Here is a 115,343-nt window from a genome sequence, read left to right on the forward strand (position 1 = left end):
GCTGTTTAATATGTTATAGCCGGGCATGACACCGTGACTAGAATAGCTTCCCGGCGACACATAAAAGCCCATACCGTATGTTGCTTTGTTTGGCGTAAACATTTTCATAAAACTTTCATTGGAAATGATTTTTCTTTCGTAAAGTGCTTTATCAAATAAATACATATCATAAGCGGTCATATAAATATCACCAGCCCCATAAAGCTGTGATAAATTCGGCATGTCAGGCGTATAAAGCTCTTTTTGCGGGTTTAATTTATACCCTGTCGATGGATTTGACTCTTTAGCAAATGTTTTATAAAAGCCTGCGTGTTTCATACCGGCAGGTTTAAAAACGTGCTTTTTGATGTATTGATCGACTGGTTCACCGCTTACCATGGAGACAATGTATGCCAGAACCGAGTAATTGGAGTCTCTATAATCCCATTTCCCAGTTGGGTATTTTACGCCTCGTTTTTCGATATCTTTCATTAAATCTTCCGGCGAAATATATCCGTGGCCTTCTTTGTGCCCCCTAATCCCTGATGTGTGTGTCAAGAAATGATAAAGGGTGATCTTTGAGCCGTTTGGAAAGTCAGGAAGATACTTAGAAACGGGGTCATTTACTGATAGCAATCCCTTTTCCTCAAGCTGTAAAATTGCCGTTGCAATAATTGCTTTTTGTGATGACCCAACATAAAAGACGGTGTCCGGTGTATTGGGGACCATTTCCTCGCGGTTTGCATATAAATACCCTTTGCTTGTCACAACGTTTCCGTCTTCTACAATTAATGCTGTGCCGCTGAATCCAATGCTTTTTAAATATTGATCCAATTGAGCATTATCATTTTTTGTGATGATAGGGTTCTTTTTTGTTTCATTTTGATTTGTCTTCTTCTTTGCTTCAGGCTGTTCTTTTTTTTCAGTTGCCTGTAGTTGATTTTCTTGGTGATCTCGCATACCGCTTGGAAGTGCAAGATAAATTACCCCACAAACAAGAAGAAAGGAAAGAATGATGAGCCTTCTTTTTGTTTTCTTCTTTTTTCTTTTCTTTATTCGCGTTCTGTATGTTCTTGCCATGGCGGGTACTCCTTCTTTTATATGTGACGTATTTACTGACGCAATAACCCCTTAAAAAGTTTCTTCAAAATGCTAATATTTTCATACATGGTTTGGGATAATGCCAAAATTTACATTTTATTTACACTTGAATAAGAACAAATGTTCCTATAAAATAAAGATGTGAGGTGAGACGATGAATAAGCTGTTGTATCGTTCAATGGAAGACGGTTTTCCGGTAGAAATCATTTACATGAAAGAAAGTAGTTTTTCTAAACGGGCGATTCTCGTGAAAGAAATTAAAAACGGTTATGTGAAAGCATTTTGCTTCCAAAAACAGCAGTTCAGAATGTTTAAGATAGAGGCCATTTTAACCGTGTTCCCCTATAAAAAAAGAAGCATAGCTCAGTATGCCTAAAAGCTGCTCTTTCATCTTGCTGTCTTCTTTTCTGTATTCCCTTCCTGTTTTGATATTCCATCTTTTGTTATAATGAATGTAAATTCGATTTAAAGAGAGCGGGCGTTTTACATCTATGCTTCAGACGATCAATAAAACACTTGGTAAGATTATGCCTTTACTGACGCCTTTAAGTGTTGTCAGCGGGGTGTTGCTTGCGGATTACTTAAATGGGCTGGCCGGTCTTGTGCCGTGGATTTTTGCGTTTATGACATTTGCCGGCAGCCTTGGGGCAAATTTTCAGTCGCTGAAAACAGCGATGGTTCATCCCTTGCCGATGCTACTCGCTTTATTTGTTTTGCACATATTTATGCCTGTTCTGGCATGGGGCACGGGGCATCTTGTGTTTAGCGGAGATTCATTAACGATTACAGGGCTTACCCTTGGTGTTGTCATTCCGACGGGTATTACGAGTATGATTTGGGCTGCCATGTATAAAGGAAACATCGGCTTAACCCTATCGATTATTTTAGTGGACACGATTCTTTCGCCTTTCATCGTTCCGTTCAGTCTTTCCATCCTGGCCGGGGCGCATGTTGAAATGGATGTAATCGGTATGATGAAAGGTTTAGTCGGAATGATTGTGATTCCTTCTTTGTTAGGAATGCTCGTCAATCAATTTTCAATACCGGAGCGGACAGCGCGTTTAAGCGCAAATTGCGCTCCATTTTCGAAAATCGGGTTAGCCGCCGTGGTGGCGATTAACAGCTCAGTTGTCGCTCCTTACCTGAAAAACGTCGATTTAAAGTTTTTAACGATAGCCGTTACGGTTTTTTTGGTGGCATTTACTGGATACATGACAGCTTGGCTGATCGGTCGGCTGATGAAACGGCCCCAGGAGGAAATCGTGGCTTTAATTTTTACCGGAGGAATGCGGAATATTAGCGCCGGCGCTGTGTTGGCCACCGGATTTTTTCCGCCGCAAGTGGCGGTGCCCGTTGTCATCGGCATGCTGTTTCAGCAGATCCTGGCTGCGCTATATGGGCATTTGCTTGCAAGAAGCGAGCTGAAAAAAACGTATCATTTAGACAAAAAAACGAGTCTGCCCTCATAGTTGGCAGACTCAAACCTTACAGGAGTGAAAAAAAATGAAAACCAATAGGGTAAGTGTGATGATGTGGACTTTAATTTCCGCATTTTTGTTTTGTTCTTTATTAGTCACAGCTTCACTTTCTCCGCTCGCTCATTCAGGCCCCCATGCTAATGAGTTTGGCACTTTGGGGATGTGGGCGGCAATCGGAACCGTTTTACTCTTTTATATCCTTCCCCTTGCTGTTTATATGGCCGGGTTTGATGCGATGAAGTTTGTAATGGCTGTTCTTTGCGGAATTGGATTAATCATCACGCTGACCATGATTCCAGTGGTTATGTTGATTGGCGCTTTTGGCGGATATGCTTCTGCTTTATTGGGCGTCGTATGCCTTTGCATTCTGTCAGCGATCGTGAATGTGATTTGGTTAGTCGCCGCTTTTCGCAGGCCGTCAGCGGCTGCTTCTTTCTAATATTTAAAAACCGCTTTCCCGCGTTGTGTTCAAGTTCGCCAAGTTCCTTTTGCGATCAGGTGGACGTTTCCCCCGATGTGAATTTCTATGCTGTTTTCCGTTGTATGCGCTTCAATATAAAGCAGGGAAGGCCGGTTTATTTCATACCCTTGTTCAGCCCTTATGCTGAGGTCATTTTGATTAAAATAACCGTGATGCAGTAAATATCCTGCGAGATCCCCGATTGCGCTTCCTGTTGCCGGATCTTCGGGAACGCTGAGACAGTCGCAAAAAACTCGTGTATTGATGTGGTTTTGTTCATGATAGGTTTCCGTAGAAAAAACGAGCAGACTGGCTTCTGTTTGTTTCATAAAAGCTTCAAATCGATCCTTGTTGATTTTGCATTTTTTAACTGCACTTAGCGAATTTAACGGGACGATAACTGCTGGCAGACCTGTGGAAACCTCTTGTATCGGGAAATCCAAATCCATATCACATGTGTCGATACCGAGTACTTCTGCCATCATTTCTTTATCAAAAGTTCGATTAAATACAGGCGGATTTTGCTTCATCCAAATGATCTGATCTTCACCTTTGTCAAACGTCACCGGTATTGCGCCTGCTCGAACGTTTAAAATGACGCTTGAAGATGGTTCAGTTTCGATTTCATTCTTTATGATAAACGCTGTGCCCAGCGTCGGATGTCCTGCAAACGGAATTTCTTTTTCCGGGGTGAAGATTCGGACATCATACCCGCTGTTTTCCTGTTTCCCTAATATAAATGTTGTTTCGGAAAAATTAATTTCCCTAGCTATTTTTTGCATTTTATCACTTGATAGGTTCTTTTCTGCTTTAAAAACGGCGAGCTGGTTTCCTGTATATTTTGTTTCTGCAAACACGTCCACAAGGTAAAATTCCATCCGATGTCTCTCCCCTTTAAAATAACCTTCCTGCCCTAAAGGCAGTTTTACATATCTTACATGAGATGAGAATCATTGAACAGTCTAAAAAAATAAAGAAGAGCGGATCCCGCTCTTCCTAATAAAGCAAATACTTCTTTCTGATATTCATAAACCGTTTTTGATCTGCTTCGTATTTATTGACGATTTCATCAATTGAAGCGCCTTGTTCAATCATAGCTTTGACCCATCCATTCCCGATCAGACGGTTGAAATTGCCTGAAGGGAGGAACTCAAAGTCGTCCGGGTAGAGGTCATGGACGGTTTTGATGATCGCGATACCGGTATTTACAGGCTTAAAAGCGGACCTGTTTGTCACGTAAAGCTCCACCCCGTGGCACAGTTTATTTTGATGCTTTGAAAATGTCGGAGTGAACGAGGCGGCTCTGAATCGGACGCCAGGAAGCTTCAGACCGTTTAATTTTTCGGCGAGTTCCGTACTTTTCATGTAGGGCGCACCAATTAATTCAAAAGGCTTTGTCGTGCCCCTTCCTTCTGACATATTGGTTCCTTCAATTAAACCTGTGCCCGGGTAGACGATGCCCGTATCCGGTGTCGGCATGTTCGGGGAAGGCAGGACGAAAGGAAGACCAGTGTCTTCAAAGAACATCTGTCGCTTCCATCCTTTCATTTTGATGATGGTTAAATCGGCGCCGATGTTAAATTCGTCATTAAACAGCTTTGCCAGTTCTCCTGCGGTCATTCCGTGCTTTAAAGGGATGGGATACATTCCGACAAATGAAGAATAATCCGGATCAAGGACAGGTCCTTCAACTTTTAAGCCGCTTTGCGGGTTTGGCCGGTCAAGAACAATGAATGGAATCCCGTTTTCTTTTGCCGCCTCTATCGCATATGCCATTGTGTAAATGTAAGTGTAAAACCGCGTTCCGACATCTTGGATGTCAAATAGCAGGACGTCAACGTTTTTCAACATCTCCGGTGTCGGTTTTCTCGTATCTCCGTAAAGGCTGTAGACGGGGAGACCGGTTTTTTCATCAATATAAGAGTCAACCTTATCGCCGGCTTGAGCGTCTCCCCTTACACCGTGCTCTGGACCATAGAGAGCGGTCAGCTCAATACCGGGGGCTTGGTGAAGCAAATCGATGCTGCTTGTTAATGCTGAATTGACACCGGTTGGATTTGTGATGAGACCGACCCTTTTTCCTTTTAATATGCTTTTCTTGTTCATGATCACTTCAATACCCGGTGAGACCTTTGCTTTCTTTTCTTTGTCCGGAAAGGCCGCTGCTGCGGTTAATGTACTGAAAACAAACATTCCCGCAAGCAGCCAGATCGCTTTTTTTCTCATTTTGCCCCTCCTTTGTGAAGCGGCTTGCCGTTTTTAATATTCAACCCGTAGCCGAACGGGTAAAGGGTTTCTCCGGGGCGTGTGACCGAAGGAATGTCTACTGGCAATGTTCCTTTAGGCTTTGCCTTTCCGAAGATAACTTCCACTCCGGCCGGAATATTCGGCTGCCTGAAGCGCTCGTTTGCATAGCCTTTAAAGCCGTATACTGCGATCACGGCAGCGGCTTCTTCAAAATTTGCCGTGTCATAAGGGTTTCGTAAGCTCATTAAGACAAATTTTTTCCCGTTTGCCTGAGCGTATTTCATGGCGGCGCGCGGAAAAGCAGTTGCCCACTTGCTTGAGTCTTGAATGCTGTCATCAATGACACCGTCGTTCACAACAGGATCGTTTTTGACTACGTATGATCCTGTGATGACATAATCGGCCTCGTCAATTTTCTTTTGAATCTCTTCATCAAACGTTTTTTCTGCAAATCGATATTCGACGACCTTGATGTTTTTCTTTATTTTGCTGATGGTTTTGGCGATTGCTGCTGTTTGCTCTTCGTATGGGGAGAGAATGAGGACGGTATCCCCTTTTTTCGGTTTGAATGGCAAGGTGCTTTTTTCATTTTTAAGAATGGTGACGCTTTCTCTTGCCATTTTCCTTTCGGATTTCATGTGTTTGTTGCTGCCGACCGTTTTCAAGGCGTATTTGATTTTTTTCTGAAGCGGTTCGGAGCCGGTGTGATCGATGATACCGCGGTTTATTTTTAATTGAAGGATTCGCTCCACCGACTGATCGATTTGTTCGATAGGGATCTCACCTTTTTTAACGGCTGTCAGAAGAGCTTCGAATACACGCGCTAGATTTTTTTCGGTCTCAAGCGATGTGACTTGTGCGGGCATGAGGGCGATGTCGACTCCTGCTTTGACAGCCATGACGACGGCTTCCTCCTGTCCGAAATTATCAGAAATGGCTTTCATATTTAAAGCGTCTGTTACGACAACGCCCTTAAAGCCGAGGTCTTTGCGGAGAAGGTCTGTCATGACTTTTTTGGAAAGTGTTGCAGGCACCATGATGTCCTCGCCGTCTTTTTTGCTTTTATAGGTTGTATTGTCAAAGGCGGGGAACTGGACATGCGCTGTCATGATCATGTCAATCCCTGCATCGATCGCTTTTTGAAATGGCGCAAGTTCAATGCTTCTCAGCCTTTTTTCATCATGCGGAACAAGCGGCAATCCGTAATGACTGTCAACCGCTGTATCGCCGTGTCCGGGAAAGTGCTTTGCTGTAGCGATCATTTGCTCGTCCTGCAGGCCCTTCATCATCTGGATGCCGAGCTTTGAAGTCAGCTCAGGCTTGGAACTGAAAGAACGAACGCCGATGACCGGGTTGCCGGGATTGTTGTTGACATCAAGTACAGGACTGAAGTTCACGTTGATGCCCAGCGATGCTAATTCTTTTCCGATGATTTTTCCTGATTTGAAGGCATTTTTGCTGCTTCGCGATGCACCGACTGCCATATTCCCGGGCAGGTTTGTGCCTGATTCAAGTCTGGTGACAATCCCGCCTTCCTGATCGATCGTGATAAAGAGCGGAATGTCAGGACTCGCTTTTTGCAAGCCGTCCGTTAACCGTACAGTCTGCTCTGTGCCTGTGACATTTTCAGCAAAAAGAATGACACCGCCGAGCCGGTATTTTTGAATGATTCCCGCGACTTCGTCATTCATTTTTGTTAATCCTTTGGCGTTCGATTCCCCTTTTTTCTTCCAGTTTCTAAAGTCAGGCATCAGCATTTGTCCGATTTTCTCTTCAAGCGACATGCTGCTGACCATTTGTTTGAGGTGTTGTTCCGGCTGCTGTTTCGCTTCTGCTTCGCGAGCGGCGGGCTGCAAAGCGAGAGACGATAACAGCAATGCAATCAACGCGCATTGAAGAAATCTTTTCATATAAGGGTCGCCTCCTATTGGTGATGTAACGCCTCGTAAATAGCTGTAATGACGCTGCCGTACTTTCCGGTTGCAAATGCGTCACCTTCAAATTGATTCGGGTTTTCTTTAGGGTTGATGACAGGAGAGTGCTTTTTATTGGTTAACAACACAATGCCGATTTGATACACGGGATCGATGATAGTGACGGTTCCCGTCCAGCCGGTATGGCCGTATGCCTTGTTGCTGGCGTGCTTGCCGAACATCCACTCCATATCGGTATTGCCGTTAAGCCGCCATCCTAGTCCATATGTGGGATTTGTTTTTGACGGCTCAGTAAATTGTGAAATGACCGAACGGCTGAATAGATGCTGTTTCCCGTAACCCCCGCCGTTCAGCATGACTTGAAGGAGCACTGCTGCGTCGTCAACGGTGGAAAAAAGGCCGGCATGCCCAGAGACGCCTTCCATTGAATAGAACGCTTTTTCATCGTGGACTTCCCCTTGAAGCGTGTAAGTTCTGATATTTGGAAACAAGATGGTGCCATCTCTGGTGTTTCCCTTTCGTTCCGTAGCTGCAAAATGCGGCGGTTTAAAGCCCTTTTGGAGCGGATTAAACAAAGTATGCCGCAACCCGAGAGGCCGGTAAAATTGGTTTTCAACAAAGGTATCTAAACGCTCGTTTGTGACTTTTTCTATGATCAGCCCGAGGAGCATATAGTCGATGTCACTGTAAATTTGTTTTGTGCCGGGTTCATATGACAAGGGGGTTTTGACAAGATATTCAAGCGTTTTGCTCCGTGACTGAGAGTAGAGGTGTCCGGCTGCTTTCGGGTCGTAATAGTTCCAGCTTGCAGGGAAGCCTGCGTGATGGTGGAGCAAATCAATGACGCGGAGCCGGTTTTTTCCCTTTACATCGTCTTCCGGGTGATCTTTGAAATCAGGAAGATAATGTGAAATGTTTTTGTTCAAGTCAAGCTTTCCGGTGCTCACTAAATGCTGCAAGGCAAAATTGACGGCATACATTTTTGTATTGGAGGCGAGGTCAAACATCGTGTTTGCTTTCATTTTTTTTGGATGTTTGAGCGTCGAGAGGCCGTTGTATTTCTGCTTGTAGCCGTATGCTTCTTTTTTGACGATTTTTCCGTCTTTTATCAATATCAAGGCAGCCCCGGGAAAGCCCGCTTTGACATCCTGTTCGATCAGACGGTCCACGACTTTAAGCTTTTCCGAAGAAAAACCGGCTTCTTCAGGTGTTTTCGCCTTCGTTAATACGGGATATGTCAGCTGACCTGTTGTCTCGTTCGCAATTGCAGTCTGTGCTGATGACGGAAGCGGGAAAAAGCATGTCAGCAGCAATATGGACGATGCTGCAGTGCTGATCATAAACTTTTTCAGCTTGCTTCACTCCTTTCTGTCAAAAAATGCATAGTGGGAATTTTAAACAAACGTTTAATCAAATTCAACTGCCATATCGTCTTTAAAACCAAAGAGATATGTTAAGGCAAAGCCGGCAGCATAGGAAATAAACAAACCGAGAATATACAAAAGAACTTGGTGGGTATGGACTAAAAATGACAAAGGAAGACCTGATACGCCTATCGATTCGGTCGCGATTTTGAAATACGCTTGAAAGGCTCCACCTACTCCGGCGCCGAGGCACGCGGTTAAAAACGGACGTCCGAGTGGAAGAGTTACACCGAATATGAGCGGTTCACCGATTCCGAGCAGGCCTGACGGCAGTCCGCCGGCAATGGCTCTTTTGAGCTTTGCTTTTTTTGTTTTGAAATAGATCGCAAAAGCGGCGCCTACTTGACCTGCGCCCCCCATAGCCAGAATCGGCAGCAACGGGTCATCGCCGATTGAATTGATTAATTCCATATGAACGGGTGTCAATCCCTGGTGCAGTCCGGTTACGACGAGCGGAAGGAAGGTGGCCCCCAGTACAAAGCCGGCGATAATGCCGCCGAGATCTAAGATGGCGAGAAGTCCTGACGTAATGGCGTCAGATATCAAGCCGCCGACAGGCATGAAGACAACGTAAGTGACGATTCCTGTGATGAGAAGGGAGACTGTAGGTGTGATGATGATGTCGAGTGAATGAGGTACAAGGCGCCTGACCCGTTTTTCGAGAAAAGCGATAAATGCAGCTGCGAATAAAATACCGATTAAACCGCCGCGTCCCGGCAAAAGCGCTTCACCGAAAAGCGAAATATCACCAACGGCCGGGTTAATGATTAAAATACCGGCTAATCCGCCGAGTGCGGGGGAGCCGCCGAATTCTTTCGCCGTATTGACCCCGACCAGGATGCCCAAATACGTAAATAAACCTGAACCTATTACCGTTAAAATAATGGCGGTTTGTGATGTTTCAGCGAGCCAGCCTGCTTGGATAACGGCTTTGGTGATTCCGGTAATCAAGCCTGAGGCGACCAAAGCGGGGATCAGCGGTATAAAAATGCTTGCGATCCGCCGAAGAAACAATTTAAAAGGCGTCGCGTTTTTCTTGGAAATCTCAGCTTTATGTTTGGCTGCGGATTGTTTTAAGTCAACGTCTTCCGCGGATTGAAGCAACTTCCCGAATTCGTCTGATACGTGCTGTACGACGCCGGTGCCGAGGATAATCTGAAGCGTTTCCTCCTCAACGACGCCAATCACGCCTTCAAGCGCTTTGATTGAGCCGATGTCGGTTTTTTGACTGTTGACAGGCGTGATGCGCAGGCGCGTCATACAATGGGTATAATCCGCGACGTTAGACGGGCCGCCGATGTGTTGTAAAATCAGTTTTGCCAGGCCGGCATATTTTTTCTCATCGCTCATTTTATATCCCCCTTTTTTACAATTCGCTCATTCCCATCATGCGGATGGCCGCTTTTGTTTGGTCAATATACTGAATGATGTCCTCGTAGCGCTCCGCGGCTATGCCTAAAAACAGAATGTCAATCATGTAAAGCTGAGTTAAACGAGAGGAGGTGGCGGCGCTGCGAAACGGCGCTTCGTTTGAGCATGACGTATACAGGGCGATATCGCTTAATGAAGAGACAGCAGACTGTCCAAACCGCGTCAGTCCAATGGTTTTAATGCCATGTTTTTTGGCGAGTCTGACTGCATTGGCGATTTCATGCGTTTCTCCTGAATGGGATATGGCAAACAGAACGTCATTCTCGCCGGCATTGGCGATTAATGTCGCGACAAGATGCATATCACTAAAAGCGGTGGCTTTTTTATTGATGCGCAAAAATTTCTGCTGGGCATCTTGTGCGACGATTCCTGAAGCCCCGATCCCGCAAAAATGAACCGTTTCTGCGTTGATCAGTATTTGAATCGCTATTTGAAGATCTTCGTGGTCAATGTTTTCAAAGGTATCGCGAATCGCCTGAATCGAATTGCTGGTTGTTTTTTGAACGATTGAATGGAGCGGCTCTTGCGGTTCGATATCCCGGTATCCCTGATCAGACGGTTTCATTAAATCGCCGGCGACCCTCATTTTTAAATCTTGAAAGCCTTTCAGCCCCAGAGATTTACAGAGCCGTATTGCCGCCGCCCCGCTTGTCTTTGCCGAAGAGCTCACCTCTTGAATGGTGCCGTTTACGACCTCGTGTGGGTTTTTCAAAATGTATTCGGCAAGCTTTCGTTCAGATTGCGGTAATCTGTGAAGCATATTCTGAATAATTTCCAATCCTCCTGCAGCCATTGTTTCTTCCTTTCTTCTTTAAACTTGGTCTTCATAAATGGATAGAGCTTTTTCGATATCGCCTTCTGATTTCTCAAGCAGGTTTTCGGAAGCGGCCGCATCTTCGTTTGTTTTCAGCATGATGATGGCGGTTTTGACTTGGTTATGGGATTTTTCTAACGCTAGTGCCGCCGCTTCTTTTGGAACACCTGTGACCGTTTGGATGATGCGAATCGCCCGCTCCTTTAATTTGTCATTGCTTACTTTTACGTCTACCATGAGGTTTTCATAGACTTTTCCCATTTTGATCATGGCCGCCGTTGAGATCATGTTTAAAATCATTTTATGAGCGGTTGCTGCTTTCATTCTCGTCGATCCGGCAATAACTTCAGGGCCGACGACCACTTCTATGCTGTGATCTGACACCTGGCTGATCGCCGAGTTTTCGTTGCATGTCAGTGAGACGGTCTTGGCGCCACTTTCCCTGGCATACTTCAAAGCGCCGAGAACGTATGGAGTCCGACCACTGGCGGCGATTCCGATTACGGTATCATTGTTTGAGAGGTTAACGGCTGATAAATCCCGTCTGCCGAATGCCTCGTGATCTTCAGCGCCTTCGACGGCTTTGTACAGAGCTTTTTCTCCTCCTGCAATGATGCCAATGACCGACTCGGGAGATATGCTGAACGTCGGCGGGCATTCAGCTGCATCGAGTACGCCGAGTCTCCCGCTTGTACCGGCACCGATGTAGATGATCCGTCCCCCTTTCTTTAACGACCCGACGGCGAAGTCAACGGCGGTCTTAACTTCTGGTAAGACTTCTTGTACAGCTTCGGCTACAGTTTTGTCTTCATCATTGATGATTTTCAAAATATCAATCGTCTTTGCCTGGTGAATGCGCCTGGATCTTTCATTCCGGCGTTCGGTCGTTAATGAACCTAAATGGCTGTTTTCCATCGACAACTCCTCCTGATAATGAAGTGCATATATTTCTTAATTTTCAGTATATTAAGAGTGGAATATTATTTCAATAACAAAAGGTAAATATTAAAATTTTATTTCAATGAAGTTCTAAACAACGGATTGCCGACATAAAATAAAGCGCAGATGAACTGCGCTTATGTTCAGGTATTACAGCTCGTCTATTTGGTGTTCGGAAATCACGCGGAAGCCTTCTTTTTTCAGAAGCGCTGCCGTAACGCCGTTGCCGGCTATTTTTTGGCTTGAAAAACTTCCATCGTATATATGGCTGCTGCCGCAAGACGGGCTGTTTTCCTTCAACACGATCGTATCAGCCTTGATTTGCCTTGCCATCTCCAATGTTAGATAAGCTCCTTTTATATACAGGTCTGTTACGTCTTTTCCCGATTGTGTGTTGATCACCGCCCTGCCGTCTAAAACGTCTTCTCCCGACCCGCCTATAATTTCGGCCGGTTCCCTTGGCGTTTGAAATCCGCCGAGCAGCTCGGGACAAGCAATCACCGCTTTTTTTTCTTCAACAAGCTTATTGATTTTCCCCACATAGCTGTGCGATCTGTTATAGCGGCATTCCACCCCGGCCAGACATGAACTTACCAGTATCATTTTTCGCGTCCCCTCTCTTGCACATCAGATAGCCCTATTTTAAACAAAATTTCTGCGTTTTTCTCAATGTTTATGAATAAAAAATTTGAAAATAAAAATTTTAATTTACCCCTTTACAAATGGGGAGGAACCTGTATATAATAACTTTTGTCAGCTTTACGAGAGCTGCTTGAAACACGATGATGGCCCGTTGGTCAAGTGGTTAAGACACCGCCCTTTCACGGCGGTAACACGGGTTCGAATCCCGTACGGGTCACCATTCTTTTTTGGACAGCACGCTGCGAATGCCGGAATTTTTAAAAGGAAGGCATGCTAAGGTCGCAACGTCCTGTTGCAACGCATGCACTTGTACGTCCTGTACTGCGGAGGATTAGCTCAGCTGGGAGAGCATCTGCCTTACAAGCAGAGGGTCGGCGGTTCGATCCCGTCATCCTCCACCATTTTTTCGGATCGGTTTTTGTCACAACCGCGCCGGTAACTGCATAAGATACCGTATCATGCCGGTCTAGCTCAATTGGTAGAGCAACTGACTTGTAATCAGTAGGTTGGGGGTTCAAGTCCTCTGGCCGGCACTGTTTTTGGAGGGGTAGCGAAGTGGCTAAACGCGGCGGACTGTAAATCCGCTCCCTCAGGGTTCGGCGGTTCGAATCCGTCCCCCTCCACCATTATTGGGCTATAGCCAAGCGGTAAGGCAACGGACTTTGACTCCGTCATGCGCTGGTTCGAATCCAGCTAGCCCAGTTTTTGGACATCCTGTTAGGATGTCCTTTTTATTTTGTCTTTTTTGTATAACTATTCAAAAAAATGTCTTGTTGAGTCAATTCCGAATTGGAAGGTAAAATGAAGGTCTGAAAGGGGGATATCATATGTTAAAACAGCAGATTTCAATGATCGGCGTACCGATGGATCTCGGTCAGCTGAGGCGGGGAGTCGATATGGGACCGAGCGCGATTCGCTGTGCCGGTGTTAATGAACGGTTGGAAAGCCTTTGTCAGGATATTGAAGACCTCGGCGATATGACAATCGGGCAAAGAGAGGATGAGAAAGAAGGCGGGGAGCCGGCATCTGAAGAGCTGAGAAACTTGAAAGCGATTACAAAAGCGAGTGCAAAACTTGCTGAGACCGTTGATAAGATCGTGGCTTCAGGTGCTTTTCCGCTCGTGCTGGGAGGTGACCACAGCATAGCGATCGGAACGCTGGCCGGACTTGTGAAGCATTATCAAAACCTGGGTGTGATCTGGTATGATGCCCATGCTGATTTAAATACGAAAGAAACGTCTCCTTCAGGCAATATTCACGGCATGCCGCTCGCCATCAGCCTGGGGATCGGCCATGAAGGGCTGACAGGCATCTATGGAAAAGAAACGAAAATTAAAGCGGAGAACATCGTCATCATCGGTGCGAGGTCACTTGATGACGGGGAAAAAGAATTGATTCGCGACAAAGGGATCAAAGTGTATACAATGCATGAAATCGACCGCCTCGGTATGACGAGGGTGATGGAAGAAACGATAGACTATTTGCGTGGCAGAACGGACGGTGTCCATCTGTCACTCGATTTAGACGCGCTTGATCCGAACGATGCCCCGGGTGTCGGAACCCCGGTAGCGGGAGGCATCAGCTACAGGGAAAGCCACCTGGCGATGGAAATGCTGGAAGAATCGAAGCTGATTACGTCCGCTGAGTTTGTCGAAGTCAACCCGATATTGGATGAGAAAAACAGGACGGCTGAAGCGGCAGTCGCCTTAATGGGGTCGCTGTTTGGCGAAAAGCTGCTTTAGGTGCGGTTGAAGAGCGGCCTTAGGCTGCTTTTTTTATAAAAAAGTCTCAGTTTCATAATATTTAGATTGTATAATAATTTTAAGCTAATATTAAGCGCATGATCCCTGTCAAAGCATCTACACCCTGCCAAAAATTTGATAAACTATTTTTATGAATTTAATGAAACCTTATAAAAATCAATTCGTATACATAAAGACCGGTGAAGGCAGAGGTTAGATAAATATGGAAACAATGATTAAAAAAAGAATCAAACAGGTGAAAAAAGGCGATCGTAATGCATTTGCAGACATCGTGGATATTTACAAAGACAAAATTTATCAGCTTTGCTACCGTATGCTCGGCAATGCGCATGAGGCGGAAGATATTGCGCAGGAAGCGTTTATCAGAGCATACGTGAATATCGACAGTTTTGATATCAACCGGAAATTTTCCACATGGCTTTATCGAATCGCAACCAATTTGACCATCGATCGTATCCGTAAAAAAAAGCCGGACTATTACTTGGATGCAGAGGTGGCGGGGACTGAAGGACTGACGATGTATTCCCAGGTTGCGGCGGATGTTGCGCTTCCAGAGGATGAAGTGGTTTCTTTGGAGCTGCACAGCACCATCCAGGAAAAAATCTTAAGGCTTCCCGATAAATACAGGACGGTCATCGTATTAAAGTACATTGATGAGCTCTCACTCATTGAGATCAGTGAAATCCTTAATATTCCCGTAGGTACGGTGAAAACGAGGATACACAGGGGCAGAGAGGCTCTCAGAAAACAATTAAGGGATCTTTAAGTGGGGTGATGAAATGAGCTGTCCGGAGCATATTGTTCAGCTTATGCATAAATACCTTGACGGAGACATACTACCGGAAGATGAATCGCAATTAAAAGAGCACCTCCAATCATGCGAAGACTGCAAAAAGCACCTTCATGAAATGGAAAAATCCATCGCTCTTGTCCAGAGCACGTCACATCTTACAGCTCCGGCGAACTTTACAGCCGATGTGCTGGCGAATCTGCCGAAGGAAAAGCGAACGGCATCGATCAACAGGTGGCTTAAAGCCCATCCGTTTTTAGTGGCGGCAGCTTTGTTTATCATTTTGATGGGCGGCAGCTTTTTCTCCAGCTGGAAAAACGATCAGGATTTCAGCGTATCCAGCCAGCCCAATCTCGTAGTGAAAAACAACACGGTCATCGTACCTGAAGGCAAAGTTGTCAAAGGCGATGTGACCGTGAAAAACGGAAAGCTGATTATAGAAGGCAAAGTCGACGGCGATGTCACGATTGTTAATGGCGAAAAATATACGGCTTCAGCAGGACAAGTCACTGGTCAGATCCATGAGATCAACGAAGTGTTCGACTGGATGTGGTATAAGATTAAATCGACCGGAAAATCGGTTTTTGACATGAAGGAGTCTAAAGAGTAGAGCAAAGCGGGCGAATGAGCTTTGCTCTTTTTTTATGAGGGGCCGCCATTTCACTTGGAAAATCAATTTGTGCTATAATAGCGTCTGTATATGTAAAAATAATAGATCATACCATTTTGAAACATATTAACCTTACTAATGACTGAATTCTTGGAGGACGAGGAAATGGCTTTTGAGGATATCCCTTTCTTGCAGTACCTCGGCGATGCCGTTGATATTCTCCTTGTTTGGTACGTAATATATAAATTAATGATGGTCATCCGCGGGACAAAGGCGGTTCAGCTTTTAAAGGGAATCGTGGTCATTGTTCTCGTCAGGCTGGCCAGTCAATATTTAGGATTAAGCACCCTGCAGTGGCTGGTTGACCAGGCGATCACATGGGGGTTCCTGGCGATCATTATCATCTTCCAGCCTGAATTGAGGAGAGCGCTGGAACAGCTGGGGCGGGGGCGCTTTTTTTCGAGGAGCGGAACACCTGAGGAAGAGCAGCAGCAGAAAACGATTGATGCGATTACAAAAGCGATTAAATATATGGCGAAACGCCGGATTGGCGCGCTTCTGACGATTGAACGGGAGACGGGAATGGGCGATTACATAGAAACGGGGATCCCTTTAAATGCAAAGGTCAGCTCTGAGCTATTGATCAACATCTTTATTCCGAATACACCGCTTCATGACGGCGCCGTAATTATGAAAAATGATGAGGTTGCTGCAGCCGCCTGCTACCTTCCGCTTTCTGAAAGCCCTTTTATTTCAAAAGAGCTTGGGACGAGGCACAGAGCAGCAGTGGGAATCAGTGAAGTGACCGACAGTCTGACGGTTGTCGTATCCGAAGAAACGGGCGGCATCAGCGTCGCCAAAAACGGAGACCTTCACCGTGATTTATCGGAAGAGGCATTGAAAAACATGCTTGAAGCGGAATTCAAGAAAAATTCGCGAGAAACTTCCTCAAATCGCTGGTATTGGAGGGCGAAGAAAAATGGATAAGTTCTTAAACAATCCCTGGGCTGTCAAAGTAGTCGCATTATTATTCGCGTTTCTTCTTTACTTTGCGGTCCACAGCGCTCAAGCGCCGACTCCGAAGAAACCAGGTGAATCGTTTTTCCCGACATCGACGACAGACGAAGCGACGCTCACCGATATACCGGTCAAATCGTTTTATGATGATGAAAACTACGTCGTAACAGGCGTGCCGCAGACGGTGAATGTCACGATTAAAGGCCCGACAGGAACCGTCAAGAAGGTCAGACAAGTGAAGGATTTTGAGATTTATGCCGATATGCAGCATCTGAAAACAGGCAGGCACAAAGTCGAGCTGAAGGCCAGAAATGTTGCCGAAGGCCTCACTCTGACCATCAATCCATCGGTGACAACCGTGACCATCGAAGAAAAAACGACGAAGGAATTCCCGGTCGAGGTTGATTTTTATAATAAAAACAAAATGAAAGACGGCTACACGCCGGAGCTGCCGATTATCAACCCGAAAAACGTCAGCGTCACCGGCTCAAAAGCCGTGATCGACAGAATCCAAAACATCAAGGCGACGATCAATTTAGAGGGCGTCGACCAGACGGTTGAAAAAGAAGCCAAGCTAACAGTGTACGACAGGGACGGAAATGTTCTTCCGGTTGAAGTCAGTCCATCCGTCGTTAAAATCACCGTTCCCGTGACAAGCCCTAGCAAAAAGATTCCCGTCAAAGTTGACCGGAAAGGGAGCCTTCCGGACGGTATCAGCATTTCCAGCCTCGATATCAGTCCGGGAGAGGTAACCGTCTACGGGCCGCAAAATGTTCTTGATTCGTTAGAATTTGTCGAGGCCGATGAGGTTGATTTAAGTAAAATGAAAGATGACACTGAGTTGGAAGCCAACATTAAAGTGCCGGACGGCGCTAAAAAAGTGTCACCCGAAAAAGTGAAAATCAAGGTGAAAGTTGACAAGGAAGAAGAGAAAAAACTGAAGAACGTTTCAATTAAAACCGCGGGGCTGAATGACAGCCGGGATCTTGAATTTCTCGATCCGAAGTCAGGCAAGCTGGATATCACGGCAAAGGGCTCGACAGCCGCGATCGAAAAACTCCAGCCTTCCGACGTCGAGCTCTATGTCAATGTGGCGGATCTCGATGACGGCGAGCATAACGTGAAGCTGGAAGTAAACGGACCGCAGAACATGACATGGTCGCTGCCGCGGCAGAGCATTCGAGTGAAAATCTCATCTCAAACAACCCAAAACGAAAAAAATAATGGTCAGAATGAAGAAGAAGAGAATCATTCTGAAAAGGATTCACAACCTTCATGAATCAAAAAGGAGCGATATTAATGGGCAAGTATTTTGGTACAGACGGTGTAAGAGGCGTGGCAAACAGTGAACTTACACCCGAGCTGGCCTTTAAAGTCGGACGCTTTGGCGGATATGTCCTAACAAAAGATAAGGAGCGCCCCAAGGTGCTGATCGGCCGTGATACGCGCATTTCCGGGCATATGCTGGAAGGTGCCCTTGTTGCGGGCCTTCTTTCGATAGGAGCAGAAGTCATGCGTCTCGGTGTGATTTCGACGCCCGGCGTCGCATATTTGACGAAGGCTATGGACGCGGAAGCGGGCGTAATGATTTCAGCTTCCCACAACCCTGTCGAAGACAATGGAATTAAGTTTTTCGGCGGCGACGGATTTAAGCTTTCCGATGAGCAGGAGCTTGAAATCGAGCGTCTGATGGATCAGCCTGAAGATCACCTGCCAAGGCCTGTAGGCGCTGATCTGGGTATGGTGAACGACTACTTTGAAGGCGGACAGAAATATTTGCAGTTTCTTAAGCAGTCTGCTGATGAAGACTTCACAGGCATTCATGTCGCACTTGACTGTGCGCACGGGGCGACATCTTCGCTGGCGACCCACCTGTTTGCCGATCTTGACGCAGATGTATCAACGATGGGGACTTCTCCGAACGGATTAAACATCAATGACGGAGTCGGCTCGACCCACCCTGAAGCCCTGGCCGAATTTGTGAAAGAAAAGGGAGCTGACGTCGGCATGGCGTTTGACGGGGATGGTGACCGCTTGATCGCTGTTGACGAAAAGGGGAATATCGTAGACGGCGATCAAATCATGTACATATGTTCGAAGTACTTGAAGAGCGAGGGGCGCCTGGCGGACAATACAGTTGTCTCTACGGTGATGAGCAACCTCGGCTTTTACAAAGCGCTTGAAGCGGAAGGCATTAAAAGCGTTCAGACAGCTGTCGGCGACCGCTATGTAGTGGAAGCGATGAAAAAGGACGGGTTTACTTTCGGCGGAGAACAGTCGGGACATCTGATTTTCCTTGATTACAATACGACAGGCGACGGCCTGCTTTCTGCGATCATGCTGATGAACACGATCAAAATGACAGGTAAGTCTTTGTCAGAGCTTGCGGCAGAGATGCAGAAGTTTCCGCAGCTCCTCTTGAACGTGAAAGTAACCGATAAACATAAAGTAGCGGAGAACGAAAAGGTAAAAGCGGTCATCGAAGAGGTTGAGAAGGAAATGAACGGTGACGGCCGCATCCTTGTGCGCCCGTCCGGCACCGAGCCGCTTGTCCGTGTTATGGCTGAGGCGAAAACGAAGGAGCTTTGCGAGAAATACGTAGGCCGCATTGCAGATGTCGTGAAAGCTGAAATGGGAGCGGAGTGATTTTCCGCAGAAGACTGACGAACGAGACATGCTGATTTGACATAAGATAAAGGGAACCGTTCAATCTTGGAAAAAATGTGAACCATTTTGAAAAATGTTTGACGGTTCCTTTAGTGTATAGTAAAATCAGCTTGTCTTGTTTAATTTAAAAGGAAAGGCAGGGCAGAACCATTTTTTATAGTTATAGCGCCCGGACTAAGCGTGCGGATGAAACAGCTTAGTTGACGAGGATGGAGGTTTATCGAATTTTCGGCGGATGCCTCCCGGCTGACCACAAGATCACAGCCGCAAGGATTTCCTCAAACCAAAGAGGCGACTCTTTGAACAAAGGGAAATCGCATGATCTTCCATAAAAAACATGTAGGAGGGGACGAAGAATGTCCCCGCCTGATAAGCAGACTTTCTTCGTCTCCTGCCTGCGACTTTAGGAGGAAGAAAATTATGTGTGGTATTGTAGGTTATATTGGCCAGCTTGATGCAAAGGAAATTTTACTTAAAGGTTTGGAAAAGCTGGAGTATCGCGGCTACGATTCAGCTGGAATCGCTGTAGCGAACGAAGACGGCGTACACGTGTTTAAAGAAAAAGGACGGATTGCCGATCTTCGCGAAGTCGTTGATGCAAATGTGATATCGCAAGCGGGAATCGGACACACACGCTGGGCGACTCACGGGGAACCGAGCCGTCTAAACGCTCACCCGCATCAAAGCGCATCAGGCCGATTTACACTTGTTCATAACGGCGTCATCGAAAACTATGTTCAGCTGACGCGCGAATATTTACAAGATGTAACCCTTAAAAGTGATACGGATACAGAGGTTGTCGTTCAAGTGATCGAGCAATTCGTCAATAACGGTCTTGACACGGAAGAAGCGTTCCGCCAAACGCTTATGCTGCTCAAAGGCTCTTATGCGATTGCATTATTCGATCATGAAAACAAAGAAACAATCTATGTTGCGAAAAATAAAAGCCCGCTTCTTGTCGGCCTTGGAGACAATTTCAATGTGATCGCGTCTGACGCGATGGCGATGCTTCAAGTGACAAACGAATACGTGGAGCTTATGGATAAAGAAATGGTGATTGTCACAGACAAAAAAGTTGTGATCAAAAACCTTGACGGAGAATTGATGTCACGTGCCTCATATATTGCAGAGCTTGATGCGAGCGATATCGAAAAAGGCACATACCCTCACTACATGTTAAAAGAAATCGATGAACAGCCGCTTGTCATGCGGAAAATCATTCAGACGTACCAAGATGAAAACGGCAAGCTTTCCATTCCTGGAGACATTGCAAATGCTGTTGCAGAAGCGGATCGCGTCTATATCATCGCCTGCGGAACGAGCTATCATGCCGGTCTTGTCGGCAAACAATTTATCGAAACATGGGCGAAAGTTCCGGCTGAAGTCCATGTCGCAAGCGAATTCTCTTACAATATGCCATTGCTTTCTGAGAAGCCGCTGTTTATCTTTATTTCTCAAAGCGGAGAAACGGCTGACAGCCGCGCGGTTCTCGTACAGGTGAAAAAGCTCGGACACAAAGCGCTGACATTGACCAACGTACCGGGATCCACGCTTTCCCGTGAAGCGGACTACACGCTTTTACTGAATGCCGGCCCGGAAATCGCGGTAGCGTCAACAAAAGCATATACGGCGCAAATCGCAGTTCTCGCTATTTTGGCAGCTGTGACTGCGGAAACCCGCGGCAAAGCACTCGGCTTTGATCTTGTTAAAGAGCTCGGCATCATCGGAAACGCGATGGAAGCCCTTTGCGACCAGAAAGACGAAATGGAAATGATCGCGCGCGAATATTTGACAGTAACACGCAATGCTTTCTTCATCGGCCGCGGCCTCGACTATTTCGTCTGCCTCGAAGGATCCCTGAAGCTGAAAGAGATTTCTTACATTCAAGCTGAAGGCTTCGCCGGCGGTGAATTGAAGCACGGTACAATCGCATTGATCGAAGACGGCACACCAGTCATTGCCCTTGCGACACAGGAGCACGTCAATTTAAGCATCCGTGGAAATGTCAAAGAAGTGACAGCCCGCGGCGCCAACCCTTGCGTGATCTCCTTGAAAGGCCTGGAAGAAGCAGACGACCGCTTCGTCCTGCCTGAAGTGCATCCGGAGCTCGCACCGCTCGTCTCCGTCATCCCGCTGCAGCTGATCGCATACTACGCAGCGCTACACCGCGGCTGTGACGTTGATAAGCCACGGAACTTGGCGAAGAGTGTGACGGTGGAGTAAGGCGACGTTTGAAATAATAGTTTGTACCCCTCTTGGATTGGATGATCTGGAGGGGTATTTTTGTGTTTGAAAGAGAAATAAGTCTTATCAAAAATTGAACTCTGGTAGTCTGAAAGTGCGCTAGATTATAATTGAAAGGATGTGTAACCATGAACAACGAGACGTACATTGAAGTCAACAGAACATCGCAGTTGATGAATAAAATGAGAAAATTCTCAGTGCTGATTGATGGTGTCGAGGCTGGGAAAATCAAAGATGGCGGGAGGCTGCGAATTGATTTGGAGCCTGGCGAACATGAGATCCAAGTGAAAATTGATTGGTGTGTAAGCCAAACTTTGAGGTTTACGTTAGATGAAGGAGAAGCTTTAAAGTTTAGATGCGGAAGTCCGGTTCGTGGATGGAAGATGTTCTTCGGACTTTTTTATGTATTGGCCGATCCAGAAAAGTATTCGTTTATTGAGCAGGAATAGGCGGTTGCAAGCAGCTTTGGTCTGCATCATCGCCATCATACGCTGCACCGTAACAACCTGACGAAAAGTGTGACGGTGCAGTTTTTTATCCGCAGATGAACATGAAGCGGTGTCAATGAAAGAAAAAGCCTCATCCTTTTTAAAACACCTTATTTCTATAAATCCGAATCGACAGAAGCCATGAACACCCGTATAGCGTAATAATTGATATGGCAACGATCAGATACAGCAGAGCATTTTGTAAGGATAGCAGCATGTGAATCAACTCTCTAATTTGATCGTTCAAATTTTGGACAACAAAATTAACCGTTAGCATATACAAGCCAAATGCAACAATAGAAGCAATCAACAAATAGTTACTTTTGAATTTATAACAGAATGGCAGCATGAATGAAGCAGCTGTCATCACAATGGCGACCATTAGCAAAATGTCTTTCCAGATCGTAAGTTCCCGGTGAATGATAAAGTTTACGATCAATATGGCTGCAGCCACCATAGATGTAAAGAGAACGACGACAATATACTTTGAACTGACAATTTCCTTTCGTGTATAAGGCAAAGAATTGAGAAGCATATGTATAGAAGACTTTTCATCTATTGACATGGTATTCATAAAAATAGCAATACTAAATGCAATTCCAACCCAGATGGGGGAAGCATCTAATGTTAAATAAACACATAACCCCAAAAATAAAACTGCCAATGTTTTTTTCTGCAAGACAATGTCCTTACGTATTAAGTTGAACATGCTCTTTAGCTCCTTTCTTCGTATAAAACATAATATCTTCCAGAGTCGGTTTTTCAATTAACACCATATCCCCAAAAATGTTTTCTGTTCGTGATTTATTCGCAGTCAATGCTTCAAATCCATGAGTTGATTTTCGAACCGCTATAAACTCCTGTTCGGTCTCCCGGTCTAACAACTCCATGCCGCCTTTTACAATTGCATATTGTTCTTCAATCTCGTAAAAGTCCTTTGTAAAGATATGCTCTCCTTTATGAATGAACGTGATATAATCTGCAATCTTATCTAAATCAGTTGTTATATGAGTTGAAAAAAAGATCGTCTTATCCCCATCTTGCATGAGCTGATGCAAGATTTCCAACAGCTCACGGCGGAAAATCGGGTCCAGTCCGGCCGTCGGTTCATCCATAATAATTAGTTCCGCATGATGGGACAAAGCGACGGCTAATGATGCTTTCATCATCATCCCTTTTGAGAACGTCTTGATTTTTTTAGTGAGCGGCAAGTTAAATGTGTTCACATAATCATTGAATACTTGTTCATCCCAATTGACATAGGATCTTTTCACAATATCTTTCATTTCAGTCAATGTTAAATGTTCATAAAATATGTTCGAATCAAATACAAAGCCAATTCGTTGTTTGATTTCTTTCTCATGCTCCTTGTAATTCAAGCCAAATACCGTAATCGTTCCGCTGTCAGGCTGCAATAAGTTCATGATCAGTTTAATCGTTGTCGATTTCCCCACGCCATTTCCGCCGATAAATCCGGTGACAAAACCTTTTTTTACATTCATTGAAAAGTCCTTTAGTTGAAAACCATCGAACGATTTATGAACATGCCGGAGTTCAATTACATTGTCCATCATTCTTCCTCCTGATATAAAATGGTAAGCAAATCTTTTAATTCTGTAAGGGGAACGCCAATGTCTTTGCTGTTTTTTATCGCTGCTGTCAACTGCTCTTCAATTGCTTTCATTTTTCCTTCTTTCATCATTTCGTTATTCTGATCTGATACAAAAGAGCCTTTCCCGACTACGGAATAAATGAAGGCATTCTTCTCAAGTTCTTCATAGGCGCGCTTTGACGTAATAAGGCTGACATTTAGATCTTTTGCCAATTGGCGCATAGAAGGCAGCGGCTGTCCAGGCTTCAATTCATCGGCAAGAATATGATCCTTAATTTGGGTGTAAATTTGTTCATAAATGGGTTGCTTTGAACGATTCGAAATTATAATTTTCATTTCAAAACCTCTTTTATTTATACACAATATATACAATATGTACAATATACACAAAAATTGCCTGAATGGCAACGATTTTTTGTACTGAAATTTTCTTGATACTCTACTCACGTCACCTTTTACACTTATATTGAAGAATAGATAGGAAAGGTGACTAAAATGGATGAAGAGCCATCAAAAAAAGCAATCTTTTCAGTACAATTAATGCTTGGAATTTCACTTATTCTTGGTGTTATACCTCCCCTTATTATGTTTTTAATTTCAAGAAAGAAAGACTTATATTACGGTGAATCAAGTCGCAAAGCACTTAACTTTCATTTGACGATTTTCCCATTGTTTGTAATTGGTAGTTTTCTGCCTTCATGGGTTAAGTACGTTATATTGGCTATAGAAACATTAATAATCATGTATGCTATTATTCGAATAGCTTTTCAAAAACCATATTATTATCCAGCCATTCCTTACATTAAAAGTAAAGATGAAAATATAGAAAAGAGGTATTCGCATGTCAAATAATATGTTGACAATCGGACAATTGGCTAAACGAACAGGAGTTTCTATAAGAACACTTAGGTATTACGATAAAATTGGTTTGCTAATACCAACCGACTACAAAGAAGGAGGACACCGACTTTATAGCCTTGATGAACTCTCACGTTTACAACAAATACAATCTCTTAAATTCATAGGCTTTTCACTTAAAGACATCGCAGATTTATTAAAATCGCAATTTATAGAAGAACAGCAACTTAGCTATTCAATTTCATTCAAAAAAAGAGAACTTATTGCAGAACAAGAAAGAATTCGTCAAACGATTGATCAGTTGGATCATATGAAAACTATTATCTCAGGGTATGAAAAGGTAGATATAAAATTATTCAGCTTTATTATTCACTCTATTCTTTTTGAAGAGGAAAATTTTAATGAATATAGTCAAGCTAAAGGTTCTATTCACAATTTTAGAAGCAGTGAAAGAGCTAATTTAGATAAAGAGTACTTTTCATTGTTTATGGATTTGAAGGAACTTATAGCAAACGAAACAAATCCTGAATCCGATGAAGCATTAAAATTTATCAAACAGTTGGTAGATATTTCTAACAGAACGTTATTAAAGATTGATACAGCAGAAATAGAATCAACGGTTCAATATAATGAACCTAATATACTCAATCCCTTCACGGAAGAAGAAAGAGCCTTTCTTAAAAATGCTTTTGCTTATATGTCAAAGTTACAAGAATGATTAATTGAAAAAGAGTACACCCAATGGCTAAAGAAAAAAATTGGCGCTCCCACTTTCTGTGTATAAAGCTTATTTACGGAGGTTTTAGTTTTGGTTCAAGAAATTTTCCAAAGGGTAGAAGAAGTCAATATTATTTATCAATTTATAGCAGTATTTATAATTGGATTTGTGCCTTTCCTTGAGGCTTTCGTAGCTGTACCAATCGGAATACTTTTAGGCCTACCATTTATTCTCGTAGTTTTAGTGGGGGCTACCGCTAACTGGCTGTCTGTTATGGCTGTAATAGTATTTTCTTCTTTTATGAGATCTTGGTTTTCCAAAAAAGAAAAGAATAACACTGATCATTACATTAACAGACGTTTTCAAAAAGCAAAGTCATACTTCAATAAGTACGGAGTTCCCGGGATCTCACTTTTGGGTCCTATAATAGGAACAAATCACATTGGAGCATTGGTATGTATAATAGCGAAAGCAAATAAAAAAAGGATCATCGTTTGGCAAACTGTCAGTATAGTTATGTGGGCTGCGGGAACTGGAGTTCTGTTGATTTTCGGAGTTGATATCTACAATAATATAAAGAACTAGAATATACTCAATACACCAAATTTTATAATTCTCGATTTGGAAGAGGGTATCGCTTTTTGTTAGAAATATTATCTTATCCTTCACTCCGTCCAAAGTGTGGTGCTATTGCAAACTTATATAAGTATGGCAACTAACAATTATTTTTCGATCTACCAACGTATGCGTGTTGGTATTCATGTCAAACGCCAACGGTAAAAAGGTAGGGAATGTGTCGTTCAAGAAGTAAAAATTACCGTTGTATCATCACATGTTATGGATAAAGAAATATATGTTGCTGTCTTTTCCAAAAAGCAATGGTGGAAGTTTTTTTAATCCTCTTTCACAATATTTCAATTACCCGAAGAAAAAATAAACGGGCATATAACATATTGACAATTTGCGATATGAAGATATAATGATTGGTATGGAACCTATTGAAGTTTTCAAAGCTTTATCAAATGAATCAAGGCTGCAAATTTTGCAATGGCTGAAGGAGCCTGATCGTCATTTTGAACCCCATGAAGGGATTGATATGAACACAATCGGGGTATGTGTCAGCCAAATCACAGACAAATTGAAAATGACGCAATCAACGGCTTCTCAATATCTCGCCATTCTTTTAAGAGCCGGCTTGATTAAGGCGGAACGAATCGGAAAGTATACGTACTACAAAAGAGACGAAGAGGCCATCAGAAAGCTTGCTGACTTTCTTAAAACAGAGATATGAGCATTCAAAAAATAAACATCTCTAGATGATGTTTATTTTTACACCATACATATCGACATATTCCGATGTGTTTATTTTTTGATTTACATATCGTTATTTCGTGATATGTAAATGTATAAAACGAAGAAGGAGCGAACGATGATGTTTAGTGCTTGGAAAATTTATATTTTAGCGATCATCAGTTTTTTGGTAGGGACCTCAGAGTACATTATTTCCGGGATTTTGGATCAGATCGCCCAAACACTCGGAATAACTTTAGCTGCCGCGGGCCAGCTGATTACGATCTTTTCACTTGTGTATGCAGTTTTCACACCGGTTCTCATGGCGTTGACGGCAAGTATGGATAGGCGCAAGTTAATGATGTATGCTCTCGCTTTGTTTGTGATCGGAAATATTCTGGCCTTTACCCTGCCTGGCTATGGCTGGTTTGTTGCAGCGCGGGTCATTATGGCATTGGGGGCAGGCATGGTTGTGGTCACGGCATTAACGATTGCCGCCAAAATCGCTCCGGCGGGTAAGCAGGGCAGTGCAATTGCTACAGTGGTCATGGGGTTTACCGCTTCTCTGATCATAGGTGTTCCACTCGGAAGAATGACGGCAGAAGCATTAGGCTGGAAGTCTGTATTTGGAGGAATTGCTTTACTGGGATTCATCGCAATGATTGTTATATTCTTAATCTTGCCGCATACCGAAGGCGATAAGCCTGTTCCTTTGCTTCAACAGCTTTCTCTTTTAAAGAACCGGAAAGTAGCAATGGGGTTATCAATCACTTTTTTCTGGCTCGGAGGGTATTCCGTTGCATATACTTATCTGTCTCCTTACCTTCTGACCGTTTCAGGGATAAGCGGCAATTTGCTTAGCGGCTTTTTGCTTATATTTGGAATCGCCAGCTTGGTTGGATCGAAGTTTGGCGGATATAGCACCGATAAATGGGGCGTTCCTTTTACACTCGTTGGCGGGATGGCGCTGCATATCATCGCACTGATTTTACTGTCGCTTGTCACCCATTCCTATGTCGGAGTACTGTTGATTCTCATATTATGGTCGTTTGCCGCATGGTCTACCGGCCCGACACAGCAATATCACTTAGCGACGCTCGAACCGGAATTGTCAGGTGTATTGCTCGGCATCAATCAATCGATGATGCAATTCGCCATGGCCGTAGGTGCAGGAATCGGAGGGATTTTTGTAGAAAAAATATCGCTTGCTTCTATTACGTGGTTTGGGGCACTGGAGGTTACGCTTGCGATTGTTGTTGTTTTGGTGACTTTCAGTTCACATTACAAACGGAAAGCAGGATCTGTAAGAGAAATCAGCTCATAATACGTTGCCTTGATTGGTGTTGAAGATTCAATGGGTTCATTCCCCATATCTTACTTGTTTTTTTTCGAAGTCTGGCAGGTAGTGTTGAGCCGAAAAATCTAACACCGGTCCGTTGTAAAACGAGCGGGTGTTTTTTATTTAGTCCGCTAAAATCCGCAAATAAGCCCTCCAAGGGCCGACATCATCCTGATACCGTTTCGCCAGCACTCTTGCAATTTGCGAGATGTGAGTAAGGTCGTGGGCAACCCATGTCGAGATCTGTTCTCTCAGTTTGACGATTCCAAACTCAGGGTGCATCCCCGTTTGTTCGAAGTCGGTTTCAGGATCAATGATCTGCTGTAATGTTTTCAGATTCGCCCGTCTGATATCTGCAAACTCGTTAAGCAACTGTTCCATCGTTTTTCCGTCGTTTTGATTCAACTGGCTGAAGCGGTCGAACGGCGGAAAAGGTTCCGTTGCTCCTTTTGTCACGATCAATTTGATGCGCGGCAACCAATTGTTTTTTTCTCCTTCAATGAGATGGCCGACGACATCAAATGCGTTCCACGTGTCGGCGCCTTCATCGCAGCTGATCCAGGGACTTGATAATCCGGTCAGCAGCTGACTCAGCGTTTGTGGTGTGCGCTCCAGGATTTCGATTGCTTCCTCGAGTTGAAAGTTCATGTGAATGACCTCCATTCATAAAAGTTCACGTCAACTGCCGCTCAGCAAACTCACGATACAGCGCATGCGAAGCAATCAGCTCGTGGTGCCGCCCCCGCCCTGTGATCTCGCCTTTTTCGATAAATATAATTTGGTCCGCGTTCACGATTGTCGATAGCCGGTGGGCGATGACGAAGGTGGTGCGGCCTTCCATGAGGCGGGCGAGCGCCTGCTGGACGATGGCTTCTGATTGGCTGTCGAGGCTGGCTGTCGCTTCGTCCATCATTAAAATTTTCGGGTCGCGCAGGAAGGCGCGGGCGATGGCGATCCGCTGTCTCTGGCCGCCGGATAGCTTGACGCCGCGTTCGCCGACTTCCGTATCAAGCTGCTCTGGAAATTGTTTAATAAATGTGTCGGCATAAGCCATTTCCGCGACTTTCCACAGTTCTGGATCGTCAATGCTGTCGGCGTAGTCCAAGCCATAGCATAAGTTCTCACGGATGGTGCCGGATATCATCGGGCTGTCTTGAGATACGTAGCCGATCTGGCTGCGCCACGATTTCATCGACAGTTTGTTGATCGGTGTTTCCCCGATGTTAATGGCCCCTGAGTCCGGTTCGTAAAATCGTTCCAAGAGGCCGAACATCGTCGTTTTTCCGCCGCCGCTCGGACCGACAAATGCAATCATCTGCCCGGGATCGACGTCAAAAGATACCTCCCGCAAGACAGGCTCGTCATCGCCATAAGAGAAAGATACATTCTCGACGCGTATCGGCAGATTGGAGATGTCCATCTCAAGTCCTTCCTGGCCCTCTTCCTCTTCAGTATGCAAAATCTCGATGATCCGCTCTGTTGCCCCTTTTGCTTTTTGCAGCTGAGTGAAAAACATTGTGAACGATGTGATCGGGAAGATGATTTGAAACAGATAAAGCAAAAAGGCGATCAGTGAACCTGCCGACATCGTCCCCTCAGAGACGCGGATGCCGCCGTAGCCGATGATGGCGACGATCACAATCATAATGACAAGGTGCATAAACGGGGAGACAAGCGCAAATATACGGGCTTCCTTGAGTCCGTATTGAAAGAGCTTCGAAATGCCTGATAACCCTTTCATTTTTTCTGTATGCTCGGCGTTTGATGCTTTCATTAATCTGATTTCGCTTAATGTCTGCTGGACATGTCCGGTGAAGGAAGCTGTTTCATCCTGCAGCGTTTTGGAGATGCGCTGCATTTTCATGCCGAGCGGGATCATGATGAAGGTCGTGATCGGAACGGAGATCAGCATGAGCAGTGTCATTTTCCAATCCATGATCAGCAAAATGATCACCGATCCGACAATGGTGATGATGCCGGAAACAAACTGCGGAAAATGGTCGGAAATCAAGCTTTCAACAATGCCGGTGTCATTGACAACGCGGCTGACGGTTTCACCGCTCGTCTTTTCGTCAAAGTAGCGGACAGGCAGGCGCAGCAGCTTGAACCACATACGCTCGCGCAGGGAAGCGACCACTTTTTGCCCGGCATAGGAAAGAAAATAGGTCGAAAACCCGTCGCAGACCGCTTGAACAATAAAAACGAGCGCAAGGATTCCCGCTAAGGCCAGATTGATCGAATGGACGGAAAAGCCGTCAACCATTTCCCTTGTCAACAGTGGAATGGACAGGCCGACCAATGTAGTGACGAGGCTTGCGGTCAAACCGACGGTTAAAGCCAGCCTGGGTACGCCGGATGTGAGAATCATGGTGAAAAACGGTTTCATGCTATTGTTGTTTTCTGTTTTCATTTGATAAACTCCTTATCGATATAATGTCAAAGAAGTGGATGGCGCAAGCTGTAACTCATCATATTACGATATACACAGCAGAAAGTTCCCGATCATTGCCGATTTTAGCTTCATGCTAAAAAGATTGACAGGAGAGATAATTGTAACTATTATTGTTACATATAGTTGATTGCATATAAGAAAGGAAGAAAAAACATGACGATAAATATTAAAGTATATTCCGATTATGTCTGTCCATTCTGTTTCCTCGGAAAAGACCAATTCGAAAAAGCGATCGAAGGCAAAGATGTGGAAGTCGAGTGGCTGCCATTCGAACTGAGGCCGCGTCCATCTGAGCAGCTTGATCCGTTAAACGACCCGTCCAAATTGGCAATGTGGGACGGCGCCATTAAGCCGCGAATCGAGGCTTGGGACGTCAACATGAAGCTGCCAAACGTCTCACCGCATCCTTATACAGATTTGGCTCATGAAGGCTATCACTTTGCAAAAGAACACGGTAAAGCGAAAGCGTACAATGACCGGGTTTATCAAGCCTTTTTCCAGGAAGATCAAAATATTGGCGACATCGACGTATTAACAGCGCTGGCTAAAGAAGCCGGACTGGATGAGCAGACTTTTAAAGAAGCTTTAAGCTCCAGAACATATCAGGACGTGCAGCGGAAGGCGCTCCAACACGCTTACGAAGAAGCAGGCATTACGGCCGTTCCGACATTTATCATTGGCAATGAACGGATCGCCGGGGCCGCTGCGAGGGAAGTGTTTGAACAGGTGATTGAAGAGGAAAGACGAAACATTTCTGCTGATGTTTTGCAATGCGACATTGACGAGAAGTCTTGTTAACAAACACCATCATACTTGGAACCCTTTAGATAAAAACAGTCTAAAGGGTTTTTTTCGCAGGTCGACAAATCATTGATTGGTGCAAAAAGGGGGAATTTGAATCAGAATAAAGAGGGAATTCGCCCTCTAAAATAAAGTTAAGACAAGTTTAAATAAAGGTGAAAAATCACATATGAAAATATGAAAATAGGATCAAATCATTTACATATATTATTAAATATGGTATAGATTATAGTGACATCAGTGTTATTACATATATTAGAATTTCATCATTTTTAAGGAAAGGAGGTTATAAAGATGGAAACGAAAAATAAGGACTTTGTAAGCAAAGTATCTGAAGAGGAATTAAAGAACTTGGCTGGAGGAAATGATGAGATTACTCCGCAAAGCACTGTTGTTTGTGTTAGCTTAAGAATTTGCAAATGGAGTATAAAGTACTGTCCAAGTTTTAAGAGAAAATGCTGGATGTAAAGTTCTGAATATTCTATCTCATCGCTGCCAATATAGAGAGTTAGAGATAACTCTCTATTTGGTCAGTGAATTTTTCTAAGAAGGGATTGGTTATATGGGAAAAATATTTGATTTTGATATTAAAGAAACCGTTCAAAGCAAATCATTGTATCCTTCGGAAAGAAGAAAAAAGACCGATGCCGATATACCCGTTAACGAGCTACTTTTAAATGAAAAATCAAGCGAATGGGTTCATCTGTGGCAACAGTATTGGGGTCATGAAGATTGTTTTAAGTCATATTTAGATGAAGAAAATATGTTCAGTGAATTTCAATCCTTCTACTCGGATTTTTTTAAGCTGTCTTTTGATTATTTGGAATCCAAATTAGACCAGTTAAGTAAACAATGTGATTTGTCTGTGATATGCGATATCGCAAATTTAAAAAAGAATATCATGTCGTATATACAAGAGCATGTAGGGTATTTAGGCATTAGAGCTTTAATACAAGATATAAATGAAGAAAGAGAAAAAGGAAGACTTGAAGGAGAAAATCCCAAGGAACGATATGAATATTACGTAAATCATTTGTTGTCAACCAAGGAAAAAAGGCTCGAAATACTTTGCCAATATCCTGTCCTAACAAGAGTTTTGTGCGAATTTATATTAAATCATATAGACAGTATTACTGAAGCTGTTATGCGTTTTTCAAATGACAGGAACGAAATATTGGAAAAATTCAATTTTAAAGGGGAAGACAAGCTGGCATCTTTATCTTTACAATTAGGCGACTCCCATAACGATGGCAGAAGTGTCATGGTGCTTCACTTTGAATCAAATAAAAAAATCGTTTATAAACCTAGGCTCCTCTCAGTTGATTTACACTTTCAGGAGCTTTTGCATTGGATAAATGATAAGGGGGGATGCAGGAATTTAAGAACATTAAAAATTTTAAGTAAAAACGAGTATGGGTGGCAGGAGTATGTAGAGTATAAACCCTGTCAATCTAATAGTGAAATTTCCCGTTTTTATGAAAGGCAAGGTGAATATATCGCAATATTATATTTGCTTAATGCCACAGATTTTCATTTTGAAAATTTAATTGCATGCGGGGAACATCCTGTATTGATTGATCTTGAAGGATTAGTGCAAAATACGGCAAAAGACTTGCAGGACGAATCTTCAGCATATAATATTGCATTCAATAAATTAATAGACTCAGTATTATCTACAGGGATGCTACCTGTTACATATATTAAATCCAGCATATTAGGGTTTGACATTAGCGGCCTTGGCGGAGATGAAGGTCAGCCGACTGGACAACATACTTTTACTGTGGAAAATGTTCAAACAGATGAGATCAAGTTAGTTAAGGCTGAGGCTTTTTCGGAAGGCAGTAAAAATAAGCCCTTTCTTGATAGTGAGAAAGTGGCATCAGCTTCGCAGTTTTCTTCTGAAATTATTAAAGGTTTTCGAGACATCTATTCATTATTTCTTCACCATAAAAAAGAGCTATTGTCTTCAAACAGTCCGTTGAGCCGCTTTAAAAATGATCGAGTAAGGGTCATTTTAAGAAGTACACAAGTTTATTCTACCTTTTTAGACTCGAGTTATCACCCGGATTATTTAAAAGATGGATACAGCAGAGAACGGCTTATAAATATTTTATGGGTTGGCGGAAAAAGCCGCCCGGTACATCAAGATGTCATCATGTATGAATGCAGAGATATCATAAAAGGAGATATTCCTTATTTTTATTGTCAAACTGATTCAGTTGATTTGTATCATCCATTGGGTAAAGTGAAAAGTGATTTTTTTGAAAAGTCGAATTTTGAATGTCTAATGAAAAAAGCAAAATCGTTAAATAAAAGTGATATGGAAATGCAAATCGAATTTATCCAAAACTCTCTCACCGCCCAATACCCGCACTATAATGACTCCCATAACAACACGAATAAAAAAAACCATGCTTTTCATGATCAAACAACAGGCTATTCTCCTGAACAATTTTTAGAAGTTGCAGAAAAAATAGGCGATGAGATGAAAAACCACGCCATCTTCGGAAAGAAAGATGATGTTACATGGCTGGGGATCAATCAAAATTATAATGATCAACTAGCTTTTAGTCCGCTTGAATTTGATTTATATGATGGTTTGCTTGGAATAGGGCTGTTCTATGCAAACTTATATCATGTTACTAAGAAAGAGGACTATAAGAATATCGCTGACAAAGCATTGAATTCAGCCTTAAATTACGCGGAAAACTATCCATTAGAATTTCCGTTATCGGCCTTTTACGGTTATGGAGCATACGCATATGTACTAAGTAATTTCTCTTTTATTTTCCATTGCCGCGACTATTTAACACAAGCAAAAAAAATGCTGAATAGAGTTTTAGGCTCAATAGAAGAAGATCAATCGCTTGATTATCTAGGAGGTTCTGCCGGCCTGATCATAGTATGTATACACCTTTATAAAAGAACAGGCGAACCTTATTTATTGGATATTGCGAATAGGTGCGGGAAGCTACTTGTGAACAAAAAAGAGCAGCAAATGAATGGTGCCGGTTGGCGTTCAAATCAGCTTGACAAGCCACTTTCAGGACTTTCTCATGGTTCTTCAGGATTTACATGGGCCCTAATGGCATTATATAAGTTTACAAAAAATGCCGATTTCAAAATAGCATTCATGGATTCCATGGATTATGAAAAATCCTTATTTAATAAAAAGGAAAAGAACTGGTTGGATTTACGGGATAATACCGAGCGTAATGGAAATTCCATGTGGTGCCATGGAGCGGCTGGAATTGGAATGAGCCGAATTATGATGGGCGATTATACGAATAATGTCGAGTTGCTGGATGAAATTGATGCGGCAGTCAATCAAACATTAAAAAGTGGATTTGGCATAACACATAGCTTATGCCATGGAGATTTAGGCAATTTAGATTTACTTCTTTTGGCAGCAAATAAATTCCAAAGTGAAAATTTAAAAGAAACAGCATTAAAAATTGGTAGCGATGTCGCCTACAGCATTACCAAAGGGAATGTGAGGTATGGGACTGTTTCAGGTGTCAAAAATCTAGGTTTAATGCTTGGACAAGCAGGTATAGGCTATGGTTTATTAAGGCTTGCTTTCCCGGAAAAGGTCCCTTCAATATTAACCCTTCAAATGAACGGGGGGGACTATAATTGAAAACGAAAACCAGAATAAGAGTGCCGCTTAAAAGACAAATTGCTCAAACTGATTGTGCTTTATGTTGCCTAACCATGATAGTGTCTTATTACAAAAGCCATGTTGGTTTTCATGAACTGAAAGAAAGGCTGGGCGGCGGACGCGACGGAGTTACCCTTTTCGCTCTATCCAATACGGCCACCGGGATTGGATTTTCGGCAAATGTACTAAAAGCTGATCGTATCAGTTCGATTACTTCACCAGTTATTGTGTACTGGGATCATTTCCACTACGTTGTATTGGAGAAAATAAACAAAAAGGGCTACCATGTGCTTGATCCCGCATTAGGACGATGCACGTATTCAGAAGAGGCTTTTCTTGAACATTTTTCGGGTTATTATCTAGCTCTTGAACCTAATGAGAACTTTAAACAAGTAAAGCCTAAAAGTGTATGGCTTCCCTATTTAAAAATAACCTTGGAAAAACCAAAATTACTTTTTTCTATTTTGGTATGGTCCCTGTCTATTCAATTGTTGACTGTTTCCATGCCGATTATCACTAAAATTGCAATAGATGAAATTGCCATTCCGAATCATTACGAATTTCTAACTGTTTTTTTCATTAGTATTTTTGGTTTGGTTATATTTAAGGGGATTATTTCTTACATGCGAGGCCGCTTTTTAACTAATTTAAGGTTGCATCTGGATTGGAGGTTGATGAGCAGGTTTTTTAGACATTTAATTCATCTGCCGTTTCAATATTTTCAGTTAAGGTCATTTGGCGAAATTGTTTATCGAGCCAACTCCCATATTATGATACGAGAGCTTTTTTCTCAGCAGACCATCATGAGTGTACTAGATTCAACTCTCGTTCTTATTATACTGGGATACATGGCGATGACTTCGCCTTGGTTAGCAGGTTGGGTGATTGCCTTTGGTATAGTAAACATATTATTGTTGACTTTTACTCAAAACGCAATTAAACAACGTGCAGAGGAAGAACTCTCTGAGCAGTCCAAATTCCAAGAAGTTCAGGTGGAAACGCTCTATGGAATTTTCGGAATTAAAATGGCCGGAGTTGAAAAACAAGTTTTACATCAATGGGAGCATTTGTTTAAAAAGGTATTGTATGCATTCAAAAAAAATGAATATTTTTCTAATACCATAAATTCGTACATAGTTAGTTTAGAGCTTGCTGCGCCTTTGGTTATTTTAGGCTTGTCATTACACCAGGTTCAACTTGGAAACATAACCACCGGCTCAATGGTGGCGATCTATTCATTGACAGGAGTATTTTTTGGTTTGGTTTCTTCTTTAGTTGAAACAGCAAAAAGCATGATCACTATGGACACCTATTTGCAAAGAATTAACGATGTGTTGGAAGCGCCAGTGGAAAAAACACCAAAAAACTCAATTAAACCAAAAGAATTAACTGGAAATATTAAACTGGAAAATGTAAGCTTTTCATATACCCAGTATAGTAAGCCTGTGCTTAAACATATTAGTGTGGAAATAAAGGCGGGGCAAAAAGTCGCTATCGTTGGTCCTTCAGGTTCTGGCAAAAGTACTTTGGCACGTATGCTGCTTGGTTTATATGAACCTACTGCCGGCAAAATCTTTTATGATGGAATCAATTTATTCGACTTAGACAAGCAATGGCTGCGTAGAAATATTGGTGTCGTACCACAAGATGCGACTCTTTTTAATAAATCCATTCTTCATAACATATCTGTTTATGATAAGAATCCTTCTATGGATAAAGTTGTTAAGGTGGCTAAAATAGCACAAATTCACGACGAGATTATGGAAATGCCAATGGGTTACCACACTCCCGTATCAGAAATGTCGATGAATATTTCAGGTGGTCAAAAACAGAGAATCATGCTGGCGCGGGCTTTATTGCAAAGCCCTTCAATATTATTGCTGGATGAAGCAACCAGTTCTCTTGATAACTTAAATGAAAAGGTCATAGAACAACATTTAAATGAATTAAAGTGCACGCGCATCGTCATAGCTCACAGGCTGAGTACTATTAAGGATGCAGATCTCATATTAGTGCTAAAAGACGGAGAGATTCAAGAGATGGGCAACCATTTACAATTGATTCGCAACCAAGGGTTTTACACCAAATTGTACAATTCAAACAATGACCAAGCGATTGTGGGAGGAGGCTAAAACAGTGAATGATTTATTTGATGAAATAAGAGATGAGTCGATTAATATTGGAGGGGTTGATGGTTATAAATTTGACTTTTTAAAAGAGATATTGGGAAATAAAAGATTTGTATTTCTCGGAGAAAGCAGCCATTGCGTCAAAGAATATATTGAGGCGAAGGCAAGCTTGATCAAATATCTGCATCAGGAATTAGGATTTCGTATTCTTGCTTTCGAAAGTGAATTGGGAGATTGCAGCATAGGAAATTATCTTACAGAAGAACTTAGTGCCAAAGAAAATATGTCCGGTTCCATCGGGAAAGTTTGGCACAACGAATTTATGCTCGATTTGTTTGAGTATATGAAGGAAACCCAACAGCGGCAGCCTTTGCATTTAACAGGCGTTGATGTTCAGCAGAGCATGGATAAGCACTTTTCCTCCTACATGCGTTCGCATTTGACAGGGGATCTCAGGAAAACGTTTGTAACATTTGATACGCGTACAAATGAGATGCTCGATAAAGATTATATGTTAAAGCGGCGTTTTAGGAAAACAGTAGAAGAAATTGAAAGAATAGGCCAAGGACTGATAAGGGAGCTTGAAAAACAGACTTTCCCCTCTGCTATGCTTCGTGATGTCGTGTTACAGACGATGAAAAACAGACTCAATTATTTTAAGGCGAATTTTACAAAAGGTTTTTCAAAATTGTTTGAATATCGTGATGAATTAATGGCGAAGAATCTTGAATTTTTATCTCAGCATGTTTATCCTGATGAGAAATTTATCATTTGGGCTCACAACCTTCACATCAAAAAACAAAGCAGCGTCAATCGGTTTTCACCATATCGATCATTTGTAGAAAACCTTCCGGAATTTATGAAAGAGGACAGTTTTGTTATTGGTCTTTACGCGGGAGAAGGAAGAATGGGTGACAACCAAGGAGGCGATCATCCTATCAAAAAAGTTAACAAAAAGCACATGGAGTGGCTGCTCAGCAATTCACCCCATCCCAATTTTTTTATACCATGTGCTTCAAAGTGGGGGGAAAAAAAGTGGAAGGCTTTTGAGGGAGGAGGCTTGCGTATTTCTTTCAAGCCGGTTCAACAGTATGACGGAGTTTTATTCTTTAAAAAAGTAACCCCAGCAGTTGTTAATGTTGAATAGGATGTTGACGGGTTAAGCATAACCTCTTATAGGAATTTTTTGTTGGGAAAAGAACTTTTTCGTTATATTAAATTGCTGGTGGCGGCCAAAGGGAGGAAAACTGAAAGCTGTTTTTTTGGTTTTCAATGGTGAATGGGATTATTGCATAGAGTGCACAAGTCAGACCCAGGGTAATTTCATGGACGTATTAACTTTTGGTAAAGGCGTTTATCAGGACATCCATGAAAAGATATGTTCGGCAGATGAGGAAGGGAATCCTGTTCCCGAGATGCCGGAGATGGTGGTTGAGGAGAAATATGAAGAACTCCAAAGGTAAATTGGTAACGCGTTCACAGTTTCTTGAGAGGAAGATCTTCAACAAATCATGATAAAGGGATGGCCGAAGGCTTTTCTTCACAGCTGGATCGCCTTGAAGACGATCTGAAAGCCATTCGTTAAAAGAGGGAGGGTATATTGATGACGACGTTTCCTGAGCATTTCATATAACCACGTAATCGCGGACCTCCTCATCAAGTTTTTCTATAACCATTAAAAAGAGGAGGTTGATATACATGCGTACAGAGCAGGAAATCATCGATTTGGTGCTGAAGGTCGCACGGGAGGACGACCGCGTTAGAGCGGTCGGTATGAACGGTTCGCGGACGAATCCGAATGTTCCGAAAGACCCTTTTCGCGATTATGATATGGTCTATGTTGTAACAGATATGCAGTCTTTTCTTGATGAGCCGGGCTGGGTTGACGTTTTTGGGGAGCGGATCATCATGCAGACGCCGGAAGCGATGGAGCTGTTTCCGAATGAGCTTGGCAACCGCTTTTCTTATTTGATGTTATTTACTGACGGTAGCCGCATTGATTTGATTCTTGTGCCTCTTGAAGAAAAGCTGGAATACTGCCGGGAAGACGGATTAACCGTGATCCTGCTCGATAAGGATCAGGACCTGCCCGTTATCCCGCCGCCGACGGATCGGGAATATTGGGTGCAAAAACCGTCCCCGCAATGCTTCGCCGACTGCTGCAATGAATTTTGGTGGACGTCGACATATGTGGCCAAAGGGTTGTGGCGGCAGGAAATTCTTTATGCACTCGATCATTTAAACCTCATCAGGGCCATGCTGCTGAAAATGCTCGAATGGAAGGTCGGTTTTGAAACGGGCTTTTCGCTGAGCATAGGCAAGAATGCAAAGTTTCTTGATCGCTATGTTGATCGAAATACGTGGGAAAGGCTTTTGGAGACGTATCCGCCAGCTGATTATGAGCGTGTATGGAACAGTTTGTTTAAGATGTGGGATCTGTTTGAAGAGACATCGGCAGCAGTCGCTGAACATCTGGCTGAACAATATCTTTTCGCAGAAGCCGAGAAAGTCAAACAGTACGTGAGACGCGTTCAGCAGCTGAAGCCTGATGCAAAGGTAATTGACTAATCAGATGATGGCCGCACTCCCGGCAGGTGAGCCGGGAGTGTGTTTTTTGCGGAGGTGAACGCCATGTTCAGTCTTAAAAAGATATTGAAGGAGCATTATGGAATCGACAGTGTGAACATTTCTCCCGAGCAAGGGGGATGGACAGCACTCGCTTATCAAGTAACCGATGGAAAAGCCGCTTTCTTTCTAAAAGTGTATGATAAAAATAGGGCATCGACAGCGAAATGGACGGCTCTGATTGATGATTATATGCCTGTTCTCAGGTGGCTGAGTGACCGCACCGCTCTCAGCGGGAAACTGCCTGTGCCGCTTTTAACAACAAATGGAGAATACAAGTGCGAAGATGATGATGCGGTTTATGTGCTTTATGAATACATCGCCGGGGAAACCATTGGTGGCCGGCCGCTCGGCAAAGGCTGCGCGAAGAAGCTCGCCAGCATCATAGCGGAGCTGCACCGATATGACGAGACGATCCCGGTGAAGACAGAAAGAATAAAAGAAAACTATGATATTTCGTTTTTAGGCGAGATGAAACAATGGCTTGATCACCTTCCTTGTGAGCTGGCGCCACTCATTCAACCCTACATCGGATCAATCCGCGAGATGATGGAGGCAGCCTTGTCCCTGGCGGATGATTTGAAATGCAGCGACAGAAGATTGGCTTTGTGCCATACAGATATTCATGGATGGAATATGATGAAAACGGGCGGGGAATTGATTCTGATCGATTGGGAGGGCTTGAAATTGGCCCCTGTTGAAGCGGATCTGATGTTTTTTGCCAATCAACCGTATGTACAAGAGTTTTTGCGGGTTTATCGCGAGACTCATAAAGGGTTTGAAATTGATCAGAACGCATTGCGGTTTTATCAGATCAGGCGAAGACTGGAGGACATATGGGAGTTTACAGAGCAGCTGGCGTTTGACATTCAGACAGAAAATGAAAAGGCAGAGACGATGAGCTTGCTGAAAAACGAGCTTGAGGCCATAGAGGACAGCAAGATCGACTGTTAAAAAGCTAAATGGAGGAACATCTGTGAAAAATTATCGTACTTTATTTTTTGATGTGGATGACACACTATTAGACTTCGGTGCAGCGGAAAAGTCAGCACTGCGGAAGCTTTTTCAGGAACAGCAAATTCCTTTAACAGCTGAAATAGAAGCGAATTATAGACGTATCAATCAAGGTTTATGGAGGGCGTTTGAAAAAGGGGAGATAGACCGCGGCCAAGTGGTCAATACGCGTTTTTCCCTTTTATTCAAAGAATATGGTCTAGAGGCTGACGGCGTTTTGCTTGAGGAGAAGTATCGCAGCTTCCTTGAAGAAGGGCATCAACTGATAGACGGTGCTTTTGAATTAATTGAAAGCCTGCAGGATCAATATGATTTATATATCGTGACGAACGGTATTTCAAAAACGCAGTATAAGCGTCTGCAAGCTTCGGGATTATACCCGATGTTTAAAGGGATTTTTGTTTCAGAGGACACCGGTTTTCAAAAACCGATGAAAGAATACTTTGATTACGTTTTTGAACGAATTCCTCATTTTTCTGCCGATCAAGGGCTGATCATCGGGGATTCATTGACAGCGGACATAAAAGGGGGGCGGCTGGCCGGATTGGATACATGCTGGATGAATCCGGGCATGTTAGCAAATGACACTGGTATTGTACCAACCTATCAAATACAAAAACTTGATGAGTTGTATAATATTTTAAACATTAAAAAAGCCGGCTATTGTTCATAAGGGAAAACGGGCGCATTTTGATTGGTGATTCAAGATGCGTACTGCTTTTTCCATTTCGCTAATATTATAAGAATATTCTTTATATTGGGATAGTTGTTTTCTAACAAATAGACAGAGTAAAATTTGTTCTCCTGAAAAAAACAATTGTATTTTTTGAGGGAATTTATTATGATGGAATAAGTAAATTTTGAGGTAAATAGTTAATTGGAATTATTAGATTTTTATTACTACTTAATACGATGAAGATGCTTTGTCATCATATAGTTTGGGGTGACATCAGCCGTGTAAGAGGAGGAAAAGAAGTGGCGAACAAGGAATTGAAGAGAGGCCTGGGCGCACGCCACATCCAAATGATTGCGCTTGGCGGCACTATCGGCGTCGGTTTATTTATGGGATCTTCTAGCACGATAAAGTGGACAGGACCTTCCGTCCTGCTTGCTTATGCCATTTGCGGAATTTTTATCTTTTTTATTATGCGTGCAATGGGGGAAATGCTATATGTAGAGCCAAGCACCGGTTCATTTGCGACATTCGGCCATCAATATATACACCCGTTGGCTGGATATATAACCGCGTGGAGCAACTGGTTTCAGTGGGTGATTGTCGGGATGTCCGAGATCATCGCAGTCGGGGAGTACATGAAGTACTGGTTTCCGGATCTGCCCGCTTGGATACCGGGCATTATCGCAATGGCGATTCTTGGAGGAGCAAATCTTGTCTCTGTTAAATCATTTGGTGAGTTTGAATTTTGGTTTGCGATGATTAAAATTGTTACAATTGTATTAATGATTGTAGCGGGGCTCGGGATTATTTTCTTCGGATTCGGCAACGGCGGACAAGCGATCGGGTTTTCAAACCTTTGGTCGCACGGCGGTTTCTTTACAGGTGGATTCTCAGGATTCTTCTTTGCGCTGTCACTAGTCATCGCCGCTTATCAAGGGGTCGAACTGATCGGAATTACGGCGGGGGAGGCAAAAGATCCCCAAAACACGCTGAGACACGCGATCCAAAGTATTATTTGGCGTATTTTAATTTTCTATATTGGCGCCATCTTCGTGATTGTCACAGTTTATCCTTGGGATGAGCTGAATGCAATTGGAAGTCCGTTTGTATCCACTTTTGCGAAAGTCGGAATTACGGCGGCAGCCGGCATTATTAACTTCGTCGTCATTACGGCGGCAATGTCCGGCTGCAATAGCGGCATTTTCAGTGCGGGCCGCATGCTTTATACACTGGGAGTAAACGGGCAAGCGCCAAAATTCTTTACGAAGATTTCCAGAAACGGCGTGCCTTTATACGGGACGATCGCAGTCCTGTTCGGTTTGGCAATCGGCGTCGTTTTAAATTATATTGCGCCGCCTAATATTTTTGTGTATGTATACAGTGCGAGCGTGCTCCCGGGGATGATTCCGTGGTTTGTCATTCTGCTCAGTCATATCGGATTCAGAAAAGCAAAAGGGGCTGAAATTGACAAACATCCTTTCAAAATGCCTTTCGCCCCTGTGACGAACTATTTGACGATTGGTTTCCTGCTGATGGTATTGGTGGGCATGTGGTTCAACGATGACACACGCGTGTCACTGATTGTCGGGGTTATTTTCCTTGCGGTTGTTGCCGGCAGCTATTATGTGTTTGGAATTGGCAAGCGTGCTTCAGTTGATGAGAATAAATAATGAAATTTTTAAGGCGCTTGGGGCTGTCGAGATGTTATTGGCAGCCCTCTTAGGTGCTATGCTCAAGAACCAGCTTCTGGTTCTTTTTTTGTAAGCTTGGCTGTGTTTCAATACGGGCGCCAATGATGAGCAGAAACCCGCCCACTCCGGCGGGCGCCTCTGGGTGCCATTTCAAGCAATGGCATATCCAACACCGGGTCCGAAAGATGTTGTGATTCAAGTGAAGAAGCCAGGCCACACAGTAAAGGCTTATGAAAAGGTATTAGGGAGGTCTTTTTCTTTCCAAAAGAAAAAAGCCCGCAGAAAACAGGAGCGTCTCTGCAAGCTGAAAAAAGCCGCTATGTGAAAAGGTTTGCCGCAACACGTGTATCGACCTCATAACAACACAATCAATGAATTGATATGGATCCGATGAGAAGCGCGCATCCTGTCATCACGATAACAGCGAGCACTGCCCACTTTATCGCAAATTTTTGATGATCGTCGATGGAAACCCCGACAAGCCCAACAAGCAAATGTGTTGAAGGCACAAGCGGGCTCAGCATGTGAATCGGCTGGCCGATGATGGAGGCTCTTGCAATTTCGACCTTATTAACACCGTATGCGACAGCGGTTTCTGATAAAATTGGGAGCACTCCGTAAAAATACGCGTCATTCGGCATCAGAAAAGTAAAAATGCCGCTTGTTAAGGCCACAATCATCGGAATAAAGCCGCCCATTTGTTCAGGAATCATAGACGCAAGCGAAATCGCCATTTCATCTACCATTTTTGTGCCTGTTAGTATTCCGGTAAAGACCCCTGCGGCAAATATCATTGAGCCGATAGCCAATACATTGCTCGAATGCGCCGAAATTCGCTGTCTCTGATGATCGAGGTTTGGATAATTGATAATCAATGCGATGCAGAACGCGATAATAAACAGAACGGTCAAGCTTACTTTTCCTGATATGAGAAGCCCTATCAATGAAAGCGTCAACAATAAGTTGAACCACCAAAGCTTCGGGCGCTTCCACTCATCCTCCGCAGCAGCGGCCGTTTCATTGGCACCAGCCGGCTGTTTGAGTTCAATCACGCCGAGGCGTTTTCGCTCCGCTTTTCCGAGCATATACGCAACTCCGATCATACAAAGCATGCCGCTTGCAATGACAGGTATCATCGGGCCGGTCAATTCAGCCGGGTCAACTCCGAGCGCACTCGCTGCCCGCGGTGTTGCGCCTCCCCATGGAATCGTATTCATAATCCCCATGCCGACTCCTGCGATTCCCGCTAATATAATCGGGCGGATGCCAAGCAGCAAATAGAGCGGGAGCATCGCGCTCGTTGTAATCATATATGTTGTTGATCCGTCTCCGTCCAATGCGACTAGCATCGTGAGCACCGCAGTGCCGACGACGATTTTTAACGGATCGCCTTTAACCATTTTTAATATTTTTGTGACCATTGGATCAAACAGTCCAGTATCAATCATAATCCCGAAATATAAAATTGCAAACATAATCATAACGGCGGTTGGCGCGACCTGTTGAATCCCCGAAATCATCATGTCGCCGACATCGCTGAATCCGAATCCGGCGATCAGCGCAAATACTATCGGTGTCAAGACCAATGCCGTTAGGACAGAAAGCCGTTTTGTCATGATCAATACCATAAACACAAGCATCATGAAAAAGCCTAAAATTGCTAACACAGTTATTCTTCCCCCTTATATGAATCCGCTTACATTTTATCTTTCCTGTTCCCCTTAAGCCTTGCCTTTTTGTCATCATATGAGAAGAACTTTCTGAAGTAAATAATTTGGTTTTTATGTATTTTTAATTTTTTAAAACCATTTTGTTCTTTTTGGCCATTTTTAAATACATAAAAAAAGTATTCCGCAGACGCGAAATACCCGGTTAATCTCCAGCTATGATGTTTTGATAAAATACTGATTGCTCCTCAAGGAATCGTTTCGTTTCCTTGCTGTTTAAATAATAGCTGTCCCATTCCTGTTCATTTATTTTCTGCTTCCATTCCGGCGAAGATGTGATCTTTTTAAACACTTGATCCCAGTAGGAGATTTCTTCTTTGGTCATATTTTTCGGGCCTAGTACACCTCTCCAATGGGAAAACACAAACGGGATGCCTTGCTCTTTCCACGTCGGTACATGTGGATAAGCGGGAAGCCTTTTGTCTGAAGTAACAGCCCCAAGTGTGATACTGCCGCTCCGTTCATATGTTTTGGCTTCTGATAGAGTCATCGAAGCGGCGTCAATTTCATGTCTGATAAGCGCCTGAATGAGCTCTTCGCTGCTTTCATACTGTAAGTATTGAATGTTAAAAGGGTCAACTCCGTACATATCGGCTGCCCTGACGAATGACAGCTGGTCATCATTTCCAAGTCCGGGGGAAAAACCGATTTTTACCTTTCCGGGATTTTTTTTGATCTCATTCAGTAAATCCTTTCCGTTCTTTATTTTCGCTCCTTTTGGAAGAGCGATCGTCTGCCATTCTTTTGCAAGAATCGCCAGCGGGGTGAAATCGTCTGTTTTCAGTTTGCTCTGTCCGAGAATGTAATTGCTCAGCATTAAGCTGGATGTCATGCCGATGGTGTACGTATCGCTGCTATTTATATACTTCCAGCCTTTGTCACCGCCGCTTCCGGGTTTATAAACGATCTTCGCTTCGCTTTTTATCACTTGTTTTTGTTTAAGGACGGATTGTATCGCCTGAGCCGTTAAATCCCAGCCGCCCGAAGGCTCAGCGGGTACGACGATTTCAACCTGCCCTCCCGGGGGACGCGGGGCGGACGATTGTCTTTCATCTCCCGAAATTAAGATCAATAGACAAATCATTATGATCGAAAAGTTCTTCATGTTTATTCATCCGCCAAATAGTATTTTCTCTCCGGTCTGCCGATAATTCCGTATTCCAGCTCAGCGCGCGCTTCTTCTTTTGACGCGAGATATTCGGCATAGCGGCGGGCTGTTGTACGTGAAGCCCCCATTTTTTCACCGAGTTCTTCGGCTGTCATTCCTTTAGCTGCATCTCGCAGAACATCCCTGATTTTTTGCAGTGTAATCGAATTGATACCTGTCGGCAAATCCTCAGCTTGACGTGATCCGCTGGAGCAGTCTCCGAAGATTTGGTCAATCATTGATTGGCTGACCTGTGGCTGAGAAAGCAGTGTTTGTCTTTTTTTCTTATATTGAAGCAGCACCTGTTTGAATTTTTCGGCAGTCACAGGCTTAATCAAATAGTGCACAATTCCCGCCCGTAGCGATTCCTGTAAATGGCATGTTTCGGTTGCTGCTGTGATGATCATGATATCCACTTCCGGAAACCGGTTTCGAATGACAGGAATCAATGTTGTGCCCATTTCATCCGGCATGTAAATATCCAACAGCAGCAAGTCGGCCTTTCGGACCTCGAGAATTTCCATTGTTTCTTTGGCATTTGCCGCTTTACCGATAATGTTGAATCCATCAAGCTGTTCGATTAATCTTTCATGAATTTGCGCTACACGGAAATCATCCTCCGCGATCACGATATCAATCAAATGGATTCCCCCTCTCGTGTTTGCTTCTCCTTCGGTATAAAAACGGTAAATACCGCTCCGCCGCCTTTTTGATTGGCCACTTCTATCCAACCGCAAAGTTCACGTACAGATTCCTTTACGTTGGCCAGCCCGTAGCCTCTCTTCATCCCCTTTGAAGAATATCCTCGTTCAAAGATGGCTTTCATCTTATCAGGCGCTATGCCGCATCCTGTGTCAGCCACTTCTATGACAATATCGCGGCCGATGTCCGTGATGAAAAATGAAACAAGCCTCACATTTTGCTCAGCTACGGCTTCGAAAGCGTTATCAATTAAATTCCCGATGATCGTAATGAGATGAGACATCCCGATATGTTCAGGAAGCGGCTCAAGCGTACTGTTTTCATCAATGGACAACTTAACTTTTTTCTCTGAAGCCTTTCCCATTTTGCCCAACAGGATAGCCTGCACCTGCTGTGAATGAATGTTTTTGAATAAAATATCGTGCTGTTCATTTTGAATGGCGTATTCCTCTTTAATCAGGTCGATCGCTGCTTCATACTCACCTAGCTCAAGCAGACCTAGGATCACATAAAGCTTATTTGAGAATTCATGTGTTTGCGCGCGGAGATCTTCAGAGTATTTTTGCACCTCTGTCAACGTGTCAATGAGCCTTTTTAACTCGGTTTTTTGACGGAAACTTACGACAATTCCGTAAGTTTGACCGTTTTGGAGCATCATTTTTGTATTTAAAATAAAGACTTGATCGTTGACGCTGACCTCCTGATTCAACAACATCTGCCGCTGATGAAGGACAGACATTAGTCCGGCTCCGGGCAAGATATCATTAATTGGCTGGTCGACCACAGGTTCGGGAAGCTTAAGCATTTCTGCTGCCGATACGTTCATCATTGTGACGACTCCTTCACGGTTGGTGGCAATAATCCCTTCTTTAATCGCACGCAGCATCGCATTTCGTTCCCGGTAAAGAGATGCAATCTCTTGGGGTTCAAGACCAAGCGTATCTTTTCTAATGCTTTTGGTAAGAGCGGCGGCACCCGCAAATCCTAAGAGCAAAACGAGAACAGCCATGAAGCTCAATTTTCTCACATTCTCTTTAATGCCTTGTTCTGTCTCGTTTAACAGAAAATCAACAGCCACACTGCCGATAACCTTGCTGTAACCACTTTGTTCCTGGATAATCGGCGCACTTCCTCTGATCACCATTCGGTCATCGTTTTTTGTTTCAGAGATGTGAGAGCCGCCGAACAAGATCTTCCTGCTTCTTGTCAGCTTCGCTTCCCCTCTCTTTTCCGAGGCGATTTTGATCTCTCCCTTATCGTCGAGGACATAAATAGTATAGGCGCCGGTCTGTTCTTTCATTTGTTCAATGACCTCTTGCGCCTCTCCCTTATGCCCGCGCTTCTCTTGAAAGAGCTCTTTTACAGGGGGCATATAAGAAATGGTTTTTGCAGTCTGAACTGCAAGCTGTTCGGACTGTTTTCTTCCTTCTTTTGTTTGCTGAACGGCAAACGTGACTGTCAGCAAGCCGATTACTAAGATAAGCAGTGCTGCAATCAAGCCCATAATTTTTGTTTGGAGAGAAAAATTGACCCGTTTTTTGAGCACAGACACCAGCCGTCCTTTCTACCAAAAATCATACCACTTTTTATTCGGAAATTTTGGCATTTTTAAAATATCCTTTGTAAGATAACGAAAAATGCAAGTATATCTTATAAGTGATGATTTCATAATGCAGGATCAGTTTTAGGACAGTGGGCTGTTAGTTTTTTAAGCTGGAATCCGGCTTTATCCCACATATAGATCTAAATCCAGAAGGAAGTCTGCCTCCGGCCGCAGGACGGATCTTCGCATGACGATTGGAGGAAGCTGCCGCCCGCGCGAACACCGCCCTTGCATATCATGGAAAATCTTTTGATTCGCACATTGTGGCGGCCCGTCTACTGCTGTTGACTACTAAAACAACTCACAAAACATGCGCTCATTAATATTCAACAATACAATCCCGGCAGTTTACGGCGTTCACCAGCCGGTCGAGCTTTAGAACCCGGTTTAACGGAGAGTGAAAGATGACGTACGTTTAAAATGATTTAACATTCATCGGTCGAATCGATCATTTGAATAAAGTTAAGGGCAGATGGAGATAGATGATCCTCCGTCCTTACGCATAGTGAAATCGGGTTCTTTATTACGGCTTTATCAACATGAACCTTTGCGATGTCTCCTCGGGCGATATATTCGTTTACTTCAAGAGCGGATACGAATGTTACACCGTATCCTTCCATAACTGTTCTGATTGTTTCGTTTAATCCGTTTATTTGTACGCCCATATTTGGTTTTCCCGCGTTATGCAGGTTGCACAGCGAAATCAATTTTTTCCGCGAAAAACTTCCTTCCTCGCGAAAGATGAAGGGTTCTTTTACAATCTCCTCTAATGCCACGTGCTGTGAGGCAAACTTATGATTTTGATTGACTACGAACAACATGTCATCTTCAAAAAGTAATTCTCCTTTAAGCAGCGGGCTGAACTCCGTAATGCCCCCAATAAAGCCGATATCTGCTTCATAATTAACCAGTTGATCGATAGCCTTTTGATAATTAATGGTCGAAATCTCCACATCTGTTCCAGGATAAAGCTTTTTATAGCGGCTGAGCCATCTTGGCAGCAAATAATTGGCGGGGAGGAAGGTGGCGGCAATACGCAGTTTTCCAATTGACCCTTCCCTTAACTGTTCCACGTACAATTCAATTTCTTTTTCAAGTGAAAACAGCCGCTTTGCCTGTTTTGCAAGCTCTGCGCCGGACTGTGTCAGCAGAATCCCCCTGCCTTTAGGAACGAATAAGGTACAGTCGATCTCGCGTTCTAATTTCTTAATTTGGGAGGTGACGGCAGGCTGGCTGATGTTTAGCTGTTTGGCAGCTTGGGTGACGCTGCCTGTTTCCGCGACCGAATAGAACAATCGCAGTGCATGAAGATTCATATTTCACACCTCTATTTATAAATAAAAGTTATCAATATCAAATAAAGATATATTAGAGTTATCTAAATACTTTTACTATTATAAAGTTGAACAACATGTTTTACAAGAAAGGAGAAACGGCTATGAGTACGCTTATCCTAAATAAAACAGCTTATTGCAAGTCTCCGTATGATGTATGGCTGGAGGAATTGAACGAACCGGTGGCCATGCTGACTTCAACCGATCGTGCGGATGAATGCAGAAATTATGATGTGATCGAAGCGTTTGACGATTATCCGGTTAATGGATGCATCGAGATGCGTGCTTTGGAGCTGAATGAAACGTATCACTTTAAAACGATTATTGCATCATCAGAATTTGATATGTTGAGGGCGGGGAAGCTGAGGTCGCTTTTGGGTATAAAAGGGCAGTCTTACGAAAGCGCTCTGTTGTTCCGCAACAAAATATTAATGAAAGAGCAGGTCAGAAAATCCGGTGTAAAGGTTCCGGACTTTAAGAAAATCGACTCGGCGGCCGACTTATATACGTTTGTTCAAACTTTCGGTTTTCCTGTGGTCGTTAAGCCTATTTGCGGATCGGGGTCTGTTGATACAACCGTTTTAAGGGATCGGCAGGACGTGTGGAATTTTCTTTCGAAAGGTCTTCCTGATCATCTGGAGGTTGAGTCGTTTATCGAAGGGGATATGTATCATATAGACGGTCTGATCCTTGATGGAGAGACTGTCCTCAGCTGGCCGTCGCGTTATATCAACGGATGTCTGGCTTTTCAGGAACAACAGTTTTTAGGCAGCCTCCAGTTTGAACGGGAAAATCCGCTCACCCGGCGGTTGACTGATTTTGTTCAAAAAGCGCTTGCTGCCCTTCCAGTTCCGGATATTACAACATTCCATGCTGAAGTGTTTCATACACCGGATGATGAACTGGTGTTTTGTGAAGTGGCCAGCAGAACCGGCGGCGCTATGGTCCGCGAAGCTACTGCGCAGACTTTCGGCTTTGATATCAATGAAGCGTGTGTTAAAGCGCAATGCGGCTTGGACTTTCATATTCCGGCGGTGAACAACAATCCGCGCCGCCTAAGCGGCTGGCTGTTGATTCCACCAAAAGACGGCGTGCTGAAAGAAATCAAGCCGGCACCAGCTACAGACTGGCTAGCGCAACAAAATATTTTCGCTCAAGCCGGAGACAGGTTCCACGGCTCGTCTTCCAGTGTAGACGCAATAGCAGGCTGTTTGATTACCGGGCACACAGAAGCCGAATTAAGCGGCCGCATCAGCTGGCTTGCAACGTGGTTTCATGATCATACCGAATGGGAAAAGACTTCGGATGTTTGCGCAATTTAAAGCATTCAGCCGCCTTCACCCGTTGATCCGATTTTTGCTGATAGGCACGCTTGTCACAAAGGCGGCTAAGTCGATGACAACCCCGTTTTTGGCACTCTATCTTCATATGAAAACGGGAGCCGATTTTGGAACCATCGGGCTTGTGATCGGTTTCGGCTATTTTTCAAGCACTGTAGGAGGGGTAGTCGGAGGAGCGCTTTCAGATAAAATCGGCAGAAAAAAAGTGATGCTTTCATCCATTTTCATTTGGAGCTTTGTATTCATTCTTTTTGGACTTGTCCATGATTTCATGTGGTTTTTATTGCTAAATATTTTAAGCGGGCTTTGCCATTCGTGTTTTGAACCTGTGTCAAAGGCTTTGATGGCTGAGTTATCGGAACGGGAGATGAGATTCCGCATTTTCTCTTTACGGTATTTGGCCATTAATATTGGAGCCGCTGTCGGACCTTTATTAGGCACTTATTTCGGTCTTGCCAAAACCGGAACGCCGTTTATCATCACAGGGCTTGTCTATTTTGGCTATGCTGCACTTTTAAGCTTGATGATGATTCGGCTGATCACGGTGAAAGAGACAAAAACCGCTTCTGAAAAAATTCAGGCAGGTTCCGTTTTGAAAACGTTAAAGCAAGACAAGGCTCTTCGATTTTACATAGCCGGCGGCATCCTTTTTTTGTTCAGCTATTCGCAAATGGAAAGTACTTTGCTGCAGTATTTAAATAACGACTTTGCAAACGGAGTTAAAATATTTTCGACTTTAATTACGTTAAACGCAGTGACGGTCATCCTTTTACAAGTGCCGCTCACCCGTTTATTTGAGAAGTATAAATCCTTAACAACAATATCAATTGGAACCGTTTTTTGCATGTTGGGGAATGTCGGTTTTTCTGTCGCAAATGGCTGGATTGTTTTTATGCTTTCGATGTTTGTTCTGACAATCGGCGAAATTTTATGTTTTCCTTCAATGAATGTCCTTTTGGACGAGCTTGCTCCGGATCATATGAAGGGCGCGTATTACGGCATGCAAAACTTATACAACATCGGTGAATTTTTAGGGCCTTGGCTGGGGGGAATGATGCTTGCCTTGTACGGGGGAAAAGCCGTCTTTCTCATTGCTGCGTGTTCAGTCTTCTTCGCTCTAGGTGCCTACCATCTGGGAAGGAGAAAGTTTTTATCTGCACAGCATCATGGTGTATCGCCTTTTTCTTATTGAAAATTTAGGCCGCTCATGCATGAATCATCAAGAATTCACCCAACCTATAAGGTAAAAAAGGAGATTGAATCATGGACACAACATTGGGCTACCTCCGTGAGTCACTGTCGAATCACCTTGAACACGGCATAGGACAAAACATTTACAGAAAAATCGTTTCCGGGCGATATGCCAATGAGGAAGAGTTTGTCGAGCACTTGGAGGAGCGGGAAATGGAATTTCTGAATCAAGTGCTTGAACATGAGATGAAATATGCGCTGAATGAACAGGACCATAAACGAACAAGAGAATTAAACGAAGTGTATGAACTGTTGTTTTGAAAGGCGGGCATGAACAATGGGTGCAATAGAGCGGAACGGATACACGTTTGAACCGGAATACAGCGTGACCAGACAAAACGGCGCCATCCATGTATACCGGCGCGGCCGGTTTGTCGAGGAGATTCCCTTTGAGTTTCACGGAGAGTTTCCAGAACATGATTTAATTGAAGAGCTTGTCAATCATTATTGCTATGAAAATAAAATATAAGGTTTGAAGAGGCTGCCGACGGGCGGCTTTTATTTTTGGATTTTTTGATATCTATCATCCGCTTGCAGTTTTTACAAGGCAGCAGAAAAGCTGCCATAAATATGACAGCTCATGCATCGCTATTTTTTCTTTTCATCGTAGTATTGAACAGGGTACATGGATCCTTCCGATACCATTTTGTTATCTTCGATATCATGCGGAGACGGATGGCCTGCTTTTTCAACCGGGAATGAATCTACGTTGTGTTTTTCCGAAAAGTAAGGGATCTTTTCTTTGACGCTTTGCAAGTACGATTTCAGTTTTTGTCTTCTTGTTTCGTCTTTGAGCATATATGCGGTGACTCCGGCGGCAACGGCGAGACCTGAGATCAGATTCTTTTGCTTCATGGTCATAACCCCTTTCTGATTAGGTGTTTGCAGATGTTATTCCCATGATGGCATCCGTTTAAACCAACTGATCGAGCGCTTCGTCTATATTCGTCGTCGGCTGTCTGCAGGCGAAGTTTTCACAAATATAGACAGTCGTTTTGTTATCGACTGCTTTGTATTCGGCCGCAAAGTCGGCAATCCCTTTGAAATCGTCAGGCGATTCTGCGGCGAGAACGGCGTAATTCGGCTGGAAAGCCTGCTGCAAAGTGCTTACGATCTTCTGTCTGTCCGGGTCATGGCGCTTTCCGAGCACAACGATTTCTTTTTGCGGCATGACATGGCTCAACAGGCCTTGGAGAAAGTTTGTATGGCCGCTCGGATAAGCGGAGACATCTCCATGGAATGCAGAAAACATTTTTGCCGCTTGATCATGGAGCGTTAAATCGCCAGTCAACCGACCAAGCCGGGACAGCTGCACGGCCAGGACGCCGTTTCCGGACGGGAGGGCGCCGTCGTATACTTCTTTATCCCGCACGATCAAAGCCTCGGCATCGCTTCCCGTAAAATAAAAACCCCCGTGCTCTTCATCCCAGAACAGCCCCGTCATGTCCTCTGCGAGCTTTTTGGCTTTTCGCAAATCGGTTAAATCAAGTGATGCTTCATACAATTCGATGTAGGCCCACAGCAGGAAGGCGTAGTCATCGATAAACCCTTTATGTTTCACCTCGCCGTCACGGTAGCGGACCATGACGCGTCCGTCTTGAATCAATTTATTCTCGATGAACGCGACTGCAGCTCGCGCCATCTCCAAGTATTCGGGCGCATTGTAGACTTTCGCCGCTTTGGCAAGAGCCGCAATCATCAGAGCGTTCCAAGATGTCAGCACTTTGTCGTCGACATGGGGATACGTTCTTTCCTGCCGTTTTTCAAAAAGTTTTATTCTCGCTTCTTCAAGCTTGTTCTGAAGCTCTTCATCTGTCAGCGCGAATTCATCCTTGATGTTTTCCAGCCTGGTGTAGATCAAGTTTGGGATATTGTGGCCTTCAAAATTCCCTTCTTGCGTGATGTTGTAAACAGCGCAATACAATTCGCCTAGTTCATCCCCGAGCGTTTCGAGGACTTCGTCTTTTGACCACACATAATATTTGCCTTCCACGCCTTCCGTGTCGGCATCAAGCGCTGAATAAAAAGCGCCTCTGTCATCGGTCATTTCGCGGCGGACAAATGTGATGATCTGCTCGGAAATCTGTTTATACCGTTCGTTTTTCGTGATTTGATAGGCTTCAGTATATGCGATCAGCAATAAAGCATTATCGTAAAGCATTTTTTCAAAGTGGGAAACGAGCCATTCGTCGTCTGTCGAATAGCGGGCGAACCCGTAGCCGACATGATCGTAAATGCCGCCGTTCGCCATGCTGTCCAACGTTTTCGTCACGCTGTACAGCGCGTTCTCCTCGCCGCTGTATTGATGATAGCGAAGCAGAAATGCCAGCATATGGGGGATCGGAAATTTGGGTGCGCTTCCGAAACCGCCGTATGCCGCATCGAAGCTGTTGATCAGCTGTTGATACGTCCGCCTCAACATGTCTTCGCCGAGCGAATCGCCGGCATCGCTTTTCGCTTTGATTCTCAGGTTGTTGGCGGCTTTTTCGGCAATATCCTCAACATGTTCCCGGTTTTTCGCGAAGGTATCGGAAAGCTGCTTCACCACCTCAACAAACCCCGGCCGGTTAAACCGGCTCGTCTTCGGAAAATATGTACCCGCATAAAACGGCTTCTGATCAGGCGTTAAAAACACATTCAGCGGCCAGCCGCCCTGCCCCGTCATCATCTGGCAGATCGTCATATAAATTGAATCCACATCAGGCCGCTCCTCGCGGTCCACTTTAATAGAGACGAATTTTTCATTCAGGAGCTTCGCAACTTCTTCATCTTCGAAGCTTTCATGAGCCATGACATGGCACCAATGACAAGTCGAATAACCGATGCTGACAAGTACCGGCTTGTTTTCGTGTTTCGCTTTTTCGAAGGCTTCTTCGCCCCAGGGGTACCAGTCGACGGGGTTGTGGGCGTGTTGGAGTAAGTATGGTGACTTCTCAGCGATTAATCTATTGGGTTTACTTTTGTTTGGCATGGGATCACCTTCTTCCTATAATTAGTGTATATTTAACTTAACACATTTTTTCAAAAATAATCCCTGTTTTTCATACGAGCAGCGAAAACGAGCATAACTACATCAAATCATAATTCTTCATCTACAGCCTTAATTTCTAAGGGCGATTCTTTGTTTTGTAGAAAATGCATCCACTTAGAAAAGACATTTAATGAAACCGCGGCAGGCCATCCTTAATTAGAATTCCTTCTCATCAAAAAATGTTTGAGGGCCGTTGCCGAAACTGGCAACAGCTCCGCTTCAGCTCTTTTGCAATTTAAAAACGATAAAATCAGGACATCTGAAATCTTCTGCAAATGACGAATTTTCTTCAGCATCTCTTCTGCTGGCTTTGGTTCTATTAAGCCTTACAGCATGAAGCCTGGTTTCATCAAAGTGTTGATATCGCTCGTCATGCTTATTTTAATATTCAAGTCTTCACAGCGCCCATCCTGATACTCAATCGGCAAATCATTTGGCGTGCCTTTCTATTCCCGGTAACTCATCGACAGCTGTTACAGAAGCTCCAGACTTGGTCAACGGAATCCCGTTCTTGCCTTAAATGTATGGAATATGACGAGATGGGAATTTTTGATTTTTAATAGAGGGGAATTTTGGTATAACAAAGGGAGAATAGGCTCCTCTATAAAAATAGAAATAAAGACTTCATTAGAGGAATTTAACACCAAATAGTAATGAAAAGGGTTCATTTTTGTAGTTTTCTTTTGAAATCCCATGGAAGCTATTTAATTTTTATGTTAATTTATGCTTTGGACATTGGGAAGGAGCTTCTTTATGAAAAAATTGGTAACATTTTTAGCAGCTTTCACTCTATTATTTATTTTATCTATGAATTCAGTTTCTGAGGCTAATGCTGAAGAATCTAAAAGTTTAGGAACAATTAAAAAAATGAATGACAGTGAACTTGAATTAACATTTTATCATTCTGAAGTTGTTATGAATTCAAATGGTGATGTAACCGTGATTGATAGTATCACTGGCAAAAAAGAGACATTGCCAAGTCGTACTGTCGACAAAAATGATAATCCGGTAGATTTAGAATATGAAAAAAACGATAATGGACTATTAGTAAAGGTGATAAAAAGAAATAGCAGCAATATGTTCAGAACACAATCAGTTGCAAAATGTGTACTTGGAACATCTGGAGGAGCTGTTACAGGCGCAGGTACAGGGGGATTAGCAGGAGCAGCTGTTGGTACTGTAACGATACCGATTGTTGGAACGGTTAGTGCAGGCCTTGTAGGAACTATTGTTGGTGGCGTCGGTGGAGGATTGACTGGTGCTGCAGCATCTTGCTTTGATTAACTGTTTAAAAAAATAACGAGGGAAAGAGAAATCCCTCGTTATTTTAATCTGATATATATAAAGGTGATTCCATATGAATAAGTTAATATTACCTTCTATAATCGTAATTTTTATATTGTGGATTTTGTTGCAAATATCATTAAATATGAATATTTTTAAAAATCCATTGAATTATTGTATCGTAATCGTTATATTTTTCTTGTTTTTGAAGTTTGCAAAAGAAAAATAAATAAATACTTTTTCCTTATAATCGTTCTTGTTTCAAATTCTTGCTTTTAACGTTTTTTTAATTTAAAAACGATAAAATCAGGACATCTGAAATCTTCTGCAAATGACGGATATTTTTTCAGTATTTCTTCTGATGGCTTTGGTTCTACTATGCTTTCGAGCATGAAGCCCGTTTTCCTCAAAGTGTTAATATAGCTCGTCAAGGTTCTATGGAAGAACAGCATATTCTCCCGATCGCCAAGCTTTTGTTCGTATGGACCTTCATAAAAATACCGGTCTACATTCCAATGCAGTTTTTTTCCGTCTTTTGTTTTTTCCCAGCCGCTTTCCGGCGTAATGAAGCAGGGATGCAAAATTGAAAAAATAAAAAATCCGCGGTCTGTCAGCAGCCGATGCATTTCCTGAAACGCTTTTTCATAATCCGCAAGGTCTTGCATGACCATATTCGATATAATTAAATCAAAGCTTTTGTCTTCCAACATATTCAGGTCTTCACAGTTCCCGTGCTGATACTCAATCGGCAAATCATCCGGCGTCCTTTTCTTGGCAATGTCGATCATTCTCGGCGAGTAATCGACAGCCGTTACATTGGCTCCGGCCTTGGCCAGCAGCCTGCTGAAATACCCCTCACCGCACCCGGCATCGAGCACACGTTGATTCTTCACCGTTTCAATGAGAGAAAAAATAGCAGGATTTAAAAACACTTCTTTGTGGATGTCTCCAAGTTCGGTATGATTGGCGGCATATGCATCGGCAAATCTGTTCCATCTTTGGATGGCTTCTTCTGTGCCAATTTTCCTTGTCATATTTCTCCTCCTTTTCAAAGTCTGTTTATTCATTTAACGCGATATCCCCTGATCATAAAACTGATCAATTTTTTCAAAGACCCTTTGAATAAGGGTATTAGAGATAAAAGGATTTAACAAAACGGCACGGAGCCAGCGGTTTCCCCTATATGCAGGCAATGAAAAGAAGACGTTTTCTTCATTCAACAAAAACTGCTGCAATTCGAGATTCCAGTTATCCCATTGAGCTTCATCAAGGTGATGCGGGATGCCTCTAAAGCAGACAACGTTTGTATCCGGCTCGCTGGACAGTTCGAGATAATGGCGCTGTTTCACCTGCTTGGTAAACTCGTCTTTTAATGCGAGGCTTTCATGCAACAGCTCCCTGTAGCCTTTTAATCCAATGTGCTGAAGCGATAAATATAACTTTAGGATATCCGCATGCCGCGTGCCCTGAACACTGATTTCGCCCAAGTTAGCAAAGGCTGTTTCATTCATATAAGGGGCGGGAATGCGAAAACCGGTTTCCAAAACGCCGTGATTTTTGAATAAAACCATTGCACAAGTCTTCGCAATGTACATCCATTTTTGCGGATTGAATGTGATGGAATCTGCCATTTCGATTCCGTTCAGCTTATCGCGGTAAGCTTCTGAAAAAATGAGTGCTCCTCCGTATGCCGCGTCGACATGCAGCCATAATCCGTTTTCCTTTGCGATGTCAGCGATCGATCGAATGGGGTCGATGCTTCCTGTGACTGTCGTTCCGGCCGTGGCTGCAATTGCAAAAGGAATCTTGCCTTCATTTTTTGCCTGCTTGATTTTCTTTCTTAAATCGTCAAGATCCATTTTCGAATCGCTGCTGCTTTTCACCGGGATTACGCTGGAGGTACCCAGTCCCAACAGCATCGCTGCTTTATGTAAGGAAGTATGGCTGACGTCTGAAGCAAAGATGACCGGCTGTCCGGAAAGACCGAATAACCCCGATTCCTTTACCTTCAATTGATCGTTTCGTGCTGCTGCGAGCGCTTGAAGATTCGCGAGGCTTCCGCCGCTTGTCATCACACCCCCTGAGTTGTCGTCATATCCAAACATACGGGCAATGGTGCCCAAAAGCTGTACTTCCATCTTCGAAAAGACAGGCGACATTTCAAGGCTCAGCATATTGTTATTGATTGAAGTGCTGACGAATTCGCCCAGACAAGACATTAGAGTCGGTATGGAATCCATATGCCCCATATAATTCGGGCCTAGAGGATTCATGGAGTTTTTTACAATCGCCTGCAACTTTTTTAAGAGCTCTTCTAATTCGATTCCGGTCTCGGGTATATCGCCGTAATGTGATGATTCCGGAGAAGGCAAAGTGCGGTGATTCCCAGCGTTGCTTGCATGCTCAATGACAAATTTGACGATTTGATCAACAAAAATCGATATTTCCTTAATATTCTCACCGTTCGGATCGATAAAAGTGTTACTGGGCAAAAAGGATAGTTTCATAGTTCACACGCTGCTTTCTTTCACATTTTTTCTCAATTATAGCATTTTGATTTTGGCGTATCATGGTTGATTGCTGAGTATAGAAGGTTCGAAGGAAAAAAATAATGTGGTGACAGAAGCTGCTATGACGCCGGTCACAAGACATTTGAGCATGTCTATCGACAGAAGCCCGACACCACGCCGCGTTCTCTTTGGTTCATGTGAGCGTCGCTAAACAATAGGTAGCTTATCGCCGATCATAAAAGTAAGGATATTGATGCAAAAGGATAGATGAATGGAGTTTTTTGAAAATGGAATTTAACGAGCTTATCGAAACGCGTCACTCTGCAAATAATTTTCTGGAAGATGTTCAAATTACGGTGAAAGATTTGGAGCCTATCTTTGAGGATATCAAGCTAGCGCCTTCAGCGTTCAATTTGCAGCATGCAGAGTATAAAGTGGTATTGGAGAAGGATTTAAAAGAAAAAATCAGGGAAGCTGCGAGCGGCCAATATAAAGTGCATTCAGCCTCCGCCGTGATTTTAGTGACGGGAGACCGCTACGCCTACCGGCAAACGGAAAAAATCAACGAAGGCATGAGGGATTTAGGAATTATTAAGGACTTTGAGCTGCAGGAAATGGTTGAAAACAATACCCAATTTTACGAGACGCGCGGGGAGCCATTCATGAAGGAAGAAGCGATTCGCAATGCTTCTCTTTCTGCGATGATGTTTATGCTTGCCGCCAAAAACCGGGGGTGGGACACATGCCCAATGATCGGATTTGACAGCGATCAGGTCCGCGAGTTGCTCGAGATCCCGGATACACATGAAATCGTCCTCATGATTACGATCGGCAAAGAAAAAGAAAGCAGCCGACGCTTGAGAGGATATCGCAAGCCGGTTAATGAATTTGTTTCTTTCTATTAAAAAAAGGAGAGGGCGCCTTAAGACAGGCAGCCCTCTTTATCATTTTTCCCCGCGGTGAGACAGTACTTCGACTAAGTGGTCAAGATCAAGCTTAAGGTGGCGAATCATCGCTTTTGATGCCTGCTCGTCGTCTCTTTGTTTCATATGGCGGAAAATTTCCCGATGCTGCTCCAAAATGGTTTCAGCCCGTTTTTCTCCTTCAAAATTCAAAATGCGGAAATAATAAATTAATCCTTCCAAATCGTTGAGCTGCTTCCGCAATAGACTGTTTCGTGTATATTGGATAATTAAGTCGTGAAATGTATCATTTAATTGGATAATTGTGTTTTGATCCTTGGATTGAAGGATGGCTTCCTCCGTTTTTTGCAAAACGTCTTCAATCGTTTTCAGTTCCTCTGCCGTTGCAATTCTTGCCGTCAATCCCGCAGCGAATGATTCAAGCGCCGTTCTGCAAAAATAGATTTCTTCAACGTCCTTGATTGTCGGCTGATAGACCTTCACTCTTGAGTCGATGACGATGAGCCCCTCTTTTTCCAGAACTCTGATCGCTTCTCTCAAAGGGCTTTTGCTGACGCCGAGCTCCTTAGCTAACTTCGCTTCGGCGATTCGTTCACCGGGCTTTAATTTCCCTTCAAATATCATTCGCTTAATCGCATGGTAGGATTGTTCATAAAACGGTTTTGGTTTTTCAATCACGCTTCTCATCCTCGTATTCGTTTTCATTTCGTATTTTACCACAGGTTCCTTCGTGATCTCCCGCTATAGCCATTCCAAGTTAATTAAAATAAGAGAATGAACCCTGAAACGGCGGGAGTTAAAAATAAACCCGATTTCAAGACGACTTTCGGCAGGACATTGGTGAATTTAGCTCCGACATATGCGCCGCACATCGTACCGATCAAGATTTTGACCAACAGAACATAATCGACGAAGCCTTCTGAAATATAGCCCGCCCCACCGCCTAACGAGAGCGGAATAATGACGAGCATCGTCGTTCCTACGGAATGGCGAATAGACAGGTTCAGCATCATCATCAACCCGATTTGAATAAAAGGCGCAGAGCCGATTCCGAACGTTCCGGACAGGATGCCGGCTACGATTCCCAATAAACTGGCCTTGATCCAAAAGGCAAGGTTCGTTAACTGGTCAGCTTCTTTTTCTTGCAAAAAGAATAATCTGATTAAAATCAGAATGGCCGATAAGAATAACATTCCTGCGGTCATATAGTGCAATGAACTTGAAGGTATCAGAGAAGTCAGTTTAGCTCCTGCAAAGGATCCTATTGCAGCAAAACAGCCGACGGTTAAGCCGATTTTCAGCTTGATATTTCCTTCGCGAAAGTGGCTGTACGTTCCTGATAAGCTCGTAAAAGCCATACCGGCCAGAGATGTTCCCAATGCTGTATGAATCGGAATGTGAAACATCATCGTTAACAGTGCGATGACGAATCCGGCTCCGCCGGCCCCGACAAAGCCAAGCACAAGACCTAATAAAAACATAACCAACACAATCAACATGTTGCTTCTTCCCCTTTATGAATAACTGATTTCGCATCATCTGAGGGTCGACGGTATCTGGTCGACCAAAATCAATGATAACATCTTACTCTATTATTTCCATATTGACAAGAGAGCCAGGAGGGCGTATGTCGTCTACTTTTATTTTTTTAGCCAAGTGAAAGACATTCCTGTTGACAATCAGTCTATTTGTAATTATGATAGTTACATCAAGTGTAACGTTTTTTGTTACAGTTCGACATTAAAATATTAGGAGGAATTTGATTATGAAAATGTTAGTAACAGGAGCAACTGGAAAATTAGGATCGAAAGTTGTGAAAAAACTGCTGGAAACTGTACCGGCGGATCAGTTGGCGGTCAGCGTGCGCAATCCGGAAAAAGCGGAAGCGCTGCAGGCGCGAGGAGTCGATGTGCGTCAAGGGGATTTTGACCGCTCGGAAACATTGGCATCCGCATTTCAAGGCGTTGACCGTCTGCTGATCATCTCTGCCGATGGAGACAATGAGACGAGAATCCGTCAGCACGGCAATGCGGTAGCCGCCGCAGAACGCGCGGGAGTTCGGTTTATCGCTTATACGAGTATTGCGAATGCCCGCGAAAGCAAAAACTTCCTTGCGCCGACTCACAAAGCAACTGAAGAAGCGATTTTGAAAACGGGGATTCCATACTCCTTCTTGCGCAATAACTGGTACTTGGAAAATGAAATGTCGAGTATTCAAGGTGTTTTGGCCGGAGCCCCTTGGGTGACGTCAGCAGAGAACGGCAAGGTGGGCTGGGCGCTGCAGCAGGATTACGCGGATGCAGCGGCGGCGGTTCTGTCCGGCGAAGGCCATGAAAACACCGTCTACGAACTTTCAGGCAAACTATTAACTCAGGAAGAAATCGCTTCAGCCCTTGGAGAAGTATTGGGCAAAGAAGTACCCGTCCAGCATGTTGACGATGCTGCCTATCGCGATATCATGAAAAATGCCGGTGTGCCCGATTTTCTGATTCCGATGGTTGTCGAAATCCAAAAAGGCATTCGTGAAGGCACACTTGAAGTCGAAAGCGATGATTTTGAAAAAGTGCTCGGCCGTCCGCTCACTCCAATTAAAGAAGGATTGGCTCAAATTGTTGCAAAAATCTCAGAAGCGAAATAATTAACGGCATTCGAAAGAGTGATGAACAAGATTACAGTGTTCATCACTCTTTCTTTAAAGATAGATAACTAAAAAACTCACCACAATCACCGCGCATACCTTATAGCCCAAATTCTTTTTATTAAATAAGTAAAAAATCGACTGGATTCCAGAGCTAATGATGAAGGCGTAAAAAAAGTGTTCAAATGTAAAGTGAAATCCGCGAAATATAAATTGCATGAAAAGGGCGATACCGGTCAGGTAAAACCAGCCGTGATCATCTAACATTTTTTTATATTCGGATTTAGCTTCATCAGTGGAAGATATAGAAACAGATTCAGTTGACAGCTCTCTTTTTAAAGATAAAAAGCCGGCTGCGAGAACCGAGACCCCTAAAATAAATAGAATAATTGCTTCGAACATTGAATACCTCCGTTTCGACTAACAATAAAAATCCGTCGGGGACGACCATTTTGAATCTTTACAAATATGCACCTGACCGTTATTTGATCTTTTGTTGCTGTATTAAACTTACGGCCACAAGCATGGCGGTGCCGAGTAAGGCAACCGGAAGAAACCATCCGCCAAATCCGCTTCCCCAATCTAAAGCGATTGACACAGATTCCATTAATATGAGAGAAAAAATGATTAAACATGCATTTTTTAAGCGGTTGATCAACTTTCGGCTGAGCAGGTAGAAGTCTTCAGCATTTGATTCATTCAGACGCTTTGGATGATTATGAATCTCAGGGTGCTTTTCTAAGAATTGCATGAACAGAAGGATAAGTAATCCGATTCCCGGCAATATCAAAAGCTCCCATTTTGATCCCCAGCGATCGACTTCACCGAGTGCGTTGTAATGTGCAGGCACTTTTTCGGGGAGTGCTCCCCAGACAGCGGCCAAAAAGATAATTGATCCCAGGTAAAAGAAATAGCCAAATGCGTTCCAAACCCGTTCCCCTTTTGTCTTTTTAATTTTAATGTGAGTACCGTTAGCTCTGTTTGGCATATGTGATCTCTCCTTTAGTTTTAAATACGGTTTAACCCATGAAAAAGTTCGGGATTTTTGCCTGTTGGAATAAGGTATATTTGCGATCAGTCCAGGCAATGTTAAGGGAATGTAAATCATCAGCCGGCAATGTTAAGTTATTGTAAATTTTCGATTTGAATCGTTTACATAGGCTTTAATCTCCATCATAATCATAGTGTTTGGTTTGTAGATTTATGTCGAATTAGGGGGGCAACGACTTTGGAAATAGATGTGCAGAAATTGCTTTTTGAATTCATTGGAGGTCTCGGGATTTTTCTTCTTGGTATTAAGTTTATGGGAGAAGGACTCCAAAAATCAGCCGGAGATAAGCTGAGAGACATTTTAGATCGTTTTACAAGCAACCCTCTGATGGGTGTTTTGGCAGGTATGATTGTCACGGTTTTAATTCAAAGCAGTTCCGGCACCACCGTTATTACTGTCGGTCTTGTCAGCGCCGGCTTTATGACCCTCCGCCAGGCGATCGGCGTCATTATGGGTGCGAACATCGGAACGACGGCCACAGCCTTTATTATCGGCTTTGACGTTGGGGCATATGCGCTTCCGATCATCGCCATTGGTTCATTTTTGCTGTTTTTCTTTAAAAACAAAAAGCTCCAGAACATCGGACAAATTCTGTTTGGATTTGGTGCACTTTTCTATGGCTTGGAGTTAATGAGCAGCGGGATGAAGCCGCTTCGGACGGTTGAAGCTTTTCATGATTTAACAGTCAGCATGAGTGCGAATCCAGTTCTCGGTGTGATTGTCGGCACCCTTTTCACCGTTCTCGTCCAAAGCTCAAGTGCAACGATCGGGATCCTGCAAGGGCTGTTTGCCGATTCATTAATAGATCTCAACGGCGCTCTGCCTGTATTATTTGGAGACAATATCGGTACGACGATTACCGCCGTACTGGCATCTCTTGGCGCCTCCGTTGCAGCCAAACGGGCCGCGGCCGTTCACGTATTATTCAACCTGATTGGGACAGTTATCTTCCTGATCTTGCTGAAGCCGTTCACAGCTTTGATTTTAACGCTTCAATCCTCTTTAGGGCTGGACCCTAAGATGGTGATTGCGTTTGCCCACGGGATCTTTAATACGTCGAATACGCTGATTCAGCTTCCGTTTGTCGGCATATTGGCTTTGATCGTTACGAAGCTGATTCCGGGCAAAGATTCGGTTGTGGACTATAAAGCAACACATCTGGATCCGCTGTTCATTCAGCAGTCTCCTTCAATTGCGCTGGGTCAGGTAAAAGAAGAAGTATTGCGCATGGGTGAATTTGCGGTAAAGGGACTTGAGGAAACAAAAGAGTTTTTAAATACAAATCAGGCAAAACATGCGCAAAGGGCTTTTCAAATAGAAGACGCGATTAACAATTTGGACAGGAAGATTACCGATTACTTGATCGAACTGTCAGCGACCACTCTTTCTGAACAAGAATCTGAAGAACATCATATGTTAATGGACACAGTCAGAGACATTGAAAGAATCGGCGATCACTTTGAAAACTTGGTTGAGCTTGGCGAGTACCAGCAATCCAACAGGGTGAAAATTTCCGAAGCGGCAATGGCGGACTTAACAGAAATGCTTGATCTGACCATTTCCACTGTTAAGGAGTCTATCACAGCTCTTGGAGAAAATAACGAAGATGCCGCAAGACGTGTAGTCGAAAAAGAAAATCAAATCGATAAAATGGAACGCAAGCTTCGCAAAAAGCACATTCTTCGCTTAAACGACGGATTATGCAGCGGACAAGCAGGCGTGATCTTCGTCGATATCACCAGCAATCTGGAAAGGATCGGCGACCATGCCGTCAATATTGCAGAAGCTGTTTTAGGCGAAGAAAAGCATTAAAAACCGGGAGTCATTCCCGGTTTTTTATTTTGTAGGCCTTTTTTATCACTGTGTGACATATATACTAAATTATGTGTGGGAAGGAAGAACATTCTTCTTCTGTTGACCTAAATAAAGTATAATAGTTTTATTCTTTAGGAGGTATTAAGATGCAGAAACACAGAAGAAGAAACACAACGGCCTTTACGGTTATGTCATATTTCACATTTTTTGCGGGGGTCTTTTTGTTCGGTATCGGCCTTTACAATGCGGACAACCTGCAGCTCAATGAAAAAGGCTATTACATAGCTGTGATGATTTTAGTGGCGGTCGGCGCGATTTTGACGCAGAAAGTGACGAGAGACAACGCTGAGGATAATGAAATCATCGCGGAGCAGGAGAGAAGACAGAATTTGTCGAGTGGTGAGTAAACATGAAAAAAGCATCTTTAGGGATGCTTTTTTAATTTGAAATATTTTTATGTTTGTTTTCCAAAACGAAGTCAATCATTCCAATAATTTTTGTATGGTTCGCTTTTTTCTAAAGTGTAAAAAGTTTTGGTCTTTGTTTCTTTGCGATTTAGTGATTGTGCCGAACACCCAGATGGAGCTGGCTAAAAGTAATATTGTTAATATCAAAGGAAAAAAATTATGCTCGATGTCATATGAAATGGAAACGACTTGACCAGAAAATATAGCAGTTATAATGCTGGCGGTGAAGGAGCTGTAAAGCGAAGCTTTGATCACGTGGCTGATTTTTAGCGTTGGACCCGAAAAGTAAACTTTCAACCGGTTTAGCGTGGATAAATCTTGTTTTTCGAGGTATGCCATCAGCTCTTCATCGTTTTCAGTTTTCGATAATAATATAGCTTCTGCTATTTGTTTTGTTTTTTCGAATAATTGTTTGTCTGTTTGCATGTCATTTGTCCTTCTTTTTTTGTTTGATTGTTAGAGAATCAAAGCAGAGGTGAATGTTCCTCTGCTTTCTAATTGAGTTCTTTTTTTAAACGTTCTTCTAAAATAAAATCAATCATACCCGTGATTCTGGAATATTCCGCTCTTTTTTGGAAATGCAGGATTGTTTGCATTGGTCCTTTTCGCGAGGTGATTAGCATTTTGACGATCCAAAGCAAAGAGAACATCAGATAGAACATGAAGCAGAATGAAAAAAACCTTGAAAGGTCATGGGTGAAGGTGGAGACTTGACCAGATAAAAAGGCCGCCATAATTACAGCAGTCATACTGCTAAAAAAAATACCTTTAATAAAATATGTTAAAGTAAAGCTGGGGTTTGAAAAATAGATTTTTAGCTGATTTAATGCAACAGAATCTTGATTTGCAAGGTATGTAAGCAGCTCTTCGTCACTTTTGTGAGATTCAAGGAGTTTGGCTGTATGTTCGGCTTTTTCAAATAATTGTTTTTCGTTTCTCATTGGATTGTCACTCCTATTTCATAAAAAACATGAGAGTTTATTGGTACGGTGTATTCAATACCTTTTGGTATTTTTGTTGTAAAACATAATCAATCATTTTTATGATACGTGCAAACTCGGCTTTCTTGGAAAAGTGGGTAATGAATTGAATCGGCTTTTTTTTCAGGATGACAAGCTGTTTAAGCACCCAGAAGATACACCCCGCAAATATGACAGCTAATATTAGAATGGAGATGCCGGAAATGAAAGGGAATATCGAAGCTGCTTGACCAGAAAGAATTGCAGTTATGAAGGTAGCCAATATTATACTGAAAAAGGCCGCACTAATGAAATAATGAAGCGCAAATGAAGGATCTGAGTAATAGACTTTCAGTTGATTTAAGGTTAATGAATCTTGTTTAGCGAGAAAGGCTAATAACTCTTCGTCACTCTTATCGCGGTAAGTTTTAAGGGTTTTGGCTGTTTTTTGCGTTTCAATGAATACTTGTTTGTCTGTGTTCAATGTAATACCTCCACGATACTTTAATTTTGAAAAACTGAATAAATACATTATAATATGTATTTATTTAGCTTTCATTAAATAAGGAAATTAATGAGATATTAGTTATCTAAATATCACAGCAGACACCGCCGTGCCAATAGCGATTTCAGATGCTGAGTTCCAGCTAATTACACCAGCTGTTGTTATGATAATTCCTCCAACTGCAACCCCAATTGTTCCTCTTTTTACTATTGACAAAAAAATACGGAAATTGACTCCTTCATTAAATGAAGCGAAGTCAATTTCCGTATTTTGTTTATCTCAACAGCCCCAAGCTTCCTGTCAGCCGCGCGACTTTTTTCTTATCGCCGCAAACGCCGATTCCAAAATAGCTGTAATCGGAAGCTGCGGTGCTTTGAAATGTCTCAATATATGCTTCATATGTATGAATGCCTTGCGCGACATCGGTGAAATCGACAGTCAGAATATCGTTGAATTCGTCGGTCAACAGCTTTTGTCTTAATTGATGAAGCAGCTCGGCGTTGCCTTTTAAAATGGGGATTGGAAGTTTGACGATACCCAAATGGTCGATTCCCGAGCCGTCCATTACATGTTCTCCGAGCAGGCCGGGGTTGTTTTTGCCGAGTGCAGCCCCCAGGATTGCAGCTGTATTGGCAATTAGCCCGAGCGGCAGGCTTTCATCGATGATCAATGCGCATTTTGTCTCTTCTATCAAATTTGTTCCTCCTTCAGCTGAGGTTTTGGTTTTGTTTCAGAAATATAAAGACCGGCCAATGTGAGCGCTCCTCCGCAAAAAGCAACCCATGTCAGTTTTTCATGCAGAATGACGACGGATGCGGCAATGGTGATGACGGGTACCATATAGATATAAGCGCTCGTTTTTACCGCCCCAAGCACACCGACCGACCAGTTCCATGTCACAAAGCAAAGCGCAGATGCGCCCGCACCTAAGAACAGGATATTCAGCCAATTGGCGGGGGAGGCGAAAGGGCTTGCGTCGAAGCGGAAATCAAACAGGAACAGAGCGGGAACCATGAATAGCAAGCCGTACAGAAAGATCCGCTGTGTGCATTGGATTGTATGATAACCGAAAGTGCTGATTTTTTTCATCAAAATCGCATATGCTGCCCAGACGAATGCAGAGGCAGCAGCAAGAATGTCGCCGAGCGGATTCAGCTTGAGCATCATTTGTCCGTTAAAGAAAATGAGCGCAAGTCCTGTAAAAGCAGCGGCGAATCCAATGAAGAATCGGGGCTCCAACTTTTCGCCCGAAAGGAAAAAATGCGCCAATACCGCGGTGATCATCGGAATAACCGCGACGATCATGCCGGCGTTTGAGGCGTAGGTAAGGGTAAGCGCGATGTTTTCCAACAGAAAATAAAGCGTCACCCCGCATAAGCCTGCTCCCGCAAACAGCGCTTCCTGCCTCCAGCTCCGGAATGTCAGCACATGCGGATGCACCATAATCAGCACGATCAATCCGATGAGAAACCGGTAAAACAATATATCTACGGGCGCAAAATCCTCGAGCAGCACCTTTGTCGAGACAAAAGTGGTACCCCAGATGATGATCGTGATAACAGCTGCGAGGTGTCCGGCAGTTTCGCGTCTTGTCTTCATCCTTTGATCTCCTGCCTGTCATATTCAAAGATTTTCATATATTGTTTCGGCGTCAGCCCGACCTGCCGCTTGAAAAATTTTGTCATATGGCTCTGATCGCTGAAGCCTGTTTGGAAAGCGGCATCGATTGGTTTTACGCCTTCTTCCAACAGCTTTTTCGCATGATTGATACGGACGGTTTCCAAGTAGCTGTAGGGGGAAATTCCTTTCTGCTTCGTAAACGACCGCAGGAGGTGATACTTGCTCCAGCCTGCCAGCTTGCTTAAATGTTCAAGCGTAATGTTTTCCTGGTAATGGGATTCCAAATAACCGCACACCGCTTTGACTTCGTCGGACGGTTCAGGCGCATTTTCGAGAAACGCAACATCAGAATACGTCCGAATCAACTCCTCGAGGAGGTTGAGAAAAAGCTCCTCTTTTTTCAAGGCTTTTTCTTTCTGCAATATTTGAATGTGAAGCTCCTTCAAGCTGGCGTTCAGCTCATGACGGAACAAGACATTTTCCGTGAAATATGGGAGGCTGTCGGTTCCGGTGATCTCCTTCACAAATTTTCTCATAACGTCAGGCATCACATTTATGCAGCGATAATCGAGCGCCTTTCCGTCAATCTGCTCGCAACTGTGCGTGTCATAAGGATTGAAAAGCACGAGATCGCCCTGATTAATGATGTATTCTTCTCCTTTGCAAAGCAAATAGCGCTGCCCCTTCTCAATAAAACCAATCACAAAGTACTCGTGAAAGTGATTCGGAAACTTCTGCATAATGCCTTTAAAGCGGTAGGCTTCAACATTTAGATCAGGGTCGAGGAAAAGCGTGCGGGTTTCATTTCGCATGTCGGGCCTCCTTGGTGTGATGATGTTTAAGTTTATCATGTTTTTGAGAAATTTCTTGTATGATGTTGCTTAATGAAAAAATCGTATTTTTTGTGAAAAGAATGAGCAATTTAAAGCTGTCGTGGAATGGAATCACAATGGTGAAGATCATAAGGAGAGTGTTAAACTGACAGCAATTACAGGGTCATAAAAATTGAACCATTGTAACTTTTAGTGTAATATTACACTAAAAAGAACATCGGAGGTTCCTCCATGGATAAAGAATACATAACCGAACTCATTTCATCCAAGTTAAGATTAATCCGTGCGGAAAGCGGCTATACGCAGGACAAAATGGCGAACGTGCTCGGGATGTCGAAGAAAACGCTCGTGCAAATTGAAAAGGGCAGGTCGGCAGCGGGGTGGGCGCATGTTGTCGCGGTATGCGCGCTTTTTCGGAACAGTGAGGTGCTGCAGGCCGTGCTCGGGGATGAGCCCCTTGAGGTGGTGGAGACTGTCGCTCACCGAAGCATCGACAGACCAAAAGGGAAGACGCTCGGCGGAAAAGTGTGGTGGCGGGACATTGAGAAAAAAGGCGAGTTTCGCCTTCAGCAAAACTTGATTTCTCACCATTACCGCATTTTGGATTCGTATGACGACCTATGGTTCAGCACCTTTGAAAAACAGGATGCTGTGGCGCGTTTGGACGAGCTGTTCAATGAACAGGATGGGGTGGAATGAAGAAAAAGTTAAGTCCTCTGAATTTGCTGGTCTTCATTCCTCCAAGATAAGACATAGTGAAAAACACTGCGTGTCTTGTCTGTGGAATCGGAGTTGAGAACAGTTTTCCAGCTTATTCTCACTCCAGCACATCATCAAGCAGCTTCCACATCAGCTCCCTCCGGTTTCCTGCGCCCGTCTTCAAAAAAATCGATTTCAAGTGGTCTTGAACGGTGTAAGCTGATATATGCAATTCGTCTCCGATGGCTTTTGTTGGATGGCTTTTGTTGAAAGTCCGCGGATGACCCGGTACACGATGTCTTTTTCCCGGTCGGACAGGTTGTAGGCTTCTGCTATCAGCGGTATGGTTTCTGCCGGTGAAGCAGGCTCGAATGAAACGGCGATCTGGCCTGATGGACCAAAGCCGTCTAAACGACTCGCTTTAATGGATAGGCAGGAATGACCCGGAATCGAGATGACCGTTTTTGCCGGATCGGCAGTTTCAGCCGCTGCCCGCGTGCAGACGGCCCGGACAGGTCTCGGCACGGCATCGCTGCCGATCCTTTCCCAGCCGCGCAAGATATTTAGCCAATGGAGGGCCGCTCGGTTGCATGACAAGGGCTGCAGGTCTTCCGACAAAATCAGAATGCCTCCGACATGTTTCATGTGAAACACGTCTTTTTTTGACAGATGGTGTCTGAATTGCTGAAGGTGCCGGCCGATAAGCGGTGCGAGTGAAGCGAGCAAGCTCTTATCCTTTTCTGTAAACAGCGGCTGTCCTCTTTTCCTCAACAGGGTAAGGTATCCCCGGCACTCCCCCTTGCTGAGCAGAATGGCGCGCAATTCATCTTCATAGCCTGCAGGCCCAAGAATGTTGCTGTAGCGTTTGCTTTGCCGGAAGTCTCCTTTGACCGATTCACTTAATATAGCCGCTGTCTGCCGTGCATGAATTAAGGCTTCGAATCGATTCACATCCTCCTGCGTGTACTCAAGCTCGAATAATTGCGGATGGATCGCTTCAATTTGATCGTCTGTGACGGCTCCGATGGACAGTAAGGTCTTGGGGTCTACAGCCGTGCAGCATGATGCATCAAACGGAATCGCCTGTTTTAATGCAGACAGCATGGCTTCGATATATTGGGGCGAAGAACGGGTTGTGCGCTGCAGTTCGTTCAGTATGTCTTTTAACGGCCGGTTCATGTCGGTCCTCCTCTTTAAAAATCCCAGGTTTAAGGGATGGTGGTTTGTTGAAACTCCTTTATAATTGAGAACAATTCTTAATTAATTTTACTAAAAGGAGAACGGCTTGTCATGAACATGGACTGGAATCATCCTGATGTCTATCAATACGAAAAGAAAATCCCTTTAAAAATCCCATGCTATGAAATGCTCTACGATATGATGGATCGCTTGTTGACGGTCCGGCTTTCTGAAGATGCGGCTAATGTGATGGTCGTCGGGGCCGGAGGTGGGCAGGAGCTCGTGACGCTTGCAAAAAGACACCCGAATTGGTCATTTACAGGAGTCGATCCGTCTGCCAGCATGCTCGGTTTGGCGAGAAAAAGGCTGGAGCTCGCCGGAATTCAGCTTCAAGCCGATCTGATTGAAGGAGAAGTACATCAGCTTGAGTGCGGATTTCAATATGATGCTGCGACATGCATGCTTGTGCTTCACTTTGTCCGCTATAAGCTTGAATTTTTGCAGCAGATCGCCTCAAGATTGGCGGATGGCGCTCCATTTTTCATTGCGGCCATTCAAGGCGACATGACGTCAGAGGCATTCAAGTGGCAGATGTGTGCCTGGAAGGAGCATATGCTGGCAGGCGGGATTTCTGAACAGGAATGGGAGAGCTTTTCCGCTTCAATCGGCAGCCGCTCTCATCCGGTGCCGGCTTCAGAGGTGGAGGATCTGCTCGGCAAAGCAGGCTTTACAAACGTAACGAGATTTTTCAGCGCTTATGTAATCGACGGCTGGTTTGCTGTGAAAGGAGGCGGCAAACAATGAAGAAACATATTGTCGTGATCGGCGGGTACGGTCATGTCGGCGCCCAAATCTGCCGGAGTCTCGGAGAAAAATATCCGGACCGTGTGTATGCTGCCGGAAGAAACCTGGATCACGCCGAGCGTTTTAGTCAGGAAACGGGCGGCCAAGTGAAGCCGATGCGTTTCAACAGAGATGCACCGGCTGACTGGGATTGGCTCAAGACGACGAAGCTGGTGATCGTGTGCATCGATCAGGAAAACATTGAGTTGGCAGAGGCTTGTCTGGCGAGTGGCACGGATTATATCGACATTACGGCGAACGGTTCATATTTGACTCAGCTTGAACAGCTGAATGACGAAGCATGCCGCGGCACGGGATTATTAAGCGTCGGCCTGGCTCCGGGGCTTACCAATTTACTTGCGCAGAAAGCCGCCCAGGCTCTCGATGAAACGAGTCGGATTGATATTGCGATCATGCTCGGTTTAGGTGATAGCCACGGAAAAGCGGCGATCGAGTGGACAGTTGACCATCTGAATACGGTGTATGATGTGAAAGAAAATGGACACTTGATGGAAGTCATCAGTTTTACAGACGGCCGGTGGACAAACTTCGGCGGGCGATTGGGGCGCCGGACAGCCTACCGGTTTCCTTTTTCCGATCAGGTGACATTGCCAGGCACATTAGCCGTCCCTTCTGTTTCTACCCGGCTTTGCTTTGATTCAAGGCCTGCCACTGTGCTGATTGCGGCCATGCAAAAAATCGGCGCAGCCAAGCTCTTAAACAATAAGGGAATTCGAAATCTGGCGGTCCGTATGCTGGGGGCGCTCAACATCGGATCAGCGCAATACGCGGTAAAGGTGGATGCTGAAGGATTGAAAAACGGCCGGAGCGCCGGGACAGGCATCGCGCTGTTCGGCGAAAATGAATCATTCATTACCGCACAGACAGCCGCTGCAGCCGCGTCAGCTTTGTATACCGGAAGCTTTCCGCACGGAATATTTCATTTGGAACAGCTGTTTGAGCTTGAATGGGAAGGAAGAGAGTCTTGCTTAATTCAGAAAGAAACCGGTGACCGGTTTGTGATATCGTTTGACATCTTGTTAGAAAGTGAGATGATAAATATTAGAAAATAATAGAAGGAGTGGGAAATATGCAGCCTGAAGATATTGTCAGAAGCGGTCCGAACCAGTACGTTTGCAGAGAGGGGATCGCGAAAGAACTGCTGTCATTTGCGAATGCATTCGAACGGCCCGTCATCATTACTGGAGTCAAATCGTTTAAAGCTTTTACGAGTTATACGACGCCTCCAAACAATTGGAAAGTCGTTCAGCATACGGGCTGCAGTTCCCTAAATAAGATTAAAAAAGCAGCAGAAGCAGCAGAATCGGCAGATGTCATCATCGGGATAGGCGGGGGAACCGTCTTAGATACGGCGAAGGCAGCCGCCGATTTGTTGAACATTGAAGTCATGATGATTCCGACGATCCCGGGAACATGCGCGGCAAGCACACCGTTAAGCGTGATCTATGATGATGACGGCAACTTTTCGTGCGTCCAATACCATAAGCGCTCAAGCTATTTGACGCTGGTCGATCCGCTGCTTCTCCTTTCTTCGCCGGTCGCTTATGTGAAAAGCGGAATCGGTGATACGCTTGCGAAATGGTATGAGGCCGAAGCGATCATCAGAAATACGGCCGATTCGCTTTCCATCATGGTTCAGACAGGGCTGAGACAGTCTGTCTATATTCGGGATATTTTGTTGACAGAAAGTCTGAAAGCCATAGAAAGTCTTGAAAAAGGCGAAACCTCCTCATCTTTCGCAAAGGTCCTCGAAGCGGTTATCGCGCTGGCTGGCACAGTAGGCGGATATGCGGGACGCTATGGCAGAATGGCCGGAGCCCATGCCATTCACAACGGCTTAACGTTCATCCCCGAAACCCATCGTGTGCTGCATGGCCAAAAGGTAGCCTACGGGATACTCGTGCAGCTTGCTTTAGAAGGACGGACAGATGAAACCGCCGAACTGATTCCCTTTTATGAAGGGCTCGGTTTTCCGAAAAGACTTAGCGATTTAGGCATTTTAGAAAACGTTGAAGAGGCAAAACGGACCGTTGCCGCTCATGCCGCGCGGCCGGATGAATCTTTATGTTTGATGGGATCTTTTCATGAAGCTGATGTGATGGCGGCGATAGAGTCGCTTGAATAAACCTGATAAATAAAACGAGTCAGCCATCCTGTAACGGATGGCTGACTTTGTTAAATTTCCACTTTCACATCGGCGCTTTTTTTCAGTTTTTCAACCTGCTGTCCGAGTTTTTCCTGTCTTTTTTGCTGTTTGAGCATGTCTTGGATTTGTTTCTTGACATCGTCAAACGCAGGTGTGTTTTTCTGTCCGCTGTCTTTTTGCTGTGCGGCAAATTGATCATAGTAATCTTTGATTTCTTTGTCTGTGACCTGTTCTGCCGGCAGTTCTTTGTCAATATATTTTTCTGTTTTGATATTGTCGGCAATGTCACTTTTCAGCGTGTTCATGTTTAAGCCGGCTTTCTTGACAGCTTCCTCAAAATCTTGTTCATTTTTATACTGCTTTTTGCTTTCGTCCAGCTGTTTTTCAATTTCTTTCTCAGATGCTTTGTAGCCTTTTTTGTCCGCTTCTTGGGTAATTAAAGCCTGTCCGACCAGGCTGTCGATGGCCTGCTTTTTGATTTGCTGTGCCGCATCTTTTGAAGTCGGATCCTGTCCTGTTTGCTGATACTGCATTTGTGCGGTTGATAATACGCTGTTATAGTCCTTGCCTGTGATCTTTTCATCGTTAACGACAGCCACTGTTTTTGTTTCATCGACTTTTTGTTGATCAAGCTTTTTCTGCATGGCTTTCATTTGCTTTTCTTGATCCTGCTGCCCGCTTTGGGCTGTTTTTTCTTGATTGTTTGCCTTGGATTGCTGATCATCATGATTTGAAGTGCAGGCGCCCAATACGACAGCCAATAATCCAATCATGAGAGATGATATGCCTTTTTTCATAATATATCTCCTTTCTTCAAACAGAAGTGATTCTTAAAATGACCTTTAGTGGGCATTCTAAACGATCGTCTCTGAAAAAGAAACCATTTGGAATGAATTTTCCAAAATGTAATCGAATTGAAAGGAGATCGTAATGTGATGGCCGAGTTCCGGTTTACTTGATATGTTTCGGATCAAAGCCGTAGACTTCGAAGTCCTTCGCAAAAATCTCCTGCACCAGCTCTTTTGTTTCGTCATTGTAAAAGCTCTCAAAAGTCGGTAACACCCAGTCGAAGGATGACATGGTGAAAACGGTGTCCGCGAATTTTCCTTTTTTGAGCATAGTATCGGAAAGATGGTGCGGTGATTTCGACAGCTGTGATATCGGAGATTTCAATAATTTGTATTTGTTTTCAATCTCTCTGATTTGCGCGCTGAATTGCTCGAGGTAAATATAATTGGTGACAAACTCTTCTTCTCCTTCGAGATACTGAGGACCAAGGTGCCGGTCAATGGCGCTGATTTCCGGCCCCAAATCTTTTAAATGATGCAAGAATTGGGTGAAAGACAGTCCTGTATTCATGTTACTGTTGAACAGACAGATAAAATTCGGGGAGCAAATTGCCGCCAGAAAGGAACTGACTGCTCTCCGGAAAGGGTTGCGCACAAGCTTGTAAGTGTCCTTTTTTCCCTCTTTTAATTCTGCCAGAAGATCCTTCACATAATCCGGCTGCTGCGTATAGATCGTATTTCTGTAGTGATGAACCTCCCCCGCGCATCTTCGGCCAACATCTTCAAGCAGTCCGTTTTGGAAAAAGAACCAGCGATTCAGAGTCGTGCAGCCGCTTTTTGGAATCCAGAACAGAATGATCGGAAAATCTTTCGCAAAAAGAGGGGTATAAAGGTAAATCAAGCGATTCAGTCTCTCATCTTCAAACATGCAGAACACATCCACTTCTTTCTTTGTTTTGGTCCGCCTGAGACAGCGGTTGCCTTTATACACAAAGTATGCCGTCACCAATGAATTGATAGGGCGATAATATGAATATATTTCAAAATGATAAGATCTGGCAGACGGTTCCTTATTGAACCATATATAGAAAAATAAGTTTATGCTTTAAAACAATCTTATGATACTAGAGCATGCATGTACAGTTTATATTTAATGGAACTTTCTGTTTCACTGTATGCTCCGCCTGAGGTAACATGAAAATGAGAAATGCCTGGGAGCGTTCTGAAAGGTCAGATGCTCAAGGAAAATGGAATAAAGGGAGGGTCGCTCATGCAGATTCGCATGACTGAATATCATGTTCCCGACCCCGAGTCGGGTCCGTACGGGATCGCCGTATGTGCAAACGGGCGCATTTGGTTTACTGAACAAAAGGGAAACCGGATCGGTATGCTCACAGAGTCTGGAGATATTACCGAATATACGATTCCGACGAAGAGCGCAGGTGCCTCGATTATTACTCCTGGGATTAGCGGTGAGCTATGGTTTACGGAGTATAAAGCGGGGAAAATCGGAAAAATGACGCCTCAAGGGGAAATAATCGAGTATGCCCTTCCTCCAGGTACTGCCCCGTTTGGGATCACCGTAGGCTGTGACGATGCCATGTGGTATACCGATATGGCCGGACATCAAATCGGCAGGCTGTCATCTTCAGGCGAAATAACTGAATATAAACTGCCCAAACCGGGAGCCTTCCCGTCATTTATTACAAGGGGAGCAGACGATGCACTCTGGTTTACACAAAATCAAAGCGGCTCCATCGGGCGAATAACGGCAGATGGAGACATCAGCGAGTATCCGCTTCCTGGAGAACAATCCGGACCGGTCGGAATCACTGCAGGCCCGGACGGAGCTTTGTGGTTTACAGGAATAAACGGAAATCAAATTGGGAGAATTGCGGTCTCAGGGAAGATCAGCGAATACCCGCTTCCGACAGCCAATGCCCGCCCGCACGCGATTACCGCCGGCGGTGATGGTGCCCTGTGGTTTACGGAATGGGGTGCGGGTCAAATCGGCCGCATTACAGTCAACGGGGATATTACGGAATATCCAATTCCGACGGCCGAGTCTGAACCGCACGGGATAGCGGCCGGACCAGCCCAATCGATCTGGTTTGCAGAAGAGTGCGGCCGTATTGGGAAAATCTCTATTCTTGATTAAAAAACGTCCAGTTTGCTGGACGTTTTTTATATATTATTCCGTTCTCGTTTCCATTCTGCGGTTGGGAGAGCCAAGGCCTTTATTCATCAAGTAAAAATGGAAAATGTATTCACCGATTGCCATAGCGACTGCTGCAAAAAACGCGGCCAATGCAGCGGTGTTTGCAGCCGTTCCCATCGCAAGAGCCATCAGCCAAACGACAAGAAAAGCGACGCCTAAATCGGCTAAAGTGGCCGTGATGTTATTGGTCTTCGGCAAAATAAACAAATCACCCAGCAAATAGGATACCGCGCCAAGAACAATTGTGATGAAGAGGGTGTTTTCAAAACTGAAACTAAACCCGAGCCCGAGAACAAGGTACAGTATCACAATTGTCATGATGCCTTTAATGGCAAGGGCTTTCACATGTTCCATAACAATTCGCTCCTTTATACGAGATTTTAGTTTTTCTTTTCCTCGTATTCAGAAAACGAAACATGCAAACTTGCTTTTTTAACGGGCTCAGACATTTTTCCGCCATTCTTTCTGTTTCTTGCATAGTAGATGATATAGCATAACGCCATAAATGGAACACCGCAAAAAAGGGCGATTCTTTGGTTCGGATCAAAGGCAATGCCGATGCAGGATGCCAGACATAATAGAAAAGCGGCAATCGGTACTGCCGGATAAAACGGTGTCCGGTATTTTAAGCCGTCTGCGGTGTTTCCTTCAGCCAAAAAGCGTCTGCGGAACATGAACTGCGAGGCTGCAATGCTCATCCAGACGGCAACAACGGCAAAGCCTGAAATTGATACAAGAACGATATAGACGGAATCAGGTGCAAAAACACTGGAGAGCAGCGACAGAATGCCGCCGATCATACTGAAAATCAGCGCGTTCAACGGAATTCCCCGTGAAGTCAGCTTTTGAAAAACGGGGTGTAACGTTTTTTCTTTTGACAGTGACCAGAGCATCCGGGAGCAAGCATATAAGCCTGAGTTGGCCGCGGAAAGCAGAGCCGTCAGAATCACAAAATTCATAATGTCGGCCGCGTATGGAACACCGATACGGTCAAAAACGACGACGAACGGGCTTTTGATCACACCGGCTTCTTTGACCGGAATGAGGCATGAGAGCACGAAAATCGTTCCGATGAAGAAAAGCACCAGTCTCCAGAGTGTTGTCTTGATCGCTTTTGGAATGTTCTTTTCCGGTTCGGCGCTTTCTCCGGCGGCAATCCCGATCAGCTCCGTACCCGAAAACGCAAAATTCACGGAGAGCATCGCCATAAAAATTGGAAGGAAACCGTTCGGAAAGAGCCCGCCTTCTCCTGCAAAGTTTGAAAGAAGCGGTGCGGAATCTGTATTTTGTAACGGGATGATGCCGAATATCGCCGCTCCGCCTAAAATAATAAACAATATAATGGCAAGCACTTTAATGCTCGAAAACCAAAATTCGGACTCGGCAAAAAATCTCACTGAGACAGCATTGAACACGAAAATCAGTGCAGCGAAAACCGCGCTCCACATCCACACCGAAGTATCGGGGAACCAGCGCTGCATTAATAACCCGGCAGCGGTAAATTCCGAACCCAGCGCGACAGCCCAGGTCAGCCAGTAAAGCCAGGCGACGGTGAATCCGGTGCCCGGCCCGATGAATTTAGAGGCATACATATGAAACGATCCGGTCACAGGCATGGCGACCGATAATTCGCCGAGGCAGAGCATGACAAGGTAGACGATCAGAGCCCCGACTAAGTAGGCTAAAATCGTTCCGGCAGGACCCGCCTGTGAGATCGTATAACCGGAACTTAAGAAAAGACCCGTGCCGATAACGCCTCCCAAGGAGAGCATGATCAGGTGTCTCGTTTGCATTTTTCTTTGAAAGTTCTGACGATTGTTGTTTGACTGTTCCATCATATCTCCAGCTTTCTCGCCCAGTCGGCGACGGCTTTTATGTCTTCAGGTGTTGTTCTGCAGCAGCCGCCAATCAGCTGTGCTCCTTGGTTGTACCAGCTGCGGGCGCTTTCTCCGAAGGAAGCTTTGCATGCCGCACCATGCCATGTTTTTGTCTCCGGATCATACTGTTCACCGGAATTCGGATAGACGATAATCGGTTTAGCTGTATGCTTTTTGATGCCGCCGATGAGCGAAGAGACATGCTCCAGCCGCGTACAGTTTACGCCAACTGCCGCAACCTGGTCATGCTGATCGAGCCATTTCGCGCATTCGCCGGCTTTCGTGCCGTCGCTGATATGACGTCCGTCTTTAGCGCTGAAACTGATCCACGCATGTGTGTCAGGGAATTCTTTCAATAAATGAACGATTGCTTTTGCTTCTGAAAGGCACGGTATTGTTTCACAGGCTAACATATCGGCGCCTGCATCGATTAAAGCGGCCATTCGCTGCCTGTGAAAATCGGCCAATTCGTCTTCTGTGACGTCATAATCCCCCCGATATTCGGAACCATCCGCTAAAAAAGCGCCGTAAGGGCCTACTGAAGCGGCTACAAACGGTTTGGGCCGGCCTTTGCGGTTTTCCGGAACCGCCCAAAATTCATCGCGTGCTTCTACAGCAAGACGTACAGACTCCCGGATAAGGTGGAGCGCTTCTTGTTCACTGAGGCCGCGTTTTGTGAAACCTTCAACCGTCGACTGATAGCTGGCTGTCATCGCGCAATCGGCGCCCGCACGGAAATAATCCAGATGCACTTGTTTGATAAGCTCGGGGTTTTCGATGAGCATTTTTGCAGACCACAGGCTGTCGTTCAAATCACAGCCGTACCGTTCAAGCTCGGTGGCCATCGCGCCGTCAAGTGTGATGATAGGAAATTGTTCTAAAATCGATTGGATCGGATTGGTCATCTCATTGTTGAGGATCTGTCGTTTGAGACCCCGGCCTCCTTTTTTAGAGTTTTTAAAAATATATGAAAAATAGTTTAAAAGACTTCAGTAGCTTTTGTCAATCTACCAAAAATCATTTTTTACTAGTAGCTTTTGTCGTTTTCTATTTAGGGTAAAACGGTACGTCTCCGCATATTTTTTTAAAAAAAGACTGATAAGGGGTATTGGATGGATGAAAAAACTGATTATCAATGCTGATGATTTTGGATATTCAAGAGGCGTGAACTATGGAATTATTGATGCCTATAAGCTGGGGATTTTAACATCAGCGACGTTCATGACAAATATGCCGGGCGCAGGTCATGCGGCGCGGCTGGCTCGCGAATCGCCCGGGCTCGGGATCGGCGTACATTTGGTGCTGACCTGCGGAAGACCGCTTTTGTCTGATCACCGGACGATCGTCGATGCAAAGGGGAATTTTCGCAATCTCGCATTTTATCAAGGTGCTTTTACAATTGATACTGATGAAGTATACCGCGAGTGGAAAGCGCAGATTGAAACATGCATCAACATGGGCTTGGAACCCGATCATTTGGACAGCCACCATCATATCAACGCTTCCCCGGGCATCTCAGACGCATTTTTGACGCTCGCCAAAGAGTACCGTTTGCCTGTCAGGCGCAATATGGAGAGTGCTGTGATCACGGAAAAAGGAGTGAAAACAACAGACTTTTTTTCACCTGTCCTCGAAGCGGCTTTAAAGGATGAAGAAGCCGTCTCTGAACTGTTTGAAGAGCATGATACTGTGGAGGTCATGACCCACCCGGCATACCTCGATAAGGAGCTTTTGACGAACTCTTCTTATACTTATCCGAGAGTCGATGAACTTGAATTTTTAACCGATCCGGACGTTGTCATCCGTTTGAATAAGCTTACTGATGTCCAGCTCGTATCATTTAGGAATTTGACATAAGGAGAATGCCGGAATGAAACATATTTTTCAGCTGCTGGGAAAGTCTTTGCTGATTTCGATTACTGTTCTTCCGATCGCCGGCCTGCTGCTGCGTCTTTCTGCGGAAGATATGCTGAATATACCGCTTTTTCAAGCGTCAGGCGTGATATTGAACAATATGGATGTCCTGATCGCAATTGGCATCGCCATGGGCTTTGCCCGTTCAAAAGATAAAGGAATTCCTGCGCTGACAGGATATTTGGCGATAACCGTATTAAAAGAGGGGCTCGGCATCTTGAATCCTGATCTTGATATGAGCGTCTTCGGCGGGGTGCTCGCCGGCCTGATGGCGGCTTTCATTTATAACCGGTTTCAACATACGAAACTGCCAAGCATGTTTTCATTTTTTGGCGGAGAGAAGTTTCCGATTACGATGATCGTATTGGTGACGATTCCGGTGGCAGGCTTTTTTTCAATCGTCTGGCCTTATGCAGAAGCGGCGATCGACACTTTTAGCCAGTCGCTTGTAGGTCTTGGCGCTTTCGGGGTGTTTGTATTCGGATTTCTGAATCGGTTTTTGCTGCCGTTCGGCCTTCACCATGTCATGAATACGTATATTTATTTTGGGCTTGGGCGCTATGAGACGGCATCCGGCGAAGCGGTGACAGGGGAAATTACGCGGTTTTTGAATGGAGACCCGACAGCCGGCTACTTTCTCGGCGGCTTTTTTATCACGATGATGTTTGGCATTCCGGCGATCGCTTTGGCAATCGCGCATGCAGCCAGAACGAGAAAAAAGGAAACGAAAGCGCTCATGTCTTCAGGAGCAGCCACATCACTGATCACCGGGATTACGGAACCAGTTGAATTCACGTTTTTATTTACTTCGCCTTTATTGTACTTTCTTCACTCGGTCTATACGGGACTTGCCGGAGCGGTGCTCTGTTTGCTTGGGATTCGTCACGGCTTCTCATGGGGAGCAGGCGTAATCGATTATTTGCTGAACCTTAATTTATCAGACGGCGGATTATGGATCATACCCGTCGGCCTTGCCTTTTTTGCTCTCTATTATGTTACGTTTTACTTTGTGATTATAAAGCGAAACATTCCGGTGATCGGAAGGGAACAGGAAACACCTGAAGGAAACCGGCTGCATCGGTCTATGGCTGCAGGCATTCTTAAGCATATCGGCGGCCGTGAGAATGTCGTGACTTGCGAAAACTGTATAACCCGTTTGCGAATGAAATTAAAAGACACGTCCTTGGCGGATGAAGCGCAATTAAAGCAATTAGGAGCGCACGGTGTGGTCAAAATTGACCAGCATCATATCCAGATTGTGATCGGAACGGATGCTGGGAATGTGAAAAAAGATTTGCAGAACTTAATCGGGGAGACTCCGCCGGATTAAAAACTGGAGTTGATTGTCCCGTACCTTTTGGAAAAATCACGAGTCTGCGAAAAATAAGCTTGCACCTCCAGCAGCGTGAGGCGTTATGATAGGAATAAATCGTCAGTTGGAGGGGATTTTTATGGAAAATGAAGGATATTATCCAATCGGTGTTTTTTCAGAAATGACAGGGACATCCATTCGGACGCTCCATTATTACGATGAAATCGGCCTGTTGAAGCCTGAAAAACAGCCGGGAACAGGCCGCCGTTTCTACACAGACAGAGATGCGAGAGAGTTGCAGAAAATCACATGTTTTAAGTTTCTCGGGTACAGTCTTGAACAAATTCGCGCTTTCATGAAGGATGCATGCTTTGATGCCGGTCTGATTGAGGCGCTGCAGGAGCAGAAAAAGGTGCTGGAGGAGAAAAAGGAACATATTGAAACAGGGCTGAAAGCTATAAACAGGACAATCGGTCTTCTGGAGGAGGAAGAGGAAATCGACAGTTCTGTTTTCATGAGCCTGCTGAACAGCATCCAGACTGAGAAGGAGCAGCGCATATGGCTTGAACAGCAGGTGTCCAAACGTTTTGCCGATGATGTATTCGGCAAATCAGAAGATGAGATGGCCAAATTGGATCAAGAGTATGTTCGTTTATCTAAGGAAGCCAAGCGGCTCATGGGAAAACCGGTTGATGACCCCGAAGTGCAGGAAATGGCGGACCGATATATGAAGACGAGTTTGGAATTTGTCGGAGAGGGCGTGCTGTCGGCTTTAGGACAGATGGAGACAATCGAATCGCAGCAGCTGGCAGAGAAGTTTTCTTCACCTTTTACAAAAGAAGAGGATGAGTGGCTGCAGCAGGTGTTCGAATATTACATGATTCACAACGATTTCTGTCCCGAAAACGGCCGATGAAAAAATCCGCCGGAGCTTTTAATGCAAAAGCTCCGGCTCAATTTTCGCCGTTTCATTATCAAGCGAAACATGCAGTTGATGGTTTTGATTAACCGAAGCGAAAAAGATTTCATCCATTCGTTCAAGCCCTTTCTTCTTCAGCTGGTTTTTGAGCCAGTTTTCCGTTACATTCAATTGGTGAAGGACAGATGTGTACACTTTCCCTTCAATGATGACCGGATATGAAAATTCGCCGCCGCTTTTTTGAATCCCCATATCTTCAGCCGTGACTTCCATTTTATTTGGCTTTTTGTATACCGTTAAATTTCCATTCGCCTCTATAAACGCCATTTCTACGTCGCTGACATTGAAAACATCTTTTTCACGAAGCATTTGCAGAACATTATCCACCGAATATCTGATTCGTTTTAAATTGCCGACAATAAACGTTCCATTTTTGATGACGATGGTCGGTTCAAATGTAATCAGACGTCCGAGTGTTCTGCTTTTGATCATGATTTTTGAAGCGAGTCTTTGCAATAGGGCAATCGCAACCACCGCAGCGGCGGTATGCAAATGTTCAATCCTCGGATCGGCTATGTCAGCTCCGACGACAGCCCCCAATGTAATAATGATTAAAAAATCAAATACAGGCATTTCGCCGATTGAGCGTTTTCCCATTAGCAATGTAACAGCCAATAAAAGGGGAAGGATGGTGATGATTCGTCCGTAGACAACCAAAATTTCTTTCATAGTTTCCATTTTCTCGCTTCCTTTTTATACCCTTTTGCCAATTCAAGATTGACGGCCGTCATTTTCGAGTTGAGGTCATGATATGGATAAGAATCGCTTATTTCAGGAAGCCGGTTGGCATCCTCCTGGTTTGAAATCACACGACCCGCCGAAACAAACCGTTTTGGGGGAATTGTAACACCGATTACTGTTGCTCCCGGTTCAATCACCGTATTCTCTTGGATATAGGCATCAAAAACAAGGCTTTGCATCCCGACAAAAACATTGTTGTCAATTCTTACGGGGCCGTGAATTTGACATTGCGGGGCGAGTGATACTTTCTCGCCTATGTAAATGGAATACGATTCACGATCTTTAAAAACGGATTGTTCAGTAACAGGGTTGTTGTATTCATAGTTTTTCATACCGTGCAAGACAACTCCGTCCTGGATATTGCAATCATGGCCGATGTAGATTTTTAATCCCGTGTCTCCTCTGATCGAAGAGAAAGGCCCGATGAAAACGTTTCGCCCGATGACCACACTGCCGATGACCGAGGCGAAATGATGGATGTATGAGGACGCATCAATATCCGGAATATCAGCTTCTTGATTAAATGACGCGGTAATATTGGGGCTGACATTGTCTTGGATCAGCAGCTTTTCAAGAAACTTCCCGGCGAGTGACGAAACCGTTAACCCGAGGATGAGTTTGTTGCTTAATTTCATATGACCTGCCTCCTTTATTCAGGTAGTCTGTCTAAAAAACGGGATAATATTTATGGGCGGCGGTCTGAAACTAAAAAAGAGGATATGGGGAGATAACGGCTAATAAAGCAATGGAATAGGTTTTAGGAAGCGTTCAAGACGATTACCATTTTCATCTCTAAAAAAACAAAGGAAATGATTCATTTAGAGGAGGAAATTTACGGTCAGCTTGCCTTGGATGACTCCTCGACTTATTTTAAGGGAGGTTGAAACTTTGAATCTATCTTTGGCAGTTGCATTAGTTATATCTGTGTTTTTAAATATATTTCAGCTGGCACAACTCAAATCCAATAACCGTAAAAAAGCAAACTGGAATGAGAGGACAAAAAGGCCGCTCAATCCCTTTACTTCCATTCTTTGGACTTATTTCGCCATTATCATTCTTTTGATGTTGGCTGCATTAGTAACCGTTATCATACAGCTTAACGAATAATATTAGCGCTTCTCTTCTGCTGCCGGCTTTTTATTATTGTCACAGTCATAACGAAAAATGCGCAGAAATTGCAAGGAGAAAAAACGATGAAAACGGGATCGCTCGCTTTGACACACACGGAAACGATTGCCCCGAAGAGATCTATTTTAAATGAAGAGACGTTCGAATTTGAAACTCAAAAAAGATGGGCAAATCGTAAAGCATGCGGTAGAAAATCATAAGGAAGAGACAAATACCGCAGCTCCTCCTGCCAAAAAGGATAGAGACATTGGACATGTCAAAAAAAACAGGAGGCAACCCGCTGCCGAATACAGGAAATAATCGCCTGTACCGTGCTTTACTCATTGGACCCATCCTTCTTATTATCGGACTTGCTATGTTTGTTTTAAACTGTAAAAAGACTCAAAATCAAAGTGCGTAAATATTCCCCAAAAGACAGCGTTACGGCTGTCTTTTTCGTTTGCGGAACAGCACTTCGCCCACGGCACCTGCGGAAACGCCGAGCACATAAGCCAATAAATCGCTCCACAAAAATCCATAACCGAGAATGAGTCCGCCGAGCGGAACGGCTCTGATATCATCAATCCATGGAGCGTGATACAGCTGGCTGCATTCGATTAAAAAACAAAATGCGAGCGCAATCAGCGCTACTGAAGCTGTCTTCGCGTTTTTGAACAAAAAGCCTGCGCCGAAGAAAATCATCAGCGCCCACAGCGCATCCCCTAAATAGGCATTCACGATGTCCGGCAGCATATCGGCCGCCTTTCTTGAAGCAAGCCCCGCCGCCATCGCTGCGAATATCAGCGCAAGCCGGCGGATACGGCTTCTTTTCATATTCATGGCTGGACCCCTTTTCTGCCAAAGCAGGTGAAGTAAATCTTCGGAGACATGACGGATACAAGAGGAAAAACGTTTTATTATTTTGGACGGTTTAAAATGAACGAAAAAAGCCGCCGGATACGGCGGCTTGCAGCTTGTCGACAAAGCCACAAAAAGTGGCTTGATCGACAAGCTTTTTTTGTTAAAATGTGAGTGAAATCTAGTTTTTGGAGGTTTTTCCATGTTGTCTAAGCACTCTAAAGATCAGCGCGAACAGCTTGAAGTCTTTGCCTTAAGTGAACTTGTCCCGGAAGACCATCTGGTCAGGAAAATAGAAGAAGCCATGGACTTTTCTTTTATTTATGAAAAAGTTGCTCCCCTTTATTCTTCAAAAGGGCGCCCAAGCATTGATCCCGTTGTATTGATCAAAATGGTTCTGATTCAGTACGTGTTTGGCCACCGCTCGATGCGCGAAACCATTAAACGGATCGAAACCGATGTCGCTTATCGCTGGTTTATTGGATATGGATTTTCTGAAAAAATCCCTCATTTTTCAACCTTCAGTAAAAACTATGAGCGCCGTTTTCATGATACGGACCTATTTGAAACAATCTTCTATAAAATCTTGCGTCAGGCCATGGATCTCGGTCTTGTCGACCCGGCGGTCGCCTTTATCGATGGAACCCATGTCAAAGCCAATGCGAATAAGAAAAAGTTTGTGAAGAAGATTGTGAGAAAAGAAACAAGAGCTTATCAGGAACAATTAGATCGAGAAATTAATGCCGATCGCGAAGCCAACGGCAAAAAGCCCTTAAAGCCCAGGCAATGCTTAGAAGAACGAGAAATAAAAGAAAGTACGACAGATCCTGAGAGCGGTTATTTTGTAAAAGGTGAACGGGAACGTCTTTTTGCTTATGGTTTTCATACAGCTTGTGACCGGAATGGATTTGTGCTGGGGACGGTTGTTGAGCCTGCCAATATTCATGACAGCCAAGTGTTCACGACCCTGTTTCAACAGGTGAAAGAGCACGTCGCCAAGCCTCATACGGTCGCAGTTGATGCCGGATATAAAACGCCGTTTATCGCAAAATTTCTAAGTGATCAAAATGTCCATCCCGTCATGCCCTACACCCGACCACAAACTAAAAAAGGGTTCATGAGAAAACATGAATATGTATACGATGAATATTACGATGCTTATATTTGCCCTGACGATCATGTTCTGACATATCGCACAACCAACCGTGAAGGCTATCGGATTTATGCATCAGATCCAAACCGATGTGAACACTGTTCTTTTTTGAAGCAATGTACGGAAAGTCGAAATCATCGAAAGATGATTCACAGGCATCTCTGGCAGGATCATTTGGATGAAGCCGACCATCTTCGCCACACGGATGAGAATAGGCGAATCTACGCCAAACGCAAAGAAACGATCGAACGGGTTTTTGCGGATTTAAAACACAAGCATGGCCTGCGCTGGACAACCCTACGGGGTAAGAAAAAATTGTCCATGCAGGCGATGCTTGTTTTCGCTGCCATGAATCTCAAAAAGCTGGCGAATTGGACTTGGAAAAGTCCAATTCGCCAGCATTCTCATCGAAAAAACAGAATAAATTGGACAAAAATAGGTCGGATTATAAAAATCCGACCTATTTTGTCAACAGTCTGAAAGCCGCCGGATACGGCGGCTTGTGTTATATCGCATTTTTGCTTTCGGTTTTTTGTTCGGTGCCGGAGCGTTCCCAGCATTCGACGCCTTCATGGTTTTCAAGAACATCTTTATAAAAGACCGGATCTTTTCCAGCTTTTCGCTGTTTCACATAGTCTTTCAAGGCGGCAAATGCCACTTTTGACAGCAGGAAAATCGCGATTAAGTTGACGATGACCATCAAGCCCATGAACAAGTCGGCGAGGTCCCACACAAGCTGGACTTTTGATACCGATCCGAAGATAACCATCGCAAGCACACAGATTCTGTAAATGAAGAGCCATGCTTTGTTCGTGTGCAGGAATTCGATATTCGTTTCTCCATAGTAGTAGTTTCCGATTAAGGTGCTGAAAGAAAACAGGAACACCATAATGGCAAGAAAGCCTGAGGCCCATGCTCCGATGTGCGTGCTGAGCGATGCTTGCGTCAACTCGATTCCGCTCAGCCCCGGTTCTTGATACGCATCGGAAAACAAAATGATAAAAGCTGTGCTTGAACAAATCACCAAAGTGCTCGTGAAAACCCCTAAAGCCTGGACAAGACCCTGTTTGACAGGATGGCTCGTTGTCGCTGCGGCTGCTGCATTCGGCGCGCTGCCCATCCCGGCTTCATTCGAGAAGAGGCCGCGTTTGATTCCGTTCATCAGCGCTGCGCCGATGGCTCCGCCTGCCGCTTGTTCAAGGCCAAACGCATGACCGACAATCAAAGAGATGACGTCCGGCAGTTTCGTAATGTTCATCAGCATGACAAAAACGGCGACGCCGATATATAAGACGGCGAGAAATACGACAATATATTCGGACAGCTTGGCGATCCGTTTGATACCGCCGAAGGTAATGATGCCGAAGGCAATGGTAATAATAATCCCCAGTGTAAGACGGTCTGTGCCGAATGAGTTTTCAAAAGCGACCGTTATCGTATTGGACTGGACCGCGTTAAACACGATTCCGAAGGATAATGTAATCAAGACGGCAAACAGCGCACCCATCCAGCGTTTTTTCAAACCCTTTTCCATATAGTAAGCAGGGCCGCCGCGGAAGCCGTCTTTATCCTTTATTTTATAAATTTGCGCCAGCGTGCTTTCGACAAAGCTTGACGCCGAACCGATGATGGCGATGATCCACATCCAAAAGATAGCGCCGGGTCCGCCCAAGGCAATGGCGATCGCAATCCCCGTAATATTTCCTGTGCCTACTCTCGCGGCCATGCTAATGCAAAAAGCCTGAAAAGGAGAGATTCCGTTTTTGTCGGGTGCTCCTTCCTTTAAAACCCGGAACATGTCTTTCAGCAAGCGAACTTGAAAGAACTTCGATTTAAAAGTAAAAAACAGTCCTGAAGCCAGAAGCATAATAATTAATAGTTTTGACCAAAGAAAATCATTTGTGACAACAATGACTTCTTGAAGGAATTGCTGCATGCTTTCACCTCTTTTTTGTGATTTTAAAAAATACTGAGATCCCATTCACGGGCTATATGTTTTAACAGCATTCCGCCCGTCATGCTGTTGCCGTAATCGTCAATCGCCGGACCGTAGATGCCGATGCCGCATCCATGCCGAAAAGGCTGTTCTCTTTTCATGCTGGCAGGCACCGCGCACATGATTCCGCCGGAGACGCCGCTCTTTGCCGGAATGCCGACAAAGGCCGCGAATTTTCCTGAAGCATTGTACATGCCGCACGTCAGCATTAAAGCTTTTGTCAGCCTGGCGACATCCTTCGGGATCACCTGCTCTTGGCGGAGAGGGTGATATCCGTCATTTGCGAGAACCATGCCGATCAAGGCGATGTCTTCAGTGCTTCCTTCCATGGAGCATTGCTTCAAATAGACTTCAAGCGTTTCTTCGACGTCTGCTTCGAGGAAGCCGGTTTCCTTTAAATAATGGGCCAATGCTCTGTTCCGATGGGCGGTTTGCCACTCTGACCGAAATACTTCCTCATTGATTTCAAGCCGTTTTCCAATCATTTTTTCAATGACTTCATGAAGCGACTCCATTTTTTCCAGTGCCGATTCACCGGGTAGGATCGACGCAACGGTCAGCGCTCCGGCGTTGATCATCGGGTTAAACGGCTTTCCCGGCTTGTGCATTTCAAGGCGGATGATTGAATTGAACGCGTCTCCCGTCGGTTCTACATCAACACGGTCTAATACGTAAGAAATCCCTTTCGTCAAACACGCTGCGATAAAGCTGACCACCTTTGAGATGCTCTGGAGTGTGAATGATACGTCCCAAGTTCCTGCTTTGATCACCGTTTGATCAGAACCGATCACACAGATGCCGAGCTGGTTAGAGTCGATTTTTCCTAAAGCGGGAATGTATTCGGCGTTGCGTCCGCTTGCGGAAAAAGGACGGTAATGTTCAACCAAATCTTCAAGGCGGGATTGCCAGAAGCGGGCGTCATAGCGTTCTTCCAATACTTCATTCATCGAATTTCCTCCAATCTGACCTGTTAAAGCTTGCAGGTTTGCTGAAAAAATACGAGGCTCTAAAAAGCGGTGATAGGGCATGGCGGCAGAAGGCAAAGGGGTATAAGCCTCTGCCGCACAAGTTGTTTTAAAGCCTGTTCTTTCCTGGGAAAAGGGGTTTGGGTTGCGCAAGGGAGTGAGTTGCGGGAAAATATAAGCGTTTTCAAATAGAGAAAATATACATTCAATTTATAATAGAACCTACATAAACCTACAAAAAGCGACAAAAATATTTAAAAAATAAGCCAATTGATTTAAAAATCAAATCAACTGTGGGTAAAATGGGAGTTGCGGAAAACGTGCGGTTAAAGTCAAAATAAAGCAACACGTTTGTAATGGAGGATCAGCATGATGGGTGGAAATTGGGGAAGCGTGATGAAAAAGGCTGCCCGGCTTGTAAAGAAAGACGGCTATATCTTAACAGTGATGATGTTAACGGTGCCGCTCGCAGGAGAGCTGAAGTTTTATCCGTTGAACGAGACCTTCCGGGTCAGCTTCGGCGTTCCAACTTTTTTCTTTCTTTTGTTGCTGCTGCGGAATGTCCCGGCTGTGCTGTCCGGCTTTTTAACGGGAGCGGCCGTCGTCGGGTTTCGGGTGCTGCTTGATGCATTCGGCCCGGGGCAGATCGATTGGTTGTCATCCTTTTATCACCATTATCCGACTTTTTTCTTTTATTTCACATATGCGTTTCTATTCTACTTGGCAAAAGTGAAGCGATTTCAATTTCGCCCGCTCTACATCGGGTTTCTGGGCTTCGGAATTGAACTGATTGCCGATGGAGCCGAACTGGTCGTTCAATATATGATGTTCGAGTCTACCGTCACCCCGGGAAAGATCCGCGACATGATGGCGATTGCTTTTTCCCACAGCTTTATTGTGCTGAGCTTTTTTAATGTCATGAAGCTGTATGAAACGCAATCGCGGGAAAAGCAGATCCGCGAACAAAATGAGCACATGTTGATGATCGTTTCAAATTTATATGAAGAAACCGTTCATTTGAAAAAGACGTTGAAGAATACTGAAGAGATTACGAACGAATCCTATCAGCTGTACAGGCTCTTAAATAGACAGAGCGATAACAATTCCTCTGTCCGGCAGATCAGCCAGAAGGTGCTGCGCCTCGCCGGTGAAATCCACGAGGTCAAAAAAGACAACCAGCGCATTTTCGCCGGGCTTTCAAAACTAATTTCGAAAGAAAGCTTCAGAGACTACATGGCGGCAGAAGATCTGGTTCGGCTTGTGACCGGCATTAATCGAAAGTATGCCGAATCGCTCGAAAAAGACATTGACTTTCATTATTCGATAGGCGGAGAACATCCAAAATACCACGTGTATACTGTATTGTCCGTGATTAATAATATTATGGCGAATGCGGTGGAAGCGATTCAAAGACAGGGCTCCATCCGCCTCAGCCTCTATAGGCGCGCCGATGACATGCTGGAATGCCGCGTGGAAGATGACGGACCGGGCATTCCAGAGAAAGTCGGGGATGTGGTGTTTGAGCCGGGATACACGTCAAAATATGATGAATTCGGAACCCCTTCAACCGGAATCGGTTTGTCTTATGTGAAGGAAACTGTCGAGGAGCTCGGGGGGAGCATTCGATTTCAGAGTGATGCAAGCGGTGTTGTGTTTACGATCAGACTTCCGGTCCAACAATTGATTCAGAAAGGGTGAAGGCCTGTGCGTTTTTTTATTGCAGATGATGACCGTGCTGTGCGATCGATTTTAAAACAAATCATTGAAGACGAAGATTTGGGAGAAGTGGCCGGAGAAGCGGAAGACGGCTGCGATTTGGAAGGCCACGTCCTGAATTTGCAGCAAATTGATATTTTGTTTGTCGATCTTTTAATGCCGCTCCGCGACGGAATTGAGACGGTTCGTCATTTGTATGGCGCTTTCTCAGGGAAGATCATCATGATTTCCCAGGTGGAATCGAAGGAAATGATCGGTGAAGCCTATTCTTTGGGGATTGAATATTATATACATAAACCGATTAACCGCATTGAAATCTTGAACGTCATTCAAAAAGTCAAGGAGCGCATCGAGCTGGAAAGGTCGATCCATGACATACAATCTTCGCTGAACCGGCTCGTGAGTCTCGGCAGCGGACGAAAAAACGGCTTTAGGGAAAAAAGCATTCAGGAAACGGGCGAATTTCTCCTTTCTGAACTCGGAATCGTCGGGGAGAGCGGGTCCCAGGATTTACTCGCCATCCTTCAGTATTTGTTTGATGATGAACAGACTTCATTATATGAAAAGGACTTTCCGCCGCTCAAACAGATTTTTCATCAGATTGCCGAGCAAAAGCTCGGGCCGGCTGCTTCACCCGTGGAGATCAACAGGGAGATTAAAGCGTCTGAGCAGCGGATACGGCGGGCGGTCAGCCATTCGCTAAACCATTTCGCATCACTCGGTTTAACAGATTTTTCAAATCCGCGGTTTGAAAGCTATGCGTCCCGTTTTTTTGACTTTACTGTCATCAGCAAAAAAATGAAAGAGCTGCAGAAAGACTCTGCCGCCGCCTTGCCGTCCGCCCGCGTCAACACGAAGAAATTTATTCAGGTTTTCTTTTTGGAAGCCAAGCGGTTGAGCGAAAGCGCCGGAAAAAGGGGTTAAAAAGAGCTTCCTCACCTTAGAGGAAGCTCTTCTGCATGCCGGTTACCCAGCGTATTCTCTTTTCAGCAGCGAAAACATGTATACGTCAATCAGTCTTCCTTTCGCTTTCTCGTAATCTCTTAGCAGTCCTTCCTTTTGAAAGGATAACGAGTTGAGGAGTTTGATTGAAGGCGTGTTTTCGGGCTCTACCTTCGCTTCGATCCGGTTGAGGTTCAAGCTTGTAAAGCCGTAGTCGATCAGCTTTTGAACAGCTTCGGAAGCAAAGCCTTTTCCCCAATGATTTCTCCCTAAGTCATAGCCGATTTCAGCTCTGCCGTTTTCCTGGTCGATCATATTAAAACCGCACGTCCCGATGACTTCATCCGTTTCTTTCACAATGATTGAAAAGCGGTTTGCCTGCCCTTCAAGGCTTAAATCATTGATCATTTGGATCATGTCCCGCGCCTGTGAGACGTCTGTAAAAGGCGTGATATTCATATATTTTGTGACTTCCGGATCTGACCAGTATTGACAGAGGACATCTGCATCTTCCAATTCCATTTTTCTCAAAGTCAATCTTTCTGTATAAAGGGTTTCCATGTTCTTGCCTCCAAGTTCCGTATTATTAGGAATGTGAAAGGACCATTCATCGATTTGCGCATCATTCATGTTCATAGAATAAAAAGTAAACTGTTATCGGGAAACGGAGGGATAAATCCCTTTTTTATCTAAAATGGAAAGTGCAATTTCGGCAGCGGAGCTTCCGGCAGCCCGTTTTTCACCTTGAATATGAACAGCAAAGAAAAAAGTATTATCGGCAGTTTCTACATACCCGATAAACCAACCGGCATGGAGTTCCCCGTTGATTACCGAGGTTCCGGTTTTACCGGATAAAACCCTGCCATTTGATTCTTCTAAACGTATTGAATCTTTCACAGTTTCAATATTAGACTGTTTAAAATCAAATTCGTTATCATAAAACTTTTTTAATATATTGACCTGTTCAAGTGGGGAAATTTGAAGAGAGCCATCCAGCCAATAATCGGCCGGGACTGAAAAATCCTCATTTCCATAATGTATAGATTTGAGATAATGACGTAAATGATCCTCCCCAATTTGCCGGTCCAATTTTTGAAAATACCATGTTGTGGAGCTGCTCATCGCAGAGAATAAATCCTGGTCTTGATTCCATTCTTTATACGGATATTGAGTCCCATCCCAAGTCATGTGAGAGTCGTTCTTCGTGATGATCCCGGATTCCAGTGCGAGCAATGCGCTAAACACCTTGTAGGTGGAAGCAGGTGCGAATCTGGAGGTGCTTTCTTTCCTATTGTATATTGTATACTTTTTCCTATTAGAATTAAACAGGACAAAGCCCCCTGAGGCTGAAAATTTATCAAAAAAAGTGCTGTAATCTTCGTATTCTACATTGGTGCCGGGTAAAAAGCGTGTTTCTTTTTGCATGGCCAATATAGACACAGAAGGAGTACCGGCTAATATGGTCCCAAGAACAAGAGTGAACACTAAGGCGCTTTTCGCCTTTAGCAAAGGTGATGCCGTCTGAAAGTTGACAACTGTAACAATCCGTCTTTTGATATGTTTGTATGAGCTGCTGAATTCAGAAGCGGCTAACAAAGACGATGTTCTTTGCTTAATTGAAGTGAATTTTAAAATCACCTCGCCATATTTGAGGTGCAACTTTTTATCAAGCGTTTTTAATACGGCAAAGTCGCAAGAAATCTCCATCTCCGTTTTCGCTTCCTTTGATAAATACCATACGAGAGGATTAAACCAATAGACGATTTTCAACAGGCAAAGAAAATAGTTGATAAGCATATCTTTTCGTTTGCAATGGTACAGTTCATGAAGCAAAACACATTTCATTTCGTCGGCTGAAAACATTGAAATATCTTTTGGCAAGATAATATATGGACGAATGACCCCAAATGTAATGGGGGATTTTATCAATGGGGAACGGCCCAAAATGACTTTTTGATGAAAGCGTATTTCCTGTTTACATGTGTGAAAAAGGGATAATAGCTCTTTGTTGTTAACAATTTGCAGGTTCTTTTTTATTTTGCCGATTTTTAGATTGCTATAAAGAGTAGCCAAAAGCATAACGGCAACGCCCAATATCCAAACTGCGAAAAAGGCTGAATCTATCATTTTGGAAGACGATTGTTCAATCGACATCGAAAAGTCCTGCACCCAGTTTACATGTTGGCCGATTGCTTCTGTCGTCTTGTCTGTGGAGTGGGATTGGGATAATGCCGATTGAGCTCCTCCTAAATTCAGAATCCAGTCAAAATGATGGCTTTTTAGAAAATGAAAGGGGATAAAAGGAGCGATCAATGCCAAAAGAGAAATCACGCTAATATAATAGTGGGTGCCTACAGTGATTTGAGTCCTGAGCAGTTTTTTAATGAGTATGATGATAGAAAAAAACAGAGACAATAGAATTTGACTAACCAAAAAGGGAATAAAGAAAGAACTGCTCATTTCATTCCTTCTTTCTGTTCTTATGTTCTTCTAATATTTGATACAATTCATTAATTTCTTCACCTGACAGCTGATCATTCTCCAAAAAATTTAATACCATCGAATTAAGAGTTCCATTGTAAAACCGGTTTAAAAAACTGTGACTCTTAACCTCTATATAATCACTTTCGTCTATATTTGGTGTGTAAACGAAAACCCGTCCTTCTTTATGGTGGTTTAATGCGCCTTTTTTAATGAGGCGCAGCAGCATGGTTTGGATGGTTTTAGGGCTCCATGTACTGGTTTTGGATAACTCTTTAATTACCTCATTGGTATTGATCGAAGAATGCTTCCAGATGACTTTCATCACTTCTAATTCCGCATCAGAGATTTGAGGTATTTTTTTCATTTTAATCATCCTATACTTACAAATGTAATACTCTCATTATAGGTTTGCCATTTTAAGAAGTCAATTTAACTGGAGTGAACATGCAGTTTCTGCATTTTTAATTCCATCACTTCCCTCCGTTCATTTGTCCCCGGTGGAAACGAGGTCATCTTTTCCTTCCGAAAAAACGGTTGCATTTAAATCTTACATATGTAATACTTTCAAAGACTACATTTGTAAGATTTGATGTTTGAGTCGGCTGAAAGATCGTACGTACCAATTATTGTTTCGTGATTGTTCAAGCCATAACACTGTAGGGATAGTGGAAAGAGTGCTTCATCTGGTTACGATCAATCAAATATTCAAACGGAGGGAGACGATTTTGATGAAATTATGGTTCAGTACTTTAAAACTGAAAAAGGCTGCAGCAGTGTTGCTTTTCTCTTGCGTCGCGCTTGCAGGATGCGCTAACAATCAAACGAATGCCTCGCAACCTGCCGAGAAGAATGAAAAGACGGAGATGAAAAATGATTTTGCAAAACTTGAGGAACAATTTGATGCAAAACTCGGGATCTTTGCATTGGATACAGGTACAAACCGGACGGTAGCGTATCGGCCGGATGAGCGTTTTGCTTTTGCTTCGACGATTAAGGCTTTAACTGTAGGCGTGCTTTTGCAACAGAAATCAATAGAAGATCTGAACCAGAGAATAACATATACACGTGATGATCTTGTAAACTACAACCCGATTACGGAAAAGCACGTTGATACGGGAATGACGCTCAAAGAGCTTGCGGATGCTTCGCTTCGATATAGTGACAATGCGGCACAGAATCTCATTCTTAAACAAATTGGCGGACCTGAAAGTTTGAAAAAGGAACTGAGGAAGATTGGTGATGAGGTTACAAATCCCGAACGATTCGAACCAGAGTTAAATGAAGTGAATCCGGGTGAAACTCAGGATACCAGTACAGCAAGAGCACTTGTCACAAGCCTTCGAGCTTTTGCTCTTGAAGATAAACTTCCAAGTGAAAAACGCAAGCTTTTAATCGATTGGATGAAACGAAATACCACTGGAGACGCCTTAATCCGTGCCGGTGTGCCGGACGGTTGGGAAGTGGCTGATAAAACTGGAGCGGCATCATATGGAACCCGGAATGACATTGCCATCATTTGGCCGCCAAAAGGAGATCCTGTCGTTCTTGCAGTATTATCCAGCAGGGATAAAAAGGACGCCAAGTATGATGATAAACTTATTGCAGAGGCAACAAAGGTGGTAATGAAAGCCTTAAACATGAACGGCAAATAAAAACATTGCGATGAATCCGTCAAAACATCATCTTACATAAAGTCACTTGGTGATCAAGCTCATATCATTGTCCGGCAATGGTGTGGGCTTTTTTTGTTTTCTATCTTTAAAGATCATGTGAAGAAAAACGGGAAAATCGGTCTGCGGGAAAGGACCGGGTTTTTGTCGAAATCATAGGCGAATGGGTTGGATTGTGACAAAATTCGACACATCTACTGGCGGTGCGACTTGATGGACCATCAACCGCGTCTCTCCTCCTGTTTACAATACTTTACAGTTCGTTAATAAACTCTGCCTATAATAGAACCCGATCAATCATTTGTATAGAGAGGGGTAATACGAATGACACATGAAGGACCGCTGGAGGAATGGATGAAAAAGCTGAGCGAGGAAAGCCTCAAGGACAATACGTTTGACCGCCGCCGTTTTATTCAAGGGGCCGGCAAAATAGCCGGGCTTTCGCTCGGACTTGCAATTGCGCAATCGATGGGGGCAATGGAAGTCAATGCAGCACCGACATTCTCCGAATATCCGTTTACACTTGGCGTAGCATCGGGAGATCCGCTTTCTGACAGCGTCGTGTTGTGGACAAGGCTGGCGCCCGATCCGCTAAACGGGGGCGGGATGCCGAATGAAGCTGTATCCGTGAAATGGGAGATCGCGGAAGACGAACGCTTCCGCCGTATCGTCAAACGGGGAACCGAAAAAGCGACACCGCACCTTGCACATTCGGTACATGCTGAGGTATCCGGACTGAAACCGAATCATGTGTACTATTACCGCTTTAAATGCGGCAGCCAGCTGAGCCCCGTCGGCAAGACAAAAACGCTTCCGGCGGCAGGGGCAGATGTTGCTACATTCACATTCGCTTTTGCTTCATGCCAGCAGTACGAACACGGCTATTATACCGCCTATCAGCATATGGCGAAGGAAAAGCTCGATCTTGTGTTTCATCTCGGCGACTATATTTATGAGTACGGTCCGAATGAATATGTTTCAAAAACAGGCAATGTCAGGACACACAGCGGTCCTGAAATCATGTCGCTGCTTGATTACCGAAACCGCCATGCCCAATACCGTTCAGATGCAAACTTGAAAGCCGCGCATGCCGCTTTCCCGTGGGTTGTCACATGGGACGACCATGAAGTGGAGAACAACTATGCGAATGTCATCCCTGAAAAAGGCCAGTCAGTAGAAGCGTTTATTAAACGGCGCGCCGCCGCATACCAAGCTTATTACGAGCATATGCCGCTCCGCCGCAAATCCCTGCCGAACGGTCCTGATATGCAATTGTACCGGAATTTTTCCTATGGAAATCTGGCGGACATTAGCGTGCTTGATACCCGTCAGTATCGCGATGACCAAGCCAATGGAGATGGCAATAAGCCTCCTTCTGATGAATCGAATGATCCGAAGCGGACGTTGCTTGGAGCCGAACAGGAGGCTTGGCTGTTTGACAACCTGAGTCGTTCCGGGGCGCACTGGAACATTATCGCACAGCAGATTTTCTTTGCGCAATGGAACTTTGGGACAAGCGCGGCGCCGATTTACAGCATGGATTCGTGGGACGGATACCCCGCTCAGCGCAAGCGGGTGATCGACTTCATCAAATCTCAAAAACTGAACAACATCGTCGTCCTCACCGGTGATGTGCATGCCAGCTGGGCAAATAACCTGCTCGTTGACTTTGACAATCCAAAATCGGACATCTTCGGTGTGGAATTCGTCGGGACGTCGATTACATCTGGAGGAAACGGCGCTGATAAAAGAGCGGATACGGATAAGATTTTATCGAACAATCCTCATATAAAGTTTTTCAATGATTACCGCGGCTATGTGCGCTGTACGGTCACACCGGAAGAATGGCGGACAGATTACCGCGTGGTCCCATATGTGACAGAACCGGGTGCCGCGATTTCGACAAGAGCTTCCTATGTTTATCATAAAGACTACACAGGGCTGAAACGTACCGCTTCCAACATTGTGCCTGGAGGCGTGAAGAAGTCAAACGAAGTCGAAGAAGACCGTTTCCTCGCACATACAAGAGCCCATCAGAAGCAAGTGAAGCAAAAGGAGAAAAAAGTAACCCAGTAATCAATGAAAGGATGACAGCAAAATGCTTTCAAATATCGGTATTCCGGGTCTCATCCTGGTTCTGGTAATTGCGCTGATCATTTTCGGGCCTTCAAAGCTTCCGGAAATCGGCCGGGCTTTTGGAAAAACGCTGACCGAATTCAAAAGCGCGACAAAGTCTTTAGTATCTGCCGATGACAATGAGATCGGACAAGAGACTAATGTGAAAAAGCAAAGCGATCCATCGGCAAAATAGATGATCAATAGAGCGGGCGGGTGAACCCGTCTGTTCTTTTTTTCTGTTTAGCATGTGAAGGGGAGGAAGTCGAAGGTGAAAAAAAGGGAAACACATTTGATTGCCCATCTTGAAGAGCTGCGCCAGCGAATCATTAAAACGCTTCTCACGTTTATTCTGTTTCTCATCACCGGCTTTTTGTTTGTTCAGGACATCTATGACTGGCTGATCAGAGACCTTGATGAAAAGCTTGCTGTACTGGGGCCGGGGGATATTCTTTGGGTATATATGATGATTGCGGGGGTGCTGGCGGTCGCAGCCACCATACCGGTAGCCGCTTTTCAGACATGGCGGTTTGTGGCGCCTGCGCTGACCGACCGCGAACGGAGGGCGGCATTATTTTATATTCCGGGGCTGTTCACTTTTTTTATTTTAGGGATTGTATTCGGTTATGTTGTGCTCTTTCCGCTCGTTCTTCAGTTTTTAATCGGATTATCCGCCGGCCATTTTCAAACGATGTTTACAGCGGAGCATTATTTTCGCTTTATGATGAACCTGACACTGCCATTCGGGTTTTTGTTTGAAATGCCCCTCATCGTGATGTTTTTAACGAGCCTCGGGATTTTAAATCCGGCCAAGCTCAGTAAAATGAGAAAAATTTCTTATTTTTCGCTGATCGTCGTATCAGTTGTGATCACGCCGCCCGATTTTATCTCGGATGTGTTGGTGATCGTCCCGCTGCTTGTATTATACGAATTAAGCATCTCTTTATCGGCATTGATTTACCGGAAAAAAACCGCTGTGCAACCAGGGGCTGAGGCCCAAGGCTGAAGACGGACCGTGTCTTCAGTCTCTTTTTTTTTGCTTGAAATAAAAAAATCAGAAAATAATGATATTGACAATTTGTTTATTTGTCTTACAATTAAACAAAAAGATGAATGGAGGGATTTTCTAAAACAGAAACATCGCATTTCAACTGAATGATAACGCTTTCTCAGGAAATGAACGACAGGGGGATGACGGAGATGAGTCAATTACGGAAGGCGCCGGAAGGCATATTAGGTTTCCCGGTGGCACCCTTCAACAAGGAAGGAAAACTGGAGGAAGAAGCACTTTACGAAAACATCCGCTTTTTATTGGATGAAGGGCTTGAGGCGGTTTTTATCGCTTGCGGCTCAGGAGAATTTCAGTCTCTCAGCGCAAAGGAATATGAGCAAATGGTCGAAATTGCCGTCTCGGCGGCGGGCGGGAAGGTGCCTGTTTACACAGGAGTGGGCGGCAACTTGAGCACCGCTTTGGAATGGGCGCGGATTTCCGAGGAAAAAGGGGCTGACGGCTATCTGATTCTCCCGCCATACTTGATACACGGAGAGCAGGAAGGCCTCTATCAGTATACGAAAACAATCATTGAAAGCACGGATTTAAACGCCATCATTTATCAGCGAGACAATGCGGTTTTGACACTTGAACAGATTCAGCGGCTGACCGATCTCGAGCAGCTTGTCGGGCTCAAAGACGGCATAGGGGATATGGCGTTGAATATCAGTTTGTCGTATACGATAGGAGACAGGCTGGGCTGGCTCAACGGAATGCCGATGGCTGAAGTCACGATGCCGGCCTATGCTCCGATTGGCTTCACGTCGTATTCTTCAGCGATATCCAATTATATTCCTCATATTTCAAGGATGTTTTATGAGGCATTATTAAACGGCAACGACCAGCTTGTCAAAGAGATTTATGAGCTTGTCATCATGCCGATTAACGAGATCCGCAAACTTCGGAAGGGCTATGCCGTGTCTTTGATCAAAGCCGGTATGGAAATCATGGGCCTTCATGTGAAAAACACGGCGAGACCGCCGATCGTTCCGGTGGAAAAAGAACATTGCCGGCAGCTCGAAAACATTCTGAAAAACGCGATGGGGCGTTATCCGAAAACGACCGCTGCCCTATAAACAAAAGGAGGAATTTGAAGATGTCTGTTGCAGCTGAAAATAAAACGTATTTTAACTTTATCAACGGCCGCTGGGTGAAGGCTGAATCGGGCGGGATGGAACAGAGCTTGAACCCGGCAGATACACGGGATATCGTCGGGCTTGTGCAAAAATCTTCGATTGCGGATGTAGACCGGGCGGTTGAAGCGGCCAAGCAGGCCAAAAAGGCTTGGAGAAAGCTGTCGGGAGCGGAGCGCGGTCAATTTCTTTACAAGGCCGCTGATATCATGGAACAGCGCCTCAATGAAATTGCCGAGTGTGCGACGCGTGAAATGGGGAAAACACTGCCTGAAGCAAAAGGAGAAACAGCGCGGGGAATCGCGATTCTCAGATACTATGCCGGAGAGGGAATGAGGAAAACGGGCGATGTGATTCCCTCCACCGACACATCCGCTTTCATGTACACCGACAGGGTGCCGCTCGGTGTCGTCGGCGTCATCTCGCCTTGGAATTTTCCCGTTGCCATCCCGATTTGGAAAATGGCGCCTGCCCTCATCTATGGAAACACGGTCGTCATCAAGCCGGCTACAGAAACCGCAGTCACCTGCCTTAAAATTATCTCGTGCTTTGAAGAAGCAGGGATTCCGTCAGGCGTGGTCAATGCGGTGACAGGGCCGGGATCATCGGCCGGCCAAAGGCTTGCCGAACACCCGGATGTGAACGGAATTACATTTACAGGGTCGAACCAAACCGGAAAAATTATCGGCCGGACGGCGTTTGCAAGAGGGGCGAAGTATCAGCTTGAGATGGGCGGCAAAAACCCGGTGATCATAGCAGATGACGCCGACCTTGATAGTGCGGTTGAAGCGGTCATCAGCGGAGCGTTTCGGTCGACGGGTCAAAAGTGTACGGCGACAAGCCGCGTCATCGTCTTAAACGGTGTTTATAACCGGTTTAAAGAAAAGCTGCTTCAACAAACAAAAGAAATTACAATCGGCGACAGCTTAAAAGAAGATGTCTGGATGGGACCGATTGCGAACAAACAGCAGCTTGACAACTGCCTGTCCTATATTGAAAAAGGAAAGCAAGAAGGAGCGGACCTCATTTTCGGCGGCGATAGGCTGGCAGATGGAAAATACGAAAACGGCTATTATATCAGGCCAGCCATTTTTGACAATGTCACTTCCGGCATGACGATTGCCCAAGAAGAAATTTTCGGCCCGGTCATCGCATTAATCAAGGCGGATACACTTGAGGAAGCTTTGGAGACGGCCAATGACGTCAAATTTGGCCTGAGCGCCTCCATTTTTACGCAAAACATCGGCTGGATGCTGTCATTCATAGATGAAATTGAAGCGGGGCTCATTCGCGTCAACGCCGAAAGCGCCGGTGTCGAACTGCAGGCGCCATTCGGCGGCGTTAAACAATCGAGCTCGCATTCACGGGAACAGGGGGAGGCAGCAAAAGAATTTTTTACAGCTGTGAAAACCGTATTTGTCAAACCGTAAATCAATCGTTTCGGTACAAATGAATAAAGGAGAAGATGCTATGAAAAAAAATCGTGCAGCCTCCCCCCATACCGCGGGGAAAAGAAGTTCTGTCCGCTGGTTTGTCGTGTCTATGCTGTTTCTCGTCACATCCATTAATTATGCCGACCGTGCGACACTCTCGATCGTCGGCGATTCTGTGCAGCATGAGCTTGGGCTGAGTTCGGTGGCGATGGGGTATGTCTTTTCCGCATTTGGCTGGGCGTATGTTGTCGGCCAAATTCCCGGAGGCTGGCTGCTCGACCGCTTTGGGTCGAAAATCATCATCGCCGCCAGCATCTTCTTTTGGTCATTGTTTACCCTTTTGCAGGGAACGCTTGGCTTTTTCGCCGCGGGAACGGCCGTTATCCTTTTATTTGCGCTCCGGTTTCTCGTCGGTCTGTCAGAAGCGCCGTCCTTCCCGGGCAACGGCCGGGTGGTGGCTTCCTGGTTTCCAAGCTCTGAACGCGGAACAGCATCGGCGATCTTCAACTCGGCGCAGTACTTTGCACTTGTCATTTTTTCACCGCTGATGGGGTGGCTCGCCCACTCATTCAGCTGGCATACGGTTTTTGTCATTATGGGTGCTCTGGGGATTGCGATGTCGTTTATTTGGCTGAAAACGATTTACGAACCCAAAAAACACCCGAGAATCAATGCCGCCGAACTGGCGTACATCGAAGAAGGCGGCGCGCTTGTCTCGATGGATGAGGGAAAGAACGCGGAAAAGAAGGAAAAGGAGTCCCAATGGCCTTACATTAAGCAGCTTTTAAGAAGCCGGATGCTGCTCGGGGTGTATATCGCCCAATACTGCATCACAACGTTGACCTATTTCTTTCTGACCTGGTTTCCGGTCTATCTCGTTCAGGCACGCGGCATGTCGATCCTTGAAGCGGGTTTTGTCGCATCGCTTCCTGCAATCTGCGGATTTTTAGGAGGATTGCTGGGCGGGTTCGTGTCAGACTTCCTTTTGAAAAAGGGCTGCTCGATAACGGTTGCCAGAAAAACACCGATCATCCTCGGCATGCTGATGTCCTGCTCGATGATCGTATGCAACTATGCAGATTCATCTTGGCTGGTCGTTTCCATCATGTCGCTTGCCTTTTTCGGAAAAGGATTTGGCGCGCTGGGCTGGGCGGTTGTGTCAGATACCTCGCCAAAGGAGTGTGCCGGCTTGAGCGGCGGCATCTTCAACACCTTTGGAAATATTGCGTCCATCACGACACCGATCATCATCGGATATATCGTGAATGCGACAGGCTCATTTAACGGAGCGCTTGTGTTTGTCGGTGCCAACGCGATTGCCGCGGTATTAAGTTATCTGTTTCTCGTCGGGCCGATCAAGCGCATCGAACTGCAGAAAGAGGAAGACCCTGCGGACACCACTTTATCCATATGAAATGTAAGCGCTTTAATAAGAGGGAGGCTAAATCGATATGAATACAAACATTCATCAGCATGTAAAAGAGAAGCAAGCATCGCAAACACCGTCAATTGCTGATATGCAGGTCATACCCGTGGCAGGGCGCGACAGTATGCTTTTGAATTTAAGCGGAGCTCACGGCCCCTTTTTCACACGGAATATCGTGATTTTAAAAGATTCATCAGGCGCTCTCGGTGTCGGCGAAGTTCCGGGCGGCGAACGGATCCGCCAGACGCTGGAGCAGGCGAAGCCGCTTGTCATCGGTCAGCCGCTCGGCGCTGTTCAATCGATTTTGCAGTCTGTCAGGCGTCGTTTTAAAGACCGGGATGCCGGAGGACGCGGGGTGCAGACCTTTGACCAGCGGACGACAATACACGCAGTGACCGCATTGGAAGCGGCTTTGCTCGATTTGCTCGGGAAATTTCTCGGCGTCCCTGTAGCGTCGCTCTTGGGGGAAGGCCAGCAGCGGGAAAAAGTGAAGATGCTCGGCTATTTGTTTTACATCGGCGACCGAAAGTGCACAACGCTTCCCTATATTAGTGAGCAAGAGGCAAGTGACGATTGGTTCCGCCTCCGCCGCGAAGAAGCGTTGACACCCGGGGCGATCGTCCGTCTTGCTGAAGCAGCTCAAGAACGATACGGTTTTCATGATTTTAAATTAAAAGGCGGCGTCCTTTCGGGAGAAGAAGAAATCGAGGCGGCATCCGCTTTGGCAAAACGGTTTCCCGAGGCGAGAATCACCCTTGACCCGAATGGCGCGTGGTCATTGGAAGAAGCGATTGCGCTTTGTAAGGGAAAACGGGATGTGCTCGCCTACGCGGAAGACCCTTGCGGAGCGGAAGCCGGATACTCGGGTCGGGAAATCATGGCCGAATTCCGCCGTGCGACAAGCATTCCGACAGCGACGAATATGATTGCGACAGACTGGCGGCAAATGGGGCACGCGATACAACTGCACGCTGTTGATATACCGCTGGCAGATCCGCATTTCTGGACGATGCAGGGATCTCTCCGCGTTGCCCAAATGTGCCATGAATGGGGGCTGACGTGGGGTTCTCACTCCAATAACCATTTTGACGTCTCATTGGCCATGTTCACCCACGTTGCCGCAGCAGCTCCCGGCGACATCACGGCGATTGATACGCATTGGATTTGGCAGGATGGACAGCGTCTGACAAAACAGCCTTTTTCAATTGCTGACGGATATGTCCAAGTTCCTGATCAGCCGGGGCTCGGCATTGAAATCGACATGGAACAGGTGGAAAAAGCAAATGAACGGTATGAGAAAATGAAAGCAGGCGAGCGGAATGATGCCGTTGCCATGCAGTTTTTGATTGAAAATTGGCGTTTCGACCCTAAACGTCCTTGTCTTGTTCGTTAATTGCGGAAACAGCGGTTTGAGAGGCCCCTAGCCGACATTGTCATACGCGATATTTTGTCTTACAATATGAACAACTGAAAGGGGGCCCACAGTCGTGGAAGAAGATATGGAAACATTGCAGGTCGAATCAGTCAATCGCAAGACATTGGCGAAACAGGTTGTAGAACGAATCGTCCATTTATTATCAAGCGGCCAATTGAAACCGGGGGACAAACTGCCGACGGAGATCGAGCTCATGGAAAAGCTGAATGTGAGCAGACCCGTTCTCCGCGAAGCTTTAATATCACTCGAAACGCTCGGAATTATTAAAAGAAAAACCCGGGACGGCACGTATTTTAATGATAAAATCGGCATCCAACCGTTTTCTGTCATGCTGGCTTTGGCGGTTGATAATTTGCCGGCCATTATTGAAGCGAGGATGGCGCTGGAACTCGGGCTTGTCACGATCGCCGCAGAAAAGATCAATGACAGTCAGCTCGAAAGGCTGCAGGAAACGATCGATATCATTGCAAACAGCACGGATAATCATTATGGAGAAGCAGATAAAGAATTTCACCGGATTATCGCTTTGAGCGCGAACAACCCGGTGCTTGAGGGCATGATTCAATCACTCTTGATCACACACGCCAAAATCGACAGCCAGATTCCATACAGGGAAAGGGACCGGACTGTCGAATATCATACGAATATTTTGAAAGCCCTTCAACAAAGGGACCCATATCAAGCCTATCACCATATGTATGAGCACTTAAAATTTGTACGTGACAAAATACTGAATGGTCTTCGTGATGAAAAAAACAATCATTAAGTTGTTTGACAGCGCTTTCTAACATGTGCCGCAGCGGGAGAAGGGCTGTGGAAAGGCGCTGATCGAAAAGGGGAGTTGATCAATACTTATGCTTGTCAATCAAACTGAAACCCCGCTGTACATTAAGGTGAACGAAAAAGACAATACCGCAATCATCGTCAATGCCGGCGGACTGCCGAAAGGGACGGTGTTTCCTTGCGGGCTTAAACTGCAGGAACGGATACCTCAAGGTCATAAAGTGGCTTTAACGAACATTACACAGGGCGGAGCCGTTATTCGCTACGGTGAGGTTATCGGCTATGCCGTCAAACCAATCGAAAAAGGCGGGGGGATTTCCGAGTCGCATATCATGCTTCCGGAAGCTCCGCCGCTCGATGAACTGCCCATCGCCAACAAAGTTCCAAAACCCGCTCCCCCTCTTGAAGGGTACACATTTGAAGGATACCGGAATGAAGACGGGAGCGTCGGCACGAGAAACGTGCTTGGCATTATGACAAGCGTGCAATGCGTCGCAGGCGTTCTCGATTACGCAGTTAAACGAATTAAAGAGGAACTGCTTCCAAAATATCCGAACGTTGACGGTGTCGCTGCATTAAATCATCAGTACGGCTGCGGTGTGGCGATTAATGCGCCGGAAGCCAAAATCCCGATCCGAACGATTCAAAATATCGCCAGACACCCTAATTTCGGCGGGGAAGCGATGGTGATCGGACTCGGCTGCGAGAAGCTCCTTCCGACGAGGATAGAGCCGGAAGGAGACGCTGAAAACATTCTTTCATTGCAGGAACGGCGAGGGTTTGAGCAAATGATACAATCGATTATGGAAATGGCCGAGGAGCGCTTAAAAAGGCTGAATGAACGGAAGCGGACAACATGTCCCGCTTCAGACCTGGTGATTGGCCTTCAGTGCGGTGGCAGCGACGCTTTCTCAGGAGTGACCGCAAACCCCGCGGCGGGATATGCGGCCGACTTACTCGTCCGGGCAGGGGCCACGGTTTTATTTTCGGAAGTCACCGAAGTCCGCGATGCCGTTCATCTCTTAACACCGCGCGCTGTCAATGAAGAAGTCGGCCGCGCCCTGATTCGGGAAATGGCTTGGTATGACCGCTATCTGGAAAGAGGCGAATCAGACCGAAGCGCCAATCCGTCGCCAGGGAACAAAAGGGGCGGGCTGGCAAACGTGGTTGAGAAATCGCTCGGCTCGATCGCGAAATCGGGAAGCAGCCCGATCAATGCCGTACTCGCGCCAGGTGAAAGGGCTGTACAGAAGGGACTCACTTTTGCAGCGACACCTGCAAGCGATTTTGTATGCGGCACCCTGCAACTGGCTTCGGGCATGCATTTGCAAGTATTTACAACCGGAAGAGGAACGCCGTACGGCCTTGAAATGGCTCCGGTTATGAAAGTGGCAACCCGGCAGTCATTATCAGAAGATTGGCGCGATTTAATCGACGTTAACGCCGGACGGATCGCAACAGGTGAAGCTTCAATAGAAGAAGTCGGCTGGGAAATTTTCAGGACGATCCTTAACGTCGCAAGCGGAAGGAAAACATGGGCGGAACATTGGGGGCTCTCCAATGACTTGTGTTTGTTCAACCCCGCGCCTGTGACTTGATCGAAAAGCACCTTGATAAGGTGCTTTTTTAATTGTGAACTCGTTTTTAACAAGAAGTATAAAGTGGTTCTTTTTTCATATTTCCTCTTTGGTAAACTAAACCGCAGTACCTTTCGGAATCTTGGCGCATCAACCATACTGCCTGTTTTTTCAGAGGGCCGGCATACGATTTGCAGGGCGGTGATTCTTATTTCCTATTTATCTAATTTATTCCATGTTGTAACATAAAAAAGTATCATTTTCAAGCATGTCATTCGCATTAAAATGAAGTGTTTGCAGCTTAACTTAAAAGCCCTTGGAGGTTTAATAAAATGAAAAAGATGATGATATTGTGTTTTTCTATAATACTAATCTTTACAGGAGGATGCAGTATGAACGACAGCCAAAACGGCAAGAACGGCAATCAAGAAGAAGCGGTCAAGCCGAAAGATATGGACCCGAAAGCCCTCCCGCAGGTTCCGGCGTTCCAGGATGAGAAAACAAGAGAATACATGGCATCAACAAAGGAAGTCGAGCCGGGCTATTATCTGCTTGAGTCTAAACTGAAAGGGTTTACGATGTTGTTTCCGGAGGATGGGGAGTATGAAGCAGAGCTATCCTCAAATAATGGAAAGAACATAGAGAGCCTCGCCTTTAATAGCTATGACAAAAAAACAAATATTGTTCTTAATGCTCAAGTTAAGTATTATTCTCAGCAATCGTATGTTAATAAACCCAAAACGATGCTTGAAATTATTAGCGGACAGAATGGATACAAAGGAAAATACCAAAAAATCGATCAGTCCGGAAAAGATATATATTTTGCTCATATGAAAGAGGTATTTGATGATATAGATCGAAAATACAATTTTTCATATAGTTATTTTGGTTATGTAAAGTCTACAGAAGAGGACTATTTAGGTGTTGAATATAACTTTACATTTGCATGCCATAAAGAAGATCAACCATGTTCCCTCTCAGAAGAAAAAGCGAGAAAAACCGCAAAGAAACTTGTTAATTCAATAACCTTCAGTACAGAAGGGGAAGAAAAATGAGGAATAAAAATTTATTTGAAAATGAGAATGTGAAACTGCGTTTAATAAATTTAGAATACAGCTATAAAGAAAGATTTGCATCTGAAAATGCAAATGAAGTGAAAAAAGCTAAAGAGGACTTTGTCGCTGATGTACGCAGAATCTATAAAGAAGAAACAAATAAAGAACTTCCCAAAGATATAAAAATTTATACCTCAAAGGAGATTTTACAGAATAAAGATTCTTCTGTTAAAAGCTCAGGCTATGATGGTACTGCTATATATATTCAAGATAAAACTCATGACACCAATCAGCTTCAAATAATTTCTCAGGGAAGTGCTGATAATGAGGACTGGGTATATAACTTTTCAGGTCTTTTTCTGGGAATGGATGATAGTCAATACAAAGCAACTAAGGAATTTACCATCGAAACAAAGAAAAAAACGCAAGATGTAAAAAGTCTAAACACTTATGCAATGGGACATTCTCTTGCAAATAATAACCAAGTGCTAGTTCAGTTGGTTGATGGTGAATTTGATGAAGTTTATGGAGTGAATGGAGCGCAAATCAGTGTTGACCATATTTTAAAAGCAGACTATAAACTTACTAATTATCTTAAAAGAAAATTCAGCACAATAAAAATCAGTGAAATTCCTAAAAATGATCTAAAAAAAGCCATCATCAAATACTACAACGACAAAGGCGTCACAGCCAACATCACCCAGCGCATTTCCAGTGACGATCCGCTCTACGGTGTCAGCGGGAAGGCTGATTTTATTACGTTCGGCGATGTGAAGATGACGAACACACACCCGGATATAAAAGGATTCCGAAGTGTCATTGATCATATTCCTGATGAAGATGTGAGCAAACTGAAAGGGTACTTTCAAAAATATGCTGCTGATTATCGAAAGGGCGGCATTCAGGGTTTTGCTATGGAAGCAATCGGCGTAGATATGGATTTTTTAAACGGAATAATGAATGAAGAGGGTACAGCTCAGCAAATAGCATATTGCTTGAAACATCCGGCCCGCCTCTTGAATATGGTGGGTGCACTTGATAAAAAGCTGCCAGAGTTTAAAGCATTTTTTGCGAAAGTCAAGGCCTACAGCGGCCCTGTTCTCAATCAGCTTGAAGCAAACGGTTATATTGATGAAGCGAAAAAAAAGACCATTCAAAAAGACGTTGCCGAAGTAGAGCGACTGACAGGAAGGCTTGACGTTTTATATGAAAAGATCAAATTTCTTGTCGACTGGAAGACTGTCATATTTACTCTAAATAATAGACAACTCTCTCAATCACTAATGAAAAATTTAATCGAATTTTATTCAACTTATAAAGCATTGGAAGAAGCCTTAGGCAAACTGGATCAAGACACAAAAGACCTTCTCAATCTTATTGGCGAAGGCCACAGCATCACCCCGCTTCTAAACGCCCTATCCAAAAAGAAAGGCATCAGCTACAAAGGAGGAGACATCTATTTTTCTAAGAAAGGCAAGGACGGAAAAGAGATAAAGGTCAATCTGTCATCTGCCATCAGGATTTACCAGGCGGGGATGGCTGCCATTTCAAAGATTGAGGCTGAAATTGAACGCTACCAACGTGTTTTCCACCATGAAATCCACGATCATTTCGCAATTAAAAAATCTGAGTTGACAAAAGCCATTCATGACATGGAAGCCAATCCTTCCCGCTACCAATTCGACATTCAGTTCAAGCTCGCCTCAGGCTTCGCCGGATCAAACGGAAAGCTGAATAAAATCGTCGTCCACGACTCGTACCACACGGCCCCGCTTCCTCAGTGCGACGGCGTCGTCAGCGAATTAAAAAAACAAACCTCCAGCAAAAAGAAATTTGTAAAAAGCATTCGCGCCAGCATTGAAAAATTGTTCGATGAAGATGAGCAAATTTCGGCGCTGTTTGATTTTAAGGCATAGGGGAGGGGGATTAAGATGGTAAAACCGTTATTGGAGGAAACTGAAACAGTTTCAGCGACATATATGTTTTTAAGCAGTATTTCAGCAAAGGATAAAGCGGCCCGGCTGAACGCGCCGCTGAAAAGCGTTTTAAAAGAACTGAAAGAATTTGATAAAGTGCTAAAAAGCGAAATCGAAGGGCAAAAAGGTATGATGATCACGAAAATTAAAGAAGAATTAGATCACAAAAGTGAAAACCGCAAAACCGTCATCACCCGGATGAAATCAGACAACGAGCAGTTTGCAAACAGTTATCATGACATGATTGAAACTTTGCGGAAGCAAAACGTAACACTTTACTATAAAAAGAATAAGCCCCTTGATCAATAAAAGATGACCCCTGACATCAGAGGTCATTTTTTTGTTCCAATGACTTGTGTTTGTACAACCCCGCGCCTGTGACTTGATTCGTGTTAGTGGGAAAGTAGATTGGTATCAGTCAATAGATCCGGAAGCTACAAGAGGATTCAACTAGAAATATAAATAATTTTTGTAAAAAACACACGTTTTTCAATTACAATGAGTGTAATTGCACGTGTGTTTTTATGTTGAAAAGGATGGGTGAACAAGATGCAGCGCATATTGCTTATTGAAGATGATCATTCGATCAGTGAAATGGTCGATCATTATTTAACAAAAGAAGGGTTTGAGGTCGTGCTTGCTTTTGACGGAGAAGAGGGCGTTCGCTTGTTTCAGCAGGGCAATTATGATGTGATTCTGCTCGACATCATGCTTCCTAAACTGAACGGGATGGATTTTCTGAAATTGATCCGTGAACAGAGCAAGGTCCCGGTTTTAATGATTTCTGCAAAAGACGGGGATGTCGATAAAGCGCTGGGGCTGGGTTTTGGTGCGGATGATTATATTGCCAAGCCGTTTTCGATGATCGAACTGACCGCAAGAATAAAAGCCGCCATTCGGCGCGCAACGCAGTATTCCGCCAGTGAGCCGGCAAATCAAAAACTAGTACGTATTCACGAGCTTACGATTGATATAGAAAATGTATCCGTACAAAAAAATGGTGAACCGCTTCAGCTGACATCAACGGAATGGAAAATGCTGACCTTATTTGTGACAAACCCTAAAAAAGTATTCACAAAAGAACAAATCTATCGTTCGGTTTGGAATGAGGATTATTTTGGCGATCAAAATATTATTAACGTCCATATGAGGCGCTTGAGGGAAAAGATAGAGGATGATCCTTCCTCTCCGCAATATATTAAAACGCTTTGGGGCATCGGTTATAAATTAGGAGAGTTTTAGCATGATAATGTTATGGATTGGCATGCTGATGATTTTGGCGTCTCTCAATATCGTTCAATATAAAATGAAAAAACAGCGGGACCAAAACTTGAAGTACATCACGGAAAAGCTCAGTATGATGCTAAATGAGCAGGCGGCTGATCAAATTTTATTAGGGACGGATGATAAAGTACTGCGGGATCTGCTCGTGCAAATGAACCTGTTTGTTGAGGAGCGTCAACGCATAACAGCCCGCTTTGCAAAAACGGAGCAGTCAATGAAACGAATGCTGACCAATATGTCCCATGATCTGAAAACCCCGCTGACTGTTGTGCTCGGATATATCGAGGCGATTCAAAATGACTCGGATATGGCGGAAGAAGAGCGTGAAAGGCTGCTGGAAAAACTTTATCAAAAAACAGGAGAAATCATTCAGCTGATGAATTCTTTCTTCGACTTGGCCAAACTCGAATCAGAAGATAAGCAAATACTGCTCACGAAAATACATATCAACGAAATATGCAGAAAAAACATTCTCCAACACTATGATGCCGTTCAGGCAAAAGGTTTTAAAGCTGTCATCGACATCCCGGATACCCCGGTTTATGCACACGGAAATGAAGAAGCGCTTGACCGGGTTCTGCAAAACCTTTTATCAAATGCGATTCAATATGGTGCAGATGGAAAGCTGATCGGATTGTCCCTTACATATGATGACACGCAGATTGTTATTACGGTTTGGGACCGTGGGAAAGGGATTGGCGAGTATGATCAGCAGCGGGTGTTCGAAAGGCTGTACACCCTTGAGGAATCGAGAAATAAAGCGTTCCAGGGAAGCGGGCTCGGCTTAACAATTACAAAAAGGCTCATTGAGAAAATGGGAGGGGACATCTCTCTCCTAAGCAAGCCGTATGAACGGACAGCGTTTTCCATCACGCTAAAACGAATGACCTATTAGCAAACGTAAGAATTTCTTAAGAAACAAGAAATAAAAAAGACAGCGTCCATCGCTACAATAGACACATAAGAAAGACAGGAAAGGGGAAACAGAGTTGACTTACATCGTACAAACAAGCGGGCTTACCAAGACATTCAAAGGTCAAGAAGTTGTGTCAAATGTAAGCATGCATATACGAAAGGGAGAAATATACGGTTTTCTCGGCCCGAACGGAGCCGGGAAAACGACCGTCATGAAGATGCTGACGAGCCTCGTAAAACCGACAAGCGGGGAAATCAATATTCTCGGGCATAAGCTGACAAATCAATCATACGAGATTCTCGGCAAAATAGGCAGCATGATCGAATACCCGATTTTTTATGAAAATCTGACAGCCAATGAAAATTTAAATCTGCACTGTGAGTATATGGGATATCACAATAAAGCCAAGATTCAGGAAGTGCTGGACATGGTGAATTTAAAAAATATCGACAGCAAACCTGTCAAAACATTCTCGCTTGGTATGAAGCAGCGTCTTGGAATCGCGCGTGCCATTCTTACCAAACCCGACTTGCTCATCTTAGATGAACCGATTAATGGCCTTGATCCCATCGGGATTAAAGAAATCAGAAACTTATTTCAAGTATTGAGCAAAGAATATGGAATGACATTGCTCATCTCAAGCCATATCCTGAACGAAGTAGAGCAGATTGCAGATACAATCGGAGTGATTCGGGACGGCAGGCTTGTTGAAGAAGTATCGATGGAAAGCGTAAGAGGCCGGAACACAGAGTACATTGAACTCGTGACGCCGAATCAATTGCGGGCTTGCTTTGTGCTTGAACATGAGCTTCAGATTGCTAATTTTAAAATACTAAATGATAAAACGATCCGAATTTATGATGCCGAAGCTTCTCAAACAGCCATTTCTAAAGCTCTGATTTTGAATGATATAGAAATTGAGTCCATGAATAAAAAGCATACTTCGCTTGAGGACTACTTCCTCAGCTTAATCAACGGCAATGCGGCCAGCGCATAAGGAGGCGGAGACACTTGCTGAATTTATTGAAAATCGAAATGAAAAAGATGAAGCTTGGCTGGTATGTACGCGGAGCCGCCTTTGCCAATTTCATCATCCTCGGTTTTCTGTGGATGGTGACCTTCACAGAAGGCAAGGATACGTTCCAAACGATTGATGAAACATTTCTTGTGATCGGCACTTTCGTCAGAGCGGTTTTTATCATTTTCGGAGCCGTGCTGATTTCAAAATTAATCATTTCAGAGTTTAAAAACAAGACAATACTTGTGATGTTTACGTACCCGATCAACCGAAAAAAACTGCTGGCTGCTAAACTGCTGATCGCAGCCGGGCTGACTTTCATTACGATATTGATATCAAATGCATGCGTTGCCGCTGCTTTTTTTCTGCTGAATTCAATCTATGGGGTCATCCCCGGCGAATTAACAGCTTCTATGGTTTCTCAGCAGGCTCTGAAAATGATCGTTTTTGCTTTTGGCGCCGCAGGAACGAGTTTAGTGCCCATCTTTTTCGGAATGCGGAAGCACTCCGCTGCGGCAACGATCATTTCGTCTGTCGTGATCAGCATGTTGATCAGTTCCACAAGCCCGGACTTTTCCATTTCTTCAATTGTTTATATTCCTTTATCTCTGGCCGCTGTCGGTCTGATTTTTTCCTTTTTGGCAGTAAGGCGGATCGAAAAAATAGATGTATTTTAACGGAGTTGAAGTTCAATGCTGAATTTAATTAAATTGGAGTTTAAAAAAACGAAACTAGGGTGGTATTACAAAGGTGCAGCGATTGCAAATCTATGTATACTCGGTTTTTTATGCCTGATCGGATCGGAGGAAAAAAATCTTACTCAAGACCAAATGGCGATGGCTGACGCGGGATCCACGCTGCTGCTTCTCGGAACTTTTGTAAGGTCTGTGTTTATTGTC

At 44.4% G+C, this 115,343-nt stretch carries 115 protein-coding genes, 5 tRNA genes and 1 pseudogene (2 of these 121 cut by a window edge); 73 read left to right on the top strand and 48 right to left on the bottom strand.

Features of this window, described 5'->3' with window-relative positions; translation table 11 throughout:
• On the bottom strand, positions 1-1,059 hold the 5' portion of the coding sequence (locus MKZ04_RS17985; RefSeq protein WP_023857673.1) for a serine hydrolase domain-containing protein. 111 nt of this gene lie to the left of the window's left edge; 1,059 of the gene's 1,170 nt are visible here — the first part of the coding sequence; its start codon is at positions 1,057-1,059; its stop codon lies off the left edge, out of view.
• 175 nt (positions 1,060-1,234) lie between these two features.
• On the opposite strand from MKZ04_RS17985, the gene MKZ04_RS17990 reads away from it, so the two are divergent.
• From MKZ04_RS17990 to MKZ04_RS18000, 3 genes are all read left to right on the top strand, one after another.
• The gene (locus MKZ04_RS17990; protein WP_341046534.1) at positions 1,235-1,456 is read left to right on the top strand and encodes a hypothetical protein; all 222 of its coding nucleotides are present in this window, start codon (positions 1,235-1,237) and stop codon (positions 1,454-1,456) included.
• A gap of 151 nt (positions 1,457-1,607) precedes the next feature.
• Positions 1,608-2,549, top strand: a complete 942-nt coding sequence (locus MKZ04_RS17995) for a bile acid:sodium symporter family protein (protein WP_095292699.1) — start codon at positions 1,608-1,610, stop codon at positions 2,547-2,549.
• Between the two features lie 34 nt (positions 2,550-2,583).
• Positions 2,584-2,997: a DUF5391 family protein gene (locus MKZ04_RS18000; protein ID WP_026580420.1), complete on the top strand. Its 414-nt coding sequence runs from the start codon at positions 2,584-2,586 to the stop codon at positions 2,995-2,997.
• 29 nt (positions 2,998-3,026) lie between these two features.
• Here the strand turns inward: MKZ04_RS18000 and MKZ04_RS18005 are convergent, their stop codons facing one another.
• The 8 genes from MKZ04_RS18005 to MKZ04_RS18040 all read right to left on the bottom strand — a co-directional run bounded on the left by MKZ04_RS18005 (position 3,027) and on the right by MKZ04_RS18040 (position 12,410).
• Positions 3,027-3,896, bottom strand: coding sequence for a PhzF family phenazine biosynthesis protein (locus MKZ04_RS18005; RefSeq protein ID WP_341046536.1), 870 nt, complete (start codon positions 3,894-3,896; stop codon positions 3,027-3,029).
• A gap of 118 nt (positions 3,897-4,014) precedes the next feature.
• Entirely contained in the window at positions 4,015-5,244 is a 1,230-nt protein-coding gene (locus MKZ04_RS18010; protein ID WP_025810885.1) for an exo-beta-N-acetylmuramidase NamZ family protein, read from the bottom strand.
• A complete protein-coding gene (locus MKZ04_RS18015) occupies positions 5,241-7,175 on the bottom strand; it encodes a glycoside hydrolase family 3 protein (protein WP_341046540.1) in 1,935 nt (644 codons plus the stop codon). Before MKZ04_RS18015 ends, MKZ04_RS18010 begins: the two co-directional genes overlap by 4 nt.
• A gap of 14 nt (positions 7,176-7,189) precedes the next feature.
• Positions 7,190-8,539, bottom strand: a complete 1,350-nt coding sequence (gene pbp4b, locus MKZ04_RS18020; RefSeq protein WP_341046542.1) for a penicillin binding protein PBP4B — start codon at positions 8,537-8,539, stop codon at positions 7,190-7,192.
• 66 nt (positions 8,540-8,605) lie between these two features.
• A complete protein-coding gene (locus MKZ04_RS18025; protein WP_020449915.1) occupies positions 8,606-9,973 on the bottom strand; it encodes a PTS transporter subunit EIIC in 1,368 nt (455 codons plus the stop codon).
• A gap of 16 nt (positions 9,974-9,989) precedes the next feature.
• On the bottom strand, positions 9,990-10,847 hold the full coding sequence (locus tag MKZ04_RS18030; RefSeq protein ID WP_103695034.1) for a MurR/RpiR family transcriptional regulator: 858 nt from the start codon (positions 10,845-10,847) through the stop codon (positions 9,990-9,992).
• An 18-nt stretch (positions 10,848-10,865) separates the two neighbouring features.
• Positions 10,866-11,783, bottom strand: a complete 918-nt coding sequence (murQ, locus tag MKZ04_RS18035) for an N-acetylmuramic acid 6-phosphate etherase (RefSeq protein WP_020449917.1) — start codon at positions 11,781-11,783, stop codon at positions 10,866-10,868.
• Between the two features lie 174 nt (positions 11,784-11,957).
• Positions 11,958-12,410, bottom strand: coding sequence for a DUF523 domain-containing protein (locus tag MKZ04_RS18040; protein ID WP_341046549.1), 453 nt, complete (start codon positions 12,408-12,410; stop codon positions 11,958-11,960).
• A 184-nt stretch (positions 12,411-12,594) separates the two neighbouring features.
• Between MKZ04_RS18040 and MKZ04_RS18045 the strand changes: the two genes are divergently transcribed.
• From MKZ04_RS18045 to MKZ04_RS18105, 13 genes are all read left to right on the top strand, one after another.
• Positions 12,595-12,669, top strand: a tRNA-Glu gene (locus tag MKZ04_RS18045).
• Between the two features lie 105 nt (positions 12,670-12,774).
• Positions 12,775-12,850: transfer RNA gene (locus MKZ04_RS18050), tRNA-Val, on the top strand.
• A 59-nt stretch (positions 12,851-12,909) separates the two neighbouring features.
• Positions 12,910-12,982: transfer RNA gene (locus MKZ04_RS18055), tRNA-Thr, on the top strand.
• An 8-nt stretch (positions 12,983-12,990) separates the two neighbouring features.
• Positions 12,991-13,075, top strand: a tRNA-Tyr gene (locus MKZ04_RS18060).
• 4 nt (positions 13,076-13,079) lie between these two features.
• Positions 13,080-13,151, top strand: a tRNA-Gln gene (locus MKZ04_RS18065).
• Between the two features lie 125 nt (positions 13,152-13,276).
• The gene (gene rocF / locus MKZ04_RS18070) at positions 13,277-14,191 is read left to right on the top strand and encodes an arginase (protein WP_025810878.1); all 915 of its coding nucleotides are present in this window, start codon (positions 13,277-13,279) and stop codon (positions 14,189-14,191) included.
• Between the two features lie 223 nt (positions 14,192-14,414).
• The gene (sigW, locus tag MKZ04_RS18075) at positions 14,415-14,978 is read left to right on the top strand and encodes an RNA polymerase sigma factor SigW (protein ID WP_003178438.1); all 564 of its coding nucleotides are present in this window, start codon (positions 14,415-14,417) and stop codon (positions 14,976-14,978) included.
• A gap of 13 nt (positions 14,979-14,991) precedes the next feature.
• Positions 14,992-15,612 carry an anti-sigma-W factor RsiW gene (gene rsiW, locus MKZ04_RS18080; protein ID WP_023857683.1) on the top strand — a complete coding sequence of 207 codons (621 nt, stop codon included), beginning with the start codon at positions 14,992-14,994 and terminating at the stop codon, positions 15,610-15,612.
• 165 nt (positions 15,613-15,777) lie between these two features.
• A complete protein-coding gene (gene cdaA, locus MKZ04_RS18085) occupies positions 15,778-16,599 on the top strand; it encodes a diadenylate cyclase CdaA (RefSeq protein ID WP_003178443.1) in 822 nt (273 codons plus the stop codon).
• On the top strand, positions 16,592-17,908 hold the full coding sequence (locus MKZ04_RS18090; RefSeq protein ID WP_025810877.1) for a CdaR family protein: 1,317 nt from the start codon (positions 16,592-16,594) through the stop codon (positions 17,906-17,908). Before cdaA ends, MKZ04_RS18090 begins: the two co-directional genes overlap by 8 nt.
• A gap of 20 nt (positions 17,909-17,928) precedes the next feature.
• Positions 17,929-19,275, top strand: a complete 1,347-nt coding sequence (glmM, locus tag MKZ04_RS18095) for a phosphoglucosamine mutase (protein ID WP_023857685.1) — start codon at positions 17,929-17,931, stop codon at positions 19,273-19,275.
• 441 nt (positions 19,276-19,716) lie between these two features.
• Positions 19,717-21,519 (top strand): glutamine--fructose-6-phosphate transaminase (isomerizing), encoded by a 1,803-nt coding sequence (glmS, locus tag MKZ04_RS18100; protein ID WP_023857686.1) that lies wholly within the window; start codon positions 19,717-19,719, stop codon positions 21,517-21,519.
• Positions 21,520-21,668: 149 nt separating this feature from the next.
• Positions 21,669-21,989, top strand: coding sequence for a hypothetical protein (locus tag MKZ04_RS18105; RefSeq protein ID WP_025810876.1), 321 nt, complete (start codon positions 21,669-21,671; stop codon positions 21,987-21,989).
• Between the two features lie 139 nt (positions 21,990-22,128).
• Here MKZ04_RS18105 and MKZ04_RS18110 read toward each other — a convergent pair whose 3' ends face one another.
• Genes MKZ04_RS18110 through MKZ04_RS18120 form a run of 3 tightly spaced genes read right to left on the bottom strand, consistent with a single transcriptional unit; the run spans position 22,129 to position 23,976 of the window.
• A complete protein-coding gene (locus MKZ04_RS18110; protein WP_023857688.1) occupies positions 22,129-22,737 on the bottom strand; it encodes an ABC-2 transporter permease in 609 nt (202 codons plus the stop codon).
• Positions 22,718-23,599 (bottom strand): ABC transporter ATP-binding protein, encoded by an 882-nt coding sequence (locus MKZ04_RS18115; RefSeq protein WP_023857689.1) that lies wholly within the window; start codon positions 23,597-23,599, stop codon positions 22,718-22,720. Before MKZ04_RS18115 ends, MKZ04_RS18110 begins: the two co-directional genes overlap by 20 nt.
• Entirely contained in the window at positions 23,599-23,976 is a 378-nt protein-coding gene (locus MKZ04_RS18120; RefSeq protein WP_023857690.1) for a GntR family transcriptional regulator, read from the bottom strand. The genes MKZ04_RS18115 and MKZ04_RS18120 overlap by 1 nt, the downstream gene beginning before the upstream one ends.
• Before the next feature lie 159 nt (positions 23,977-24,135).
• Between MKZ04_RS18120 and MKZ04_RS18125 the strand changes: the two genes are divergently transcribed.
• From MKZ04_RS18125 to MKZ04_RS18145, 5 genes are all read left to right on the top strand, one after another.
• Complete coding sequence (locus MKZ04_RS18125) at positions 24,136-24,492, top strand: DUF4870 domain-containing protein (protein ID WP_025810874.1); 357 nt, start codon at positions 24,136-24,138, stop codon at positions 24,490-24,492.
• Positions 24,482-25,216 carry a MerR family transcriptional regulator gene (locus MKZ04_RS18130; RefSeq protein ID WP_023857692.1) on the top strand — a complete coding sequence of 245 codons (735 nt, stop codon included), beginning with the start codon at positions 24,482-24,484 and terminating at the stop codon, positions 25,214-25,216. The genes MKZ04_RS18125 and MKZ04_RS18130 overlap by 11 nt, the downstream gene beginning before the upstream one ends.
• Positions 25,217-25,306: 90 nt before the next feature.
• On the top strand, positions 25,307-25,801 hold the full coding sequence (locus tag MKZ04_RS18135) for a small multi-drug export protein (protein ID WP_023857693.1): 495 nt from the start codon (positions 25,307-25,309) through the stop codon (positions 25,799-25,801).
• 403 nt (positions 25,802-26,204) lie between these two features.
• Positions 26,205-26,507 (top strand): ArsR/SmtB family transcription factor, encoded by a 303-nt coding sequence (locus MKZ04_RS18140; protein ID WP_025810872.1) that lies wholly within the window; start codon positions 26,205-26,207, stop codon positions 26,505-26,507.
• 141 nt (positions 26,508-26,648) lie between these two features.
• Complete coding sequence (locus MKZ04_RS18145; RefSeq protein WP_075212991.1) at positions 26,649-27,830, top strand: MFS transporter; 1,182 nt, start codon at positions 26,649-26,651, stop codon at positions 27,828-27,830.
• A gap of 138 nt (positions 27,831-27,968) precedes the next feature.
• Here the strand turns inward: MKZ04_RS18145 and MKZ04_RS18150 are convergent, their stop codons facing one another.
• On the bottom strand, positions 27,969-28,493 hold the full coding sequence (locus MKZ04_RS18150) for a DinB family protein (protein ID WP_075212990.1): 525 nt from the start codon (positions 28,491-28,493) through the stop codon (positions 27,969-27,971).
• Positions 28,494-28,518: 25 nt separating this feature from the next.
• On the bottom strand, positions 28,519-30,255 hold the full coding sequence (locus MKZ04_RS18155) for an ABC transporter ATP-binding protein (protein WP_149169582.1): 1,737 nt from the start codon (positions 30,253-30,255) through the stop codon (positions 28,519-28,521).
• Between the two features lie 195 nt (positions 30,256-30,450).
• Here MKZ04_RS18155 and MKZ04_RS18160 point away from each other — a divergent pair, with 195 nt between their 5' ends.
• From MKZ04_RS18160 to MKZ04_RS18210, 11 genes are all read left to right on the top strand, one after another.
• Positions 30,451-31,095 carry a DsbA family oxidoreductase gene (locus MKZ04_RS18160; RefSeq protein ID WP_341046565.1) on the top strand — a complete coding sequence of 215 codons (645 nt, stop codon included), beginning with the start codon at positions 30,451-30,453 and terminating at the stop codon, positions 31,093-31,095.
• Between the two features lie 297 nt (positions 31,096-31,392).
• On the top strand, positions 31,393-31,566 hold the full coding sequence (locus MKZ04_RS18165) for a class II lanthipeptide, LchA2/BrtA2 family (RefSeq protein ID WP_154495770.1): 174 nt from the start codon (positions 31,393-31,395) through the stop codon (positions 31,564-31,566).
• 94 nt (positions 31,567-31,660) lie between these two features.
• Complete coding sequence (locus MKZ04_RS18170; RefSeq protein ID WP_341046568.1) at positions 31,661-34,738, top strand: type 2 lanthipeptide synthetase LanM family protein; 3,078 nt, start codon at positions 31,661-31,663, stop codon at positions 34,736-34,738.
• Positions 34,735-36,891, top strand: a complete 2,157-nt coding sequence (locus tag MKZ04_RS18175) for a peptidase domain-containing ABC transporter (protein ID WP_075212987.1) — start codon at positions 34,735-34,737, stop codon at positions 36,889-36,891. Before MKZ04_RS18170 ends, MKZ04_RS18175 begins: the two co-directional genes overlap by 4 nt.
• 4 nt (positions 36,892-36,895) lie before the next feature.
• Complete coding sequence (locus MKZ04_RS18180; protein ID WP_116523378.1) at positions 36,896-38,035, top strand: erythromycin esterase family protein; 1,140 nt, start codon at positions 36,896-36,898, stop codon at positions 38,033-38,035.
• A gap of 178 nt (positions 38,036-38,213) precedes the next feature.
• Positions 38,214-38,351 carry a hypothetical protein gene (locus MKZ04_RS18185; protein WP_153247060.1) on the top strand — a complete coding sequence of 46 codons (138 nt, stop codon included), beginning with the start codon at positions 38,214-38,216 and terminating at the stop codon, positions 38,349-38,351.
• 235 nt (positions 38,352-38,586) lie between these two features.
• A complete protein-coding gene (locus MKZ04_RS18190; protein WP_341046573.1) occupies positions 38,587-39,456 on the top strand; it encodes an aminoglycoside 6-adenylyltransferase in 870 nt (289 codons plus the stop codon).
• Positions 39,457-39,519: 63 nt separating this feature from the next.
• The gene (locus MKZ04_RS18195; protein ID WP_050820849.1) at positions 39,520-40,467 is read left to right on the top strand and encodes an aminoglycoside phosphotransferase family protein; all 948 of its coding nucleotides are present in this window, start codon (positions 39,520-39,522) and stop codon (positions 40,465-40,467) included.
• Positions 40,468-40,489: 22 nt separating this feature from the next.
• Positions 40,490-41,200, top strand: a complete 711-nt coding sequence (locus MKZ04_RS18200) for a YjjG family noncanonical pyrimidine nucleotidase (RefSeq protein ID WP_123032489.1) — start codon at positions 40,490-40,492, stop codon at positions 41,198-41,200.
• Between the two features lie 302 nt (positions 41,201-41,502).
• Entirely contained in the window at positions 41,503-42,873 is a 1,371-nt protein-coding gene (locus MKZ04_RS18205) for an amino acid permease (protein WP_023857711.1), read from the top strand.
• Positions 42,874-43,036: 163 nt separating this feature from the next.
• On the top strand, positions 43,037-43,219 hold the full coding sequence (locus MKZ04_RS18210; RefSeq protein WP_212791767.1) for a hypothetical protein: 183 nt from the start codon (positions 43,037-43,039) through the stop codon (positions 43,217-43,219).
• A 43-nt stretch (positions 43,220-43,262) separates the two neighbouring features.
• On the opposite strand, the gene MKZ04_RS18215 is transcribed toward MKZ04_RS18210, so the two are convergent.
• The 5 genes and pseudogenes from MKZ04_RS18215 to MKZ04_RS18235 all read right to left on the bottom strand — a co-directional run bounded on the left by MKZ04_RS18215 (position 43,263) and on the right by MKZ04_RS18235 (position 49,389).
• Positions 43,263-44,561, bottom strand: a complete 1,299-nt coding sequence (locus tag MKZ04_RS18215) for a citrate:proton symporter (RefSeq protein WP_023857714.1) — start codon at positions 44,559-44,561, stop codon at positions 43,263-43,265.
• 205 nt (positions 44,562-44,766) lie between these two features.
• Positions 44,767-45,726 carry a tripartite tricarboxylate transporter substrate binding protein gene (locus MKZ04_RS18220; protein WP_023857715.1) on the bottom strand — a complete coding sequence of 320 codons (960 nt, stop codon included), beginning with the start codon at positions 45,724-45,726 and terminating at the stop codon, positions 44,767-44,769.
• 2 nt (positions 45,727-45,728) lie between these two features.
• Positions 45,729-46,409: a response regulator gene (locus MKZ04_RS18225; RefSeq protein WP_023857716.1), complete on the bottom strand. Its 681-nt coding sequence runs from the start codon at positions 46,407-46,409 to the stop codon at positions 45,729-45,731.
• Positions 46,402-48,016: pseudogene (locus tag MKZ04_RS18230) on the bottom strand (ATP-binding protein). The gene MKZ04_RS18225 and the pseudogene MKZ04_RS18230 overlap by 8 nt, the downstream one beginning before the upstream one ends.
• Before the next feature lie 482 nt (positions 48,017-48,498).
• Entirely contained in the window at positions 48,499-49,389 is an 891-nt protein-coding gene (locus MKZ04_RS18235; RefSeq protein WP_023857718.1) for a LysR family transcriptional regulator, read from the bottom strand.
• A gap of 122 nt (positions 49,390-49,511) precedes the next feature.
• Here MKZ04_RS18235 and MKZ04_RS18240 point away from each other — a divergent pair, with 122 nt between their 5' ends.
• From MKZ04_RS18240 to MKZ04_RS18255, 4 genes are all read left to right on the top strand, one after another.
• Entirely contained in the window at positions 49,512-50,729 is a 1,218-nt protein-coding gene (locus MKZ04_RS18240) for an ATP-grasp domain-containing protein (protein WP_145654055.1), read from the top strand.
• Positions 50,713-51,939, top strand: coding sequence for an MDR family MFS transporter (locus tag MKZ04_RS18245; protein ID WP_145654056.1), 1,227 nt, complete (start codon positions 50,713-50,715; stop codon positions 51,937-51,939). The genes MKZ04_RS18240 and MKZ04_RS18245 overlap by 17 nt, the downstream gene beginning before the upstream one ends.
• 71 nt (positions 51,940-52,010) lie before the next feature.
• Positions 52,011-52,259, top strand: a complete 249-nt coding sequence (locus tag MKZ04_RS18250) for a sigma-G-dependent sporulation-specific acid-soluble spore protein CsgA (RefSeq protein ID WP_003178498.1) — start codon at positions 52,011-52,013, stop codon at positions 52,257-52,259.
• Positions 52,260-52,275: 16 nt separating this feature from the next.
• Positions 52,276-52,467, top strand: a complete 192-nt coding sequence (locus MKZ04_RS18255; protein ID WP_003178500.1) for a YbxH family protein — start codon at positions 52,276-52,278, stop codon at positions 52,465-52,467.
• Between the two features lie 119 nt (positions 52,468-52,586).
• Here MKZ04_RS18255 and MKZ04_RS18260 read toward each other — a convergent pair whose 3' ends face one another.
• A complete protein-coding gene (locus MKZ04_RS18260) occupies positions 52,587-52,853 on the bottom strand; it encodes a hypothetical protein (RefSeq protein WP_020449946.1) in 267 nt (88 codons plus the stop codon).
• Between the two features lie 58 nt (positions 52,854-52,911).
• On the bottom strand, positions 52,912-54,969 hold the full coding sequence (locus MKZ04_RS18265; RefSeq protein ID WP_341046589.1) for a thioredoxin domain-containing protein: 2,058 nt from the start codon (positions 54,967-54,969) through the stop codon (positions 52,912-52,914).
• 813 nt (positions 54,970-55,782) lie between these two features.
• Between MKZ04_RS18265 and MKZ04_RS18270 the strand changes: the two genes are divergently transcribed.
• Both MKZ04_RS18270 and MKZ04_RS18275 read left to right on the top strand, forming a co-directional pair.
• Positions 55,783-56,313, top strand: coding sequence for a hypothetical protein (locus MKZ04_RS18270; RefSeq protein WP_043054026.1), 531 nt, complete (start codon positions 55,783-55,785; stop codon positions 56,311-56,313).
• A 73-nt stretch (positions 56,314-56,386) separates the two neighbouring features.
• Entirely contained in the window at positions 56,387-56,542 is a 156-nt protein-coding gene (locus tag MKZ04_RS18275; RefSeq protein ID WP_026580436.1) for a hypothetical protein, read from the top strand.
• A gap of 46 nt (positions 56,543-56,588) precedes the next feature.
• Here MKZ04_RS18275 and MKZ04_RS18280 read toward each other — a convergent pair whose 3' ends face one another.
• Both MKZ04_RS18280 and MKZ04_RS18285 read right to left on the bottom strand, forming a co-directional pair.
• Positions 56,589-57,347 carry a class I SAM-dependent methyltransferase gene (locus MKZ04_RS18280; RefSeq protein ID WP_256164205.1) on the bottom strand — a complete coding sequence of 253 codons (759 nt, stop codon included), beginning with the start codon at positions 57,345-57,347 and terminating at the stop codon, positions 56,589-56,591.
• A gap of 33 nt (positions 57,348-57,380) precedes the next feature.
• Positions 57,381-58,820, bottom strand: coding sequence for a pyridoxal phosphate-dependent decarboxylase family protein (locus MKZ04_RS18285; RefSeq protein ID WP_341046593.1), 1,440 nt, complete (start codon positions 58,818-58,820; stop codon positions 57,381-57,383).
• A 290-nt stretch (positions 58,821-59,110) separates the two neighbouring features.
• Between MKZ04_RS18285 and MKZ04_RS18290 the strand changes: the two genes are divergently transcribed.
• Positions 59,111-59,728: a nitroreductase family protein gene (locus MKZ04_RS18290; protein WP_020449953.1), complete on the top strand. Its 618-nt coding sequence runs from the start codon at positions 59,111-59,113 to the stop codon at positions 59,726-59,728.
• A gap of 39 nt (positions 59,729-59,767) precedes the next feature.
• Here the strand turns inward: MKZ04_RS18290 and MKZ04_RS18295 are convergent, their stop codons facing one another.
• Both MKZ04_RS18295 and MKZ04_RS18300 read right to left on the bottom strand, forming a co-directional pair.
• Positions 59,768-60,433 carry a GntR family transcriptional regulator gene (locus MKZ04_RS18295; RefSeq protein ID WP_023857725.1) on the bottom strand — a complete coding sequence of 222 codons (666 nt, stop codon included), beginning with the start codon at positions 60,431-60,433 and terminating at the stop codon, positions 59,768-59,770.
• A 74-nt stretch (positions 60,434-60,507) separates the two neighbouring features.
• Positions 60,508-61,245, bottom strand: coding sequence for a sulfite exporter TauE/SafE family protein (locus MKZ04_RS18300; protein WP_341046596.1), 738 nt, complete (start codon positions 61,243-61,245; stop codon positions 60,508-60,510).
• 266 nt (positions 61,246-61,511) lie between these two features.
• On the opposite strand from MKZ04_RS18300, the gene MKZ04_RS18305 reads away from it, so the two are divergent.
• The gene (locus MKZ04_RS18305) at positions 61,512-62,384 is read left to right on the top strand and encodes an SDR family oxidoreductase (RefSeq protein WP_341046598.1); all 873 of its coding nucleotides are present in this window, start codon (positions 61,512-61,514) and stop codon (positions 62,382-62,384) included.
• Positions 62,385-62,438: 54 nt separating this feature from the next.
• On the opposite strand, the gene MKZ04_RS18310 is transcribed toward MKZ04_RS18305, so the two are convergent.
• Together MKZ04_RS18310 and MKZ04_RS18315 are read right to left on the bottom strand one after the other, a co-directional pair.
• The gene (locus MKZ04_RS18310) at positions 62,439-62,786 is read right to left on the bottom strand and encodes a hypothetical protein (protein WP_035337402.1); all 348 of its coding nucleotides are present in this window, start codon (positions 62,784-62,786) and stop codon (positions 62,439-62,441) included.
• 79 nt (positions 62,787-62,865) lie between these two features.
• Positions 62,866-63,372, bottom strand: coding sequence for a DUF1648 domain-containing protein (locus MKZ04_RS18315; RefSeq protein WP_025810861.1), 507 nt, complete (start codon positions 63,370-63,372; stop codon positions 62,866-62,868).
• A gap of 240 nt (positions 63,373-63,612) precedes the next feature.
• Here MKZ04_RS18315 and MKZ04_RS18320 point away from each other — a divergent pair, with 240 nt between their 5' ends.
• Positions 63,613-65,247 carry a Na/Pi cotransporter family protein gene (locus tag MKZ04_RS18320; protein ID WP_025810860.1) on the top strand — a complete coding sequence of 545 codons (1,635 nt, stop codon included), beginning with the start codon at positions 63,613-63,615 and terminating at the stop codon, positions 65,245-65,247.
• A 149-nt stretch (positions 65,248-65,396) separates the two neighbouring features.
• On the top strand, positions 65,397-65,657 hold the full coding sequence (locus tag MKZ04_RS18325; RefSeq protein ID WP_020449960.1) for a YiaA/YiaB family inner membrane protein: 261 nt from the start codon (positions 65,397-65,399) through the stop codon (positions 65,655-65,657).
• Positions 65,658-65,732: 75 nt separating this feature from the next.
• Here MKZ04_RS18325 and MKZ04_RS18330 read toward each other — a convergent pair whose 3' ends face one another.
• From MKZ04_RS18330 to MKZ04_RS18355, 6 genes are all read right to left on the bottom strand, one after another.
• Complete coding sequence (locus MKZ04_RS18330; RefSeq protein WP_235442601.1) at positions 65,733-66,143, bottom strand: hypothetical protein; 411 nt, start codon at positions 66,141-66,143, stop codon at positions 65,733-65,735.
• 68 nt (positions 66,144-66,211) lie between these two features.
• Entirely contained in the window at positions 66,212-66,658 is a 447-nt protein-coding gene (locus MKZ04_RS18335) for a hypothetical protein (RefSeq protein ID WP_020449962.1), read from the bottom strand.
• Positions 66,659-66,695: 37 nt separating this feature from the next.
• A complete protein-coding gene (locus MKZ04_RS18340) occupies positions 66,696-67,160 on the bottom strand; it encodes a hypothetical protein (protein ID WP_025810857.1) in 465 nt (154 codons plus the stop codon).
• Between the two features lie 295 nt (positions 67,161-67,455).
• Positions 67,456-67,875, bottom strand: coding sequence for a DUF2000 domain-containing protein (locus tag MKZ04_RS18345; RefSeq protein ID WP_050820842.1), 420 nt, complete (start codon positions 67,873-67,875; stop codon positions 67,456-67,458).
• Positions 67,872-68,780 carry a DMT family transporter gene (locus tag MKZ04_RS18350; RefSeq protein WP_050820841.1) on the bottom strand — a complete coding sequence of 303 codons (909 nt, stop codon included), beginning with the start codon at positions 68,778-68,780 and terminating at the stop codon, positions 67,872-67,874. The genes MKZ04_RS18345 and MKZ04_RS18350 overlap by 4 nt, the downstream gene beginning before the upstream one ends.
• On the bottom strand, positions 68,777-69,613 hold the full coding sequence (locus MKZ04_RS18355) for an AraC family ligand binding domain-containing protein (protein ID WP_023857734.1): 837 nt from the start codon (positions 69,611-69,613) through the stop codon (positions 68,777-68,779). The genes MKZ04_RS18350 and MKZ04_RS18355 overlap by 4 nt, the downstream gene beginning before the upstream one ends.
• Before the next feature lie 252 nt (positions 69,614-69,865).
• Here MKZ04_RS18355 and MKZ04_RS18360 point away from each other — a divergent pair, with 252 nt between their 5' ends.
• Positions 69,866-70,333: a helix-turn-helix domain-containing protein gene (locus MKZ04_RS18360; protein ID WP_146874297.1), complete on the top strand. Its 468-nt coding sequence runs from the start codon at positions 69,866-69,868 to the stop codon at positions 70,331-70,333.
• Between the two features lie 118 nt (positions 70,334-70,451).
• Here the strand turns inward: MKZ04_RS18360 and MKZ04_RS18365 are convergent, their stop codons facing one another.
• Positions 70,452-70,565: a helix-turn-helix transcriptional regulator gene (locus MKZ04_RS18365; protein ID WP_341046610.1), complete on the bottom strand. Its 114-nt coding sequence runs from the start codon at positions 70,563-70,565 to the stop codon at positions 70,452-70,454.
• On the bottom strand, positions 70,529-71,512 hold the full coding sequence (locus tag MKZ04_RS18370; protein ID WP_341046612.1) for a helix-turn-helix transcriptional regulator: 984 nt from the start codon (positions 71,510-71,512) through the stop codon (positions 70,529-70,531). Before MKZ04_RS18370 ends, MKZ04_RS18365 begins: the two co-directional genes overlap by 37 nt.
• Positions 71,513-71,623: 111 nt before the next feature.
• On the opposite strand from MKZ04_RS18370, the gene MKZ04_RS18375 reads away from it, so the two are divergent.
• From MKZ04_RS18375 to MKZ04_RS18385, 3 genes are read left to right on the top strand one after another with little or no spacing between them, the layout of a single operon-like run.
• Positions 71,624-72,316: a class I SAM-dependent methyltransferase gene (locus MKZ04_RS18375; RefSeq protein ID WP_341046615.1), complete on the top strand. Its 693-nt coding sequence runs from the start codon at positions 71,624-71,626 to the stop codon at positions 72,314-72,316.
• Positions 72,313-73,428, top strand: coding sequence for a saccharopine dehydrogenase family protein (locus MKZ04_RS18380; RefSeq protein WP_341046617.1), 1,116 nt, complete (start codon positions 72,313-72,315; stop codon positions 73,426-73,428). Before MKZ04_RS18375 ends, MKZ04_RS18380 begins: the two co-directional genes overlap by 4 nt.
• Before the next feature lie 17 nt (positions 73,429-73,445).
• Positions 73,446-74,501, top strand: coding sequence for an iron-containing alcohol dehydrogenase family protein (locus MKZ04_RS18385; protein WP_341046620.1), 1,056 nt, complete (start codon positions 73,446-73,448; stop codon positions 74,499-74,501).
• Positions 74,502-74,551: 50 nt separating this feature from the next.
• Here the strand turns inward: MKZ04_RS18385 and MKZ04_RS18390 are convergent, their stop codons facing one another.
• Positions 74,552-75,319, bottom strand: a complete 768-nt coding sequence (locus MKZ04_RS18390; RefSeq protein ID WP_026580450.1) for a SurA N-terminal domain-containing protein — start codon at positions 75,317-75,319, stop codon at positions 74,552-74,554.
• Between the two features lie 154 nt (positions 75,320-75,473).
• On the bottom strand, positions 75,474-76,238 hold the full coding sequence (locus MKZ04_RS18395; RefSeq protein ID WP_268509573.1) for a sulfotransferase family 2 domain-containing protein: 765 nt from the start codon (positions 76,236-76,238) through the stop codon (positions 75,474-75,476).
• A 342-nt stretch (positions 76,239-76,580) separates the two neighbouring features.
• Here MKZ04_RS18395 and MKZ04_RS18400 point away from each other — a divergent pair, with 342 nt between their 5' ends.
• Entirely contained in the window at positions 76,581-77,468 is an 888-nt protein-coding gene (locus MKZ04_RS18400) for a Vgb family protein (protein ID WP_341046627.1), read from the top strand.
• A gap of 33 nt (positions 77,469-77,501) precedes the next feature.
• Here the strand turns inward: MKZ04_RS18400 and MKZ04_RS18405 are convergent, their stop codons facing one another.
• From MKZ04_RS18405 to mmuM, 3 genes are read right to left on the bottom strand one after another with little or no spacing between them, the layout of a single operon-like run.
• Positions 77,502-77,882 (bottom strand): DUF2512 family protein, encoded by a 381-nt coding sequence (locus tag MKZ04_RS18405; protein ID WP_003178548.1) that lies wholly within the window; start codon positions 77,880-77,882, stop codon positions 77,502-77,504.
• Between the two features lie 26 nt (positions 77,883-77,908).
• Entirely contained in the window at positions 77,909-79,363 is a 1,455-nt protein-coding gene (mmuP, locus tag MKZ04_RS18410) for an S-methylmethionine permease (protein WP_020449975.1), read from the bottom strand.
• Positions 79,363-80,310, bottom strand: a complete 948-nt coding sequence (gene mmuM, locus MKZ04_RS18415; protein WP_023857745.1) for a homocysteine S-methyltransferase — start codon at positions 80,308-80,310, stop codon at positions 79,363-79,365. Before mmuM ends, mmuP begins: the two co-directional genes overlap by 1 nt.
• Positions 80,311-80,521: 211 nt before the next feature.
• Between mmuM and chbG the strand changes: the two genes are divergently transcribed.
• The 3 genes from chbG (at position 80,522) to MKZ04_RS18430 (ending at position 83,547) form a co-directional block, all read left to right on the top strand.
• Positions 80,522-81,262 carry a chitin disaccharide deacetylase gene (gene chbG, locus MKZ04_RS18420; RefSeq protein WP_023857746.1) on the top strand — a complete coding sequence of 247 codons (741 nt, stop codon included), beginning with the start codon at positions 80,522-80,524 and terminating at the stop codon, positions 81,260-81,262.
• A 13-nt stretch (positions 81,263-81,275) separates the two neighbouring features.
• Positions 81,276-82,649: a PTS transporter subunit EIIC gene (locus MKZ04_RS18425; RefSeq protein WP_328037802.1), complete on the top strand. Its 1,374-nt coding sequence runs from the start codon at positions 81,276-81,278 to the stop codon at positions 82,647-82,649.
• 121 nt (positions 82,650-82,770) lie between these two features.
• Entirely contained in the window at positions 82,771-83,547 is a 777-nt protein-coding gene (locus MKZ04_RS18430) for a MerR family transcriptional regulator (RefSeq protein WP_341046631.1), read from the top strand.
• A gap of 18 nt (positions 83,548-83,565) precedes the next feature.
• On the opposite strand, the gene MKZ04_RS18435 is transcribed toward MKZ04_RS18430, so the two are convergent.
• The gene (locus tag MKZ04_RS18435; RefSeq protein ID WP_145608031.1) at positions 83,566-84,288 is read right to left on the bottom strand and encodes a DUF421 domain-containing protein; all 723 of its coding nucleotides are present in this window, start codon (positions 84,286-84,288) and stop codon (positions 83,566-83,568) included.
• A complete protein-coding gene (locus MKZ04_RS18440) occupies positions 84,276-84,986 on the bottom strand; it encodes a gamma carbonic anhydrase family protein (protein ID WP_095292777.1) in 711 nt (236 codons plus the stop codon). Before MKZ04_RS18440 ends, MKZ04_RS18435 begins: the two co-directional genes overlap by 13 nt.
• Positions 84,987-85,239: 253 nt before the next feature.
• Here MKZ04_RS18440 and MKZ04_RS18445 point away from each other — a divergent pair, with 253 nt between their 5' ends.
• Positions 85,240-85,458, top strand: a complete 219-nt coding sequence (locus tag MKZ04_RS18445) for a hypothetical protein (protein ID WP_341046632.1) — start codon at positions 85,240-85,242, stop codon at positions 85,456-85,458.
• A gap of 86 nt (positions 85,459-85,544) precedes the next feature.
• Positions 85,545-85,679, top strand: a complete 135-nt coding sequence (locus tag MKZ04_RS18450) for a hypothetical protein (protein WP_256164202.1) — start codon at positions 85,545-85,547, stop codon at positions 85,677-85,679.
• 220 nt (positions 85,680-85,899) lie between these two features.
• Here the strand turns inward: MKZ04_RS18450 and MKZ04_RS18455 are convergent, their stop codons facing one another.
• Positions 85,900-86,298, bottom strand: coding sequence for a ribosomal maturation YjgA family protein (locus tag MKZ04_RS18455; RefSeq protein WP_023857752.1), 399 nt, complete (start codon positions 86,296-86,298; stop codon positions 85,900-85,902).
• Positions 86,299-86,518: 220 nt separating this feature from the next.
• Here MKZ04_RS18455 and MKZ04_RS18460 point away from each other — a divergent pair, with 220 nt between their 5' ends.
• Positions 86,519-87,949 (top strand): IS1182 family transposase, encoded by a 1,431-nt coding sequence (locus tag MKZ04_RS18460; RefSeq protein WP_341045044.1) that lies wholly within the window; start codon positions 86,519-86,521, stop codon positions 87,947-87,949.
• Between the two features lie 25 nt (positions 87,950-87,974).
• Here the strand turns inward: MKZ04_RS18460 and MKZ04_RS18465 are convergent, their stop codons facing one another.
• Entirely contained in the window at positions 87,975-89,405 is a 1,431-nt protein-coding gene (locus MKZ04_RS18465) for an alanine/glycine:cation symporter family protein (RefSeq protein WP_020449985.1), read from the bottom strand.
• A 23-nt stretch (positions 89,406-89,428) separates the two neighbouring features.
• On the bottom strand, positions 89,429-90,412 hold the full coding sequence (locus tag MKZ04_RS18470; RefSeq protein ID WP_025810838.1) for a glutaminase: 984 nt from the start codon (positions 90,410-90,412) through the stop codon (positions 89,429-89,431).
• Between the two features lie 387 nt (positions 90,413-90,799).
• Between MKZ04_RS18470 and MKZ04_RS18475 the strand changes: the two genes are divergently transcribed.
• Complete coding sequence (locus MKZ04_RS18475; protein WP_031305214.1) at positions 90,800-92,128, top strand: sensor histidine kinase; 1,329 nt, start codon at positions 90,800-90,802, stop codon at positions 92,126-92,128.
• A gap of 6 nt (positions 92,129-92,134) precedes the next feature.
• The gene (locus tag MKZ04_RS18480; protein ID WP_020449988.1) at positions 92,135-93,070 is read left to right on the top strand and encodes a DNA-binding domain-containing protein; all 936 of its coding nucleotides are present in this window, start codon (positions 92,135-92,137) and stop codon (positions 93,068-93,070) included.
• 42 nt (positions 93,071-93,112) lie between these two features.
• Here the strand turns inward: MKZ04_RS18480 and MKZ04_RS18485 are convergent, their stop codons facing one another.
• The 3 genes from MKZ04_RS18485 to MKZ04_RS18495 all read right to left on the bottom strand — a co-directional run bounded on the left by MKZ04_RS18485 (position 93,113) and on the right by MKZ04_RS18495 (position 95,936).
• Positions 93,113-93,649, bottom strand: coding sequence for a GNAT family N-acetyltransferase (locus MKZ04_RS18485; protein ID WP_020449989.1), 537 nt, complete (start codon positions 93,647-93,649; stop codon positions 93,113-93,115).
• 93 nt (positions 93,650-93,742) lie between these two features.
• The gene (locus tag MKZ04_RS18490; protein WP_341046638.1) at positions 93,743-95,548 is read right to left on the bottom strand and encodes a BlaR1 family beta-lactam sensor/signal transducer; all 1,806 of its coding nucleotides are present in this window, start codon (positions 95,546-95,548) and stop codon (positions 93,743-93,745) included.
• A gap of 1 nt (position 95,549) precedes the next feature.
• Positions 95,550-95,936, bottom strand: coding sequence for a BlaI/MecI/CopY family transcriptional regulator (locus MKZ04_RS18495; protein WP_020449991.1), 387 nt, complete (start codon positions 95,934-95,936; stop codon positions 95,550-95,552).
• Positions 95,937-96,300: 364 nt separating this feature from the next.
• Between MKZ04_RS18495 and blaP the strand changes: the two genes are divergently transcribed.
• From blaP to MKZ04_RS18585, 18 genes are all read left to right on the top strand, one after another.
• Positions 96,301-97,224: a class A beta-lactamase BlaP gene (blaP, locus tag MKZ04_RS18500; RefSeq protein WP_145645853.1), complete on the top strand. Its 924-nt coding sequence runs from the start codon at positions 96,301-96,303 to the stop codon at positions 97,222-97,224.
• Between the two features lie 342 nt (positions 97,225-97,566).
• Positions 97,567-99,318, top strand: coding sequence for an alkaline phosphatase D family protein (locus MKZ04_RS18505; protein WP_023857756.1), 1,752 nt, complete (start codon positions 97,567-97,569; stop codon positions 99,316-99,318).
• A gap of 22 nt (positions 99,319-99,340) precedes the next feature.
• Positions 99,341-99,553 carry a twin-arginine translocase TatA/TatE family subunit gene (locus MKZ04_RS18510; RefSeq protein ID WP_020449994.1) on the top strand — a complete coding sequence of 71 codons (213 nt, stop codon included), beginning with the start codon at positions 99,341-99,343 and terminating at the stop codon, positions 99,551-99,553.
• Between the two features lie 75 nt (positions 99,554-99,628).
• The gene (gene tatC, locus MKZ04_RS18515; RefSeq protein ID WP_105980672.1) at positions 99,629-100,363 is read left to right on the top strand and encodes a twin-arginine translocase subunit TatC; all 735 of its coding nucleotides are present in this window, start codon (positions 99,629-99,631) and stop codon (positions 100,361-100,363) included.
• 194 nt (positions 100,364-100,557) lie between these two features.
• Entirely contained in the window at positions 100,558-101,484 is a 927-nt protein-coding gene (gene kdgD, locus MKZ04_RS18520) for a 5-dehydro-4-deoxyglucarate dehydratase (protein WP_341046641.1), read from the top strand.
• Positions 101,485-101,504: 20 nt separating this feature from the next.
• Positions 101,505-102,971 (top strand): alpha-ketoglutaric semialdehyde dehydrogenase GucD, encoded by a 1,467-nt coding sequence (gucD, locus tag MKZ04_RS18525; RefSeq protein WP_341046643.1) that lies wholly within the window; start codon positions 101,505-101,507, stop codon positions 102,969-102,971.
• 40 nt (positions 102,972-103,011) lie between these two features.
• On the top strand, positions 103,012-104,388 hold the full coding sequence (locus tag MKZ04_RS18530; protein ID WP_035337354.1) for an MFS transporter: 1,377 nt from the start codon (positions 103,012-103,014) through the stop codon (positions 104,386-104,388).
• Positions 104,389-104,425: 37 nt separating this feature from the next.
• Positions 104,426-105,793 (top strand): glucarate dehydratase, encoded by a 1,368-nt coding sequence (gene gudD, locus MKZ04_RS18535; RefSeq protein ID WP_341046644.1) that lies wholly within the window; start codon positions 104,426-104,428, stop codon positions 105,791-105,793.
• A 106-nt stretch (positions 105,794-105,899) separates the two neighbouring features.
• A complete protein-coding gene (locus tag MKZ04_RS18540; protein WP_154495802.1) occupies positions 105,900-106,601 on the top strand; it encodes a FadR/GntR family transcriptional regulator in 702 nt (233 codons plus the stop codon).
• Positions 106,602-106,689: 88 nt separating this feature from the next.
• Positions 106,690-108,216 (top strand): galactarate dehydratase, encoded by a 1,527-nt coding sequence (gene garD, locus MKZ04_RS18545; RefSeq protein WP_033155080.1) that lies wholly within the window; start codon positions 106,690-106,692, stop codon positions 108,214-108,216.
• A 311-nt stretch (positions 108,217-108,527) separates the two neighbouring features.
• Positions 108,528-109,250, top strand: a complete 723-nt coding sequence (locus MKZ04_RS18550; protein ID WP_146874287.1) for a lipoprotein YvcA — start codon at positions 108,528-108,530, stop codon at positions 109,248-109,250.
• Positions 109,247-111,166, top strand: coding sequence for a DUF6792 domain-containing protein (locus MKZ04_RS18555; RefSeq protein WP_026580466.1), 1,920 nt, complete (start codon positions 109,247-109,249; stop codon positions 111,164-111,166). Before MKZ04_RS18550 ends, MKZ04_RS18555 begins: the two co-directional genes overlap by 4 nt.
• Before the next feature lie 15 nt (positions 111,167-111,181).
• Positions 111,182-111,535 carry a hypothetical protein gene (locus tag MKZ04_RS18560; protein WP_020450003.1) on the top strand — a complete coding sequence of 118 codons (354 nt, stop codon included), beginning with the start codon at positions 111,182-111,184 and terminating at the stop codon, positions 111,533-111,535.
• A 252-nt stretch (positions 111,536-111,787) separates the two neighbouring features.
• Positions 111,788-112,468: a response regulator transcription factor gene (locus MKZ04_RS18565; RefSeq protein ID WP_095323705.1), complete on the top strand. Its 681-nt coding sequence runs from the start codon at positions 111,788-111,790 to the stop codon at positions 112,466-112,468.
• 1 nt (position 112,469) lies between these two features.
• Entirely contained in the window at positions 112,470-113,405 is a 936-nt protein-coding gene (locus tag MKZ04_RS18570) for a HAMP domain-containing histidine kinase (RefSeq protein ID WP_103750349.1), read from the top strand.
• A gap of 94 nt (positions 113,406-113,499) precedes the next feature.
• Entirely contained in the window at positions 113,500-114,423 is a 924-nt protein-coding gene (locus MKZ04_RS18575) for an ABC transporter ATP-binding protein (RefSeq protein ID WP_095292799.1), read from the top strand.
• A 14-nt stretch (positions 114,424-114,437) separates the two neighbouring features.
• Positions 114,438-115,121 (top strand): ABC transporter permease, encoded by a 684-nt coding sequence (locus MKZ04_RS18580; RefSeq protein ID WP_026580469.1) that lies wholly within the window; start codon positions 114,438-114,440, stop codon positions 115,119-115,121.
• A 15-nt stretch (positions 115,122-115,136) separates the two neighbouring features.
• On the top strand, positions 115,137-115,343 hold the 5' portion of the coding sequence (locus MKZ04_RS18585) for an ABC transporter permease (protein ID WP_341046650.1). The gene runs 492 nt beyond the window's last position; only the first 207 of its 699 coding nucleotides appear in the window; it begins with the start codon at positions 115,137-115,139; the stop codon falls past the right edge of the window.

Source organism: Bacillus sp. FSL W7-1354 (assembly GCF_038002405.1).
Lineage (GTDB): Bacteria > Bacillota > Bacilli > Bacillales > Bacillaceae > Bacillus > Bacillus paralicheniformis.

What these genes read in the sequence shown, in the direction of transcription:
- MKZ04_RS18370 (WP_341046612.1), bottom strand. Translation starts at nt 71,512, where the DNA reads ATGAACCGGCCGTTAAAAGACATACTGAACGAACTGCAGCGCACAACC.
- MKZ04_RS18250 (WP_003178498.1), top strand. Translation starts at nt 52,011, where the DNA reads ATGGACACAACATTGGGCTACCTCCGTGAGTCACTGTCGAATCACCTT.
- MKZ04_RS18285 (WP_341046593.1), bottom strand. Translation starts at nt 58,820, where the DNA reads ATGAAACTATCCTTTTTGCCCAGTAACACTTTTATCGATCCGAACGGT.
- MKZ04_RS18405 (WP_003178548.1), bottom strand. Translation starts at nt 77,882, where the DNA reads ATGGAACATGTGAAAGCCCTTGCCATTAAAGGCATCATGACAATTGTG.
- MKZ04_RS18435 (WP_145608031.1), bottom strand. Translation starts at nt 84,288, where the DNA reads ATGGAAACTATGAAAGAAATTTTGGTTGTCTACGGACGAATCATCACC.
- MKZ04_RS18000 (WP_026580420.1), top strand. Translation starts at nt 2,584, where the DNA reads ATGAAAACCAATAGGGTAAGTGTGATGATGTGGACTTTAATTTCCGCA.
- MKZ04_RS18190 (WP_341046573.1), top strand. Translation starts at nt 38,587, where the DNA reads ATGCGTACAGAGCAGGAAATCATCGATTTGGTGCTGAAGGTCGCACGG.
- MKZ04_RS18170 (WP_341046568.1), top strand. Translation starts at nt 31,661, where the DNA reads ATGGGAAAAATATTTGATTTTGATATTAAAGAAACCGTTCAAAGCAAA.
- MKZ04_RS18195 (WP_050820849.1), top strand. Translation starts at nt 39,520, where the DNA reads ATGTTCAGTCTTAAAAAGATATTGAAGGAGCATTATGGAATCGACAGT.
- MKZ04_RS18275 (WP_026580436.1), top strand. Translation starts at nt 56,387, where the DNA reads ATGAATAAGTTAATATTACCTTCTATAATCGTAATTTTTATATTGTGG.
- MKZ04_RS18130 (WP_023857692.1), top strand. Translation starts at nt 24,482, where the DNA reads ATGTCAAATAATATGTTGACAATCGGACAATTGGCTAAACGAACAGGA.
- pbp4b (WP_341046542.1), bottom strand. Translation starts at nt 8,539, where the DNA reads ATGATCAGCACTGCAGCATCGTCCATATTGCTGCTGACATGCTTTTTC.
- mmuP (WP_020449975.1), bottom strand. Translation starts at nt 79,363, where the DNA reads ATGGAACAGTCAAACAACAATCGTCAGAACTTTCAAAGAAAAATGCAA.
- MKZ04_RS18120 (WP_023857690.1), bottom strand. Translation starts at nt 23,976, where the DNA reads ATGAAAATTATAATTTCGAATCGTTCAAAGCAACCCATTTATGAACAA.
- MKZ04_RS18325 (WP_020449960.1), top strand. Translation starts at nt 65,397, where the DNA reads ATGCAGAAACACAGAAGAAGAAACACAACGGCCTTTACGGTTATGTCA.
- MKZ04_RS18005 (WP_341046536.1), bottom strand. Translation starts at nt 3,896, where the DNA reads ATGGAATTTTACCTTGTGGACGTGTTTGCAGAAACAAAATATACAGGA.
- MKZ04_RS17995 (WP_095292699.1), top strand. Translation starts at nt 1,608, where the DNA reads ATGCCTTTACTGACGCCTTTAAGTGTTGTCAGCGGGGTGTTGCTTGCG.
- kdgD (WP_341046641.1), top strand. Translation starts at nt 100,558, where the DNA reads ATGAGTCAATTACGGAAGGCGCCGGAAGGCATATTAGGTTTCCCGGTG.
- MKZ04_RS18155 (WP_149169582.1), bottom strand. Translation starts at nt 30,255, where the DNA reads ATGAAAACAGAAAACAACAATAGCATGAAACCGTTTTTCACCATGATT.
- MKZ04_RS18540 (WP_154495802.1), top strand. Translation starts at nt 105,900, where the DNA reads ATGGAAACATTGCAGGTCGAATCAGTCAATCGCAAGACATTGGCGAAA.
- murQ (WP_020449917.1), bottom strand. Translation starts at nt 11,783, where the DNA reads ATGGAAAACAGCCATTTAGGTTCATTAACGACCGAACGCCGGAATGAA.
- MKZ04_RS18255 (WP_003178500.1), top strand. Translation starts at nt 52,276, where the DNA reads ATGGGTGCAATAGAGCGGAACGGATACACGTTTGAACCGGAATACAGC.
- MKZ04_RS18440 (WP_095292777.1), bottom strand. Translation starts at nt 84,986, where the DNA reads ATGAAATTAAGCAACAAACTCATCCTCGGGTTAACGGTTTCGTCACTC.
- MKZ04_RS18375 (WP_341046615.1), top strand. Translation starts at nt 71,624, where the DNA reads ATGAACATGGACTGGAATCATCCTGATGTCTATCAATACGAAAAGAAA.
- MKZ04_RS18510 (WP_020449994.1), top strand. Translation starts at nt 99,341, where the DNA reads ATGCTTTCAAATATCGGTATTCCGGGTCTCATCCTGGTTCTGGTAATT.
- garD (WP_033155080.1), top strand. Translation starts at nt 106,690, where the DNA reads ATGCTTGTCAATCAAACTGAAACCCCGCTGTACATTAAGGTGAACGAA.
- MKZ04_RS18450 (WP_256164202.1), top strand. Translation starts at nt 85,545, where the DNA reads ATGAAAACGGGATCGCTCGCTTTGACACACACGGAAACGATTGCCCCG.
- MKZ04_RS18570 (WP_103750349.1), top strand. Translation starts at nt 112,470, where the DNA reads ATGATAATGTTATGGATTGGCATGCTGATGATTTTGGCGTCTCTCAAT.
- MKZ04_RS18040 (WP_341046549.1), bottom strand. Translation starts at nt 12,410, where the DNA reads ATGATACTGGTAAGTTCATGTCTGGCCGGGGTGGAATGCCGCTATAAC.
- MKZ04_RS18030 (WP_103695034.1), bottom strand. Translation starts at nt 10,847, where the DNA reads ATGGCTGCAGGAGGATTGGAAATTATTCAGAATATGCTTCACAGATTA.
- MKZ04_RS18430 (WP_341046631.1), top strand. Translation starts at nt 82,771, where the DNA reads ATGGAAAATGAAGGATATTATCCAATCGGTGTTTTTTCAGAAATGACA.
- MKZ04_RS18305 (WP_341046598.1), top strand. Translation starts at nt 61,512, where the DNA reads ATGAAAATGTTAGTAACAGGAGCAACTGGAAAATTAGGATCGAAAGTT.
- glmM (WP_023857685.1), top strand. Translation starts at nt 17,929, where the DNA reads ATGGGCAAGTATTTTGGTACAGACGGTGTAAGAGGCGTGGCAAACAGT.
- MKZ04_RS18465 (WP_020449985.1), bottom strand. Translation starts at nt 89,405, where the DNA reads ATGCAGCAATTCCTTCAAGAAGTCATTGTTGTCACAAATGATTTTCTT.
- MKZ04_RS18395 (WP_268509573.1), bottom strand. Translation starts at nt 76,238, where the DNA reads ATGTTTGAAGATGAGAGACTGAATCGCTTGATTTACCTTTATACCCCT.
- MKZ04_RS18270 (WP_043054026.1), top strand. Translation starts at nt 55,783, where the DNA reads ATGAAAAAATTGGTAACATTTTTAGCAGCTTTCACTCTATTATTTATT.
- MKZ04_RS18115 (WP_023857689.1), bottom strand. Translation starts at nt 23,599, where the DNA reads ATGGACAATGTAATTGAACTCCGGCATGTTCATAAATCGTTCGATGGT.
- blaP (WP_145645853.1), top strand. Translation starts at nt 96,301, where the DNA reads ATGAAATTATGGTTCAGTACTTTAAAACTGAAAAAGGCTGCAGCAGTG.
- MKZ04_RS18295 (WP_023857725.1), bottom strand. Translation starts at nt 60,433, where the DNA reads ATGAGAAGCGTGATTGAAAAACCAAAACCGTTTTATGAACAATCCTAC.
- MKZ04_RS18150 (WP_075212990.1), bottom strand. Translation starts at nt 28,493, where the DNA reads ATGAACTTTCAACTCGAGGAAGCAATCGAAATCCTGGAGCGCACACCA.
- MKZ04_RS18550 (WP_146874287.1), top strand. Translation starts at nt 108,528, where the DNA reads ATGAAAAAGATGATGATATTGTGTTTTTCTATAATACTAATCTTTACA.
- MKZ04_RS17990 (WP_341046534.1), top strand. Translation starts at nt 1,235, where the DNA reads ATGAATAAGCTGTTGTATCGTTCAATGGAAGACGGTTTTCCGGTAGAA.
- MKZ04_RS18380 (WP_341046617.1), top strand. Translation starts at nt 72,313, where the DNA reads ATGAAGAAACATATTGTCGTGATCGGCGGGTACGGTCATGTCGGCGCC.
- MKZ04_RS18110 (WP_023857688.1), bottom strand. Translation starts at nt 22,737, where the DNA reads ATGTTCAACTTAATACGTAAGGACATTGTCTTGCAGAAAAAAACATTG.
- rsiW (WP_023857683.1), top strand. Translation starts at nt 14,992, where the DNA reads ATGAGCTGTCCGGAGCATATTGTTCAGCTTATGCATAAATACCTTGAC.
- rocF (WP_025810878.1), top strand. Translation starts at nt 13,277, where the DNA reads ATGTTAAAACAGCAGATTTCAATGATCGGCGTACCGATGGATCTCGGT.
- MKZ04_RS18505 (WP_023857756.1), top strand. Translation starts at nt 97,567, where the DNA reads ATGACACATGAAGGACCGCTGGAGGAATGGATGAAAAAGCTGAGCGAG.
- MKZ04_RS18185 (WP_153247060.1), top strand. Translation starts at nt 38,214, where the DNA reads ATGGACGTATTAACTTTTGGTAAAGGCGTTTATCAGGACATCCATGAA.
- MKZ04_RS18355 (WP_023857734.1), bottom strand. Translation starts at nt 69,613, where the DNA reads ATGCGAAATGAAACCCGCACGCTTTTCCTCGACCCTGATCTAAATGTT.
- MKZ04_RS18470 (WP_025810838.1), bottom strand. Translation starts at nt 90,412, where the DNA reads ATGAATGAAGTATTGGAAGAACGCTATGACGCCCGCTTCTGGCAATCC.
- cdaA (WP_003178443.1), top strand. Translation starts at nt 15,778, where the DNA reads ATGGCTTTTGAGGATATCCCTTTCTTGCAGTACCTCGGCGATGCCGTT.
- MKZ04_RS18330 (WP_235442601.1), bottom strand. Translation starts at nt 66,143, where the DNA reads ATGCAAACAGACAAACAATTATTCGAAAAAACAAAACAAATAGCAGAA.
- MKZ04_RS18315 (WP_025810861.1), bottom strand. Translation starts at nt 63,372, where the DNA reads ATGCCAAACAGAGCTAACGGTACTCACATTAAAATTAAAAAGACAAAA.
- MKZ04_RS18160 (WP_341046565.1), top strand. Translation starts at nt 30,451, where the DNA reads ATGACGATAAATATTAAAGTATATTCCGATTATGTCTGTCCATTCTGT.
- MKZ04_RS18265 (WP_341046589.1), bottom strand. Translation starts at nt 54,969, where the DNA reads ATGCCAAACAAAAGTAAACCCAATAGATTAATCGCTGAGAAGTCACCA.
- MKZ04_RS18235 (WP_023857718.1), bottom strand. Translation starts at nt 49,389, where the DNA reads ATGAATCTTCATGCACTGCGATTGTTCTATTCGGTCGCGGAAACAGGC.
- gucD (WP_341046643.1), top strand. Translation starts at nt 101,505, where the DNA reads ATGTCTGTTGCAGCTGAAAATAAAACGTATTTTAACTTTATCAACGGC.
- MKZ04_RS18310 (WP_035337402.1), bottom strand. Translation starts at nt 62,786, where the DNA reads ATGTTCGAAGCAATTATTCTATTTATTTTAGGGGTCTCGGTTCTCGCA.
- MKZ04_RS18335 (WP_020449962.1), bottom strand. Translation starts at nt 66,658, where the DNA reads ATGAGAAACGAAAAACAATTATTTGAAAAAGCCGAACATACAGCCAAA.
- mmuM (WP_023857745.1), bottom strand. Translation starts at nt 80,310, where the DNA reads ATGACCAATCCGATCCAATCGATTTTAGAACAATTTCCTATCATCACA.
- MKZ04_RS18385 (WP_341046620.1), top strand. Translation starts at nt 73,446, where the DNA reads ATGCAGCCTGAAGATATTGTCAGAAGCGGTCCGAACCAGTACGTTTGC.
- MKZ04_RS18530 (WP_035337354.1), top strand. Translation starts at nt 103,012, where the DNA reads ATGAAAAAAAATCGTGCAGCCTCCCCCCATACCGCGGGGAAAAGAAGT.
- MKZ04_RS18015 (WP_341046540.1), bottom strand. Translation starts at nt 7,175, where the DNA reads ATGAAAAGATTTCTTCAATGCGCGTTGATTGCATTGCTGTTATCGTCT.
- MKZ04_RS18400 (WP_341046627.1), top strand. Translation starts at nt 76,581, where the DNA reads ATGCAGATTCGCATGACTGAATATCATGTTCCCGACCCCGAGTCGGGT.
- MKZ04_RS18485 (WP_020449989.1), bottom strand. Translation starts at nt 93,649, where the DNA reads ATGGAAACCCTTTATACAGAAAGATTGACTTTGAGAAAAATGGAATTG.
- MKZ04_RS18125 (WP_025810874.1), top strand. Translation starts at nt 24,136, where the DNA reads ATGGATGAAGAGCCATCAAAAAAAGCAATCTTTTCAGTACAATTAATG.
- MKZ04_RS18290 (WP_020449953.1), top strand. Translation starts at nt 59,111, where the DNA reads ATGGAATTTAACGAGCTTATCGAAACGCGTCACTCTGCAAATAATTTT.
- gudD (WP_341046644.1), top strand. Translation starts at nt 104,426, where the DNA reads ATGAATACAAACATTCATCAGCATGTAAAAGAGAAGCAAGCATCGCAA.
- MKZ04_RS18280 (WP_256164205.1), bottom strand. Translation starts at nt 57,347, where the DNA reads ATGACAAGGAAAATTGGCACAGAAGAAGCCATCCAAAGATGGAACAGA.
- MKZ04_RS18145 (WP_075212991.1), top strand. Translation starts at nt 26,649, where the DNA reads ATGTTTAGTGCTTGGAAAATTTATATTTTAGCGATCATCAGTTTTTTG.
- MKZ04_RS18560 (WP_020450003.1), top strand. Translation starts at nt 111,182, where the DNA reads ATGGTAAAACCGTTATTGGAGGAAACTGAAACAGTTTCAGCGACATAT.
- MKZ04_RS18165 (WP_154495770.1), top strand. Translation starts at nt 31,393, where the DNA reads ATGGAAACGAAAAATAAGGACTTTGTAAGCAAAGTATCTGAAGAGGAA.
- glmS (WP_023857686.1), top strand. Translation starts at nt 19,717, where the DNA reads ATGTGTGGTATTGTAGGTTATATTGGCCAGCTTGATGCAAAGGAAATT.
- MKZ04_RS18300 (WP_341046596.1), bottom strand. Translation starts at nt 61,245, where the DNA reads ATGTTGATTGTGTTGGTTATGTTTTTATTAGGTCTTGTGCTTGGCTTT.
- MKZ04_RS18240 (WP_145654055.1), top strand. Translation starts at nt 49,512, where the DNA reads ATGAGTACGCTTATCCTAAATAAAACAGCTTATTGCAAGTCTCCGTAT.
- MKZ04_RS18425 (WP_328037802.1), top strand. Translation starts at nt 81,276, where the DNA reads ATGAAACATATTTTTCAGCTGCTGGGAAAGTCTTTGCTGATTTCGATT.
- MKZ04_RS18245 (WP_145654056.1), top strand. Translation starts at nt 50,713, where the DNA reads ATGTTTGCGCAATTTAAAGCATTCAGCCGCCTTCACCCGTTGATCCGA.
- sigW (WP_003178438.1), top strand. Translation starts at nt 14,415, where the DNA reads ATGGAAACAATGATTAAAAAAAGAATCAAACAGGTGAAAAAAGGCGAT.
- MKZ04_RS18390 (WP_026580450.1), bottom strand. Translation starts at nt 75,319, where the DNA reads ATGAAAAAAGGCATATCATCTCTCATGATTGGATTATTGGCTGTCGTA.
- MKZ04_RS18025 (WP_020449915.1), bottom strand. Translation starts at nt 9,973, where the DNA reads ATGAGCGATGAGAAAAAATATGCCGGCCTGGCAAAACTGATTTTACAA.
- MKZ04_RS18495 (WP_020449991.1), bottom strand. Translation starts at nt 95,936, where the DNA reads ATGAAAAAAATACCTCAAATCTCTGATGCGGAATTAGAAGTGATGAAA.
- MKZ04_RS18475 (WP_031305214.1), top strand. Translation starts at nt 90,800, where the DNA reads ATGATGGGTGGAAATTGGGGAAGCGTGATGAAAAAGGCTGCCCGGCTT.
- MKZ04_RS18090 (WP_025810877.1), top strand. Translation starts at nt 16,592, where the DNA reads ATGGATAAGTTCTTAAACAATCCCTGGGCTGTCAAAGTAGTCGCATTA.
- MKZ04_RS18460 (WP_341045044.1), top strand. Translation starts at nt 86,519, where the DNA reads ATGTTGTCTAAGCACTCTAAAGATCAGCGCGAACAGCTTGAAGTCTTT.
- MKZ04_RS18220 (WP_023857715.1), bottom strand. Translation starts at nt 45,726, where the DNA reads ATGAAGAACTTTTCGATCATAATGATTTGTCTATTGATCTTAATTTCG.
- MKZ04_RS18360 (WP_146874297.1), top strand. Translation starts at nt 69,866, where the DNA reads ATGGATAAAGAATACATAACCGAACTCATTTCATCCAAGTTAAGATTA.
- MKZ04_RS18350 (WP_050820841.1), bottom strand. Translation starts at nt 68,780, where the DNA reads ATGAAGACAAGACGCGAAACTGCCGGACACCTCGCAGCTGTTATCACG.
- MKZ04_RS18555 (WP_026580466.1), top strand. Translation starts at nt 109,247, where the DNA reads ATGAGGAATAAAAATTTATTTGAAAATGAGAATGTGAAACTGCGTTTA.
- MKZ04_RS18455 (WP_023857752.1), bottom strand. Translation starts at nt 86,298, where the DNA reads ATGAATATGAAAAGAAGCCGTATCCGCCGGCTTGCGCTGATATTCGCA.
- MKZ04_RS18260 (WP_020449946.1), bottom strand. Translation starts at nt 52,853, where the DNA reads ATGAAGCAAAAGAATCTGATCTCAGGTCTCGCCGTTGCCGCCGGAGTC.
- chbG (WP_023857746.1), top strand. Translation starts at nt 80,522, where the DNA reads ATGAAAAAACTGATTATCAATGCTGATGATTTTGGATATTCAAGAGGC.
- MKZ04_RS18140 (WP_025810872.1), top strand. Translation starts at nt 26,205, where the DNA reads ATGGAACCTATTGAAGTTTTCAAAGCTTTATCAAATGAATCAAGGCTG.
- MKZ04_RS18105 (WP_025810876.1), top strand. Translation starts at nt 21,669, where the DNA reads ATGAACAACGAGACGTACATTGAAGTCAACAGAACATCGCAGTTGATG.
- MKZ04_RS18490 (WP_341046638.1), bottom strand. Translation starts at nt 95,548, where the DNA reads ATGAGCAGTTCTTTCTTTATTCCCTTTTTGGTTAGTCAAATTCTATTG.
- MKZ04_RS18010 (WP_025810885.1), bottom strand. Translation starts at nt 5,244, where the DNA reads ATGAGAAAAAAAGCGATCTGGCTGCTTGCGGGAATGTTTGTTTTCAGT.